Here is a 113,446-nt window from a genome sequence, read left to right as displayed (position 1 = left end):
TTTGAAGACAACCCCGAAGTTGCAGCAGGCACGATGTTGGGCACCTACATTGGTGAAGACATTGGTGCTGTCATGGGCGGGCCAATTGGAGCAGCTATTGGTGGAGCTATAGGCGGCATGATCGGTGGTGCTTTGGGCGGCCTCTTCGGCGGCGACGACATCCCCATGCGGCAAGGCTTGGCCCATGCGCAGTGGGATGCACAGGGTCAGACCCAAATCATCACCACCCAAGACGCAGAAGGTGGTGGCTCCACCGCCAATAGCTGGATGAGCAGCTTGGTGGACGGGCTGCAAACACAGCTACAGAGCTACAACAGCCAACACAACGCAAGCGATGGCTTGGGGCTGGCCCTCATCCCCAACCTGCTACCCAGCGTGGGCTTTAAATACGACCCCGATGGCTACAACCTGGCCAACGGGGCCAGAGGCTTCATGTACTTGCAGTGGATCGACGAACAGGGACAAACCCAAACCCGCTTCTACGACGGTGCAGGCAACCGGGGCGACGACAGTGGCGAGACCTTGAGTGGCGACTTCGTGCAACACGCACAAAGCGCCATCGCCCCCGCGTGGCAAGTGCAAACCGTGTTGGCGCATTACCAGCAAGCCTTGCAACAAGAACAAACAGAGGTACCGTTGCACTCAGGGGCAGGTGGGGCCTACGAACAACAAGCCAATGCACAAGCATCGAATGACGATTGCATGAGAGCTACAGCATGAAAGCAGAAAACGTAAAGCTATATAAATCGAACTTAAAACAATTGATTTTTTTGACTTGGACGTGGCTTTTATTGACCGTTTCCACCCTGTCATTTGCCAATGACGACGGTACAGAAATTCCGCACCTTTGCAAGGAAGGTGAAGAAGTGGTGTTTTCCTGCATGACTGGGAAAAAATATATTTCCTTTTGTGCCACACCTCGTTACACCGCAGTTAAGGGGCACATGACTTATCGCATTGGTGTTGCAGGTCAGCCACCCGAGATGGAATATCCAAGTCGTCCTATGCCTGTGGTTAAAGCTTTTCGGGTTTCAGCACTTGATGTGCAGAAACCTCAACAAATGAAAAGCACTACAGGCTCCATGTATTGGCGGCAGCAAGCTGCGATTAAATTTCAAACAAAACACGCGATGACCCTTCCTCAGGGGTCATACACAGAGATTGCTTTTCAAAAAGGGGCATACACATACACTTTTTTTTATCAAATCACAGATTGGATTTATCGTGGTCTTTACGATGGTGCAGGCATGGTGGTCGAACGGGCTGGGCAAGAGCCAGTTGAGCTGCTTTGCAATGAGCGTGAACAAGCTGTGATGCCCAATGGCCTAGATTCCAGATTCTTTCCCAGGCGTGTGGGCTATTTGAATGCGCAAATCCATTCAAAAACGAATTTTAAAAACGAAGCTCAATGGTTTCGTGGTGTATCGCCTTTGAACAAAGATCGCAGCATTGAGCTGAACCCATTGAGGAGTGAATGATGACTGGTAACTTCTCTGATTCACAAAAACAATTGCTGACGCAGCAGTTGCGCTCGGTGTTGATGCAAACGGAGCTTTCTGGTAACACCAATTCTTTGTACAAGTTCAGCCAAGCGGGTGGGCAAAGCACCTATTCATTTGGTTTATTACAGTTTGATTTGGGTAAGAATGCTAAAACACCGACGGAAGCTGAGGTGTTTTTGAAGAATGAATTGGGCTTTACGTCTTCAGAAATTACAGCACTCAAAGGCTCATCCATACCTACGCCTACATTGGCTGAATTCAATCAACGCTTGATGAACAATCAAGACAAGATTGATGCTTTTACGGATAAGGCGTTGTCTAAGGACATTACCAATCTCGATAACTTAATTTCCGAGGTTGCACAAACACGTCCAGATGTGGCGCAGTCGATCTTGGATAACCCACAGTTGCAGCTGCGTTTGCTCGATTATCAAAATCAGTTTGGCCTCAGCGGCATCGACGATAGTCGTGTACAGCCCGATGGATTGATGATGTCGTATCTCAAGGGTAAGAGCGTCAAGATGGTGGGAGATGCCATTCAGTTGTCTGCTGACGGAGGACTCAAAGAAGAGGATTTACAAAATTTCCGAGGGCACACATTACAGGCTGACTTAAATAGGCCTGACGCAGAGCGTCGCGAAGAGTATTTGAAAAAAGCATTCAGAAATATCGGGTTTGATTCGCCTTCAGGCGACTCAATCGACGCCACTCTCCCCGATGGCACTAGCGTAGTCAGCACATCCACCACGGTAAACGGCCAAACCACAGTCACGGCTCAATTGCTCGACAAAGACGGTCATGTGCTGTTGAGCGCAGGTGCAGGTCAAACGATGGAGCGCGACCCAGACACAGGCATCGTGCAAGTGCGTACAGGCACCAGCGATCAAGTCCAGCAATACGACCCAGTCACGGGTGAGGTGAGCAACGCACTGAGAACAGGCAGCGATGCAGCGCAGGTTTACGAAAACCTCCTTGATGTGTTCAGCAACCCACAAGTGCCCACAGACAAAGGCACGCAAATAGCAGACGCCAGCGGCACTCTGCCCGATACATACGCATCCACCAATACCAACAGCTTCACCAACTACCTAAGCAGTCACGGTGACCAACTCACCACAGCGCAACAAGACGCACTCGCGGCGCAGATAAACAAACTAGGCCTAGGCACCGACAAAGCCCTCTCCTTCTACACATTGCCCGGTGGCGGCGCATTGATAGCCACCGCAGACGGAAATATCGTGGGCGAGATTGTTCACTCGTCATCAGGCGACTTGAACCTCAAAGCCAGCGCCATCGACGCAGAGGGCAACACCGTTCAAGTCAGTCAACACATCAACGAACAAGGCAGCGTACAAACCCAAGAGCAATACAGCCAAGCCCAGTTACAAAGCGTGGCGCAAGGTATAGGTTTGTTCAACGGACTCATGAACCTCCAGCAGTGGGATCAATTGAGCGATGTGGGCAAACTCAGCGCACTCACGGGTGCGTACAACGCAGCCCACGCTGTAGGCGCAGAGCTACCCGGCGACTTGGGTGGCTTTGCCAGTGTGCTGGGACTCATGCAAGGCCTCGACAGCGGCAACGGGTGGATGACGCTGCAAAGCGGCTTGCAAGTGGGGCAAATGGGGTTGAACGCGTACAGCAGCTACATGAGCGATGCGGCCATACAGATGATGGACGACATGATGGCGCAAAGCACCGTCGATGCTGCCAGCAGCGCGGCCTTTGACGCGGCGGCAGAGTCGGCTTTAGAGAGTGCGGCAGCCAGCAACGCCATGTCTAATGCCGTGCCCTACGTCAGCATAGCGTTGGCGCTCAACAATTTAGAAGACAACCCAGCGCAGAGCATTGGCACCTTGGTGGGTATGTACTTTGGTGGGCCACTGGGTGGAGCCATTGGCGGGTTTATCGGTGGTGCTTTGGGCGGCCTCTGGGGCGACGACGACCCACCCCCACCCCCAGATGGCGCTGTGCATTTCAGTTGGGATGCCAACGGCAACATCCAACACACCATCGACTACAACCAAAGTGGCGGTGGTGATGTGGCCAACAACTTGGCCACAGGTGTGCAGAGCTTGCTCGAAGCTGTGGTGCAAGCCATCAACGAGAAGAACCCCAGCAGCGCAGACGACGTGGCCATCAACCCGTACTTGATTCCGCGCATCGGCTACAGCAGCCAAACAGGTGGTGCGTGGCTAGAGGTCACCATGACCGATGGCACCACATTCCATGAGCCTATATTTAGCGAGAGCATTGCGCAGAAATTACTGGAAACTTTGAGCAACAACGGCGGCCTCGCTCCTGCATGGCAAGTGCAGACGCTGCAAGAGCGCGTGCAGCACTTGCAAGACACAGGTGCCAATGACGAACAAATTCATCGAGAAGTGCATGCAGGTTTAGGCGGACTGTCCAGTGACAGCAGCCAAGCCTTTGCCCTCCAAGGCAATGCAGCAGAAAGCGCCGACTTCAAGAGCCAAACATTTGGTGCGCTGGTGCTGCACCTGGGTGACATCCCCGGTGTGCAAGCGGCCCAAACCCAACTCACGCAAGTGCTGCGCGATGTCGAGGGCGATGGATATTTTGAGCAAACCCAAGCAGTGGCCGCCACAGACAGCGCAGGCAACTTGCAAGCGGTGCTGACCATTGACTTCAATGGTGATGGCGTCATTCAGACGCGAGACATCTTGAACTTAGGCGGCAACACCAGCGAAGGCAATCCCACTGACGCAGCACGACTGGCCAATGCCAACGCAGACTTGCAACGCAACAATATCGAGTGGTTAGATGCGAACGGGGACGGAACGATTGACAAGAGCGACCCGGCGTTTGCCGCCATCAAACTGTGGGTCGATGTCAACCAAGATGGTGTTCAATCAGGCAACGAAGTCAGCAGTTTGGCTAGCCAGCACATCAGCAGCATCAACTTCAAAACAGGCCAAGTGACTTATGCCGACGGTCACACCGATGCGCTGACAGCACAAACCCTCAAAGCAGACACAGAGGGCATCAAATTCACGCAGATACGAGAAGTCAACCCCGACGGTACGCTGCGCACCCTAGACGCAGGCACGGTCTTGGAACACGAAGGCTACCAAGGCCAAGTGCAGATCACCGATGAAGGTGGCACACGCTGGGTGGACAAGCGCGAACAAACTTATGAGCAGCAAGCCTTGCGCACGGGCGACTGGGAAGGCACCGCAGAGCAAGAAGCACACAGGCAAGGCGGTGGCAATGTGGAGGGTGCACCCACACAGACAACGGCGACAGGCACCACAGATTTCGGCCCTGTCAAAGCAGCAGCAAATCAAACCACACAAAGCACCGTCGCGGCTGGGGATGCGCGGGTGGTCAGTGATGCACCCACCCAAGCCACAGTCAAGCCCAACGCGCAGGTCACCTTTGTGGCGGGCGACAGTCGAATCAAGAGTGATGCAGTTCCAACACCTAGCCCAGCTGCCAATAGCATCCGCGTGCCAGAGACGCGGCTGGCCTTCGTGCCCAGCACCCAGGCGTCGTCGACCAATGAAATTCGCCTTGTCACACAAGACATGATTGAGAGCGCGGGCAGCAGCATGTTTGGGGCGGCGGGTTTGGGGGTTTTAGGCGCGGTCGGTTTAGGGGCCACCGCCAGTGCGGCAGAGGCGGCAGCGGTGCAGGCCAATCTGGTCAGCGCTGGCAGCAACGCCAACCCAAGCAGCAGCAGCAGCGCCAACGCGGTGAGCACCAACAACCAGTTCACCACCACCTTGCCGACTTCAGGCGCAAGCTCAAACACGTCACCTGCACCATCCATGCCCGCAGAAGTGGTCGTCAAACAGGCCGAGGTGTTCTCTGCGCCCGTGTCGCTGATGCAAGGGGTGCAGACGGTGCAAACCGCAGCCACATCTACAACCACATCCAGTAACGCATCGCCTGTTTTTGTTTCGTCAACGCCCGTCAGCCCTGTGACAGAGGCTGCACCTGTGGTGGTGGTCAAGGCGGTGGTGATCAGCAGCGCAACCAGCAGCAAAGCCAGTTCAGACAGTACGCCTGCTGCCAGCAGTGCACCAGCAACATCGACAACATCGACAGACGCAACATCCACCACGTCTAGCGTGAGTGCGAGTGCGAATGCCGCTATTGGTCTGACGCTGGATTACCCCGTCGTCATTGGCGAAACTTTGCCCGGTACAGAGGATGTGGTGCTGCGTTTGAGCCAAGACGTTTTGTTGGCCAACGACAGCACCCCCAACGCCAGCGCAGACCCCAATGCACCCGCACTCACCATCACAGCCGTTGCAGATGCGGTGAACGGGCAAGTCAGCTTGAACGACGGCGTGGTGGTGTTCATGCCCAACACCAACTTCCACGGCGAGGCCAGCTTCACCTACACCGTGACAGACCAATATGGTTTGAGCACCACGGGCAGCACGACGCTGGTGATTGCTGCTGTCAACGATGCGCCTGTAACGCAGGGTGAAACAGGGCAGACACAAGAAGACACAGCCATCTATTTCAACGTGGCAGACTTGCTGAGCAACGACAGCGATGTGGACACGGCCACCGATGGTCAGGTGCTGAACATCACAGGCATTGCCGCCGCACAGAACGGCACGGCAACCTTGTTGGCAGATGGACGCATCCGTTTTGTGCCGGACAGCAATTTCCATGGCATTGCCCAATTCACCTACATCGTCAACGACGGCAACGAGGCAAGCAACAACGGCAGCACCACCGCCACAGTCAATGTAGACGTCAGCGCCGTGAACGACGCTCCCGTTACCCAACAAGACACAGCCAGTGTGGATGAAGACACAGCCATCGTGTTCAGCCAAGCCGAGTTGCTTGCCAACGACAGTGATGTAGACACCGCCACCGACGGCCAAGTGCTAACCATCACCGCCGTATCAGGCGCGACAAATGGTACGGTGAGCATGCTGGCCAACGGCGACATCCGGTTCATCCCCAGCGCCAACTACCACGGCGCAGCCAACTTCACCTACACCGTGAGCGACAGCAACGGCGGCACCACAGACGCGAGCGTTAATTTGACGGTGCTTGCAGTCAACGATAGCCCGAAAGCGTTGGGTGATGTGTTTGTCACCCAAGAAGACAGCGCCATCGTGCTGACCTCAAAACAGCTGTTAGCAAATGACACCGACAACGACATTGCGACCGATGGCGAAGTCCTCACCATCAGTCGGGTGTTTGATGCCTTGCATTGCACTGTCACCCTCAACACGGATGGCACGATCAACCTCGTGCCCGATGCGCAATACCACGGCAATGTTAGGTTCAGTTACGAAATAACCGATACATCCGGTGCCACCAGCACCGCGTTTGTTGTGGCGGGCGTGAGTGCCGTCAACGACGCGCCAGTCAGTCAGAGTGACAGCTTTGATGGCACGGAAGACACACTCATCATTCTTGAACAAGCGGACGTATTGGCCAACGACACCGACAACGATGTGTTGACGGATGGCGACAGCCTGTCGGTGCAAAGTGTGGGCAATGCCAGTCACGGCACAGTGCGCTTGTTGACTTCAGGACAAATTGAGTTTTTGCCGGATGCCAATTACCACGGCTTAGCGACTTTTGACTATGTGGTGACAGATACTTTCGGTGCCACAAGTACCAACACGGTGACTTTAAGCATTGGGGCTGTCAACGACATACCCGTCGTCCAAGGCGAGTCTGAGAATACGAACGAAGACACAACGCTTTCTATTGATGCCGCGACCTTGCTGGCCAACGACAGTGACGTAGACACAGCCACAGATGGCCAAGTGCTGAGCTTGAGTGCTGTTAGCAGCATCAGTGGCAAAACCCACGGCACAGTGAGTTTGGTGACCAACGCAGACGGCACACAAACTGTGCAGTTCTCCCCCGACGCCAACTACCACGGTGTAGCGAGTTTCAACTACACGGTCAGCGACGGCAACGGGGGGTACGCCACCGCCCTTGCCACCATCAACCTTGCAGCTGTTAACGATGCGCCGGTTACAGTGGGCGAGATCGCTAGCACAGACGAAGACACCGCCATCTTCTTTACCCAGGCGCAACTCTTAGATAACGACAGCGACGTAGACACCGCCACCGACGGCCAAGTGCTAACCATCACCGCAGTCTCGGGGGCTACCAACGGCACGGTGAGCATGCTAGCCAACGGTGACATCCGCTTCATCCCCAACGCCAATTACCACGGTGCAGCCAGCTTCACCTATACCGTGAGCGACAGCAACGGAGGCACCACAGACGCCAGCGTGAGCATCACCGTCAATGCGGTCAACGACATACCCGTGGTGCTAGGAGAAAGCACAAGTACCAACGAAGACACCACGCTCTACATAGCAGCCAGCAAACTGCTAGCCAACGACAGTGACGTAGACACCATCACCGATGGCCAAGTCCTGAGCTTGAGTTCGGTGAGCAGCATTAGCGGGCAGACCCACGGCGCTGTGAGTTTGATCAACAACGCAGACGGCACGCAAACCGTGCAGTTCACGCCAGACGCCAACTACCACGGCGTGGCGAGTTTCAACTACACCGTGAGTGATGGCAATGGTGGATATGCCACCGCAGTGGCCACCATCAACCTTGCAGCTGTCAACGACGCGCCTGTCACAGTGGGCGAGATCAGCACCACAGACGAAGACACCGGGTTGACCTTCACACAAAAGCAGTTGCTAGCCAATGACAGCGACGTAGACACGGCCACCGACGGCCAAGTGCTAACCATCACCGCCGTATCAGGCGCGACAAATGGCACGGTGAGCATGCTCGCCAACGGCGACATCCGCTTCATCCCCAACGCCAACTACCACGGCACAGCCAGCTTCACCTACACCGTGAGTGATGGCAACGGCGGCACCACAGACGCCAGCGTGAGCATTACCGTTAACGCCGTCAATGATGTGCCAGTTGTGACGGGCGAAACAGTCAGTACCAACGAAGACACCACGCTTTGGTTTATCCCATCTGATTTGCTAACCAACGACACCGATGTAGACATGGCAACCGATGGTCAGGTGCTGAGCATCACCGCAGTCAGCAACGCCACGCATGGCACGGTGGGGTTCGTTACGCAAGCCGATGGCAGCCGACGCATTGCTTTCACGCCCGATGCAAACTATTTCGGTGTTGCAAGTTTTCAATACACCGTGAGCGATGGTGCGGGCGGAACTTCAACAGGCACCGTGTCGATCAATGTGGCTCAGATCAACGACGTACCTGTTGCATCCGATGACAGTTTGAGCGGTAGCGCGGAAGACAACGCGTTGCACATCAGTTTTGCCAAACTGTTATCCAACGACACCGACGCGGATAGCACCAATGCTTTATTGGGCGGTACGAACGATGTCTTGACCGTATCTGCGGTGGGCAACGCCACGCACGGCTCCGTGGCCTTGGTCAATGGCGAGATTGTTTTTACGCCAGATGCCAACTACCACGGGGTGGCAAGCTTTGTGTACCAGGTCCTCGATCAAAGTGGTGCCTTGTCACAGGCAACGGCAGCATTCACCATCACCGCTGTCAACGATGCGCCTGTCGCAACAGGCGAAACCATCAGCTCATCGGAAGATTCAAATTTGCTGCTCAATCAGAGCGACCTGCTTAAAAACGACAGTGACGTGGATGCGGCAATGGACGGACAAGTGCTCACCATCAAAGCCGTTTCAAATGCACGGCACGGCAGCGTGACCCTCAATGCGGATGGCACCATTTCTTTTGTACCCGACGCCAACTACTACGGCACGGCAAGCTTTGATTACACCGTGGATGACGGCAACGGCGGCACTGCATCTGCTACCGCCACGATCACACTGCTGAGCGTGAACGATGCGCCTGTGGCAACGGGTGAGACGGTTCAGGGTGTGGAGGATCAGCAGCTGACGATATTGAGCAGTGCCTTGTTGCAAAACGACACAGACGTAGACAACACACAAGCTAGCTTGACCATTTCGCGTGTTCTGTCGGGTGCAGGTGGCACGGCCTATTTGAATGCCAGTGGTCATGTGGTGTTCACGCCGAACACCAACTACAACGGCAATGCAACATTCACCTACTGGGTCAAAGACCCCGATGGTTTGGAGTCCAATGCGGTGACCGCAACGGTTGTTGTCAGCGCCGTGAATGATGCACCAACGGCGCAAGGCGAAATCGTGACAGGCGCTAGCGAGGATGCAGTTTTTTATATCAATAAATCGACCCTGTTGGCCAACGACAGCGACATTGATGACGCAAGCAGCGCATTGAGTTTGAGCTGGGTTGGCAATGCTTCGGGAGGCTCGGTCAGTTTGGACGGTAATGGCAATGTGGTGTTCACGCCCAATGCCAACTACAACGGCAACGCATCGTTTCAATACAAAGTGCGCGATTCCGCAGGGGCTGAATCAGCCGTAGTGCAAGCAGTCATTCCTGTCGCCGCAGTGAACGATGCGCCGGTGGCCGCGGATGACCAGTTTGAAACTTATAAAAATACAACCATGACGGTTGCTTTCAGTCAGTTAACCAGCAATGACAGCGATGTGGATGGCGACTCGTTGACCGTCAGTGCCGTCAGAGACCATGCGAATGGCCATGCATCCATTGTCAATGGTGAAGTGCAGTTTCAAGCCACGACGGGATTTACCGGCGCTGCATCGTTTGATTATTTGTCAGATGACGGACACGGCGGGCAGACTTGGGCGACGGCTTATGTAAATGTAGTTACCCCGCCCAATCGTTATCCTGTCATCGACTGGACGGGAAGCGTGATGGAAGAGAGATGGCCTTACACCTTTAATTGGTGTCAATTTTATTTTTCGATAAATGACGATGGTTTGCCAGCAGGTTTATCGATGAATTTAGTGTCGGTTAGCGTCCAAATTGGAGGAGATTGGTACGATGGATCGTCAAATATGTCCCTAAACAGAACAGGGGCTGATGGTTATTTTTTTTATAGAGGATATGGGGAGGGTTTGAAAACTGCATGGCATGTTGTTGACGATACAGGCGTAGAGAATATTTGTTATTTCGGCATAGCAGAGTGGTACAGCCCATGGTTCCAAAATTACTACGCCTATTCTGACCACACAGGCTACTACTCCCCCCCCGTCATCCTAGACCTCAACGGTGACGGCGTTCATTTCACCTCTCTGCAAAGCTCCAACGTCACGATGGATGTTAACTTTGACGGCATTCAAGACAAGATGGCCTGGGCAGGCAACGACGATGGCGTGTTGGTGTGGGACAAAGACCACAACCATCAAATCACAGATGCTTCAGAGTTCGGTTTTCAAACCCTCAAGGCCGATGCCCAAACCGATCTAGAAGGTTTGCAAGCGCTAGACACCAACGGCAATGGTCTACTTGATGCAGGGGATGACAAGTTTGCAGAGTTCGCTGTTTGGCAAGACGCCAACGGCAATGGCAAGACGGATGCGAACGAATTCAAAACACTGAGCGAGCTAAATATTGCCAGCATCAACCTGAAGTCGGATGGCCAAATGCGTGATGCAGGGACGTTGTTGGCCAACAGTGGCAGCGGCGAAAGCGATGCGGTGGTGATGGGCAATGCCGCCTTCACGCGCACAGACGGCAGCACAGGCCTGGTGGCGGATGCGATGTTGGCTTATGAACCAGGACGTGTTGCCGCAGCAGAAGCCGATGCACAAGTGGCAGAAGTTGTCCGCCAAGCTTTGTTGTTTAACCAGATGTGCAACACAGCCCCGGTTTCAGATGCTGCGGCGTTGGCGTTTGTTCCTATTGAGACGGATGTGACGGTGCAAGACTTACTGGCAACCGCCTCTGAAGCTTCGCACCAAACGCTGCAAGCCGCGTGATGTGAACGACCGACTCACCGACCTACATAACTCCCCGACTTCCCCCCATGCTTCTCTAGCAAGCGCACATCGGTGATGGTCATGCCGCGGTCCACGGCTTTGCACATGTCATAAATCGTGAGCAATGCAATTTGCACGGCGGTCAGTGCTTCCATCTCCACGCCGGTTTGCCCCACGGTTTCTACCGTCGCAGTGCACGCAATGCTGTGGTTGTCGGCGTTCATTGCAAACGCCACGGCAACACGTGTGAGCGCCAAGGGGTGGCACAGAGGAATCAAGTCACTGGTCTTTTTGGCGGCTTGAATTCCTGCGATGCGAGCAATGCCCAGCACGTCGCCTTTTTTCGCGGTGCCGCTTTTCACCAGTTCAAGCGTGGCCGGAAGCATGTGAATGCTGCCACTGGCGACGCCAACCCGACGCGTGTGGGCTTTGTCGGCCACATCCACCATATGGGCTTGGCCTTGGGCATCAAAGTGAGTGAGTGTGGACATGGGCAAATTCACAGGGGGTTAACATGACAGGCGCATCATACGGCCCGGCCCTTCTGTCTCTGTCACCATGCTTTCATACGCTTCAGTTTTTGCTTCTTTGCACCGCGCTGGCTGGCAACGTCTGGGCTTGCTGGGGCTGTGCGTGAGCTTAGGGCTGCCGCTTAACACCGTGCACGCCCAGCCTGCCACCACCCGTTTGCCCAACTTGGGCGACGGTGCCGAATTACCCCTGGGTGCAGAGCGTCGCTTGGGCGAGAGCATTGCACGCGAAATCTACCGCGACCCCGACTACATCGACGACCCAGTGCTGGGCGACTACCTGCAATCCATTTGGCAAGTGCTGTTGGACTCAGCCAGACAGCGCGGTGAACTCACCCCGGAGTTGGAGCAACAGTTTGCTTGGCAAGTGGCCTTGATACGCGACCGCAGCATCAACGCCTTTGCGCTGCCTGGCGGGTATTTGGGCGTGCACTTGGGCCTGATCTCTGCCGTGGCCAGCCCCGATGAGTTGGCCTCGGTGCTCGCGCACGAACTCACCCACGTGACCCAGCGCCACATTGCCCGCATGATGGCGCAGCAAGGGCGACAAGGCCCGATGGTGGTGGCGGCCATGATCTTGGGCATGCTGGCGGCCAGCCGAACACCCAGTGCCAGTGGCATGAGTGCTGCCAACGCCGTCATGGTGGGCGGTTCAGCCGCCGCCATGCAAAGCCAGTTGAATTTTTCGCGTGACATGGAGCGCGAGGCCGACCGCATTGGCTATGGCGTGATGACCGGCGCTGGTTTCGAGCCGCAAGGCTTTGTCACCATGTTTGAAAAGCTGCAACAAGCGGCGCGTTTGAACGACAACGGTTCCTTCCCCTATCTGCGCAGCCATCCCATGACCAACGAGCGCATTGCCGACGCCCAAGTGCGTCAGCAGCTGTTGCCTGCGCGGCCTGCGTTGGCCCTGCGTGCGGTACACGCCATGATGGCCGCACGCGCCCAAGTGTTGACGGGCCCTGGCGTGGACGCCTTGCGTGCCATCAGCGCACAAGGCTCGGCCAGCAACTTGGCGTCGGCTCCCGTGGCCAAGCAGGCTGGGGCGTTGTATGGCGCCACCATGGCTGACATGGCGTTGCGCGAATGGGCCTCTGCCCGACAGCACATGGCACGCTTGCAGGCCTTGCCCAATTTAGATGCCCCCGCCGCATACGCCGTGCGCTTGCTCAGCACCGAATTGGCCTTGGCCATGGGCGATGCCACGCAGGCCCTTGGCGTGATTGAGTCCAAAGCTCGCGTGCTGGCCGCAGACGACCGTGCCGGCCATCTGCTGTTGGCGCAAAGTCGTTTGGCTTCCAAGCAAGTGGTGCAAGCCAAACTGGCCAGTCAAGACTTGATGCTGTGGGTGAACCAGCGCCCACGTGATGCCTTGGCCTGGCAACTGCTCGCGTCGGCCTATGAGCTGCAAGGCGATAGCTTGCGCGCCATCCGTGCGCAAGCCGAAGCGCGTGCCATGGAGCTGGATTACCCGGCGGCTGTGGACCGCTTCAAAGCGGCGCAAGAGTTGTCTAGGGGTTTGGCGCGTGAAGGTCGCTTAGACCGCGCCGGGCACATCGAGGCATCCATCATCGATGCCCGCCTGCGCCAGTTAGAGAATTTGCGGCGGGAACAAGCGCTGGAGCGCTGAGTCAATCACCACGCCAAACGCTGAGTAGACCAGCGAGCCCAGCAAGGCCGCGCCAAAGCCTTGCACCTGGAAGCCGTCCAAGATGCCGGCCACCGCCCAAAACATCAGGGCATTGATGACAAACAAAAACAGGCCAAGGGTGAAAAACGTCACCGGCAACGTGAGCACCACCAGCGCAGGGCGCACGATTAAGTTGAACAAGCCAATGACAAAGGCGGCCACCATGGCCGCACCAAAGCCCGTGACTTCAACGCCGCTGTACAGATGTGCCAGGGCCAGCAGGGCCACGGCGTGGAGTAACCAAGACAAAATAAGTTTCATGTCGGGCCAGCATAGCATCCCGGCTATCATCCACACCCCCCAAGGTCCCGGTTTATTAGGTAGCCCCCTCTAGCGCCATGTCAGGCATTCACATCACCGACATCGAAGCCGCCATCAATTTTTGGCGCGACAAAAAGCCCTCTCCCGATGGCGTCACACTCGCGCCTGAAATTCGTGCCTTGGCCGAGGTCTACGCCATGATGGTGTACTACCACGAGGACGAAGCCGCCGAACAAGGTTTTCCAGCCAAGGCCTATGACGCGTGGCTCACTTGGTACCAGAGCACGCCAGACACACCGTGCATTGCCATTTGCTCGACCAGCCAGGGCGACCCCGAATGCAAGGGTTGCGGACGTACCTTTGACGAGGTGCAGTACTGGACCGAAATGTCTCCTGCCGACAAGCGCAGCACCTGGCGGCGCATCAGCATCATTGGCACCTCTTGGCGCTTCAACAAATACGCTGAGCGCGCGTCTGAAAACGTCAGAGACAGCGCAGCCTCTTAGGCCTCATGCGCTGAGACTCACTTCCAGCGCTCGCATTCGATGTCAACCGTGGTCTTGCCGTTGCTCATCATCACCACGCCTTCTTGAACCGTGGCCTGCAACTGCATGCTGCGCTCGGCCAGCTTGGCCAACTCTTGCGAGGCGGCACTGGGAATGCGCCACACCTGCAAGGTGCTGGGCTTGATGAGTTTGTTTTGCATGGTGCGCCACCACACCTCGCCCGAGCTGGAGAACACATACAGCATCACCTGATCGGCTTTGCTACAGGCCTTGAGCAGCGGTTTTTCTTCGGGTTGGCCCACTTCGATCCACAGCCGCGTGCGACCCGTGAAGTCGCGCAGCATCACATCGGGTTCGTTGGGGTCGGACAGGCCTGCGCCAAAGCCCAGCACGCCGTCGCCGTTGCACACGTCTTGCAACTGGTGCGCTTGCAGCGACAGCGCCACCAAGCGAACCATCATGCGTTCGTCAGTTTCGCTCGGGTGGCGCGCCAGGGTGAGCGCGTGGTCGGCGTAGTAGCCGTGGTCAATGTCGGCGATCTGAACGTTCGCCTTGAAGATGGTGGATTTGATAGCCATGGTGTGTGCGTCGCTCAGACGCGGCGGGCCAGCTCAGCTGCCTTGCCCACGTAGCTGCCGGGGGTCAGGGCCAACAGACGGTCAATCTCAGGCTGTGGAATCTCCAGCGAGCGAATCAAGCCATGCAGGGCTTCGGGGGTCACGGTCTTGCCGCGCGTCACCTCTTTGAGCTTTTCATAGGCACCCTGCACGCCGTAGCGGCGCATCACGGTTTGAATCGGCTCGGCCAGCACTTCCCAGGCCGCATCGAGGTCAGCGTCCAGGGCTTCGCGGTTAAGTTCTAACTTGTTCAAACCGACATGCAGCGACTGGTACGCCAATGCGGCATAACCCAGTGCCACGCCCATGTTGCGCAACACCGTCGAGTCGGTCAAATCGCGTTGCCAGCGGCTGATGGGCAGCTTTTCGCTCAGGTGTTTGAGCAAGGCATTGGCCAGGCCCAAATTACCTTCGGCGTTTTCAAAATCGATCGGGTTGACTTTGTGCGGCATGGTCGACGAGCCAATCTCGCCCGCTTTCAAGCGCTGCTTGAAATAGCCCAAGGACACATAGCCCCACACATCGCGTGACCAGTCGATCAAGATGGTGTTGGCACGTGCCACCGCATCGAACAACTCGGCCATGTAGTCGTGCGGCTCGATCTGAATGCTGTAGGGCTGGAATGTCAGTCCCAAGCCCACAGGCTCGGGTGTTTCCACCACACGGCGGCTGAAGGCTTCCCAGTCCGTGTCGGGCCAGGCGCTCAGGTGGGCGTTGTAGTTGCCCACCGCGCCGTTCATCTTGGCCATCATGGGCACGGCGGCAATGCGCGTGCGCACGGTTTGCAAACGCATCACCACGTTGGCCACCTCTTTGCCCACCGTGGTGGGGCTGGCGGTCTGGCCGTGGGTGCGACTGAGCATGGGCACATCGGCGTAGGTGTGCGCCATCTCGCGCAGCTTGGCGATCAAGCCGTCGAGGCCCGGCAGCAGCACCTGGTCGCGACCGGCTTTGAGCTGCAAGGCGTGGCTGGTGTTGTTGATGTCTTCGCTGGTGCAGGCAAAGTGCACAAATTCGGCGGCTGCTTCCAGCTCGGCGTGGCCCTTGAATTGGTTTTTGATCCAGTACTCCACCGCCTTCACGTCGTGGTTGGTGGTCTTCTCAATCTCTTTGATGGCCAAAGCGTCTTCGGTGGAAAACTGGCTCACCAAAGCCAGCAAGTGGCTGCGGGCCGCGGCGCTCAAGGGCTTGAACTCGTCAAAGCCCGCGTCACTCAAGGCGATGAACCAGGCAATTTCGACTTGCACACGGCGGTGCATATAGCCTTGCTCGCTCATCAAAGGACGCAGGGCGGAGAGTTTGGCGGCGTATCGGCCGTCCAGCGGCGACAAGGCCGTGACTTGGGTAATGCTCATCCTCCGATTTTAGGTGGTGCCGCTCGTATCAGGCGGCGCGCGGAGCCCGATAAAATGCAGGTCAATTCAAACCACACACGATTTATGAAACTCATTGGTGCCATCAGCAGTCCCTACGTGCGCAAAGTACGCATCGTCATGGCAGAAAAAAAACTGGACTACCAGTTCTTGCTTGAAGACGTTTGGTCTGCCGACACCCACATCGCCCAATCCAACCCCTTGGGCAAGGTGCCATGTCTGATCATGGAAGGCGGCGAAGCGCTGTTTGATTCGCGCGTCATCGTGGAATACGTCGACACCTTGTCGCCGGTGGGCAAGCTCATCCCACCCGGTGGACGCGACCGCGCCGAAGTCAAAACCTGGGAGGCCTTGGCCGATGGCTTGCTCGATGCGGCCATCTTGGCCCGCCTCGAAGCGCACTGGCCGGGTCGCGCCGATGCCGAACGCAGCCAAGCCTGGATTGAGCGTCAGATGAAAAAAATCGACGACACCTTGGCTGCCATGGACCGCGCCTTGGCCGAACGCAACTACTGCATGGGCATTCACTTGAGCCTGGCCGACATTGCCGTGGGCTGTGCCCTGGGCTATTTGGATTTCCGCTTTGCCTACATCGATTGGCGCAGCGAGCATCCCAGCCTCGGCGCCTTGTACGAGCGCTTGGCGCAACGCCCGAGTTTTCAAGACACACAGCCAGCGTGAACGGCCAAGGCCCGCCGCAGCGGGCCTTTTTCTTTCAGCGGTTGGCGCGGCGCTTGAGCCAGCGCATCAAAGCACCCACCAGCGGTAACTTTTCGTACAGCTCTTCGGCTGCGTCCCAGTAGTCGCGGTGTACGGCCACGCGCCAAACGCCTTGGTCTTGGCGCAGCACCAAGTGGCTGGCACCCCGGATGGTCTGCGTGGTGCCGCGCTTGAAGTTGCGAAATGCAAACAAAAAATCCCAGGTCACACAACACTGTGCGCCTTGTTGCACGCATTGGGTGATGACAAAGCGAGGGGCCTCTAATTCGCGAAACATGTGCTCAAAAATGGCCTGGATGGCGGCTAAGCCTGTCACCTCGTTGAACGGGTCTTTGAACTGTGCATCGTGGCTGTAGATGTCGCCCAGTTGCGCCAAGTCGCTGGGTTGCAGGTGTTCAAAAAAAGCCACCAAACGTGCCAGTGCGGCTTGCGGGGTGTCGTTGCCAAGAGGGGTGTGTTCGCGGGTGTGCATGAGGGCCTCACAGGCCGGTGGCGCGGTGCACGATGGCAAAGTACCACCGATAGGGCAACACGCGCAACAGCTTGAGCCAGCGCGTGAAGCGCTTGGGGAAATGAATTTCAAACAGCCCACGGGCCCAGCCCTGCAACATGGCTTGGGCGGCTTGTGCCGGGCTGATCAAGGCCGGCATCTCAAAGGTGTTCTGTGCAGTCAGAGGCGTGGCCACAAAGCCCGGGTTGACCACGCTCACGCCGATGCCTTGGGATGCGAGGTCCATGTACAAGGCTTCGGCCAAGTGAATCAACGCCGCTTTGGTGGGGCCATAGGCCAGGCTTTGCGGCAAGCCCCTGTAGCCTGCCACGCTGGAGATCAAGCTCAGGTGACCCTGGCCTTGTTGCAGCAGGCTTGGCAACACGGCGTCGAGCATGTGCAAGGCACCGGTGTAGTTCACCGCCTGGTGTTGCAGCATCTCGGGCAGCGAATACGCCGTGGCCCGCACCGACTTGTAATAGCCCGCGCAGTACACCACCACATCCAGCCCTTGCAGTGCTTGCACTTGCTCGGCCACGTGTCGCATGCCTTGGGCGTCGGTCACATCCAGGGTGAACGCATGCGCGCCCGCGTGCGCTTGAACAAACTCCGCCAACAACGCCTCTTGGCGTGCCGACACCACCACGCGTGCGCCAGCGGCATGCAGCGCGTGTGCGGTGGCCAGGCCAATGCCGCTGGACGCCCCAATCAGCCACACACTGCGGCCTGACCATTCGGTGATGGGTGGGTTCATGGGCCGCATGTCAGGCTCGGCGCTGGAACGACAGGGTCACATCGCCCAGGTGGATGCCCCACTTGGTCATGCGTGCTTTGTTGAGCATGACCTGTGGGGTCATCAGGTACATCCAGTCGTCCATCTGCACGTTCCAGACCTGGCCATCGACGGGCAGCGCCAGGGTGTAGCCCCAGCGAAAGCTGTTGCCACGGGTTTGGCCTTGGGCCGTGCCCACCACGTCGCCCGCCGTGCCGCTGTAGGCCCCGTTGCCCAAGTGCTGCAAACGCCAAATGCGTTTGTCGCGGGTGCCGTCGGAATACACAAAGTCTTCGTCCAGCACGCCGCTGTCGCCTTGCCATTGGCAGTTCATCACCACGGTGAAGCGCTTGACCACCTTGCCGTTGCGGTCGGTGAACACGCCCCAGGCATCGATCGTGCCGTTGAAGTACTGGCGCAGGTCCAGCAGCGGGCGCTCGTTGGCATAGTCGTCCACGCTGGGGCTGGCGCAGCCACTCAGGGCTGCGGCGCCCGCCACCGTGCCCACGCTGCCCAGCAACAGTTTTCGTCGGTTCATCATGTCAGTTCTCCTGCAACACATGGCGCAGCGTCCACAAACGCCACGCGGCTAAAAATTTCAGACCGCAAGGCAGCACACCATAGGCCAAGGTCAGCGCCCACAGTCCTGAGGCATTGTGCGCTCCTGGTGTGTAGCCCAGGGCTTGCAAGGCCGGCAGGCTCACGCCCGCAGCCAAGGCCAGGTTGAGCTTGGTCGCCACTTGCCACCACCCCAGGTAGCGGCCCTCATGCGCGCCGTCGTCACCCGCACGTTGAATCACGCCTGTCAGCAAGGCACCAGGCACCACCAGGTCGGCACCCAGCGCCACACCCGACAAGGCGCAGATCACGCCAAAGCCGATCAAGTCGCCGGCAGCCAAGCTGACCGTCCACATGAACACGCCCATGGCCAGCACCATCCCCAGGCCCCAGGCCTGCAACAGTCCCACGCGGCGCACCACACGCAGCCACAGCGGCAGCGACGCCGCGGCGGCCAGAAAGTAGAGGCCCAGGTAGCGCGCCTCAAACCCGCTGGGCGCTTGCAGTTGGTCTTGGATGAAAAACATCACCAAGGTGGCTGGCACGGCGCTGGCAATGCCATTGAGCACAAACACTTGCAGCAGGGCGCGAAACGCTGGGCGTTGCAGCGGCGATGCATCGCTGACCGGGACACTGTGGGTGTCGTGTCTTGGCTGCGACGGAAACGGCGCGCTGCGCCACAGCCACCAGCACAGGCCCAGTGCCAACGCAAATCCACTCACCAGCAGGTGGGCATGCAGCAAGGTGGGCAAGACCGAGGCCAGCACCACCCCCACCAGCCCTAAGCCTTCGCGCCACGCCACGATACGGCTTTGCTGTGTGGCCTGGCCACCCAAGCGGGTGCCCCAAGACTGCAAGCTCAGGTTCAAGCAGGTGGCCCCCACATAGGCCAGCACCAAGCACACGGCGGCGAAGGGCAGAACGTTGTCGGGCGTGACCTGCACACCCAGCAGGCGCAACCACACATCGGGCAACCACAAACCGGCAAAGCCCAAGGCCAACAGAACGCTCAACACACCGGTGCGCTGGCGCACGCGTGTCATGCCCTGGGCAAACCAGCCGTCACAGCGCGCTCCCAGCCAGGGGTCAAGCAAGGCATCCAGGGCCCGCACGGCCAACAGCAAAGCCCCCAGGCTGGCCAGTGGCACGCCCCACTCGGTGGCGTAGCGGTGTGGCAGCAGCACATACAAAGGCAAGCTCACAAAGGCCAGCGGCAAAGCCATTCCACTCAAGCGCAGCCACTGCGTGATGGGCCACGGTGCGTGGTGGGTGTTCGTCACGGCGAAGCGCCTGCCAGCAACTGTTGGCGCAACAGCGGTTGCGAGGTTTGCGGCGAGAGCCAAATGCCAAAGAAGCGGCGTGCAAACTCCAGCTCGCGTATCTCGCCCACGGCTTTGCCTTGGTGCAAAAACTGCGCGCCCGACTCGGGCAAGTACACCCCGGTGATCACCTCGCCGCTGCGCACATTGGGCAGCAGAGATTGCAAGCTTTGCAGCCAAGTGGCGGACTGTTCGGCACTCAGGGCGCGCTGGCCTTGCATCTCGGCGATGGAGCGCTGCGCAATGTCGCGGCCCTGAAAGTCGCGCAAATAGCGCAGCTCCAACACCAAGCGCTGCGAGGCCCACTCGTTGGGGGCAAACGCGGCGTTGCTGGCCCACAGGCTGGCGTGGTACACGTCAAAGCCCCAGTAGGTGAAGCGGTGCTCACCCACCAGCCGTGGGTTGCCCAGCAGGGGGCGCAGGCGTTGAAAGGCTTGTGCGGTCAGTTCTTTGCTGGCGGTGTTGTCTTGCGCCAGCGCAGGCCAGGTGCACACCAAGGGCACCGCGCCGATGAGCCAAGACCTGCGCTGCATCACACCTTCTCCAGCGTGTACTGCACCACGTCGATGTTGGCTTGTTCAAACGCCGCTTCGCAATAGGCCAGGTAGAAATCCCAAATGCGTACAAAGCGCTCGTCAAAACCCAAGGCCAGCACGCGCGGCTTGTCGGCCAAAAAGTCGTGACGCCAGCGACGCAGGGTCTCGGCGTAATCCAGGCCAAAGGCCATCTCGTCCACGATGCGCAAGCCCGCTGCGGCCGCCTGGGCGCGGAACTCGCGCGGACACGGCAAGCAGCCGCCCGGAAAGATGTATTGCTGAATGAAGTCGGTGCTTTTGACATAGCGCTCAAACAGCGCGTCATCGATCACGATGGTTTGAATGCAGGCCTTGCCACCGGGTTTGAGCAAGCGCTGCACCGTCTCAAAGTAGGTCGGCCAATATTCCTGGCCCACGGCTTCGAGCATTTCGATCGAGCAAATCGCGTCGTAGGGCCCGTCGTTGATGTCGCGGTAGTCTTGCAAGCGCAAGTCGCTGCTGGCTGCCAACCCCACGCGCTGCATGCGCTCTTGGGCGTAGGCCAATTGCTCATGGCTCAGGGTCACGCCGTGCATGCGGGCACCAAACTCCAAGCCACCCATCTCGGCCAGTGCGCCCCAGCCGCAACCAATCTCCATCACCCGGTCGCCAGGCTTGACACCCGCCATGCACAAGGCGCGGTGCACTTTGGCGTTTTGCGCGAGTGACAAGTCTTGGCTGCGGTCATCGCCAAACCAAGCCGACGAGTAGTTCATGGTGGGGTCTAGCCACAGCTGGTAGAACGCGTTGCCCAAGTCGTAATGGGCGTGGATGTTTTTGGCGCTGTTGCGCCGTGTGTTGCGGTGGAGCAAATGCCGCACGCGGTACACCAAGCGGCCCAGCCAGTGGCCGTAGATCAGGTCTTCCATCTCGCGACGGTTGGCCACCAGCAGTTGCAACAACTCTGGCAAGTGGGGCGTGCTCCAGTCGCCCGCGATGTAGCCCTCGGCAAAGCCGATGTCGCCAGACTTGATGGCCTCACTCAGAGGCTTCCAGTTGTGCAAATGCAAGTGCGCATGCAGGGCGGGATGCGCGCTGTCGTGTTGACCAAACTGTGTGGTGCTGCCGTTGGGCCACATCACACTCAAGCTGCCGTGACGCAACTTGTGCAACAAGGCCACCACACGGCGTGCGCTGGCGGGCATATCGCTCGACAGGGGCAAGACGGAGGCAGATGTGGAGGTGGAGGTGGTGTTCATGGCGCTTGGGGGCATCGGTCAACGGGTCACAAAATCTTGAGGGGGTATGGGTTTGGTGAAAAAACGCACACGCTTGCGCCACAGTTGCAGCGCTTGCCAGTGGATGCGTGCCATCACCATCAAAGTCATCAAGGGAAAGCGCCATAAAGCACGCTGTTGCGCTGTGCGCGTGGCGGGCATGAGTGTGCCGCTGACGCTGGTTTGAATCAACGGGCCCAGCGCGTCGTCGTGGTCGACACGTGCCACGGTGCGGTCAGTGGTGCGCATGAAGCGAAAACGGTAAATGCCTTCGATGGCGCAAAACGGCGACACATGAAACACCTTGCTGGCCACCAGTTCTTGGCCCCAGCGTGGTTGATCCAGAAGGTAGCAATGCCGCTCGCCAAAGGTGTTGTTCACCTCCGCCACGGTGGCCCGTAAGCCACCATCTGCGGCGTGGCAGTACCAAAAACTCACGGGTTTGAAGGTATAGCCCAGCACCCGTGGGTAGCAATGCAGCCACACCTCACCTGTGGCGTCGGTGATGCCCTCTTGCAGCAGCAGCTCATCCAGCCATGCCAGTGCACCGCCTTGTGCGGCGCTGCGTCCGTCGCCGTGGTCCACGTCGTGAAAACTCATCAGCCCGGCCCGGTTGATGGCCAGTTCAGTGGGCGCACCTGCTGCCAGGCTGCGCATGGGCAGCAGCAAAAAATACGTGGCGTAGTCAAACGCATGGTGGCTGGGGCGCAAGCGCGTGTGGCGTACGCGTCCCAAGCCCAACAAGGGCCCGGCGGTGTGCGCGCGTGCGGGAGTGTTCATTGGGCCAGCACACCCAACGCGGCATCGCGTCCGGCCTTGAAGCCGTCTTCGTGAAACCCATAGCCCATCCAAGCACCGGCGTACCAGGTGTGTTGTTGGCCTTGCAGTGCGCTCACTTGGGCTTGTGCCCGGATGGCGGCCAAGTCAAACACAGGGTGGGCGTACTCGAAGCGGCCCATCACTTGGGTGGGGTCAATTTCTTCGATCGGATTGAGTGACACAAACACGTTGTGTGTGAATGGCAAGGGCTGCAACTGGTTGAGCCAGTAGTGCAGACAGACTTGGGCGCGTTCCGTGTTGGCTTGCGCCGCGCGTTGGTAGTTCCACGCCGCCCAGGCCAGTTTCTTTTTCGGCATCACCGAGGCGTCGGTGTGCAACACCGCCAAGTTGGGGTGGTAGCGCACGGCACCCAAAATGCGTTCCTCATCCACACTGGGCGCGGCCAGCATGGCCAGCGATTGGTCGGCGTGCGTGGCCAGCACCACGGCGTCAAAGCGTTCACTGCCTGATGCGGTGTGGACGCTGACACCCTGTGCCTCGCGTTCAATCCGTCGTACCGGGGTGTTGAGGCGTTTGTCCTGAATGCGCGCGATGATTTTTTCGACGTAGTGGCGCGCCCCTCCACGCACGGTGTGCCATTGCGGGCGGTTGTTGACCTGCACCAGCCCATGGTTGTGGCAAAACCGCACCATGGTGGCCACAGGAAACATCAGCATTTGATCGGTGGGGCAACTCCAGATGCAGCCCAACATGGGCAGCAAATAGTCATCGCAAAACGCCTCCCCAAAACGGTTGGCCAGCAAAAATTCACACAACGGTTGTGCCAACTCTTCGTCGTGGTTGCGCTCGGCCAATTCGGTGACCAGCGTGTTGAAACGCAGCACCTCGCGCAGCATGCCAATGAAGCGCGGGTTGAATACATTGCGCCGTTGCGCAAACACGGTGTTCAGCGAGGCGCCGTTCCACTCGAGTGGTCGTTGGCCGGGGGCCTGCGGTGCTTGCACCGAGAACGACATGTCGGACTTCGCCGTCTCGACTTGTAGTTCGTCGAACAACGCAATCAAGCCTGGGTAGGTGCGTTCGTTGAACACCAAAAACCCGGTGTCCACGCCATGCGTTTGCACACCTTGGGGTGTGGGCAAGGTCACGTCCACGGTGTGGGTGTGACCGCCAAAATAATCGGCTGCTTCAAACAGCGTGATGTCTGCACGACCCGACAGGTGGTGCGCGGCAGACAGGCCCGAAATGCCCGAGCCGATGATGGCGACGCGCTGGCTCATGACCCGTTGGCTTTCGCGGCCAATTGCTTTTCTACTTCGGCCACAAAGCTTTTGTCCTGTGGTCCGGTCATGGCGTTGAAGCTCTTGATGTGTTGACCGTCGCGGCTGATGATGTATTTGTAAAAATTCCAGCGTGGTGCTGTGCCTGTTTGTTCAGCCAGTTGTTTGAACAAGGGCAGGGCCTCAGGCCCACGCACCGACGACTTGGCAAACATCGGGAATTTCACGCCGTAGGTGTTCTCGCAGAAGTCGGCAATCTTGGCGTTGCTGTCTGGCTCTTGGGAAAAGTCGTTGGAGGGAAAACCCAACAACACCAAGCCACGGTCTTTGTACTTGGCATACAGCGCCTCCAGGCCTTTGTATTGCGAGGTGAACCCGCAGTAGCTGGCGGTGTTGACCACCACCACCACTTGCCCCGCGTATTGGCACAAGGCTTGGGGCTTTTCGTCTTGCAAGCGCAGCACGGTGTGTTGAAGCACGCGTGGGCAGGCGGTGCCCGAAGCGCTGGGTGTGTTCTCAGCCGCGTGGGCCGTGATGGGCGACAGTGACACCCACCCAACCCAGAGCGCAAGGCCTAAACAACGAATGAAACCTGAGAAAAATGACATGAGATCCGCTTGATTTGTGATGGCTATTGAATGATGATGGCGTAAATAGGTGGTTTTGTCCATGACAAAGCCAGAGCCCTCACCTTCCCCTCGGCAATTTTTACGCGACCCCCTCATGAACTTTCGTGCTGACTCTGCGCCCGTGCTGCTGTCGATCGCTGCGGTCGAGCGTGACACGGGCCTAGGCAAAGACACCTTGCGTGTCTGGGAGCGTCGCTATGGCTTCCCGACCCCCGGTCGCGATGCCTATGGCGAACGCACTTACCCGCTGGAGCAGGTCGAAAGGCTGCGCCTCATCAAGCGCTTGATGGACCAAGGTCAGCGTCCAGGCCGCATTGTGCCCTTGCCCACCGAAGACTTGCAGCGTTTGAGTCAGAGCCTTTATGCCGCGCCGCAGTCATGGGTCGTCACACCGGTCGACAGCCACACCGATGTGTCGCATTACATGCAGTTGATTCGCAGCCACCACACCGAGGGCTTGCGTACCCAACTCAAACAAGCCATGACGCACCTGGGACTCAAGCAATTTGTCATCGATGTGGTGGCCCCCGTCACCACCGCTGTGGGCGACGCGTGGATGCGCGGCGAGATCGAGGTGTTTGAAGAACATGTCTACACCGAGTGCGTGTCGGCCTTGCTGCGTCAGGCCATGGACACCTTGGTGGACAGCAAATCCGAGGCCACCCCACGTGTCTTGTTGACCACTTTTCCGCAAGAGCCACATGGCTTGGGGTTGTTGATGGCGCAGAGCATGCTGGCTTTGCAAGGGGCGAGCTGCATCTCGCTGGGCACGCAAACGCCGCTGCACGACATTGCCAAAGCGGCACAAGCCCACGCGGTGCATGTGGTGGCCTTGAGCTTTAGCAGCAGCATGAACCCCAAGCATGTGGTGGACGGATTGAAAGAACTCAGCCAGCTGTTGCCCTCCAACACTGAAGTCTGGGCGGGCGGACAAAACCCGGTGTTGCAGCGGCGTCAACATGCCGGTGTGGTGTGCCTGCAAGGCTTGACCCACATCGCCGCTGAGGTGCAGCGTTGGCGTGCCGAGCACGCCACCTAAAATTGCGGCCATGACCGCCACCCCTCTTCCCGCCCCCGCCTTTTTGTCCAAACTCACGTCCCGTGCCGAGGCCGTACAGCGGGTGGCCGCTTTGAAAGCCTTGGGCCCGGTGGTTTTCACCAATGGGGTGTTTGACGTGCTGCACCGCGGGCATGCCACCTACTTGGCGCAAGCCCGCTCTTTGGGCACGAGCTTGGTGGTGGCGCTCAACAGCGATGCGTCTGCACGACGCTTGGGCAAAGGCCCGGATCGGCCGCTCAATGCCGAGGCCGATCGTGCGGTGTTGATGGCGGCGCTCGAATCGGTGAGTCTGGTGACGTGGTTTGACGAAGACACGCCGTTGCAACTCATCACCGAGTTGCGCCCCGACATCTTGGTCAAAGGTGGCGACTACGACATGGCCAAGCTGGCCGAGACCCGCGTGGTGCAAGCCTATGGCGGGCGTGCACTGGCGATTCCTTTTGTCGATGGCTACTCCACCACGGCGTTGGTCAACAAAATACGTGCGCAGTGACCCCCGAGGCTGCTCCCACCATGCCCACCTCCCGCACCCCATCGTTGCTTGTTGCTGTGGCAGTGTTGTCTTGCGGCCTGCTCTGGTCAGGCGTCAACGCGTATGACGTGCCCACATGGTGGCTGGAAGTGTTGCCGGTTTTCATGGCGCTGCCATTGCTGTGCGCCACCTACAAAAATCTTCCTCTCACCACGCTGGTGTACGTCGGCATCTTTGTGCACGCCTGGGTGTTGATGGTGGGTGGCATGTACACCTATGCCCGCGTGCCATTGGGTTTTGAGATGGCCGAATGGCTGGGCTTGCACCGCAACCCCTACGACAAGGTGGGCCACTTTTTCCAGGGGTGTGTGCCCGCGCTGGTGGCTCGCGAAATCTTGCAGCGTGGCGCCTACGTGCAGGGGCGCAAGATGCTGGCTTTCTTGGTGGTCTGCGTGGTGTTGGCGGTCAGTGCCAGTTATGAGCTACTGGAGTGGGCCGCCGCCATAGCACTGGGGCAAGGCGCGGATGAATTCTTGGCCACCCAAGGCGACCCGTGGGACACACAGTCCGACATGCTGTTTGCCCTGATCGGGGCCAGTACGTCACTGCTGGTGTTCTCGGGGCTGCACGACCGACAAATGGCCCGTTTGTCTAAGTGCCAAACACCGTTGCCCACAAGCGAACAATAGCCGAGCGTTCGTTTTCTAGGGTGTGCGCGTCCACTTGTGTGGGTTGCTCATCCAGCCGTGCGGTGTGCTGCACTTTGCGCAACTCACGGTAGGCATCGGCGGCTGCCACACCCACACCGGGCGGCAGCAAACCGGCTGCTTCGGCGTTGTGCAGCAGCGCAATATTGCCCAGGTTGGCGCTCAAGCTGGGATGGGTATGGGAATAAGCCAGCACCAGGTACTGCACCGCAAACTCCACATCGACCATGCCCCCGGTGCTGTGCTTGACATCAAACAACCCTGCCTTGACAGGCCGCGCCGCACGCAGCTTGTCGCGCATGGCTTGAATCTCTTGTGCCAGCGCCGCGTGATCGCGCGGCGCATGGATGACGCTACAGCGCACGGCTTCAAAGCGCGTGCGCAACTCAGGCGACCCCAAGCAGCAGCGTGCCCGTGTCATGGCCTGGTGTTCCCAGGTCCAGGCCGTGTTGCTGCCACGCTGAGCTTGGTAGCTGGCATAGGCCTCAAAGGTGGTGACCAGCAAACCGGAATTGCCGTTGGGACGCAAGGCGGTGTCAATCTCGTACAAGTCGCCTTCGCCTGTTTTCACCGTCAACCAGTTGATCAGTTTGCGCACAAAGGCGGCATAAATTTCGCCCGCTTGTTCGTGCGGGTCTTCGTAGACAAACACGATGTCAAGGTCGCTGCCATAGCCCAGTTCTTTGCCGCCCAATTTGCCGTACCCGACGATGGCAAACAAGGGTTCGTCGCGGTGGCGCTGCTTCAAGCGTTGCCAAACCCAGCGGCTGGTGACTTTGAGCATGGTGTCGGCCAACGCGCTCAGGTCATCGGCCACTTGCTCGACCGTCAGGCTGCCTTCCACGTCACGTGCCAAGGTGCGAAAAATCTCGCCATGGTGTGCGCGACGAAGCAGGTTCAACAACGATTCGTCGTCGTCTTGCTCCACGTTGTGCAAGGCGGCGCGGCGTTGTTCGAGCTCGTCTTCAAAGCCCACGGGGTCAAAGCGCTCGTGCAACAAAGCCTCGCTGGCCAGCTCATCGATCACACCGGGGTGTTGCAGCAAATAGCGCGCAGGCCACCGTGCGGCGCCCAACAAGCGCAGCAATTGTTCGTGCACACGTGGCCGCTCCATCAGCAAGGCCAGGTAACTTTCGCGGCGCAGCAACGGCTCCATCCAGTCGCACCAGCGCACGGCGGCATCTTCGCTGGCGTGTCCTTCCAGCACCCATTTCTGGGTGCGTTGCAGCAACTTGAGCAAGCGCTGGCGACCGTCTTCGCGCAAAGCGCGTATGCGTGGGTGGTCGGGCCAGTCAGCCACGCGTGCGCGCAAACGTTCGCTGAGGTGCGGCAGCAGACTCTCCAGGTCAGGGCAGTCGAGCCCGTTGCTCTGGTTGCATCCTTTGCAGTCTTTGCCGTGCTTGTTTTTCGGGGCGCTGTCTTGACCCAGCAAACGGTCAAACTCTTGCGCCACCAATTCCCGGTGGCCGTCGAGTTGGATCAAAAAGTCACACACATCGCCAAAGCCCAAGGTCAGCGAAATCCAGTTCAGGTCGGCATCTTGGGTCGGCAGCAGGTGGGTTTGTTGGTCGTCTAAGTACTGAATGCGGTGCTCGACTTGGCGTAAAAACACATAAGCCTTGGCCAGTGCTTCGGCGGTCTGGGTCGGCATGAGCTTGGCTTGTACCAAGCGTTGCAAGGCTTGCAGGGTGGGGCGTGTGCGCAATTCGGGGAATTGGCCACCACGCACCACTTGCAGCAGTTGCACGGTGAATTCAATTTCGCGAATGCCACCACGCGACAGTTTGACGTCGTTGGCGCGCTCGGGACGTCCTGCGCTGCGTTTGGCGGAGTGGTTGCGAATTTGTTGGTGCAGCCCGCGCAAGGCTTCGAACACGCTGTAGTCGAGGTAACGCCGAAAAACAAAGGGCAACACGGTGTCGCGCAAATCTTGTGCCGAAGCTTGTGCATTGGCCGGTGCCACCACGCGACTTTTGAGCCAGGCAAAGCGTTCCCACTCGCGGCCCTGCACCAAAAAATATTCCTCCAACGCACTGCGTGAGACCACACTCGGGCCCGAATTGCCGTTGGGGCGCAAGGCCAAATCCATCCGGAACACAAAGCCATGCTCGGTGGTGTCGCCAATCAGGCTGTAAATCACCTTCACCGCTTTGGCAAAGTAGTCGTGGTTGCTGATGCGCCCGCGTCCGTCGGGCAAGCCGGTGGTGTCGCCGTCCTCGTCGTACACATAAATCAAGTCAATGTCGCTGGACACATTGAGCTCGCGCGCCCCCAGCTTGCCCATGCCGATCACCCACAGCACGGCACGTTGGCTGTTGGGTGTCATGGGGGCGCCGTATTGCGCATCCAGTTGCGCGCAGGCTTCTTGGTAGGCCACGTCCAGGGCCAGCTCGGCCAGCTCGGTCATGGCGCGCGTGACCACCGACAACTCGGCATGTTGGGCGCAGTCAAGCACCACCAGCCGCTCCATCACCAGTTGACGCAAGATGCGTAGCGCCTCACCGCAACCGTGCTGTTGGCGCAAGGCAGCCAGGCACGTTTGCATGCCGGCCATCACCGGCTCACCTGGGGGCAACCATCCCATGTCGGCCTGGTAGCGGCGGCGAATACGTTGAACAAAGCGGGAGTAAGCGCTCAGGTCGTTCATCGAGGGGGGGATAATTCCGGTCACGTCGCTTTCACCATGAAACAGTTGTCCAATTTGCCAGAGCCCACACCCCACATTGGCACTCCGCTGTCCAAGTGGGCGCGTCTGCTCACGGTTGCCGCATGGTGTGTCGGCGTGGTGTGTGTCACCGTCGTGGTTGCCTGGGCTGCTCTACACGCTTTGATTGTGCCGCGAATCAACGATTACCGTGAGTTTCTGCAGCAACAGGCCACGCGTGCCATCGGCACGCGCGTCGAGATTGGCCACATCCGTGCGCAGGGTGGTTGGCTGGTGCCCAGTTTTGAAGTGAGCGAAATCTTGCTGTTTGACGCCCAAGGCCAAGAGGCCTTGCGCTTGCCGCGTGTGTTGGCGGCCTTGTCATTGCGTTCGGTGTTGCAAGGCGGGTTTGAGCAGTTGGCGATTGACCAGCCCGAACTTGACATTCGCCGCGATGTCAACGGACAGCTCTGGATCGCCGGTTTGAGCACACAAGCGTCCGGGGATGGCAGTGGTGCCGATTGGTTTTTTTCGCAGCATGAATTCGTGGTCACGCAGGGCCTGGTGCGTTGGCGCGATCAAAGCCGCCAGGGAGAAGACGCGCCGGTGTTGACCCTGCGCCAGGTTGATGTGGTGGTGAAAAACCAATGGAACGGCCACGACTTGCGCATCGATGCCACACCGCCAGAGGCGCTGGGTCAGCGTGTCTCGGTGCGCGGTAAGTTTCATCAGGCCCCTTGGGGGCGTCCTGGCGATGTGGCGTCATGGACGGGCGAGGTGTTTGCTGACTTGCCTTTTGTCGATGTCTCCACCTTGCGCCGTTGGGTGCCTATGGACCAGGGCGTGTCGCTGCAAGAAGGCCGTGGCGCGGTGCGTGTGTGGGTCGATGTGACCCATGGCCAGCCGGTCGGTGTGGCTGCCGATGTGGCGCTGGAAGCGGTGGATGTGCATCTGGGGGCTGAACTCAAAGCGTTGCGTCTGCGCCATGTGCAGGGTCGACTGGGGGCCAAGTGGCAAAACACAGGTCCGAACCAGGAGGTGGAAGTCAACAGCCAGGACCTGGTGTTTGACACCGAAGAGGGCGAACGCTGGCCCGGTGGCGTGGTGCGCGTCAGCTGGCAAGGCGACGACTTGCATGCGGGGGCCTTGAGCGCCGATCAACTGGACCTGGAGGCGCTGGCCCAAATCGGCCAACGTTTGCCCCTGCCCGAGACCTGGCGCGCTGTGTTGGCGCGCGTTCAGCCCAAAGGCCACGTCGACAAATTACAAGCCAGTTGGAACACCCGTGGCAGCGCCACGACCCCCCCAGCGCTGACCTACACGCTGCGCGCTGGCGTGCGCGACTTGCATCTGTTGCGTGACACCATGGCGGGCAGCCCGCTGGCGGACATGCCCGGCATGCATGGCGCGCAGGTAGACATTGACCTGAACCAGCAAGGCGGCAAAGCGCAGCTCAAAATTCAGCAAGGCAGCGTCACCCTGCCACTTGGTTTGGACGATCCCCACTTGGTGTTCGATGACGCCTCGGCACAGTTTGCTTGGCAGCAGCGCGGGGAGCAGCTCTCGGTGCAAGTCACCCAGGCCCAATTGGCCAATGCCGATGTGGCAGGTGACTTCAGTGGCAGTTGGAAAACAGGTGAAGGCAGTCAGCGCTTGCCGGGTGTGTTGGATCTGACGGCCAACATCAGCCGTGCCCAGGCGGCCCAAGTGCACCGCTACTTGCCCAACAGCTTGCCCTTGGAGGTGCGCAGCTACGTGCGCGACGCGGTGCAACAAGGGGTGGCCAGCAAAACTAAGTTGCGCATCCGTGGTGACTTGAAAGACTTGCCCTTTGACAACCCCAAGCTGGGCGAGTTGCGCATCTCCACCCAAATTGACCAGGGTCGTTATGCCTACGTGCCCGTGCCCAAAGGCACCCGCGCACCCGCCGCCAGCAACTGGCCTGCACTCACGGAGCTCAGTGGCGAGTTGGTGTTTGACCGCAGCGCCTTGCACTTCAAAGGCAGCAGCCAGTTGGAAGGCGCTGACAAAGTGCCATGGCAAAAGGTGGAGGCTCACATTGCCAACTTGGCCCGACCCGAGCTCAACGTCACAGGCGAGGCGCGTGGGCCGTTGAGCGATGTGTTGGGGCTGATCTCTCGCACCGCACTCAACGATTTGACGGGCGAGGTGCTGACGGGCAGTCAAGGGTCTGGTCTTGCCAGCTACAAGCTCAGTTTGAAGTTGCCACTGGATGCGCTGCGTAAATCCAAGGTGCAGGGCAGCGTGACGTTCGAGGGCAACGAGCTGCAAGTCATGGCGGGCACGCCCGTGTTGAGCGCTGTCAAGGGCGCCTTGCAGTTCAGCGAGCAAGGCTTCAAGCTCAAAGACCTCAAGGCACGGGCCCTGGGGGGCGATGCACAAATCGAGGGGGGGTTGGCAGTGGGCACACCCTCGGGCGACTCGCCCTTGCAGCTCAAGATCAAAGGCCGTGTCAGCGCCGAAGGCTTGCGTCAAGCCCGCGAGCTGGGCTGGGTCACACGCATGGCGCAACACACCAGCGGCAGTGCGGCCTATGACCTCACCTTGGGCCTGCGTCGCGGCCAGCCTGAGTTGTTGATCAACAGCGATTTGCGTGGCCTGGCCTTGGCGCTGCCCGCACCGTTGAACAAGGCAGCAGCCACGGCTTTGCCGTTGCGTGTGTCCATGCAGCTCACCCGCGAGTCCTTGCTGCCCAAGGCCAAATTGCTGCAAGATCAAATCAATGTCAGCTTAGGCCGCGTGGTGGCTTTGAGCTATGTGCGTGACCTCAGTGGCGACCAGCCCCAGGTCTTGCGAGGCGGCATTGCCGTGGGCCAAGCGGTGAGCGACAACGTGCCCTTGCGCGACAAAGGCGTGAGCCTGAACCTGCAGTTGCCAGCCTTCGATGTGGACGCCTGGAGTGAGGCCGTGGGGCAACTCACCGGCGTGCCTGCGCGCGATGCCTTGCGCACCTCTTCGAGCGTCAAGCCGGTGGGCAGCACCGCCGAGGCAGGCAATGCCCAAGACTATGTGCCCACCTTCTTGGCTTTACGCGCAGATTTGCTGACGGTGAGCGAGCGCGTGCTGCACAACGTGTTGGTGGGGGGCACCCGCCAAGGCGAGGTGTGGCGCTTGAACATGCATGCCGATGAGCTCAATGGTTCGGCCGAAGTGCGTTTGGCCAGTGGCAACACCCCGGCCCAATTGTTGGCACGTTTGAGTTACCTCAACATCCCGCCCAGCCTGGTGCCTGACGTGGAGCGCATGCTCAGCGAACAACCCAGCAGCATTCCGGCCTTGGACATCGTGGTCGACGACCTGACCGTGCGCAATAAAAAGCTGGGTCGCTTGGAGATTCAAGCGGTCAACCGCACCGCCAGCAACGCATCGCGTGAATGGCGCTTGAACAAATTCAACCTCAACATGCCCGAGGCCAGCTTCACCGCCAGTGGCAACTGGGCCGCAGACGGCCCCAGCGTGCGGCGCACCCAGCTGAGTTTTGTGATGGATGTGCACGACAGTGGTCAGTTGCTGACGCGCTTGGGAACGCCCGACGCGATTCGGGGTGGCAAGGGCCGCCTGGAGGGGCAGGTGTCATGGCGTGGCTCCCCCATCACGCTGGACTACGCCAGCATGTCGGGCAAGCTCAACATGGCGATTGAAAAAGGGCAGTTCCTCAAAACCGAACCCGGTGCCGCCCGGCTGCTGGGCGTGTTGAACTTGCAGGCCTTGCCACGTCGTTTGACCCTGGACTTCAGCGACATCTTCAGCGACGGTTTTGCGTTTGACTTTGTGCGCGGTGATGTGCGCATCGACCAAGGTGTGGCCTTCACCAACAACTTGCAAATGAAGGGTGTGGTGGCAGGCGCTTTGATTGAAGGACGGGCTGACTTGGCGCGCGAGACCCAAGACCTCAAGGTGGTGGTGGTGCCCGAGATCAATGCAGGCACCTACTCGCTCTACATGGCCACCATCAATCCCTTGGTGGGCCTGACCTCGTACCTGGCCCAATTGATTTTGGCCAAACCGCTGGTGCGCGCCAACACGCGTGAGTTCCACATTGATGGCACCTGGGTCAACCCCCGTGTGACACAGGTCGAGTGATGCCGTTTCCTGCGGGTACGTTGTTGCGTCGTTGGGCCCTGTGGCTGCTGCTGGTGTTGCTGGTGCTGTCCATGCTCAGCACCCTGGTGTGGCTGGCCGGGCGCTACGAGGTGAGCCAGGTGCAAAGTCGCATCGAGCGTGATGCGTCAGACGCAGTGAGCGACATTCGCGCCGCTTTGACGCGCAATGTGCAGACCTTGCAGACTTTGCAATTTGTCGACCACACGCAGCGGCCTTGGCCACAAGAAGCGGCGAACTTGTTGCGTGAACACCGCGAGTGGCTGCGGCTGGAGTGGCGTGACCCAGATTTGCGCGTGATCGCAGCAGCAGACACCCCTTTTCGGGCCCCAGTGTTTGCCAAGTTTGGTCGCTCCTCGCGTCAACCCGAGGTGGTGCAGGCCTGCGCTGTGGCGCGCCGTCAAAGTGGACCCGGCTATGGCGTGAGCAACTATGTGCCACAAAACGATGGCTTGGGGCTGGAGATCATGGACCTGTGTCTGCCCGTGCTCTCCGACGGCCAACTCACTGGCTACACCGTGGCCAGTTATGCCCTGAACGAAATACTCGCTGGCATGGTCGGGCCACAACTCACCCGCAGCCAAGAGGTGTCGTTCACCGAGTCCGATGGCACGCGACTGGCCAAGTTTGGCACGCCACGGCGCGGCAGCCGCGTCTTCACTGCGCAGCAACTGCTCGACTTGCCGGGACACGCCATGGTGTTGCGTTTGGACAGCTGGCGTGCGGCACCCGATTTGTTTCCCAACGTGCTCACCGCCTTGGTGACGGCGATGGCCATTGCCTTGGTCACGGTGCTGATCATGCTGGCGCGCGACATGCGGCGGCGCCAGCGCGTGGAGTCTGACCTCGCCGACGCCCTGGCCTTTCGCAAAGCCATGGAAGACTCGTTGGTCACGGGCTTGCGCGCGCGTGACAACCAGGGCCGCATCACCTATGTGAACCCGGCGTTTTGCGAGATGGTGGGCTTCAGCGCCAAAGAGCTGTTGGGTCATGGCATACCGGCCCCGTACTGGCCGCCCGAGATGATTGATGAGTACGGCCAGCGCCAAGCCTTGCGCTTGGCGGGCAATGCGCCGCCGCGAGAAGGCGTGGAGTCGGTCTTCATGCACAAAAACGGTCAACGCATTGCGGTGTTGATTTTTGAGGCCCCGTTGATCAACGCCCAAGGCCAGCAAACAGGCTGGATGAGTGCCGTGCTCGACATCAGCGAACAGCGCCGTGTGGAAGAGCTCTCGCGTGCCAGCCAAGAGCGCTTGCAAGCCACCGCCCGATTGGCCACGGTGGGTGAGATGGCGTCGTTGTTGAGCCACGAACTCAATCAACCGCTGGCGGCTATTTCCAGCTATGCCACGGGCAGCATGAACTTGCTGCAAGACGTGGCGCTGCAAGACCCTACATTGGCCGACATGCTGGGCAGCGCGATTCAGCGCATTGGCCAGCAGGCCGAACGTGCGGGCCGGGTCATCAAGAGCGTGCACGACTTCGTGCGCCGCCGTGACCAAGCCCGTGAAGCGGTGTTGCCGCTCACCTTGCTCGACAACGTGATGCCCTTGATCATTTTGCAAGCGCGCAAGTTGGGGGTCCGTGTGGTGGTGCGTTGCCCGCAGACCCTGCCTGCCGTGCTGTGCGACCGCACCATGGTCGAGCAGGTGCTGCTGAATTTGGCGCGTAATGCCATGCAAGCCATGGCCGAAGACACCTCAGACAAAGTGCTCACCCTGACTGTGCGCCCTGCCGCATCCAACGCAGTGAGCCGTTGGATGGAGTTCTTGGTCACCGATGTGGGGCCCGGCATCGCGCCTGCGGTGGCTGAAAAACTCTTCACCCCATTCTTCACCACCAAAGCGGAGGGCATGGGCTTGGGCCTGAGCCTGTGCCGCACCGTGGTGGAACAACACGGTGGTTTGCTCAGCCACTGCGACCACACGCCCCGTGGCACGGTGTTCAGCTTCACCTTGCCTCAAGCCTGATTTCCAAGGACCTCACCATGCAACCTTCCGAAGACGCTCTGGTATTCATCGTGGATGACGATGCCGGTGTGCGTGAAGCTTTGGCTTGGCTACTGCGTTCGCGACGTTTACCCAGCGAGTCGTTTGACAGCGCCGATGCCTTTTTTGAGTTCCTCAACACCCCGCCCTACACGGCGTGGTTGCCCAGTCAGCCAGGTTGTTTGCTGCTGGATGTGCGCATGCCTGGCATGAGTGGGCTGGCCTTGTTCGAGCACTTGATCGAGCGCAAATTGCTGGATGTGTTGCCGGTGATTTTTTTGACCGGTCACGCCGATGTGCCGACCGCCGTGGATGCGGTCAAGCGCGGCGCGTTTGATTTTTGTGAAAAACCGTTTTCAGACAACGCCCTGGTCGACCGCATCGAGCAAGCCTTGCAACGCTCGGCCAGCACCTTGCAAACCCAGCGCGCCAAACAGACCTTGCAACAGAGCTTGGCTGATTTGACGGATCGTGAACGTGATGTGATGCGTTTGGTGGTCGAGGGCTTGCCCAACAAACTGATTGCCGATCAGCTCGACATCAGTGTGCGCACGGTCGAAGTTCACCGCGCACGCGTGTTTGACAAGATGGCCGTCAAGTCAGCGGTGGAGCTGGCCAATTTGTTGCGTGGCGAGTGAGGGGCTCAACGCGTGTGGGTGTCGTCTGGGGGCGTGAGATGCGGGGCTTGCTCGCTGGCTTCTTCGTGCGCGGCTTCGCTGCGCCCTGAAAACATGGTCCACCACACGATCAACACCAAAATGCAACCCGCGCCCAGGGCTTCGAGCAAAATCAACAGCATGAAACAACTCCTGTGGCGTGTGGCATCGGCGCTGATTGTAGGAAGCCTGGTGGCCTGTGGTTCTGCGCCGCGGCAGCAGGCGGTGGTGGACGACTATGCGCGCCCAACGCCCAGTGCGCCAGCCATTGCCACCCCGCGCGCAGACACGCCTCGCGCCAGCGGCGCGCTGGCGGGCTTGCCCGGCACACCCAGCCCGCAACAGGCCTACCGCAGCCGCTGGGTCTTGGCCTCGTGGAACGATTTGCCCGGTTGGCCCGACGACCCGCTGCACGAAGCCTGGAATGCGTGGCTGCAAAACTGCGAACGTCCCGGTCCCTTGTTTGGCCCGTTATGCCCTGACGTGCGGCAATTGCTGCTGGCCAGTGACGACGACCGTCGCTTGTGGATGATGGCGCACTTGCAGCCCTACCGCGTCGAGTCGCTGGATGGGGCGCCAGACGGCTTGCTCACCAGTTACTACGAACCCTTGTTGGAGGCCTCGGCGCAGCGCCGCCCAGGCTTTGAGGTGCCGCTGTATGCGCCACCGGAGGGCTTGGCCGAGTTGCGTCGTGCCGGGCGCATGTGGTTCACGCGCCAAGAGATTGACACCCTGCCCCAAGCCCAAGAAGCTTTGCGGGGACGCGAAGTCGCTTGGTTGGCCGACCCGATAGATGCCTTGGTGTTGCACATTCAGGGCTCGGGCCGCGTGCGCATCACCGACGCCAACGGACAGGTGCGCGTGCTGCGCTTGGCGTTTGCGGGCTCGAACGAACAACCCTACCAAAGCGTGGGCCGCTGGTTGCTGGACCGGGGCTTGATTCGTGATGCCTCTTGGCCGGGGATCAAAGCCTGGATCAGCAGCACCCAAAGTAGCAACCCGCGCTTGGTGCAGGAGATGTTGTGGAGCAATCCGCGCTATGTGTTTTTCCAGCCAGAGCAGCGCAGCGCGGCCGATGCCGACCTGGGGCCACGTGGGGCACAGGGTGTGCCCTTGACGCCGGGCCGCTCCATCGCGGTGGACAAAGACTCGGTGCCCTACGCCACACCGCTGTGGCTGAGCTCTCGTGGTCCCAGCGCCAATTTGCAACGCATGGTGTTTGCGCAAGACACGGGCAGCGCCATCGTGGGTGCTGTGCGCGCTGACTACTTTGCGGGCACGGGTGCTGAAGCCGGTGAGCTGGCCGGTCGTGTGAAACAAAATTTGCGCCTGTGGGTGCTGTGGCCGAGGTAGACATGGGCATCAAGCAATTCAATGGCGAGTGGGTGTCACAGGAAGACCGGGTGCTGTTTCGCTTCAACACCCACGAGAACGAAGAGTTCTGCGTGTGGCTCACGCGTCGCATGGTGCAAGGTGTGTTGCAGGGCGCGCAGCAGTTGACGCTCAAGAGTTTGGAAAAAACCCACAGCCCAGAAGTGGCCCAGGTGGTGCAAGCGTTTCAGCAACAGTCGGTGGCCCAGCAGGTGAAGTTCAGTCAAAGTTACGAGCCAGCGACGCAAAAACCACTGGGGGAGCAGCCGCTGCTGGTCAAGGGCTTGGTGATGAACCTGGGGGAAGACCAAACCCAAATCGAGTTTCAGTTGGTCAACGGCCAAAGCGTGAATCTGTCTTTGGTACCCCATGTGTTGCAAGTGATGGTGACCTTGCTCAACAAGCTGCAACAGACCGCAGGCTGGGGCGTTGGTTTGGACGCCTTAGAGCCAAGTGCAGAGCCCGTGGCGACGCCACCTTCGCACCAAGTTCACTGACACATGACACGCCAAGCGGTCGACCTCTGGTGCGCCACATAGGCGGCTCCAACGCAGGTGCGCGTGCAGGCCTACACTTTGCGCACATGACCAGAACTTCAGGAGCATTGCGATGAACGCACCTCTGCCCGAGCACATTCGCCGCGCACTCGACAGCGTCACCTTAGACGACAAGTACAGCCTCGACGTAGGCCGTGCGTTCATGAGTGGCGTGCAAGCCCTGGTCAAGTTGCCCATGCTGCAACGCCAGCGCGATGCCCTGCAAGGCAAAAACACCGCCGGTTTCATCAGTGGTTACCGTGGTTCTCCGTTGGGTGGCTATGACCAGGCCTTGTGGAAGGCCAAGTCGTATTTGCAGGCGCAGCACATCGTGTTTCAGCCGGGTGTGAACGAAGAGTTGGCCGCCACGGCTTTGTGGGGCACCCAACAGTTGGGCTTTGCCCCACCAGGCAGCAACAAGTTCGACGGTGTGTTTGGCATTTGGTATGGCAAAGGCCCCGGTGTGGACCGTTGCGCCGATGTGTTCAAGCACGCCAACATGGCGGGCACCACGGCCTGGGGCGGCGTGCTGGCCGTGGCGGGCGACGACCATGTGGCCAAAAGCTCCACGGCGGCGCACCAGAGCGACCATATTTTCAAAGCCTGTGGCACCCCGGTGTTCTTTCCCTCCAGCGTGCAAGACATTTTGGATTTGGGCTTGCATGCCATTGCCATGAGCCGCTTCTCGGGTCTGTGGTCGGGCATGAAGACGATTCAAGAAATTGTGGAGTCCAGTGCCACCGCCGTGATCGACCCCGCGCGCGTGAACATCGTGCTGCCCGAGTTCGAGATGCCGCCCGGCGGCCTGCACATCCGCTGGCCCGACGACGCGCTGAGCCAAGAGGCGCGTCTGTTTGACTACAAGTGGTATGCCGCGCTGGCCTATGTGCGTGCCAACCGCTTGAACTACAACGTGATCGAAGGCCCGAACGACCGCTTCGGCTTGATCGCCAGCGGCAAGGCCTACAACGACACCCGTCAGGCCTTGCTCGATTTGGGGCTGGACGACGCCACCTGCCAACGCGTGGGCATTCGCTTGCACAAGGTCAGCGTGGTGTGGCCGCTGGACGCACAGCTCACGCGCGAGTTCGCCACTGGCTTGCAAGAAATATTGGTGGTGGAAGAAAAACGCCAGGTCATCGAATACCAGCTCAAAGAAGAGCTCTACAACTGGCGTGCCGATGTGCGCCCCCATGTGCTGGGCAAGTTCAACGAGGTGGAAGGGGACTTCTCGGGCGGCGAATGGTCGCAACCCAACCCCAGCGCCAACACTTTGCTGAGAGCCAACGCCGACTTGAATCCGGCGTTGATTGCCAAGGCCATTGCCCAGCGCTTGAAAAAACTCGGGCTCGATGCCGACACCCAAGCCCGGGTGGATGCGCAACTGGCCATCCTCAGCGCCAAAGAGCGCGCCATGCAGGTGGTCGAGGTCAAGGCCGACCGACAACCTTGGTTTTGCTCGGGCTGCCCGCACAACACCTCCACGCGTGTGCCCGAAGGCTCGCGCGCCATGGCGGGTATTGGTTGCCACTTCATGGTGTTGTGGATGGACCGCAGCACCAGCGGCTTCACCCAAATGGGCGGCGAAGGCACGCCCTGGGTGGGCCAACAGCCGTTTGTGAACGACACCCACATGTTTGCCAACATGGGGGACGGCACCTACTTTCACAGCGGCCTCTTGGCGATTCGCCAAAGCATTGCGGCGGGTGTGAACATCACCTACAAAATTTTGTACAACGATGCCGTGGCCATGACCGGCGGCCAGCCGGTGGGTGAACGCCCCGAGGGCCACAGCGTGCTGCAAATTGCGCACAGCATGAAGGCCGAAGGCGCGCAGCGCATCGTGGTGGTAACGGATGAACCCGATAAATACGATGGCGCGGATTTGGGTGCTGGTGTGGCGGTGTTTCACCGCGATGAGCTGGACCGTATCCAGCGTGAGATGCGCGAGATCAAAGGTTGCACCATCATCATCTACGACCAAACCTGCGCCACCGAAAAACGCCGCCGTCGCAAACGCGGCACGATGGTGGACCCCGCGGTGCGCGTGGTGATCAACGACTTGGTGTGTGAAGGCTGCGGCGACTGCGGCGTGCAAAGCAACTGCCTGAGCGTGGAGCCGCTCGAGACCGAGTGGGGCCGCAAACGCACCATCAACCAAAGCACCTGCAACAAAGACACCAGTTGCTTGAAAGGCTTTTGCCCCAGCTTTGTCACGGTGGAAGGCGGCCAGTTGAAAAAGAAGGCCAAAGGCGTGACGGCCTTGGCCTACCCCAACCCCGAATTACCAGAGCCCAACCTGCCGCCACTCGACCATGCCTGGGGCATGGTGGTGGCAGGTGTGGGCGGCACCGGCGTGATCACCATTGGTCAGTTGCTGGGCATGGCGGCGCACATCGAGGGCAAAGGCATCGTCACCCAAGATGCGGCAGGCTTGGCGCAAAAAGGCGGCGCCACCTGGAGCCATGTGCTGATTGCCAACGACCAAGACGCGATCCGCACCACCCGTGTGAGCTTGGCGTCTGCCGACTTGATCATGGGTTGTGACCCCATCGTCACAGCGGGCAAAGAAACCTTGCAACGCATGCGCGCAGGCCGCACCCATGTGGCTCTGAATGCCTACAGCACGCCCACGGCGGCGTTCGTCAAAAACACCGACTGGCAAAACCCTGCCGAGCAATGCGTGGCTGAGATTGCACACACCGTGGGCGCAGAGGGCTTGAGCGTGTTCGACGCCAACCGCGTGGCCCTACAGACCTTGGGCGACAGCATCTTTGTCAACCCCATGATCTTGGGCTACGCGTGGCAAAAGGGCTGGGTGCCTCTGGGGCATGAGGCTTTGATGCGTGCCATGGAACTCAACGATGTGGCGGTGGCTCAGAACCAAACGGCGTTTGAGTGGGGCCGTCAATGTGCACACGACTGGGCGGCGGTGCAAACCGCGTTGGCACCTTCTCAAACCGTGCAATTTCACAAGCCCGCGGGTGTGGATGACGTGATTGCGAGGCGTGTGGCATTTTTGACCGACTACCAAAATGCCGCTTATGCCGCGAGCTACCTCGGCGCGGTAGAGCGTGTGCGTGCGGCCGAGGCCGCGTTGCACAAAACCTCGCTCACCGAGGCGGTGGCACGCAACCTGTTCAAGCTGATGGCCTACAAGGACGAGTACGAGGTGGCGCGCTTGCACACCGATGCGGCGTTCTTACAAAAAATCAAGGGCATGTTTGAAGGCGACTACACCCTCAACTACCACTTGGCCCCGCCCTTGATCGCCAAGACCAATGCCAAAGGCGAGTTGCAAAAGCAAAAGTTTGGCCCGGCCATATTGACGGGTTTCAAGCTGCTCCAGCACTTCAAGGTCTTGCGCGGTACGCCCTTGGATATCTTTGGTTACAGCGAGGAGCGCCGCACCGAACGTGTCTTGATCGACGAGTACCGCGCCACGCTGGACACGGTGCTGGCCAAGCTCACGCCAGACAACCACGCACTGGCGCTTGAGCTGGCGCGGGTGCCCGAGCAGATCAAGGGCTTTGGCCATGTGAAAGCCCGCAACCTGGCTGCGGCGCGCAGCAAGTGGGACGGGTTGCTGACGCAGTGGCACAGCAGCAAGTCGTGAGGCTTTTTCTTGAGGCGCTTTAGCCCGCGATAGCCTTCGCTTCTTGCAGTGCCGCGTGTTCAAACGCAGGTTGGAAGCGTGAGAGTTCAGCTGCCGTCATGCCTATATTCGGGGTCTGAGCCACCTCGCGCCACTGCGAGACCGCGACAACCAGTTGGGCCACGATGGCTTGCGCTTCTTGCGCGGTCAGTTCAAAGCGGGGCGCTTGTTGCAAGAGCTGACGCACCGAGGTGATGGGGCCCGTGTCTTCGCTCAGCCATGTTTTGGACTCGTGTGTTTTGTCAGGGAAGGGGTTGAGGTCAAACGCGGGGGCGAGTTGCCACTGCTGGCGTCCCACGTACAGAAAACCGATGTTTTGCAAGTGGTCGTCCACGTTGGTGATGAGGTGGTTGAACACCAAGCGACGCCACAGCTGTCGCGCATCTTGCGCAAAGTGTTGGCAGTGGCTGCGCATGGCGTCGAGCAACTCGGTGTAGGCGTGTTCGTCGTCGCGTCGGGCTTGCAGCAGTGTGGCTCCCGAAATGTAGGGAATGCGTGCTTGTGCTGGCGTGCGGTCAAAGCGCCGAATGACGGCTACCGCTTGATCCTGCACATGCACGATGCGGGCCTGTGCGCTGTCGATGCCTGCACCGTGGGCCAGTTGCAGCGCCAGCACCTCGCCTTGGGTCACGCTGCGCTCGTCGCTCACGCTGGGGAACTTGCCCAGCGCCAGCGCATTGTCGACATCCAGCACCGTGCATTTGGGGCGCATGCCGCCTAAGGATGTGCCCTTGCCTTGCAGGTAGGCCAGGTCTTGGGCGGTCTCGGTGCTCAGCTCCACCGCGCGTGAAGCGCTGAGAATTTTTTCCAGTTCTATCAAAGCAGGTGTGCTGCGCTCTCCTTGCGCCACGCTGCGCAGGTAGTGGCCTTGCGCGTCACGCAGGCGCAGGGCGCCCATGCGGCTGAAGTCGTCCACGGCGGCGAGGTAGTCCAGTTCGGTCAAGGGGCTGAGGCTGGCGTCGTGGGCGCGTGCTTTGGCGTGGGCGCGGGCAATCACGCGGCGGCCCCAAGCGTCGGGCTCGGTGTCGGCGAGCGCAAGAAAAAAACAGCTGTCGTTTCGGGTGGGGGGCTTGCGCAATTGGTAGCCTGTTTGGCGCGGCAGATCAGGCGAGAGGTCAAAGTACAGCGGGTTGGTCAGCCAGGCCTCGTTGTAGACAAATTGCGAGAACTCTCTGGGGCCGTCTTTGACATACACCACGCGTCCCACGGGTTGTTCGGTTTGACCAAGGCAAACGTCCAAGGTGGTTCGATGTGGGGTAGCCATCAAAACCCCCCGCTTTCGGGCGTGGTTTTGCTTTTGCGCACGCGCTGCGGTAGCCGTTCGTTCATCAGCGTCAGACCAATGCTGTCTTGGGCGGTGTCGAGCAGTTGGTCAAACTGCGCTAATTCGCCAAACACCTGTAACGCCCGTACCACCGGCAGCAGCGCCATGCCCTCATGCCCGGCTTCCATGCGCCGCACGGTAGACACGGAGGCACCAATGCGCTCGGCCAAATCTTGCTGTGACCAGTGCCGCCGCCGCCGCGCCTGCGACAAGGCCTGCCCCAGGCGATGCAGGCTGCGGATAACAGGGAGAGGGGGGGTGGCGAGATTCATAATTAGAAATTCTAATATGAATAACAAATTAATTTATGAGTTCATATTAGAGTTCTTATGATAATTTCTATGACGTCACATCAACCTGAGCCAAAACGAATGCAAGCCTGTCATCGAACATGATGGATGGACAAACAATCCACATTGAACGACTTCCAAATTCATATTGGACGAAAGCAACATGCCCATTCGATGCAGCGCTCCCACTTTCGCGACAAAGCCTAGGTCTAGGTGGACTTTCTGCTTGGATCGCCGCTGCGCCAGCTCATAGGCACCGAAGTCAAAGCCTCGGCCACGGTGAGCGCCAGCGACTTCAAAGGCCTGAAAAACGCCAGTCTCTCGCAGGCGATGCGTTCCTCACCGGTCTGGTGTTGTACGACGGTCATCAAGCCCTGTCGTTTGGCGATGGCCTCTGGGCTGAGCCGCTGGAGGCGTTAAACGCAGAGGGGCGAGCATTTAAACTGCACATCATGACCGCTCCTATCTTTTCAGCCCCTACCCCAGACAGTGCCAAGTTAGAAGTCTTGCGCCAACACTTCCCCCAGGCTGTCGAGGTCGATGCCCAAGGGCGCATCCGCATCAATGCCACGCAACTGCAAATGGCGGTAGACCCTAGCAACGTGCAAGTAGAAGAAGACGGTTTTGAGATGCGCTGGGTCGGCAAGCGCGAGGCCTATCACAGCGCGTTTGTGAAGCCCAACAAAATCTTACAGCCCCAACCTGCACAGAGCAAAAACTGGGACAGCACCAGCAACTTACTTATCAAAGGCGACAACCTAGATGCTCTGCGCTTACTGCGCCAGAGTTACTTTGGAAAAGTCAAACTTATCTACATCGACCCTCCTTACAACACCCAAAGCGACAGTTTCATCTATCGCGACGATTTTTCAGCCAGCCAGGCCCAAGTGTTAGAGCAACTGGGCTATGACCGCGACAACATCGACTACATCAAAAACATCTACGGTGCGCGCACCCACAGCGGCTGGCTGAGCTTCATGTTTCCGCGCCTCTTACTAGCCAGAGACCTGCTGCGCGACGACGGCGTGATCTTCATTTCTATTGACGATAACGAACAAGCGCAACTCAAGCTGTTGTGTGATGAGGTGTTTGGGCAGGAGAGTTTTGTAGCGTCAATTGCGTGGAAAAAAAGATCGTCACCTGATGCCAGAGATACGTTGGGCTCAGTTCATGATTGGCTACTTTGCTACGTTAAAGATCCAGCTGTCGTTAAAACTGCTATTGGAAAAATACCTTTAAGTACCGAGCGAGTGGATTCTTTTAGTAATCCAGATGACGACCCTCGGGGCCCATGGGCATCTGTTGACATGACTGGTATGACTGGGCGAGCAACCAAAGATCAATTTTTTACGGTTACCTTACCTAGTGGTAAAGAGATCAAACCGCCTGCTGGTCGTAGCTGGGGCTTGGTTGAAAAAACTTTTTTGCAGATGAAAGCGGATAACCGAATTTGGTTCGGACAATCAGGAAGCAATGTTCCTCGTATAAAGCGCTTTCTAAGTGAGGTCACAGGCCAAGTGGTACCAACGTTCTGGGATATGAATGAATGCGGTAGTAATGATGAGGCTAAAAAGGAGGTCAATAGCTTAATGTAGCAAGCAGACATTTTTGACACCCCCAAGCCGCAGCGTTTAATAGATCGGTTGCTGACTATTGCAACCAAGATCGATGATGAATCCATCATTCTTGATTTTTTTGCGGGCTCGGGAACTACTGGACACGCAGTGCTTGCGAAAAACGCCGAAGACGGCGGCAATCGTCAATTCATCTTGGTGCAAATCCCCCAGCCCATCGACGCGAGGAAACAAAAAGAAGCCCACAAATTTGTCACCGATACCTTGGGCAAGCCAGAAGCAACAATTTTCGAAATTACCGCCGAGCGTATTCGCCGTGCTGGGGCCAAGATCACTGCCGACGCGCCTGATCTAGATGTCGGCTTTCGCGTTTTCGAGCTGTTAGACGACCCGCATGCACTGATCTTGCAAAAGCCGCTGCATGAGGCTACGCAAGCCGACGTGTTGGCTCTGCAACGCACCATTGGTACGACGCAGCCTGAGCAAATAGTGCAGGTGCTCTACAACTTACTGTTGGCCGAAGGCTTACCGTTGTCAACGTTTATTACGACGGTGATTGAGCACCACATCTATCGCGCAGCCAATGTCGTACTAGTCCTTCAAGCTGTGGCACTTGACACACTGCTGGACACCTTGCAAGAGATGAAGGCCAGCGGTACACCTGCCACGTATCTGACGGTGTACGCCCCATGGATTACTGATGACAACTTTATGCAAGGCATCAAGACCTTGGCTGAGAGTTTGGGCTATTCCGATGAGAAGCTGAAGCTGCGGGGGTGATGATGGCCGCACCCCAATTTCAATACACCCGCCTCGCGCACCAAGCACAAGCGGTACAGAGCATTGCCGATGTGTTTGCCGATGTGGGCTTCACGCCCGCGCAGGGCAGTGAGGCAAATCCTGTGTTTGTACCCGCTGCTGCGGCTGAGGTACTCAAGGCCAATATCGCTCAGGTACGCACTGCCAATCACATCACACAAGGAGAGGTGCAGGTGACTACCACGGCAACGCCCGCGTTGACGCTGGATGTGCTGATGGAGACGGGCACGGGCAAGACATTTACCTTCATTGAGACGATGCATAAGCTGCATCAGCAGTACAAGCTCTCAAAGTTCATTGTGTTGGTGCCAAGCAATGCGATTCGCCAAGGCACGCTCAAGAGTTTACAAACTACTGCGGCGTTTTTTGAGAAGGAATACGACAACCAAAAGATCAGCGTATTCAATTACTCCAGCAAAACGGTGCGCGGGTTTGTGCATAGCGCCAATGCGGGTATTTCGGTGATGGTGGCAACGTATCAGTCGTTCAATAAAGATAAAAATACCATCAACCAGCGAGGAGTGGAGGCCAATCTGTTTGGCCGCGCCAAGAGTTATATGGAAGCGTTGGGCGCGATTCGTCCAGTAGTCATCATTGATGAGCCCCACCGCTTTGAGGGCGCGAGAACACAGGAGTATTTGGCCAAGTTCAACCCTCTGTTCACGCTACGTTTCGGTGCCACCTTCAAAGGCGAATACAGCAATTTTATCTATACCTTGGATAGCTTGGATGCGTTTCGGCAGCGTTTGGTGAAAGGCATCACAGTAGACACAGTGGGCGTGGGTAGTGCCGACACATGCGCTTTATGTTTGTCTCATGTCAGTGGCAGTGCAGGCGCGCGTGTGGCGCAGGTGATTTATCAGACGCTAACGGGTAGCACCGCACAGGTAGATTTGCGCGTCAAAGACAATTTGGGTGAGAAGGCGGATATCGCTTACTTGGGCGCTTACGTGGTGGAGTCGATCACGACCAAAGAGGTGTTGTTCACCAATGGCTTTGCTTTGCCTTTGGGCGAGCCCACGTCGTATGGCATGTTGGCTGAGCAGATTCAGCAGGCCATTGTGGAGCGCAGTATTGCTAACCATTTTGAACGTGAAGAGATGTTGTTCAAGCGCGGCATCAAAGCGCTAAGCCTGTTCTTCATAGATGCGGTTGCCAAGTATTTGCCCGAGGGCAACAAGCCAGCGGTGCTACGCGATTTGTTTGAGCGTGCGTACACAGCGCAGTTGCGGACGGTGTTGGCTAATACCAATTTGGATACCGACTATCGCGCCTATTTAGAGCGCTCGGCAATGGATGTGACGAAGGTTCACAAAGGTTATTTTGCCCGCTCACACAGCGAAAAGGGTGAGGAAGAGGCCATCAAGCTTATTTTGGAAGAGAAGGAAAAGTTGCTTTCTTTCGACACCGATTTACGTTTTATTTTTTCGATGTGGGCGCTGCAAGAAGGTTGGGACAACCCCAACATCTTCACACTGTGCAAGCTCGCGCCGAGCAATTCCAAGATCACCAAGTTACAGCAAATTGGGCGCGGCTTGCGCTTGGCAGTAAATCAAGATTTAGAGCGTATTCAATCTGACGACGTGGCATTTGACGAGGTCAACGAGTTGGTGGTGGTGGTACCTGCTACCGAGGGCGACTTTGTCGAGTCGATTCAAAACGAAATCTCGGCGCATAGTGTGCGGCACGTAGCCAAGACGTTTGATGATGGGGTTTTGGCTGAGTTTGGCGTGGCACCGAGTACCCGAGTGGCGAATCGGGTGTTGGATGCTCTCCAAGCGCTGCAAGTGATTGATCTAGACGATGTGACGGGACAAGCGACGTTATTGTTAGACCGCCCAACATACCTAGCACGACGTGATGAAATTTTGGAACGTTTGAAAACGATTGTAGGTATCGACGATAGCAACGCCATCAACATGCAGCGCTACTTGGATACGTATTACGACAGCTATGGCAAGGTCAAACATAAAACAGACAAACCCAAGGCCATGTTGCGCATCAATCCAACGCAGTACCAAAAATTCAAGTTGCTGTGGGAAGGACTCAATCGACACGCCGTGGTGCGTTACGAGCTAAACGACGGAGCCTTGGTGACCAAAATTTTGGAAAGTATCAAGACTTCTTTTGACGTTCGTCCATTGGCGTTGAGCGTATTACGTACCAAGGACGTTGAGACCCTGCACGAAGCGAAGAGCACGCAGGGCAGCTATGTGCTGCCCTCGCACTCGATTTACACCTTGGCTGAGTTTGTGCGCGAGTTGGCTAACAGCACGAAGCTGAGTTATCAAACAGTGAGTACTGTGCTCTCACGTATGCCGCCCGAAAAATTCTCTTTGATTCGCGGCAATGAAAACCGAGCTTTGACGGTATTGAAAGATGTCTTCATTTGGTGCGTGTACGCCCTCATCATCAACAAGGTGTCCTACTCCTTACGAGAGGTGCGTGTGAAAACGGCGTTGACAGACACCACAGGAGCCTTGCTAGAGACGTTGCCCGTGGCTTCGTGTGGCAAAGAGCCTTATCCAATAGCTAATACTGTTGTGCGTACCAAGTCTTTGTATGCCGAGGACTTTATGCCTGTGGATAGCGATATTGAGCGCCATACGGTTGATGAATCGCAAATGGACGGCATCACCGTATTTGCCAAGTTGCCCAAAATTGATATTCCCACGCCCGTGGGTAAGTACAACCCTGACTTCGGTTATGCCTTGATGCGTGAGGGCAGTGCGCAAGCTTTGTATTTGGTGGTCGAAACCAAGGGCTATGACAGCGCCAGTGATGTGGGCAAACGCGAGAGCTACAAGATGCAAAGTGCTGAACGTTTCTTTGAAGCCTTACGCAATGAAGGCTTGAATGTGAGTTATCAGAAAAAAATCAATGGCGAGAGTTTGATGCAGGTGATCGCGCCCTTGATTGTCAAGAGTTGAGCACCATGTTGGAGTGGCCGCATACAATGCGCCGCTGACTTACTGGTGCGTTTTGCACCTTGACAGTAGTCCTTTATTTTGGAGTTCCACCGTGTTCATTTCTTCTGCTTTTGCCCAAACCGCACCTGCTGCCTCTGCTGGTGGCGACATCATGTCTTCGCTCACCGGCATGTTGCCTTTGGTGTTGATGTTCGTAGTCTTGTACTTCGTGATGATTCGTCCCCAAATGAAGCGTCAAAAAGAACACAAGTCCATGATCGACGCGCTCGCCAAAGGCGACGAAGTGGCGACCGCTGGCGGTCTGTTGGGCAAAGTCACCAAGCTGGGTGACACCACCTTGAGCGTGGAGATTGCCACCGGCGTCGAAGTGCAGCTGCAGCGCAGCGCTGTGGTGCAAGTGTTGCCCAAAGGTACGGTCAAGTAACTTCACTTCAAAGCGATCATGAACCGTTACCCGTTCTGGAAATACGCGATCATTTGCATCGCTTTGTTGGTGGGCTGTGTCTACACACTGCCCAACTTTTTTGGTGAAGCGCCTGCGGTGCAAGTCTCGTCGGGCAAGGCCAGTGTCAAGGTCGATCAGGCGGTGCAAGAGCGCGTGCAAGAAGCGCTCAAGGCCGCAGGCATCACCCCCGATGTGTTGACGCTGGAGAACGGTTCGCTCAAAGTGCGCTTTGACAACACCGACACCCAACTCAAAGCCAAGGACGCCATTCAGCATGCGTTGGTGCCCGACGCCAATGCCCCGGCCTATGTGGTGGCGCTCAACCTGTTGTCGCGTTCACCGGCCTGGTTGTCGTCGTTGAACGCTGCGCCCATGTACCTGGGCCTGGATTTGCGCGGTGGCGTGCACTTCATGCTGCAAGTCGACATGCCCGCCGCGTTGACCAAGAAAACCGAATCGCTGGCGGGCGACATCCGCACCACCTTGCGTGAAAAGAATGTGCGCCACAGCGGCATCAGCCGCAACGGTCAGACCATTGAGGTGCGCTTTCGTGAGATGGCGACCTTGGAGTCCGCCCAGCGCGTGATCCAAGACCAGTTTGCCGACTTGCAAACCACCAGTGCCCCAGACGGCGCCGACTTCAAACTCAGCGCCACCATCAACCCGGTGGCAGCACGTCGTGTGCAAGAGCAGGCGATCAAACAAAACATCACCACGTTGCACAACCGCATCAACGAACTCGGTGTGGCCGAGCCGGTGATTCAGCAGCAAGGCACAGACCGCATCGTGGTGCAACTGCCAGGCGTGCAAGACACAGCCAAGGCCAAAGACATTTTGGGCCGTACCGCCACGCTGGAAATCCGCATGGTCGACGAAAGCGCCGAAGCCCGTGCCGCCGAGCTAAGCAACGCCCCTGTGCCCTTTGGCACCGAGCGTTTCTTGGAGCGCAACGGCCAAGCGGTGATCGTGAAGAAGCAAGTTATCTTGACCGGCGAGAACTTGACCGACGCCCAGCCCGGCTTTGACAGCCAGAGCCAAGAAGCGGCGGTGCACCTGACGCTCGACGCCAAGGGCGCGCGCATTTTCAAAGACGTGACCCGCGAGAGCGTGGGCAAGCGCATGGCTATCTTGCTGTTTGAAAAAGGCAAGGGCGAGGTGGTGACAGCCCCAGTCATTCGCAGCGAAATTGGCGGCGGTCGGGTGCAGATTTCAGGCCGCATGAGCACGGTCGAAGCCAACGACACCGCCCTGCTGTTGCGCGCGGGCTCGTTGGCTGCACCGATGGAGATCATCGAAGAACGCACCATTGGCCCAAGCCTAGGTGCTGAAAACATTGCCAAAGGTTTCGATTCGGTCACTTGGGGCTTTGTGGCTGTTACGGCCTTCATGTGCGTGTACTACATGCTGTTTGGCGTGTTCTCCAGCGTGGCCTTGGCGGTGAACCTGCTGCTGTTGGTGGCGGTGCTGTCCATGCTGCAAGCCACCCTGACCCTGCCGGGCATGGCCGCCATGGCCTTGGTGCTGGGCATGGCGATTGACGCCAACGTGCTGATCAACGAACGCGTGCGTGAAGAGCTACGCAACGGCGCATCCCCGCAGTCGGCCATTCACGCCGGGTACGACCGCGCCTGGGCGACCATTTTGGACTCCAACGTCACCACCTTGATCGCTGGTTTGGCGCTGCTGGCGTTTGGTTCTGGCCCCGTGCGTGGGTTTGCGGTGGTGCATTGCTTGGGCATTTTGACCAGCATGTTCTCGGCCGTGTTCTTCTCGCGTGGCTTGGTCAACGTTTGGTATGGCCGCCAAAAGAAATTGCAAACCGTGTCCATTGGCACGGTGTGGCGCGCTTAAAAAAGGAACTCACGTGGAATTTTTTAAGATTCGCAAAGACATCCCGTTCATGAAGAACGCGATTGCGTTCAACGCGATCTCGTTCATCACCTTCCTCGCGGCGGTGTTCTTTTTGTTCAGCCGTGGCTTGCACCTGTCGGTCGAGTTCACGGGCGGCACGCTGATGGAAGTCAGCTATAGCCAAGCAGCAGACCTGAATGTGGTGCGCGACCAAATTGCCAAGCTCGGCTTGAACGATGTGCAAGTGCAAAACTTTGGCACCGCACGCGATGTGATGATTCGCATGCCCGCGGTGAAAGGCCAAAGCTCAGCCCAACAAAGCGAGCAGGTGTTGACGGCTTTGAAAGCCACCGACACCAACATTCAGCTGCGTCGCACCGAGTTTGTCGGCCCCCAAGTGGGCGACGAGTTGGCCATCGATGGCTTGAAGGCCTTGGCCTTTGTGGTGGTGGGCATCATGATTTATTTGGCCATGCGCTTTGAGTGGAAGTTTGCGGTGGCGGCCATCATTGCCAACTTGCACGACGTGGTCATCATCCTGGGCTTCTTCGCGTTCTTCCAGTGGGAGTTTTCGCTACCCGTGCTGGCGGCGGTGTTGGCGGTGCTGGGGTACTCGGTCAACGAGTCGGTGGTGATTTTTGACCGGATTCGCGAGAACTTCCGCCGCTACCGCAAGATGAACACGGTCGAGATCATCGACAACGCCATCACCTCCACCATCAGCCGCACCATCATCACCCACGGCTGTACCCAGCTGATGGTGCTGTCGATGTTGCTGTTTGGCGGCGCCACACTGCATTACTTTGCGCTGGCGCTCACGATTGGCATTTTGTTTGGCATTTACTCGTCGGTGTTTGTGGCCGCTGCCATTGCCATGTGGCTGGGCATTCGTCGCGAAGACTTGATCAAGCACACCGGGCCCAAAACACCGGGTGACCCGGACGACGAAAACGCAGGGGCGGTGGTTTAACGGCAGCCCTCAGTGCGCCACGCGGTGGTGGTCGTCGCACAGCTCATCGAGCACCAAGGCATCGGGCTCTAGCCCGACGCTCCAATACACCATCAGCACGATGATCTTGAGGTCATCCAAAGACACGGGTTGTCCGGGCACCGCCATGGCGCGGTCAATCACGATCTCACGCATGTGGGCCGAGAGCACGCCAGCAGATTCTAAAAAATTGACGAACCCTAACGACTCGGCGCCCAAGTGGTCTTGCTCGGCCACAGAATAAATGCGCAGGCTGTGTGCAGATTCAGGGTGTGTTTCGGGTGCGCTTTGGCTGATGTCGATCAGCTCGGTGTTGTGCGATGCGAGGTTCAACCCGGCCAGCCAATGCAGGGCTTGTTGGATGTCGTCTGACTCAAACCCAACGGCGCTCAGTTTGCGGCCCAGTTGTTGCAACTCAGGACACGCATCGCCTCGCCAGTAGTTTTCATAGACGAATACGAGCACTTCAAACATGGCTTCAATATACCTGCTTTTATGGCGTGACTTGCGCAAATATGTGCGTGTTGTTGCATGTGTTCACGCGCCGCCCAGGCGCTGAAACAAACCACCGGGCAAGCGCGCCACCAGGCCCTCTAGTTCGAGGCCGAGCAGCTGTGCTTGCAGACTGGCGGTATCCAAGCCACAACGCGCTTGCAGGGCATCTAGGCTCACAGGGGCATAACCCAGCGCGTGCAGCAGTGCGGTGGCGTCGTCGTGTGTGGCTGGGCTGTGGGTGTCATGGGCTGTGTTGACGCCTGGTGGTTCCCGCAGGGCTTGTGCGGGTTGCCATTGCAGCTCTTCCAGCACGTCTTGCGCTGTCTCAACCAGCTTGGCACCTTGGCGAATCAACGCATGGCAGCCGTGTGATTGAGGGGAGTGGATGGAGCCCGGAATGGCCAGCACCTCACGTCCCACATCGAGCGCCAAACGTGCGGTGATGAGCGAGCCCGATTGCAGCGCCGCCTCCACCACCAAAGTGCCCAAGCCGAGGGCTGCAATGAGGCGGTTGCGTTTTGGAAAGTTGGCGGCCAAGGGCGGAGTGCCCAGCGGGTACTCGCTGATCAAGACGCCGTGTTGGGCAATGTCTGCGGCTAAGGCGTGGTGCTGGCGCGGGTACACGCGGTCCAGGCCCGTACCCACGACTGCCACGGTGCGCCAAGGCGCTGCCTTGGGGCTGTGGGGCGGCTTGTGGTGCGCCTCATGCAAGGCCCCTCGGTGCGCTGCGCCATCCACGCCTAGCGCCAAGCCCGAGACCACCGTGAGACCTGCCGCACACAAGGCCTGGCCAAATTGTTCGGCGGTCTGTGCACCTTGTGGGGTAGGGTTGCGACTGCCCACCACGGCGATGGCGCTGCTCAGGGTGCCTTCGATTTGGCCTTGCGCATACAGCATCAGGGGTGGGTCAGCCAGGTCAAGCAAGGCTGGTGGGTAATGCGCGTCGCCCAAGGTCCACAGGGCATGCCCTGTGTGTGGCGTGGCGTGGGCGAGCCACTGCTGTGTGCGCACGCATTGAAGCGCCACTTCATGAGGCTCTTGCAACAAGGCCTGTGTTTGTTTGGCGCTGGCCACTTGGCGCAACGCAGTCTCGGTTTGGGTGAAGATGGCTTGTGGACTGCCAAAGCAGGCCAGCAAGCGCCGCGCCGCGTCGTTGCCGACGCCATCGGTCAAGCTCAAGCGCAGCCAAGCGCGCAGTTCGTCGTGGTTCATGTGACACTCTCCTGTGTTGCTGAAAAGCATTCTGAGAAGGCCTGATGTGCGGGTGCATGCGTGCGGGTAAAAAATTTCAAAACCGGGGACAATAACGACATGGCAAAACTCGACATTCTTCGATTCCCCGACCCCAAACTCCACACCGTGGCCAAGCCGGTGCAGGCTGTGGATGCACGCATCCGCACACTGATTGCCGACATGTTGGAAACCATGTACGACGCCAATGGCATTGGCTTGGCCGCCACCCAAGTGAACGTGCATGAGCGCTTGGTGGTGATGGATGTGTCTGAAGACCGCAACCAGCCCATGGTGCTGATCAACCCACGCATCACCTGGGCCAGCGACGAACGCGTCAAAGGTGAAGAGGGCTGCTTGTCGGTGCCTGGTATTTACGACGGCGTGGAGCGCGCCACCGCGGTGAAGGTGGTGGCCCAAGACGGTGAAGGCCAAGAGCGTGAGATTGCCGCTGAAGGCTTGTTGGCAGTGTGCATTCAGCACGAGATGGACCACCTGATGGGCAAGGTGTTTGTCGAATACCTCTCGCCTTTGAAGCGCAACCGCATCAAAACCAAGTTGCTCAAAGCCCTGCGTGACGGCGAATAAAGGGCTGTCGATGCGCGTTATTTTTGCGGGCACGCCCGAATTTGCGGCAGTGGCTTTGGCCCGTATCCACGCGGCTGGCCACACCGTGCCCTTGGTGCTGACCCAACCCGATCGCCCAGCGGGACGGGGCATGAAGTTGCAAGCCTCGGCGGTCAAGCAACTGGCGCTGCAACATGGCATGCCTGTGGCGCAGCCGCGCAGTTTGCGTTTGGATGGCAAATACCCTGACGATGCGTTGGCAGCCCAACAGGCGATTTACAACGCCCAGGCCGATGTGATGGTGGTCGCTGCGTATGGCTTGATCTTGCCGCAATGGGTGTTGGATGCGCCACGCCTGGGCTGCCTCAACATCCATGCCTCATTGCTGCCGCGTTGGCGGGGCGCAGCGCCCATTCACCGCGCCATCGAAGCGGGTGACGCGCAGACCGGCGTGACCATCATGCAAATGGACGCGGGTTTGGACACGGGCGCGATGTTGCTGACGCATACCCTGCCGATAGCACCGGACGACACCACCGCCAGCTTGCACGACCGTTTGGCCGAGTTGGGGGGCGATTTGATTGTGCAGGCCTTGGCGCAAGCCCAAGCTGGGCAACTCCAGCCTGTAGCGCAACCCGAGGTCGGCGTGACCTACGCACACAAGATCGACAAGGCCGAAGCTGCGGTGGATTGGACGAAGGCCGCCGAGGTGCTGGCGCGGCGCGTGCGTGCCTTCAACCCTTTTCCGGGGGCCACCGGCCATGTGGCGGGTGAAGCCATCAAGCTGTGGCAAGCCCATGTGCACACGCGTGTACACGACGTCAAACCCGGCACCGTGCTGAGCGCCGATGACCAAGGGGTGTGCGTGGCCTGTGGCCAAGATGTGTTGTGCGTCACCCAGTTGCAACGCGCGGGTGCCAAGCGCTTGAACGCCGGTGATTTTTTGCGTGGCTTTGCTCTGACGCCTGGTCAGTGCTTTGACGTAGGAGTGGGCTGATGTTTTGGCAAAGTCGTGTACGCAGGCACCTCGAGTTCAACGTGGGCATGCGTGACTTCGGGCCACAGGCTTTGGGTATCGTGGCCTGGGGCTTGATGATTGGCGTGGCCATGGTCAACTCGGGCATGGGCACCTTGGCTGCCGTGGCGATGGCCTTGTTGGTGTTTGCGGGCAGTTCGCAATTGGCGGCCATCCCGCTCATCGTGGCAGGCGCGCCGGCTTGGGTGATTTTGGCTACCGCGTTTTGCGTCAACCTGCGCTTTGTGGTGTTCAGTTTGCACATGCGCCCTTTTCTGATTCATCTGCCACGTTGGACGCGTCTGGCCGCGGGTTACTTCATCACCGACAACGGTTATGTGCTGTTCACCAAGCGTTTCCATGTGCCTGGACGCACTGAGGACGAGCGCTTGGCGCAAGTGGCCTACTTGGCGGGTGCCAATTCCTTGAACTGGGCCAGTTGGATGCTGGCGAGTTTGGTGGGCATTGCTTTGGCGCACAGCATTCCTCCTGCCTGGGGGCTTGGGTTCGCGGGCATCTTGTGCTTGCTAGGCATGCAATGTTCGCTGGCCAGTTCACGCCTGCGCATCGTGGCCTCGCTGGTGGCTGGGGTCACGGCGGTGTTGGTCTATCACCTGCCCTTGCGTTTGAACATCGTGACGGCCATTGCCGTGGCCGTGTTGGTGTGCATGACGGCCGAACGCTTCAAACCAATGCCAACGCCTGGAGGCCACGCATGAGCGCCACAGAGATTTGGACTTTGGCCGTGATTGCGGGCTTGGCCGTGGTCACCGTGGTGGCGCGCAGTTTCTTCTTTATTTCCGACAAAGCCTGGCACTTGCCCCACTGGGCGCAGCGCGGGTTGCAATACGCACCGATTGCGGCGTTGTCTGCCGTGGTCGTGCCGGAGGTGGTGATGAGCCAAGGTGCGCTGATTGCCACTTGGCAAGACGCCCGCTTGTTTGCCGCAGCGGCGGGCGTGGCGGTGTACTTTGCCAAGCGCGATGTGTTGCTGACCATCGTGTTGGGCATGGCGGTCTACCTGCCCTTGCATTTGGGCTTGGGCTGGTAAGACCTCCAAGACGCACCGCGCGGTGTGGCGCGCTGCCGCGCTGGCTCAGCGGGCTGTCAAACCTTTGAGCGCCTCTGCGGCGTTGGGACCGGCTTGTGCATCGGCAATGTATTGCCGAATGATGTCTTCAAAGTTTTTCTCGGCCACCAGCCCCAGTGCGTTGGCGCGTTTGGCTGTGGTGGCCTTGGCCCAGCGCGAGACGATGCCAATGACCGCCTCGTCGGGCTGAAAGCGCACCCGTGCGCGCACCTCGGGCCCGGCCACGGCTTCGAGGGCGTCGAGCATTTGTTGCACGCTCACATTCAACCCCGGCAGGTTCATGGCCGTGCGACCGCCATAGGCCTCACGGCTGCATTCAAACACGGCAATCAAACCTTCGACAGTGGCGCGGGGTGACGACACCGAATGCGTCAACGTGGGGGGCACCGGGCAAATCGCCTCCATGCCTGCCAGCGGTTCGCGGATGATGCCGCTGAAAAACGACGACGCCGCGCCGTTGGGTTTGCCCGGGCGTGTGGTGACGGTCATCAAGCGTGCGCTGCGGCCATCGATGAAGCCTTTGCGGGTGTAGTCGGCCACCAAGTGTTCGCAGATGTGTTTGTGGATGCCGTACGAGGTTTGTGGCGTGCACAAGGTGTCGTCGTGCACCACATCGGGCAAGGGCACGGCGTCGTCCGGACCAAACACCGCGATGGAGCTGGAGAACACCAGCCGCGTGGGCGCTGCCCCGGCTTGTTGCACACGCGCGCGCAACGCGTCGAGCAAGGCGCGCGTGCTGTCGAGGTTGGAGCGCAGGCCCAGGTCAAAGTCAGTTTCGCATTCGCCCGACACCGCGGAGGCGAGATGAAACACCCCGTCCATGGCTTCGTGTTGCAAGGCTTGGCAGTGGTCCAACAAGGGGCCAGTTTTGACGTGTACGCGAGGGTCGGCCACCAAGTCGGCCGGGGGTGCGACTTGGTCGGCCAACACCAGTTCAGTGATGGGCTGATTGGCCAGTTGACCGCGAGCCAGTAACGTACGGGCGAGTCGGGCGCCCAAGAAGCCGGCACCGCCGGTGATGAGTAAACGCATGGGGTATCTCCTGCAAATGTGAGGGACGATGATCAGCCGCGTACAAACAGCGTGACCAGTTCATCGGGTCCTACCTGGCGGCTCCAGTGGCCGTGGACGGTGGGGTCAAAGGTGGCGCCTGCAGGCAGCACATCGGCCGAATAAAAGTGCTGGCCCGGGCCAAAAATGCGCGAGCTGCCGTCTTGCAAGCCGATCTCCATTTGGCCTTCCAGCACAAACAGCCACTGCGGGTTTTCGGTGCAGTGGAATTCGCTACGAAAGCCCACCGGGCTGCGACGCAGCTGAAAGCCGCCGCTGGCCATGAGAGGCGACAAACGGGCTTGCGGCTTGCCTTCGCTCAGGCTCAAGGTGTCGGTGCGAAAGCGGGCGCGGCCATCGCTCTCGGTGAAAAGAATGGTTTTTTCAAAAGTGCTCATGACGCCACTTTAGCGTGAGTGACAGCTGGGCCTGTGCGCTCGCGAGACAATGGCGTTTTTCACACAAGGAAGAACACACCATGCGCAAAGTTGCCGTTGTCACAGGAGCGAGTTCAGGCATTGGAAAGGCATGTGCCTTGGCCCTGCTGAGCGAAGGATGGGACGTGGTGCTGGTGGGTCGACGTATTGACGCGCTGCAAGCCACTGTTCAAGAAGCGGGTGCCAACGCCGTGCGCGCGCACGCCGTGCCTGCCGATGTGGGCCAAGAAGATTCGGTGGCTGCGTTGTTTGACAACGTGCGCCAACGTTTTGGCCGCATCGATTTGCTGTTCAACAATGCCGGTGTCTTTTTGCCCAGCGCGTTGCCGGGGGACATTTCGGCGGCGGATTGGCGCCGTGCGGTGGACATCAACTTCAACGGCGCGTTCTTTTGTTTGTCGCATGCTTTCAAGCTCATGCAAACCCAAACCCCTCAAGGCGGGCGCATCATCAACAACGGCTCGATTTCATCGCACGCCCCGCGTCCGGGCTCGATCCCCTACACCGCCACCAAGCACGCCATCACCGGCTTGACCAAAGCAGCTGCACTGGATGGCCGTGCCTTTGACATTGCCGTGGGCCAAATTGACATTGGCAACGTGGCCACCGACATGACCGAGCGCATGGCCAGTGGCGTGTTGCAGGCGGATGGCAGTGTGCGTCCCGAAGCGCGCATGGACATCTCCGCCGTGGTCGACACCTTCATGGCCATGGCGCGTTTGCCGCTCACGGCCAATGTGTTGTTCATGACAGTGATGGCCACCAAGATGCCGTTTGTGGGCCGCGGTTGAAACCTGGCTGCAAGCCTGCACTTTTAAAATTCGTCTTTATTTCCAATCTTTTGCATCTTCATGAACGTCCTTCGCTTCTCTGATTTGTGCGCCAGCGGCAAAGCCCGTGGCCAACGTGTCTTCATCCGCGCCGACCTGAACGTGCCGCAAGACGACCACGGTGCCATCACCGAAGACACCCGCATCCGCGCGTCGGTGCCCTGCATTCAGATGGCCTTGGACGCTGGCGCTGCCGTGATGGTGACCAGCCATTTGGGCCGCCCCACCGAGGGCGAGTTCAAACCTGCTGACTCATTGGCCCCCGTGGCCAAGCGTTTGGGCGAGTTGTTGGGGCGCGAAGTGCCTTTGGTTTCCAACTGGGTCGATGGCGTCCAAGTGGCCCCGGGTCAATTGGTGATGCTGGAGAACTGCCGCGTCAACAAAGGCGAGAAAAAGAACGCGCCTGAGCTGGCCCACAAACTCGCCGCCCTGTGCGACATCTTTGTGCACGACGCGTTTGGCACGGCCCACCGCGCCGAAGGCACCACCTATGGCATTGCCCAGTTCGCCCCCATCGCGTGTGCGGGCCCCTTGTTGGCGGCAGAGATTGACGCCATCAGCAAAGCCTTGGCCAACCCCAAGCGTCCTTTGGCGGCCATCGTGGCGGGCAGCAAGGTCTCCACCAAGCTCACCATCTTGAAGAGCTTGGCCAGCAACGTGGACCAGCTCATCGTGGGCGGCGGCATCGCCAACACCTTCATGTTGGCAGCGGGTTTGAAGATCGGCAAAAGCTTGGCCGAGCCCGATTTGTTGGCCGAGGCCAAAGCCGTGATCGAGATCATGAAAGCCCGTGGTGCCGAAGTGCCGATCCCCACCGATGTGGTGTGCGCCAAAACCTTCGCTGCCGATGCGGTGGCCACGGTGAAGAAAGCCACCGAGGTGGCCGATGACGATTTGATTTTGGACATTGGCCCCGAGACCGCTGCCAAGTTGGCCGCGCAACTCAAAGCTGCTGGCACCATCGTGTGGAACGGCCCGGTGGGCGTGTTTGAGTTTGCTGCGTTTGAGAACGGCACCAAGGTGATTGCCCACGCCATTGCCGAGTCCAGCGCCTTCAGCATTGCCGGCGGTGGCGACACCCTGGCGGCCATTGCCAAATACGGCATTGAAAAACAAGTGGGCTACATCTCCACCGGGGGCGGCGCGTTCTTGGAAGTGCTCGAAGGCAAGACCTTGCCTGCGTTTGAAATTTTGACCCGGCGCGCAGCGGGGTAATGGCGGTGTCATGGCAGGCCCATTGATACCTTGAGTGGGTCTTCACCGAGCGCCAAACAAGACAGATATATTTGCCTGTGTCTTCATTTGGGTTTTTGACGATGCGCCATTCATTCAAATTCGTTTGCACCATCGCAGCTTGTTGGCCACTGTCTGGATGGCCACAAGCATTTCAATCGTTCCCACTGCACACCATCGCGTGTGACAAGTTGCCTGAACATGCCGCTGTGCAGGAGTGCTTGAAGCGAGACAAAGCAGAATATGAGGAATGGGTCAAGCAGATGAAGAGTCGTTACCCCGCTGCTGTTTTTCAGCCTCATGACGCTGAAAGAAAACCGCCCAGCAATTGCTTCAAACGCGAGGCAACTGGCGAGCAGATTTGTGCCAATTGAGCTTCGTTGCTGAGGTCTGTCACTGAGATAAGCCTCTCAGTCGCTCTTTGCTCAAGTCGTTGAGCCTGTTAGAACGCAACAGCCTTGACGCTGATCTTTGAGCGATAAATCACCAAGCGCAAGCAAATCCAAACAACTGCCGACTCATCTTGTCTTGGCTGACCGGCATCCAGCCAGCGGCCGTGGGCAGTGACTTGATGGCCGGGCCATTGCCCATTTTGTTGGGATGGCTGGTGGCGCTGAGGGTTTTGTATTTGGCTTCGGCGCAGTCGTAGTCGATGTACGACTTGACCGATTGCTGCCCAGTCGTGTCTGGGCTTTTCAAGTCGTAGACCACCCAGACGCGGCGGTTTTGGTTGATGCGGGCGATGGACGAGGAGTCCACATACACCGTGGCCACTTCGTTGTGCGTGACGGTGACCCACATGGCCTGGGCGGTGTGCATGAACAGACTTAACAGCATGAACAACCAAGTTTTCATGGTGGAGCTTCCAAGAAAAAGCCCCGACCAGCGGGGCTTTGAACAGGTGGCGGTTTAGGCCGCAACTGGCGTGGATTTCACGCTGGTGGGTCGACCTTCATAGTCGGTCCAGCTGTCGATCTTGAAGTCATACAGCTTGCAGTCGCGGGCGGTTTGGAAGTACCAGCCCCACGAGAACGGCTGAATCACAATGCGCTCTGGCAGCAGTTCTTCGAGCTTGCTCTGCGCCTGCTTGAGCTTGTAGAGCGGGATGCTCATATCCAGGTGGTGAGCGGTGTGCTCCATGATGTGGTGCATCAAAGCGCCAATTTGCAACGGGAAGGTCAGGTGCACGGTAGTTGACACAAAGGGCTGTGCTTTGGACCAGGCGCCACGTTCATCGTGCCAAGACACTTTGACGTGGGTGTGGTGCACGTACACCACAAAGCCAATCATCGACACCCAGAAGAAGAACGGCACCACCACGCCCATCAGCAGCATCAAGGCGACCGATTGCTCGGTGGCGATGGCCGCCCAGGTCATCGCTGCCACCCATGCCACACCAAAGCCGGTGATCAGCAGGCAGTCTTTGATGAAGATGGGGCGACGTGTGGGCATGTTCTTTTCGTTGGGGAACACCATCTTGTTCCACCAAATCTCGATCATGTAATACAGGCCAGGCGCCCAGCCGCTGCGGTAGACGCGGTCACGCAGCTTTTCAAAGGGGCTGAGTGCGGCAAATTCTTCGGGTGTGTAGGGCGCCCACACAAAGTCAAAACCTTTGAGGTTGGTGTAGCCATGGTGCACCACGTTGTGCCCGATGTCCCACAAGCTGTAAGCAGTCAGAGACGGCAAAAAGGCAATGCGACCCAACCATTTGTTGAGGTTGCGGTGTGGGGTCAGGCTTTGGTGACAAGCATCGTGGCCCAAAATGAACAAACGGCCAATCACAAAGCCAGCCGCCAAACCGCACAACAGCTTGGCCCACCAAGCTTCAAACATCACAGTGCCTGTGAGCAAAGCGGCCCATAGCACGTAGTCAACAAACAGCAGCACAAAGGCCAGCACCGTGGTGCGTTCGGCCAGCGGCACCAGCCACTCGCGCATGACTTTGCGGTGCGGCATCGGCTCGTGAGGAAGAATCGGTTTTTGAGTCAGGTTCATAGTCAACAGTCAAATGGGTCAGCCCACAGTGGGTGGCCCATGCGAGATCTTAGGGCGGCAGTGCTAACGCGCACTGATTTGTATCAAACGGTTGCCAATTATCTCTGTTTACGACGCCTGCCGGGCTTTTCCCCGATAACCCTTAGTAGGCAGGGGGGTCAAAAAGCCCACACTGGGCCCTGGTTTGAATACTTTCGCGGACTTTGAACCGTCGCCATAGGCCCACATGCCACAAAGTGAGCGCATTCAAACATGTGAGAATGAACAAAACAATTCCAGAGGAGTCTTTGTATGCTGCGTCGCGCCACCAAAATTGTTGCCACCTTAGGTCCCGCTTCCAGCGATCCAGCTTTGTTGGAGCAAATGATTCGCGCTGGCGTGAACGTCGTGCGCCTGAACTTCAGCCATGGCAAAGCCCAAGACCACATTGACCGTGCGCGCTTGGTCCGTGAAGCTGCGGTGCGTGCTGGCCGTGAAGTCGCCATCATGGCGGACTTGCAGGGCCCCAAAATCCGGGTGGGCAAATTTGCCGAAGGCAAAGTCATGCTGGAAAACGGTGCCAAGTTTGTGCTCGACGCCTCGCGCACCGAACCCGGTGATCTGCAAGGCGTGGGCTTGGACTACAAAGAATTGCCGCGCGATGTCAAAGCCGGCGATCTGTTGTTACTCAATGACGGTTTGATCGTGCTGACTGTTGATGCCGTCAAGGGCGAGCAAGTACTCACAACCGTCAAGTTGGGCGGTGAGTTGTCCAACAACAAAGGCATCAACAAACAAGGCGGTGGCTTGACTGCGCCTGCTTTGACCGCCAAGGACATGGACGACATCAAGACCGCCATGAGCTTTCAGGCCGACTACATCGCGGTGAGTTTCCCCAAAAATGCCACCGACATGGAAATGGCACGCCAATTGGCCAATGTGGCGGGCGCTGAATACAAACACAAGCCTGGCTTGATTGCGAAGATCGAGCGTGCCGAAGCCATTCCGCATTTGGAAGAAATTTTGCGTGCCAGCGACGGCATCATGGTGGCGCGTGGCGACTTGGCGGTGGAGGTGGGCAACGCCATCGTCCCCGCTCTGCAAAAACGCATGATCAAGCTGGCGCGCCAGCATGACAAAGTCGTGATCACCGCCACCCAGATGATGGAGAGCATGATTACCAACCCCGTGCCCACGCGCGCCGAGGTGAGCGATGTGGCCAATGCCGTGCTCGATGGCACCGATGCCGTGATGCTCAGCGCCGAGACCGCTGCTGGCAAGTTCCCGCTCGAAACCGTGCAAGAAATGGCCAAAATTTGCAGCGCCGCCGAAGGTGCTGAGCAGGTGGAGTTAGATGCAGACTTCACCGACCAAACCTTCAGCCGCATTGACTACAGCATTGCTATGGGTGCCTTGTTCACCGCCCATCACCTGGGCGCCAAGGCCATCGTGGCCTTGACCGAGTCGGGGTCGACCGCGCTGTGGATGAGCCGTCACCGCATCCACATCCCTATCTACGCCCTCACCACCAAGGTGGCAGCGCAGCGCAAGATGGCGCTGTTTCGCAATGTGCGCGCACTCTTGCTCGACACCAGCGCCGACCGTGACACCGCTTTGTTGCAAGCCGAGGCCCACCTCAAATCGCGTGGCGATGTGGCCACTGGGGATGTGTACGCCATCACCTGTGGCGAACCCATGGGCACACCCGGCGGCACCAACATGCTCAAAATTTGTAAAGTCAGCTGAACCCGCTGTCAGGCACGCACCCAGTTGCGGCCATTAAAATTGAGCGAACTGATACAGATTTAACTTTAAGGACTTTCCCACATGGCACTCGTTTCGATGCGCGAACTTTTGGACCACGCTGCTGAGCAGGGTTACGGCATTCCAGCTTTCAACGTCAACAACTTGGAACAAGTCCAAGCTGTGATGGAAGCCGCTCACGAAACAGGCTCGCCAGTGATTTTGCAAGCCAGCGCTGGCGCACGCAAATACGCGGGTGAGTCGTTCATCAAGCATTTGATCCAAGCTGCCACCGAAGCCTACCCCCACATTCCCTTGGTCATGCACCAAGACCACGGCACCTCGCCCAAGATTTGCCAAGGCGCGCTGGATCTTGGCTTTGGCTCGGTCATGATGGACGGCTCTTTGCGGGAAGATGGCAAAACCCCGGCTGACTTTGATTACAACGTCTCGGTCACCCAGCAAGTGGTGGCCATGGCCCACAAAATTGGCGCCACTGTGGAAGGCGAACTCGGCTGCTTGGGCTCGCTCGAAACCGGCGAAGCCGGTGAAGAAGACGGCGTGGGCGCGGTGGGCAAACTCGACCACAGCCAAATGCTGACCGACCCTGAAGAGGCGGCGCAATTCGTCCAAGCCACGCAGCTCGACGCCTTGGCCATTGCCATTGGCACCAGCCACGGCGCTTACAAATTCAGCCGCCCGCCCACGGGTGATGTGTTGGCCATCAGCCGCGTCAAAGCCATTCACGCGCGCATTCCCAACACCCACCTGGTGATGCATGGCTCGTCCAGCGTGCCACAAGACCTGCTGGCGTTGATCAACCAGTACGGCGGCAAGATGAAAGAAACCTATGGCGTGCCCGTGGCAGAAATTGAAGAAGCCATCAAGCACGGCGTGCGCAAAATCAACATCGACACCGACATCCGTTTGGCCATGACTGGCGCGGTGCGCAAATTCCAAGCCGAAAACCCCGACAAGTTCGACATGCGCGAATGGATGAAGCCCGCCCGCGAAGCTGCCAAAGCCATTTGCAAGCAGCGCTACATCGAGTTCGGTTGCGAAGGTCAGGGCAGCAAAATCAAAGGTGCCACGCTGGCCATCATGGCGGCCAAGTACGCCAAAGGCGAGCTGGCGCAATTGGTCAAATGAGTATCGCGCTCCACACTTCAGCCTTGACTTCACTGCCCTTGCTGGCGCGCGGCAAGGTACGCGACAACTACGCGGTGGGCGACGACCGCATCTTGATGGTGGCGTCAGATCGCATCAGCGCGTTTGACGTGATCATGGGCGAGGCCATTCCCGGCAAGGGCGAGTTGCTCACCAAGATGGCGTTGTTCTGGTTTAGCAAGCTCGGTCACATTTGTCCCAACCACTTGACGGGCGAAGCCCCTGAAAGCGTCGTCAGTCCTGACGAGGTGGCACAGGTGCAAGGCCGCTCCATGTTGGTCAAGCGTTTGAAGCCTATTCCCGTGGAAGCCGTGGTGCGGGGCTACTTGGCAGGCAGTGGCTGGCAAGAGTACCAACAGAGCCAGTCCGTGTGCGGCGTGCCCTTGCCCAAGGGCTTGAAGAACGCCAGCAAGCTGCCCGAGCCCATCTTCACCCCTGCTGCCAAAGCGGCGGTGGGCGATCATGACGAAAACATCACGTATGAACAAGTGGTCGAGATCATTGGCAGCACCTTGGCCGAAAAAATTCGCACCATCAGCATTGCCTTGTACGAGACCGCGCGTGATGTGGCTGCCGCCAAAGGCATCATCATTGCCGACACCAAGTTTGAATTTGGCTTGGACCCCAATGGCAACCTGGTGTTGATGGACGAGGTGCTCACGCCCGACTCGTCACGTTACTGGCCTGCGGACAGCTACCAAGAGGGCGTCAACCCGCCCAGCTACGACAAGCAGTTCTTGCGCGACTGGCTGGAGACCGCCCAAGTCCAGGGCAAGCCCTGGAGCAAGTCACCCCCGGCACCGCACTTGCCGCAAGAGGTGATTGCCCAAACCGCAGCCAAATACCAAGAGGCTTGGGCGCGGTTGAAGGATTGAGGTTTTTGGCTTTGCCTTGTTTAAATCAGGCCTCTACAAGCTGTGACTTCAATTTCGATTTTCATCCGTGGATCCAGCAAGCCCGCAGTGATCATCATGGCTGCAGGTTTGGCTTTCCCTAAATAGCGACGAAGCACGGGCCAACAAGCTTCAAAGTCATTGCCATTGGGTAGCACGTAGTTGACCCGCACCACATCGTCTAATGTGCAATCTACTTGGGCCAAAGCAGTTGCAATGTTTTTCAAGCATTGCTCGGCTTGCGCCACGACATCGTCGGAAATGGTCATGTCGGCATAGTCAAAACCCGTGGTGCCAGACACGAGCACCCAATCGCCCACCACCACGGCGCGTGAGTATCCAATGTCCTCTTCGTAGCGCGAACCCGAACTGATCCTCTGACGTTGCATACAAAGTTACCTTTTGATAAGTTGTATCGGTATTTCAGGCGAGCGCCACCAGCGCACGAGAGTAAGGGCAGAGGTTTTGCCTTACTCAGTTCAACGCCATGCTGAGCTTGCGGCGGTAGCGCGACACCAGCTCGGCCTGGGGATCTTCTTGCACCGCGCCTTTGCCTGTGAGTTCAATGCCGCCTGCGGTTTTGCCAAAAGACGCATCGTCTGTTTTGGGTTTGGGCGGCGTCATCAGCTCCAAGATGGCCACATAGGTTTTGCGCGCCACATCCTCGTTCCAGGTTTTGTCGCGCATGATGATGTCGAGCAACTCTTCCATCGCCGCTTCCATCTGACCCGCAGCCACCAGCACGCGGGCTTTGGCCAAACGGGTGTCGAAGTCGCGTTTGTTGAGCGCAATCTGGGCATCGAACTGTTCCAAGGTCCAGCCACCACGCGCATCGGTGCTGACAAACTGCAAAGCTTTCAACCAGTAGTTCAAGGCGTCAAAGCGCAGTTGCAGCGGGATCTGCACCAGCATGGGTGCCAGCGCAGCTTGCGCCTCTTCCAGGTCGCCTACGGCGATCAGCAGCTTGACAAAGTTGTAGCGCGCTTCGTCGTCGGCGGGGTTGAGCGTCAAGGCTTCTTGCAGTTTGGCCAACGCGGCGTCGGGGTCACCAGCCTGCATCAGTTCTTCGGCGGCTTGTGTGTCGGCTTCTGCCGCCAATTCACCCTCCGAGGGCAGGTGCTTGTCCAAAAACTCGCGCACTTTGCCTTCGGGCAACGCGCCCATGAAGCCGTCCACAGGGCGGCCTCCCATCAACAAAATACAGGTTGGCAAACTCTTCACGCCAAACGCGCCGGCCAGTTGCTGCTCGTTGTCGGCATTGATCTTCACCAGCTTGAAACGCCCGGCATAAGCGGTTTCCAGCTTTTCCAGCACCGGGCCGAGGGACTTGCAGGGGCCGCACCAGTCGGCCCAAAAATCCACCAGCACAGGGGTGGTTTGCGAAGCTGCAATGACTTCGGCTTCGAAATTCTCAATCGTCACATCGATCATGGGGGTCCCGTCTTAAAATTCGACTTTCGCTCACACCAAGCCACATCATGACCCAGTGCCAAGTTGGCGTCGTCATGGGATCCAATTCCGATTGGGACACCATGCAACACGCAGCCCAGATTCTCCAAGAATTTGGTATCTCCTTTGAAACCCGCGTGGTTTCTGCGCATCGCATGCCAGACGACATGTTTGCGTATGCTGAAAGTGCCCAAGGTCGAGGCCTGCGCGCCATCATCGCGGGTGCGGGCGGTGCCGCTCATTTGCCCGGCATGTTGGCGGCCAAAACCATCGTGCCTGTGCTGGGTGTGCCGGTGGCGAGCAAGCATTTGCAAGGCGTCGATTCGTTGCACAGCATCGTGCAAATGCCCAAGGGCATTCCGGTGGCCACCTTTGCTATTGGCAACGCAGGGGCTGCCAACGCGGCCTTGTTTGCCGTGGCCTTGCTGGCGTCAGGCGATGCGGCATTGACAGCCAAGTTGCAGGCGTTTCGTGTCGCGCAAACCGAAGTCGCCCGCCACATGACCTTGCCCTCGCACGTATGAGCGTGCCTCTCAAGCCTTTGTTGCCCGGTGCCACGCTGGGGGTGCTGGGGGGCGGTCAGCTCGGGCGCATGTGGGCCCATGTGGCGCAGCGCATGGGCTACAACACCGCCGTGCTCGACCCCGATGCCCAAAGCCCAGCGGGTTTGGTGAGCCACCACCACATCCGTGCCGATTACCTCGACCCCCAAGGTATGGCGCAACTGGCGAGCCTGTGTCAGGCCGTCACCACAGAATTTGAAAACGTTCCTGCCGATACCTTGGCGCAATTGGCCCAAACGCTGCCTGTGTCGCCTGCCGCATCTGCTGTGGCCATTGCGCAAGACCGTGCGCGTGAGAAAGCCCACTTTGTGCAATGCGGCGTGCCGGTGGCCCCGCATGCTGTGATCGACACGCCCGAACAACTGGCGGCGGTGCCAGACAGTTTGTTGCCCGGCATTTTGAAAACCTCTCGCATGGGCTACGACGGCAAAGGCCAACTGCGCGTGCGCACACGTGACGAGTTGAATGCCGGCTGGGCCACCTTAGGGGCCGTGCCCTGCGTACTGGAAAAAATGTTGCCGCTTGCTGCCGAATGTTCAGTCATCGTGGCGCGGGGCCGTGACGGCACGTGCGTGCACTTGCCCGTGCAGCGCAACCTGCACCGCGAGGGCATTTTGGCCGTCACCGAGGTGTGGGCCGGTAACGTCTCTGCCGAGGTGGCGCAACAAGCGGTGGCGGCTGCCCAGGCCGTGGCTCAGGGCTTGAGCTATGTGGGCGTGTTGTGCGTCGAGTTCTTTGTGCTCGCCGATGGCGCGTTGGTGGTCAACGAAATCGCGCCGCGCCCCCACAACAGCGGGCACTACAGCCAAGACGCGTGCGATGTGTCGCAGTTCGAATTGCAAGTGCGTTGTATGGCCGACTTGCCGCTGACCCAGCCGCGCCAACACAGCCCGGCCATCATGCTCAATTTGTTGGGGGATCTGTGGTTCCCTCAACAATTGGGTTCTGACCCCCATTGTTCTGATCCGACCGAGCCGCCTTGGGCCCAGGTGCTGGCCTTGCCAGGCACGCACTTGCATTTGTATGGCAAGCACGAGGCCCGCGTGGGCCGCAAGATGGGCCACCTCAACATCACGGCTGCCACGCCACAGGCTGCGCGTGCGGTGGCTTTACAAGCGGCTGCTATTGTTGGCATCGCGCCCTTTTGACAGCCATCACCTGGCCTTTCTTTCCATGATTCTTGACGGTCAGTCTCCCCAAGCCATCGTTGCCGCAGCCCAAGCCTTGCAGCGCGGCGATTTGCTGGGCTTGCCGACAGAAACTGTCTACGGCTTGGCCGCCGATGCCGGCAACGATGCGGCGGTGGCCAAAATCTTCGCGGCCAAGGGGCGGCCCAGCGAGCATCCCTTGATCGTGCACGTCGCCAGCGCCGATGGCGTGGCACGTTTTGCCAGCCATGTGCCCAGCTTTGCGACCCGCTTGATCGACGCCTTTTGGCCCGGCCCCTTGACCTTGATCTTGCCGCGCAGACCCGATGTGGCTGCGGTGGCCGCCGGTAGTCAGGACTCGGTGGGCCTGCGCTGCCCCTCGCACTCCGTGGCCCAAGCTGTGCTGCGCCAAGCCGAACGCTTGGGCGTGTACGGCGTCGCGGCACCCAGTGCCAATGTGTTTGGTCGCGTCAGCCCCACCACGGCGGCGCACGTGGCCAGTGAATTCGGTGCTGATTTGTTGGTTCTGGATGGCGGCGCGTGTGAGGTGGGCATTGAGTCCACCATCGTCGACTGCACCCGTGGCGCACCTGTGCTGTTGCGCCCGGGCCTTTTGACGCCCGAGCAACTCAGCTTGGCTTGTGGCGAGACGGTGCATGTGTCTGCGGCGCTGAATGGCCAAGCAGACCCGCAAGCCCCACGCGCTTCGGGCACCTTGGCCTCGCATTACGCACCGCGTGCGCGGGTGCGCCTTGTTGACGCCCACAACGTGTCCGCTGAACTCCTAGCATGGCAACAACACAGCCCCGCCACTGCCACCTTGGCGCTGTGGACGGTCGAGCCTGTCACGTTGAGTGCCGCCTTCGCGTCTCGCGTGCATCGGCAGTCCATGCCGCAAGATGCCGCCACCTGTGCCCATGCCTTGTTTGCGCAACTGCGTGCGTTCGACGATCTGGGCGTGTCAGACATTTGGGTTCAAACCCCGCCTGCCGATCCGCTGTGGGACGGCGTGCTTGACCGCCTGACCCGAGCTGCCACGCCGGTTCGTTAAACTAATCTGCTAATCAACGAGAGCCTTTGATGATTCACTTTTCTGTCCAACGTTTGATCGGCCTGTGCGCCTTGGCGCTAGCCAGCTTGCTGGCGGGCTGTGGTGGCTCCAGCAGCACCGTCAACCCCTTGGTGGCAAAGCGTGTGATTGCGTTCGGTGATGCGTTCAGTGATGTCGGAGATGGCTCCTCTCCGTACACGACCCGCAACGGGCGCTACACCATCAACGGCGCGACGTCAGGGGGCATTGCCACCATCACCACCCCGACGACGGTGGCCGAGACCTTGGCCAACATCTACGGTCTCTGGAGCACGACGCCCGTCGCAAGAAAAATGGTGAGCGGCGCTTATCCTGCGATCACCATGCCAACCACGGGCGTGGTGAGTTACGCGGTGGGCAATTCGATGATCAATCCTGCCACTGCTTACGACGGCTTGGGGGGCTCCGATGCCACCTTGGGCACACAAATCACGCAGTTCTTGGCCGATGGTGGCCCGCAAGAAAACGACCTCATCGTCATCACAGCGGGCACGCGCGATTTGCTGTCTCTGGCGGTGCGTTATTTAGGCCGTACGGGCAATACCACCACCAAGGCAGCAGATGGAAGTGCATGGACGCCTCCCACGGGTCTTGTGACCACCTTGGGTGGGGATTTGGCCAAGACGGATGTTTATTCCCGCTTAGACAGCACCACCTCGCAGCTGGTGACGCAAATTGCCAAACTGATTGATGCCGGTGCCAAGCATGTGGTGGTGTTGGAACCCATGAACTTGTCGCGCACCCCTTGGGGCTTGTCTTTGGATGCGACATCCGTGTCGTTCCTGCGTTCTTTGAGCTACGACACCGACACCAGCTGCACCAGTAGCAGCAACCAAAACTCCTTGCATTGCAAGCTGACCATTGCATTGAGCAGCAAATACCCGCCCACGGTGTATGGCCAGAAATTGCTGGCGGTGGATATCGCGCAATACTTCAACCTGTTGTCTGGCACCACTTCGACGGGCAGTGCCAACACGTACACCTCGTATTTCACCCAGCCTCCTACGAGTCCGGCTTGTGCGGTGAGCGCCATCTCAAGCACAAGCACAAGCACCCAGAGTAGCAGCTACGTTGCGTCCAGCATCGACGCCGCCTGGACCGCCGGGTGTGATGCTGATACGACAGTGTGGACCGCCATTTCCTCTTACCCGTTCACGGGCTTCATGTTTGCCGACAATTTGAACCTCACCCCGCAAGGCAACGCGCTGCTCGCCAACTACATCTACAGCAGCAGCATGTACCGCGCTGCCTGGCGTTAAGCCTTCACGGCTGCTGCGCCGCCCAATCTATCAAGGCATCCAAAGCGGGGCGCGCAGCATTGGCATTGGGGTGGTTGAGGATGGCTACCAGCACCCAGCGTTTGCCGCTGGCGGTGTCCACATAACCTGCCACGCCCGCCACATCACGTAAGCTGCCGGTTTTCAAATGGGCCACCGCCTGTGACTTGCTGCGCTTCAAGGTGCCATCCAAGCCCGTGATGGGCAAGGAGCTCATCAACTCAGACATGCTGGGTGAGTTCCACGCCACTTGCAACAAATGTCCCAAGCTCTGCGCGCTGATGCGCTCGTCTCGGCTCAGGCCCGAGCCGTTGTCGAGCACCGGGGCCTCGCCGCCCACGCGGTCCCGCCACCAGCGCAGCACCACCTCGCGTGACGCCCCCAAGCTGCCCACGCCGCGTTGCTGCTGGCTCAAGGTGAGAAACACCTGCTGAGCCATCACGTTGTTGCTGTACTTGTTGATGTCGCGGATGGTCTCTGACAAGGCCGCCGACTCCGCACTGAACGCGGGCTGCAAGTTGGTGGGCACCGTGCCATCACGCACTTGCCCCACCAGTTGTCCGCCGAGCTGTTGCCACATGCCCAGCACCGCACGTGCGGCAAATTGCGTGGGCGCGCTGTAGGCCACAGGCCACATTTTTTCGCCGCAGCTCGCCGGATAGCTGCCCGCAAACTTGACCCGCGCAGGGTCTGTCCAATCGGCGCGCAAGCCCGTGCGGTAGTCGTTGCAGGCCTCGGTGGACAGTGGCACGCTGGTGGGCATCTGAACCCCCGCCAAGGGCGGCTCCACCTGAACGCGTGCCACGTTGGCGCTGCGGTCGGGCACGAACTGAATCAACAAGGATTTGAAGTTCAGCAACAGCGCATCGGGTGCCGCGTTGTAGGGCCGCAGCGGTTCGCCATCAAAACCACCCGCATCGCGCGGTGCCATGTCAAACGCGCTGTGGTCGAGCACGATGTCGCCCTGAATTTTTTGAATGCCTAAGCCTTGCAGACGACGCAACAGCAGCCACAAGCGCTCTACCACCAAGCGGGGGTCACCGCTGCCGCGCAGGTACACATTGCCTTGCAGCGTGCCGTCGCGCACCACGCCTTCCACATACACCGGTGTGCGCCACACAAAGGCGGGGCCCAACAGGTCCAACGCGGCGGTGGTGGTGACCAACTTCATCAGCGACGCGGGGTTGACCGGCGTTTGCGCCGAGACACTCAAGCGCGCTGTCGCGTTCAGCGCTGTGTCGAGCACCACCACATGCAAGGCCTCCCGTGGCACCTTGGCGCGTTGCAAGGCGGCTTCCACCTCGGGCGGCAGTTGGCCCACGTCACCACTGGCGTTGGCAGTGGGGGATGGCGTGTGACGGGTTTTGTGCGTTTTTTGCGTGGCGTGGGCTTGTGCCCAGGCGGCGCTCCAGACGCTGCTCAGGCAGGCCGTCAACAGCATCACAAACAAGGGGCGAAGTGGGCGGGTCATGGGCAAATTATGTCTGCCAGGATAATCACGCCATGTCCCGTACCCACACCCGCACACACCACTGGCTTGCTTTGGAGACCAGCACCGACACGCTGTCTCTGGCGGTGATGCGTGGCGACCAGGCATGGGTGCACACCAGTGCTGGGGGTGCCCAAGCCTCGGCCCAGACCTTGCCGCAAATTCAAATCCTGATGGCACACGCAGGCTTGCGCTTTGCAGAGCTGGATGCGGTGGTGTTTGGCCGGGGGCCAGGGGCTTTCACCGGGCTGCGCACGGCGTGCTCGGTGGCGCAGGGCTTGGCCTTTGGGGCCGATGTGCCGGTGCTGCCCGTGGACACCTTGTTGGCTGTGGCCGAAGAGGCCCGCCATGCGGCGCTTCATGCGGCACTTGGGCTTCGCGCAGCCGATGCCGTGTCAACCCCCACTCCGACCCGCGTGTTGGCCGTGCTCGATGCGCGCATGGACCAGGTGTATGTGGCGGCTTACGAACACACCCAAGGGGTGTGGCAGTGCGTGCAAGAAGCTGCCGTGCAAAACCCCGAAGCGCTGAGCTGGCCGACTCACTGGCACGCGGGCGAACCCTTCATCGCTGCGGGCAACGCCTGGGGCACTTATGCGGTGCGTTGGCCCGCCGCGTTCACGGCGGCGCAGGTGCAGGCCTTGCCCACAGCGTCTGCCTTGTTGCGCTTGGCCCCCGTTGCCTGGGCGCAAGGCTTGGCCGTGCCTGCTGAACAGGCCTTGCCGCTGTATATCCGAGACAAAGTGGCGCAAACCACCCAAGAGCGTTTGCAGGCCAAGCAGCAGGCGCTGGCCACCGATGTGCCTGGCAGGCCTGTGGCTTGATCGACAATGCATCTCTCACCAAACATTGATTGACCATGAGTGCTGTGCTGCAACCCCAAGCCCGTCTGGAGCCGCTGACCGAAGCGATGCTCGACGCCGTGTTGCGTGTGGAGCAACGTGCGTATAGCCACCCTTGGACCCACGGCAATTTTGTGGACTCGATCCGTGCGGGCTACCAACTGCAAGCCCTCATGGGCGACGACACCTTGCTCGGCTACTTTGTGGCCATGGAAGGCGTGGATGAAGTGCATTTGCTCAACATCACGGTGGCCCCCGAGTTTCAAGGCCAAGGGTGGGCGCGTGTGATGCTCGACGCCCTGTCGTTGTGGTCGCGTGGGCGAGGCGCACATTGGCTGTGGCTCGAAGTGCGTGCCAGCAATGCCCGCGCCATGCACGTGTACGAGGCCTACGGCTACCGCCGTGTGGGTGAGCGCAAAAACTATTACCCCGCTGACCAGGGCCGCCGCGAAGACGCGGTGGTCATGTCGTTGAAGTTGTGAGCCTGGCACGCATGGCCCTGAACCTCGACACCCGTCAACGCGCCATGCTGGCCGAGATGCATGTGCGTGTGTGGTCGCCTTTGACCGCACCCGAGCCAGCAGCGACCTCATCCGCAGTTGAGGTGGCGGATGCGGCCGTGCTGACCCATGACGCACCAGTGGTCAGCTCCCCAGCGCCCGTGTCTGTAGCCGCTGCGCGTGCACCCGTCCCTGCGGCTGTCACGGCCCATGCGGCTGCGTTGGCCGCTGCGCCTGTTTCGACGCCGCGCATGGGTCAACGCCCCGAAGGCCTGGATCACATGGACTGGGCCACCTTGCACAGCACGGTGTCCAGTTGCCAAGCCTGCACCTTGTGCAGCACCCGCCACCACACCGTGTTTGGTGTGGGTGCTCCCGCGCCAGAAGGCCAGGTGCCGCAGGTCGATTGGCTGATCGTGGGCGAAGCCCCGGGTGAAAACGAAGACCTGCAAGGCCAGCCTTTCGTTGGGCAAGCGGGTCAGTTGCTTGACAACATGTTGCGTGCCTGTGGTTTGTCGCGCACGGCGCAGGCTGGCCCTGAGGGCGGCGGCATTTACATCACCAACGTGCTCAAGTGTCGCCCGCCTGGTAACCGCAACCCCAAGCCTGAAGAAGTGGCGCAGTGCGAGCCTTACTTGCAGCGCCAGGTGGCCTTGTTGAAACCCAAAATCATTGTGGCCATGGGCCGCTTTGCGGTGCAGTCGCTGTTGCAGCACAGCGTGCCTGGGGTTGACAACACGCCCTTGGGCAAGTTGCGCGGCCAAGTGCACAGCTACCAAGGCGTGCCGGTGGTGGTGACCTACCACCCCGCGTATTTGTTGCGCAACCTGCCGGAGAAAGCCAAGGTCTGGGCTGATCTGTGCTTGGCCATGGCGCAGCTGCGCGGGCGTTCGCAATGACGCATCGACTGCCGCGCAGTGCACTTGGCAGTCCTCCTAAAATCAGCCCATGAAATTTCTTGACATGCTGAGCGCAGCCGAGCGCCAAAACGCCTCCATGCTGTGTGTGGGCTTGGACCCAGAGCCCACCAAATTCCCCGACAGCATCAAGGGCGACTCCAATAAAATTTACGATTTTTGTGCCGCCATCGTGGACGCTACGGCCGACTTGGCCATCGCCTTCAAACCGCAAATTGCCTACTTCGCGGCGCACCGTGCAGAAGGGCAGTTGGAGCGTTTGATGGAACACATGCGTCGCGTCGCACCTCAAGTGCCCATCATCTTGGACGCCAAGCGCGGTGACATTGGCTCCACCGCCGAGCAATACGCCATTGAAGCCTTTGAGCGCTATGGTGCCGATGCGGTCACCTTGTCGCCCTTCATGGGCTTTGACTCGGTGCAACCGTATTTGAAACACCACGAAAAGGGTGCCTTCTTGCTGTGCCGTACCTCCAACCCAGGTGGCGACGATTTGCAAGGTCAGCGTTTGGCCTCGATCGAAGGCCAACCCCTTTTGTACGAACACGTGGCCCGCTTGGCCCAGGGCCCTTGGAACCTGAACGGTCAACTGGGTCTGGTGGTGGGCGCGACCTACCCGAAAGAAATTGAACGTGTGCGTGCCTTGGCGCCAACCCTGCCCTTGCTCATCCCCGGTGTGGGCGCGCAAGGTGGCGATGCTGAGGCCACGGTGAAGGCGGGCATGTCGAGCGCACAAGGCCATGTGGCAGGTACCACCATCGTCAATTCGTCGCGTGCCATTTTGTATGCCTCGTCGGGGGCTGACTTTGCCCAGGCTGCACGTCGTGTGGCCCTGCAAACGCGCGATGTGCTGCAAGCCGCAGCCCTGAACTGACCCCCTGTTTGGCCGTCTTGGCGGCCATGCCTCCAATCACCTGGGGGACTGAGCCGCTTCTGCACCAAGCCGCTTTTCTTTTAGCATGTGTTGCATTGACCTGATGATTTTTTGAAAAGGGTAGGCATGCTGGAACAGCCAAATGCGCAAGTGATGATTGCGGGAGCGGGCCCTGTGGGTTTGCTGACAGCCTTGGTGCTGGCGCAACGGGGTGTCTCGTGCGTGGTGTTGGAGGCCGAACCCGGCCTGACCAAAGACCTGCGCGCGGGCACCTTCCATCCACCCACGCTGGAGATGCTCCACCAAGCCGGTGTGGCCGACGACATGTTGGCACTGGGCATTCAGGTGCCGCGTTGGCAGTCGTGTGACCTGGCCCATGGCTTAGTGGCCGAGTGGGACTTGGGCCTGCTCAAGAACGACACCCCCTACCCCTTTCGCTTGCACTTAGAGCAGCACCGCTTGACCCCCATCTTGATGGACAAGCTCAAAGCTTTTGCGCATGTGCAGGTGCTGTTCAACCACCGCTTCGAATCCCTCACGCAAAACGCCGATGACGTGACGGTGCGCGTGGCCACCCCCGACGGTGTGGCCACGTGGCGCACCCCATGGTTGGTGGCGGCCGATGGCGGCCGCAGCCAAGTGCGCAAGTCGGCAGAGATTGAGTTTGCTGGCTACACCTGGCCCGAGCGCTACAGCGTGATCAGCACCACCTTTGACTTTGGTACCTTGGGTTACACCGAGAACGCCTACATCAGCGACCCCGAGCAATGGGTGGCCGTGTTCAAGATGCCCGATGTGGGCCCACCCGGTTTGTGGCGCATGACCTTGCCCGTCGCCCAAGACGTGCCCGATGACGTGGCCATGGCTGGCCCCTACGCGCAGCATGCCATCCGTCGGCTCACGGGTACAGGGCCTGAGGTGATGTACCCCTTGGTCCACCAAAGCATCTACAGCGTGCACCAGCGCGTGGCGGTGAGTTTGCGCAAGCACCGTGTGCTGCTGGCGGGCGACGCAGCCCACGTCAACAACCCCTTGGGGGGCTTTGGCTTGAACAGTGGCATCCACGACGCCATGAGCTTGGGGGCCATGTTGGCTCAGGTGGTGCAAGGCGAGGCTGACGACAGTTTGCTCGACCGCTACCACCGTCAACGCCACACCGTGAACATGGAATATGTGCAACAACTGTCGGTGAAAAACAAAAAGAACCTGGAAGAAAAAGACCCCGAGCAACGGGCGCAACGCATCCGCGAGTTGGAGGAGACCTGTGCCGATCCGGTCAAAGCCCGTGCCTTCTTGTTGAACTCTTCCATGGTCAACAGCATCGCCCGCGCCAACGCCATTCTTTAACCTCTGACGCAAGGACGACAGATGCGACGCTTCGAATTCTTCACGACAGTTTTGGCCTTCACGCTGTACGCGATGGGCGCGGGTGTGCAGGCACAACCTGCTTGGCCCCAAAAACCGATCCGCATCGTGGTGCCGTTTGCGCCGGGGGGCAACACCGATTCGATCGCCCGTGTGATGGCCGAGCGCTTCACCCAAAGCCTGGGGCAGCCCGTGGTGGTCGACAACAAGGTGGGTGCCGGTGGTGCCATTGCGGCCGAGTTTGTGGCCAAGGCGCCTGCTGACGGCTACACCTTGATGATGGCCGCCATGCCGGTGATGGCGGTGTTGCCTGTCATCAGCAAAACCAACTTCGACCCCTTGAAAGACTTTGTGCCCATCAGCAACGTGGGCAGCAACCCCTTTGTGATGGGCGTGCACAAATCGGTGCCGGCCAACACCGTGTCTGAGTTTGTCGCCTTCATGCGCAAGAACCCTGGCAAGTACAACTACGCCTCGGGTGGCTCGGGCAGCGTGTCGCATTTGTCGGCGGCCTTGTTTGTCAAGCGCGCCGAGTTGAACATGACCCACATCAGCTACAAAGGTGGCGCACCCGCGGTGACCGACTTGTTGGGTGGCAATGTGCAGATGTACTTTGGCAACTTCTCCGAGCTCTACCCGCACGTGAGTGGCGGCAACATCCGCATCATCGGTGTCTCCAGCGACAAGCGCGCCGCTCAGTTGCCTCAGGTGGCCACCATTGCCGAATCGGGCTTTCCGGGTTTCAAGACCGTTACCTGGAATGGTTTGATGGCCCCAGCGGGCACACCCGCCGCCGTGGTGGCACGCTTGGCCGACGCCGTCAAAGAAGCCCTGGCCTCAGAGGGCACCCACACCAAGTTTCAGCAAATGGGGGTCGATGCCATTGGCAGCACCCCCAAAGAATTCGCCGACACCTTGCGTGCCGACATCGCCATTTGGTCTGAAGCCGCTAAAGCCGCCAATTTGAAAATGGAGTAAGCCCTCATGAGCCAAACCACCAGCCTCGACGCCCTGGCCACCCGCGCCAAGATTGCCGTCATCGTGCCCGCCACCAACACCATCGTGCAACCCGAAATGGAGGCCATGCGTCCGTCTGGCGTGACCAACCACGTCAGCCGCATGTTGCTGCCCGTGCGCCCCTATGACGACATGCAGGCCTACCGCCAAGCGCTTGAGACCGAGAAGGGCAACCTGGAAGAGGCCTTGAGCTTGGTCTTGCCGTGCGAGCCGCATGCCGTGGCCCATGGGCACTCCATCCACTCATTCCGTGGAGACCGCGCGCGCGCACTGGCCGAACAAGACCGTCTCGAAGCGCTGGCAGGTATTCCGTTCATCACGCCCTCGATGGCCGTGTTGGAAGGCCTCAAAGCCATTGGCGACCCGAAACGCATTGCGGTGCTCACGCCCTACTGGCCGCCAGCGGATGCCTTGATTCAAGAGTTTTTTGTGTCGTGCGGTTACGACGTGGTGGCCAACCACGGCCTCAAAGCCAAGGGCCCGATTTCGGTGGCGCAGTTCACGCCTGAGCAAATCATGGAAGGCTTCAAGACCTTGAACGTGCAAGGCGTCGAAGCCTTTGTGCATGTGGGTACCAACCTGCCCGTGAGTGCCCTCACGCCGCAGATCGAAGCCGAGTTTGGCAAGCCCTTGATCGGGGTGAACGTGGCCACGTATTGGTTGGTCTTGCGTCGCCTGGGCATTCAAGACCCGTTGCCAGGCTTTGGCGTGCTGGCCGAAAAACACTGAGGTCTTCGCAACGCTTGCCGTGGTGCGGGCTGTGCGTGTCAGCCCGCCAACAAATCGCGTGGCAAGCTCATGATGAAGTCGTTGAGCGTCTTCGAGTCACGCCCCGGCCGCATGTGGTCAGCCATGTACGCCGACGCCGATTCGGTGTCGCGTTTTTCCAGCGCACTGACAATTTTTTCATGCTGGTCATAAGACGACTTGATGCGTCCCAACGCGCCAAATGCATGGCGACGGTAGACCCCGGTGCGTGAGCGAATGCGCAGCACCTCTTGGCGTAAAAACGTGTTGCGCGCGCCCTCGTAAATCAGCTCATGAAACTTCAGGTTGGCTTCTTGCCAGCCATCCATGTCTTCTTTGTCGGCCAGTTTTTTGCTGCTGCGGTGAACCTTCACCAGGGCTTTGACTTCGTCGTGGCTCATGCGCTCGCAGGCCAAACGCACGGCAATGCCTTCCAACTCTGCCAACAGCTCCCACAACGACAACAGCTGTTGCAAATTCATCTTCGACACGATGGAGCCGCCTCGTGGGGTGCTGCTCAAAATGCCTTGTGCTTGCAGTTGCAACAGGGCTTCGCGCACGGGCGTGCGTGACACCTTGTACTGGGCCGCCAGGGCCACGTCGTCGATGGCGTCACCGGGCAGCAACTCGCCCGATGCAATGGCAGATTCAATGCGCAGTCGGATTTGGTCACTGACTTTCATAGCGTCCCGTAGGTGAAAGCGATATTTTAAATCCTTGCTAAAAATACATAAACTCGGTTATAAATATACACAACGAATCACCACCTCATCCACCCATTGCCCATGCGCGACGCGACTCAGCACCAGCAGGACTTCACCGAATTGGCACAACATGCGTTTGCCGACAACGGGTACGTGCCGTCGACCGCGCTGCTCAAAGCCACCGCCAAAGGCTTGGTGCGTTTGGCCGATCCGTCGCCAGTGGCGGTACGGGTCGATGTTGATGTCAGCTTCGACGACATGCTCAGGAGCTGCGCCGGTGCTTGAACTGCCTGCGCGCTTGACGCAACTCCAAGCGCTCATTCGCTGCGGTCAGCTGACGCCTCAAGACGCCGTGTCTGCGCAAGTGCAGCGCGGACAAGCCTTGAACACACCGTTTCCTTGCGTGGTCGACCAGTTGCCCATCGCAGCCTTGGGTGACGGGCCTTTGGCGGGCATTGCCTTGGCGCACAAAGACATCTTTCAGCTCGATGACCGCCTGCCCGGCTGTGGCGTGGGCCACGGGCATGCGCAAGCCAGCGTGCACGCTGCGGCTGCCATTGCCGCATTGCAACAAGCCGGTGCCAGCCAGTGGGCCACCTTGGTGATGGCGCCCCATGCCTGTGGTGCCACCTCGCAAAACATGCACTTTGCACGCTGCGTCAACCCACTCGATTCGGAGGCTGCGGTGGGTGGCTCATCCAGTGGCTCGGCCGTGGCCGTGGCGGCTGGCATGAGCTATGCCGCTTTGGGCACCGACACCGCAGGTTCGGTGCGCATACCGGCAGCGACCTGTGGCTTGATCGGACTCAAAACCACCCATGGGGCGGTCAGCACCCGAGGCTGTGCGCCACTCGCGCCCTCGCTCGACAGCGTGGGCATCTTGAGCCGCTATGCACAAGATGCGCGTGAAATCTGGGTGGCTTTGTGTCCGCAACTGCCGCGTGTTGCGGCAACGCGCACACCGCGTTGCCACCTGTGGTTGCCCGAAGACGGCGTGGCGCCTGACGTGGCCCATGCCATTCGCACGTGGGTCGCGCAACTCGATGCACAAGTCACGCCGTTGGACATGGCCGACACCTTTGACTCACTCAACCGCCATGCACAGCGTGTGTTGTTGCACGAGACGGCACGCACACACCATGCGAGTTTGTGCGATGGCAGCGCAGAGCCTGGCGTACAAGCCATTGGCTTGATGGGCTTGGGGCTGCCACTGGCGTGGTACCAAGCGTCCATGCAATCGCGCGCGGGCCTGTTGCAAGACTTTGTGACGCGCTATTTCCACGATGCCGAATTTTTAGTCCTGCCTTCTTTGGCAGACCCTGTGCCTGATTGGCAAACGGTCGACGTAGGCCACGTCGCGTTTGACCGCGCGTCACTGTTTGCCATGCACCGCTACATGGGCTTTGTGAATTACCTCGGCTTGCCCGCACTCAACTTGCCCATCGCGCGTGACACGCGTGGTCGTGCGGTGTGTGTGCAAGTCTTGGCCAGACCTTTTGCCGAACACCGCTTGCTCGACTTTGCCGAGCAGGTGCCTCCTATTTTTTGGACCCACTGAACATGCCGAAAATTCAAGCCTCCAGCGCACTGGCCCGTTTCAAAGTGATCGACCTCTCGCGTGTGCGCGCGGGTCCCAACTGCGTGCGCATCCTGACTGACTTTGGTGCCGATGTGATTCGCGTCGAACCCCCGCCGGGTGTCGACCCCAACGAAGCCATGTTCGCGGCCAACCGCAAGGGCGGCGACTTTCAAAACATCAACCGCAACAAGCGCTCGATGACGCTCAACCTCAAAAAGCCAGGAGCCATGGAGGTGCTGATGCGCTTGGTGGCCGAGGCCGATGTGGTGGTGGAGAACTGGCGTCCCGACGTCAAAAACAAACTCGGCCTCGACTACGAATCGCTGGCCAAAGTGAACCCACGCATCATCTTGGCCAGCATCTCTGGCTTTGGGCAAGACGGGCCGTATGCCTGGCGTCCTGGGTTTGACCAAATCATCCAAGGCATGGGTGGCTTGATGAGTGTGACCGGTGAGGCCGAGCATGGGCCTGTTCGCGCGGGTTTGGCGGTGGCCGATTTGAGTGCGGGTCTGTACTGCGCACTGGGCATCTTGGTGGCCTTGCTGGAGCGTGAAGTTTCGGGCAAAGGGCAGTGGGTGCACAGCTCCTTGTTGCATTCGCAAATCGCCATGATGGATTTCCAAATGGCGCGTTACCTCAACGACAACGATGTGCCCGTGCAAGTGGGCAACAACCACCCCACCAGCTCACCCATGGGCTTGTTCGACGCCAACGATGGCTGCTTCAACCTCGGCGCGTCGGGCGAGGGCAATTGGAAGCGCTTTTGCGACGCACTCGACAAACCCGATTGGTATGCCGACCCAGAATTTCAGACCGAGCCCTTGCGTGTGCAACACCGCGAACGTCTGAATGCACAAATTGCGGTCGAGTTCAAAAAGAACACAGTCAAGCACTGGGTCGATTTGCTCAACCAAGTGGGCGTGCCCGCCGGGCCGGTCTACACCGTGCCGCAAGTGTTTGAAGATGAGCAGGTGAAACATTTGAAGGTCACCGAGACCTTGATGACCAACTTTGGCAAAGAAATTGCGTACATCACACAACCGGTGGTTTTAGAGCGCACACCGTCCCAAGTTGTGGCGCCCGCACCTGGATGGGGCGAACATACCGACGAAGTCTTGCGCGAAGCCGGATATTCGGACGAAGAGATTCAACAATTTCACACACAAGAGGTGGTTTAACCATGGGTGCTATTCATGTCACGCACGACCAGCATGTGGCCGTGGTCACGATCGACGATGCCGAGCGCTACAACGCCATGAGCTTGTCGATGTGGATTGCGCTCAAACAAGCGTTTGACGACATCGAACACAACGCCCAGGTGCGTGCCGTGATTTTGCGCGGTGCCGGTGAAAAAGCCTTTGTCTCAGGCGCCAACATCAGCGAGTTTGAAACCCAGCGTAACTCCGAAGCGTCGGTGGCCCACTACAACCAGAGCGTGGCGCAAGCCCAAGACGCCATCACCCGTTGCCGTGTGCCGGTGATTGCTGCCATCAGTGGCATTTGCTATGGCGGTGGTTTGGGTTTGGCTTTGAGTTGCGATTTGCGCTATGCCAGCCCGGCCTCCAAGTTCCGCATGCCCGCCGCGCGTTTGGGCCTGGGTTATGGCTACCGCGGCATGAAAAGCATCGTGCAAAACCTCGGGCCCACAGCGGCTGCAGAAGCCTTCTACACCGCCAAGGTGTATGTGGCCAGCGAGGCGGCACACATTGGCATCGTCAACGCCGTGCACGACGATGTGTTTGCGCATTGCGCTGAGGTGGCTCTGCAAATTTCGCAAAACGCCCCCCTCACGGTGCAAGCCGCCAAGCAAGCCATGCTGTGCATTGCCGATGGCGACACCTCCCAAATTGCGCGCATCGACCAGGCCGTCGATGCGTGTTTCAAGAGCAGCGACTATGCCGAGGGCCGACTGGCCTTTGCACAGAAGAGGCTGCCCCAGTTCACCGGCCATTGAATATCAACCCACCCATGGAGAAGAAGATGAAATCTTTAAGAACCCTGCTCACGATTGCGCTGTCGCTGGCAGCCACCGCGGCCCTGGCTGTGGGGCCCGCCCCAGCGCCGATGAAACAAAAAGAAGTCCTCAGCGTGGGCTTTGTCAAAGTGGGCCACCTCGCACCCATGCTGATGCTGGAAGAAGAGCTCAAGAAGCTCAACATCGAAGTCAAGCGCGCTGAGTTTGTTCGCTACGCCGATGCACGCACCGCGTTGCTGTCGGGTTCGGTCGACGTGTCGGCGGTGGGCCCAGGCGACTTGGCCATCGTGGCCGCGCAAGGCAGCAAGAACTTGATTGGCTTGACTGGCGTGGGCAGCTCGTCCAAATTCTTGGTGGTGCGCAAAGGCGTGAAGATTGACGACTGGGGTGACATCAGCGGCAAGAAGATTGCCATTGCACCGGGTTCTGCCGTGTGGTTCCAGTGGGCCATGACCTTGATTGAAAAGAACATCCCCTACACCTCGTTCTCGCCCGTGAACGTGCAAGGCGGTGGCACGGCGTTTGTGCAAGCCATGAAGCGGGGTGACATCGATGCCATGGTGCTGTGGGAGCCCTTCGAGTCACAAGCCGTGGCCGAAGGCGATGCTTACTTTGCCAACAAACTCGACTACAGCCAGTCCCGTTCGGTCGGCGCAGAGCTGGGCATGTTGGCCGCCTCTGGCGAAGCCATGAGCACCAAGAAAGAACTGGTGCGTCGCTTCTTGTGGGCTTACCTCAAAGTCGAAGAGCAATTGGCCAAAAACAATGACCAGTTTGCCGATGCCTATGCCAAGTACACCGGCTTGCCTTTGAATGTGACCAAAGAGTCCGCCAAGATCATCAAGCTCGGCGGCGTGCTCAACAAAGAACAGGTGGGGCGTTTGGCCGAGGCTGCGTTCAAGCAAGGCATCGTGCAAAAAGACGTGACCAAAGAAGCGGCTGAGCTGTATGACGACAGCATGGCCAAAGAAATCAAGAAGTAAGTGCAAGGACACACCATGAAGACAACGGCACATTTCAAGCAACTGCTGCTCGGACTGGTGGTGCCCACTGCCGTTGTCGTGCTGTGGCAGGTGATGGGCAACTTGCCAGGCATGGCCGGCATCTTGCCAACGCCTTTGAAGGTGGTTGAGGGCTGGCACGGTTGGATCTTCGGCCAAGCCGGCTTGGGGCTCAACCCCTACCTGGGCACTTGGCTGTCCAACGTCGAATATTCCTCGATGCGCGTGGTGCAAGGCTTTGTGCTGGCCGCGCTGATCGGGGTGCCGTTGGGGCTGTTGATTGGCTGGAGCAAGTTCATTTCGCAGATGCTGGACCCGCTGATTCAAAGCCTGCGCCCGATCCCGATCACGGCGTGGTTGCCGTTCTCGATTGCGGTGTTTGGCATCCGCGATGTGGGTTCGATCTTTCTGATTTTTCTGGGTGGCTTTTATGCCATCGTGGTCAACGCCACGCAAGGTGCACGCGATGTGGACCGCAACTTGGTGCGTGCCGCCTTGATGATGGGCGCCAACCGCACCCAGTTGTTGCGCCGCGTGGTGCTGCCAGCTGCGATGCCCTCCATCTTCACGGGATTGCGCATTGGGCTGGGCATTTCTTGGACGGCGGTGATCGTCTCTGAGATGGTGGCCGTCAAGTCAGGCCTGGGCTATGTGCTGTGGGATGCCTACTACGTGGGCCGCATGGACATTGTGTTGGCCGACATGGTGTCGATCGGCGCCATGGGTTACATCAGCGACCGCATCATTGTGTTCATTGAACGCAAGGTTCTGGTTTGGCGTATTTTGCAAAGTCACTGAAATTCTTATGTCCAACATCTCTGTTCAAGATCTTTGCAAAATTTATCCCGGTCAACCACCGGTCAAAGCCCTCGACCACATCGATCTCGATGTGCCCCCGGGTGACTTCGTGGCCTTGCTCGGCCCCTCGGGTTGCGGCAAGTCCACCTTGCTCAACCTGATTGCGGGCTTCGAGTCACCCAGCTCGGGTGTCTTGCAGGTCAACCAACAAGCGGTGCATGCCCCCGGGCCTGACCGTGGCGTGGTGTTTCAAGAGGCGGCGCTGTTTCCGTGGCTGACGGTGTGGGAGAACGTGATCTTTGGCCCGCAAATGCAAGGCCTGCCCAAGGCCGAGTACGAAGAGCGTGCCAACGAGATGCTCAGCATCGTGGGCTTGCATGATTTCAAAAACCATTTGCCGGTGCAACTCTCGGGTGGCATGCGTCAGCGCGTGGGCATTGCCCGCATCTTGACTTTGGGGTCACGCGTGTTGCTGATGGACGAGCCCTTTGGTGCACTTGACGCACAGACCCGACTCACCATGCAAGAGCTGTTGCTGTCGGTGTGGCAAAAGCTCAAACCGACCATCATCTTTGTCACGCACGACATCGACGAAGCCATCTTTTTGGCCAACACCATCTACGTCATGTCGGCCCGACCAGGCCGCATCCAATCCAAAATCAACGTGCCCTTGGCGCGTCCACGCACCGTGGCTGACACAGCGAGCGAGGCCTTCAGCGCCATGAAGCTCGACATCCTCAACCTCATCCGACACACCCATGGCTAATCCCCGCATCCCTTACCGTTTTTCTGACGAAGGTCCGCAGTTGGTGGCGCCCAAAGAAGGCGCCATCTTGGTCCACCTGGTGGTCAATGTGGAGCACTGGCAGTTTGATGCCAGCATGCCACGCACCATCATCACGCCGCCGCATGGCAAAGAAACCGTGCCCGATGTGCCCAACTTCAGCTGGGCCGATTACGGCATGCGTGCCGGTTTGCCGCGCATCATCAATGCCATCCACAGCCGTGGGCTACCCGCGTCCACCAGCTTCAACGCTGGTGTGATTCAGGCCTACCCGCGTGCGGCCGAAGCCATGCACGAAGTGGGTTGGGAGTTCATTGGCCATGGCGTGCATCAAAAAGCGCTCAACCATGCCGAAGGCGAAGAGGCTTTGATTGCCACCAGCCTGGACATGATCGAATCGTTCACCGGCAAGCGCCCCAAGGGCTGGTTGAGCCCGGGCTTGCGCGAGTCGCACGACACGCCCGAGATCTTGAAAAAGCAAGGCATTGAGTACGTGTTTGACTGGGTGGTGGACGATGTGCCGCATTGGATGCGCACCAAGAATGGCCCGCTCATGGCCTTGCCCTACAACCTGGAAGTCAACGACTCCATCATTTACGCGGTGGAAAAACACGCGTCGAATGAAATGTTCCAGCGCCTCTCCAACACCTTGAGTTTGTTCAAACGCGAATGCGCCAAGCAGCCACGTGTTTTGTCGCTGGGTTTGCACCCGCACTTGATTGGCGTGCCGCACCGCTTTGAGAGCTTCGAGAAAATGCTCGACCTGTTGATGGCCACCCCCGAGGTGTGCTTTGTCACGGGCGAAAAAATGGCCCAGTGGTACGCCGCCCAAGTGCCCGCCCCCTCCAACTGATTGCAACTTCACAGAGAGTCTTTATGAACTTAGAACTGACAGGACAGCGTGTCCTCATCACCGGTGGCTCCAAAGGCATTGGCTTGGCCATTGCACAAGCGTTCGCCGCCGAAGGCGCCAAGCCCGTGCTGGTGTCACGTGACCGGGCCAACTTGGCCCATGCGGTGCAAGCCATTGACGCCGCCCACCACATCACCCCCGAAGTCTTTGAGGCCGATTTGGGCCTGCCCGGTTCGGCCGACAAGCTGTGCCAACAGGTGGGCGAGATTGACGTGTTGGTGAACAACGCAGGCGCCATTCCTGGTGGCAGCATCCACGACATCACCGAAGAGCGCTGGCGCCAGGCCTGGGAGCTCAAGCTCTACAGCTACATCAACCTGACCCGCGCGTATTTGCCCAGCATGGAAAAGCGCGGCAAGGGCGTGATTGCCAACATCATCGGCATGGCCGGTGCAGCACCACGCTACGAATACATTTGCGGCTCGGCAGCCAATGCGGCCTTGATGGCGTTCACCCAAGGCCTGGGCGGCGGCACCGTGCGTCAAGGCGTGCGTGTGTTTGGCATCAACCCGTCGCCCACTCGCAGCGACCGCATGCAAGGCATGTTGCAGCAACAAGCCACCACCAAACTGGGGGACGCTTCGCGTTGGCAAGAGCTGACCTTGGGTCTGCCCTTTGGCCGTTTGGCCGAACCCGACGAGATGGCCAAACTCACGGTGTTCTGTGCTTCGCCCTTGTGTGGGTATCTGAGCGGCAGCATCATCAACGTGGACGGTGGCCAGATGTTCACCACACCGAGCAAATAAACCATGAGCCGACAAGATTTTCCTGAACTGCGCGAAGGCGTGCGCCAAGTGGTGTCTGCCTTTGACTCCCGTTATTGGCAAGAGGTGGACGAGGCGCGTGCCTTCCCTGAAAAATTTGTCACCGCCTTGACCGAAGCCGGTTGGTTGTCGGCCTTGATTCCTGAGGAATACGGCGGCTCCAACCTGAGCCTGACCGAAGCCAGTGTGATCATGGAAGAGATCAACCGCGCGGGCGGCAACTCGGGCGCCTGCCACGGTCAGATGTATGTCATGGGCTGCGTGGTGCGCCACGGCACGAAGGAACAGAAAGAAGCCTTGCTGCCCAAGATTGCATCGGGCGAGTTGCGCATGCAGTCGATGGCGGTGACCGAGCCCACCACGGGCTCAGACACCACCCAACTCAAGACCGTGGCCGTGCGCCAAGGTGACCATTACGTGGTGAATGGGCAAAAGGTGTGGACCTCGCGCTTGCAGCACTCCGACTTCATGTTGCTGTTGGCACGCACCACGCCACTGGCCGAGGTGAAAAAGAAGTCCGAAGGCTTGTCGGTGTTTTTGGTGGACTTGCGCGAAGAGGTGGGCAAGACCATCACCGTCAAACCCATTCGCAACATGGTCAACCACGAGACCAATGAAATCTTCATCGACAACCTGCGCATTCCCGTAGAAAACCGCATTGGTGAAGAAGGCAAGGGACTCAAGTACATCATGGACGGCTTGAACGCCGAACGCATTTTGATTGCCGCTGAGTGCATCGGAGACGGCTATTGGTTTGTCGACCGCGCCACCCAGTACGCCAAAGAGCGCGTGGTGTTTGGCCGCGCCATCGCGCACAACCAGGGCATCCAATTCCCCATTGCCAAGGCCCACATCAACGTGGAAGCGGCCAGCTTGATGCGCTACGAAGCGGCGCGTTTGTTTGATGCCGGCCTGCCGTGCGGCGCACAAGCCAATATGTCCAAGTTGCTGGCGGCCGATGCGTCTTGGGAGGCGGCCAATGTGTGCCTGCAAACCCATGGCGGGTTTGGCTTTGCCGCCGAGTACGACATTGAGCGCAAGTTCCGCGAAACACGCTTGTACCAAGTGGCACCGATCTCCACCAACTTGATCTTGTCCTACGTGGGCGAGCATGTGTTGGGCATGCCCAAGTCTTACTGAGTGCGCACATGACCTCTTCTGCTTTGCCCCACTACACCACCCTCGCGTGCACCCGCGTGTCTGACCACGTGCTGCAGGTGTGCTTGAACCGCCCCGAGGTGGGCAATGCCCTCAATACCCAAATGGCGGTGGACTTGCTCGACCTGTGGACGCGCCTGACCGATGTGCCAGGTGAGCTGCGTTGCGTGGTGTTCACCGGTTCGGGCGGCAAGATTTTTTGTGGTGGCGGTGACTTGAAAGAGCGCAACGGCATGACGCCACAGGCGTGGCAACACCAGCACGAAATTTTTGAACGCTTGTACTGGGCGCTGATTGATTTGCCTTTGCCGGTGGTCGGTGCCATCAACGGCCACGCGTATGGCGGTGGCCTAGAGATGGCACTGTGTTGCGACTTTTTGTACGCCAGCCAAGAGGCGCGCTTTGCGCTGCCCGAGGTCACGCTGGGCATCATGCCGGGCATGGGCGGCACGCAAAACTTACCGCGCGCTTTGGGCGAGCGGCGCGCCAAAGAGTTGGCACTCACAGGGCGTCCGTTCAGCGCGGCTCAAGCGCATGAGTGGGGCTTGGTCAACCAAGTGGCTGCGCCGGATCAAGTGCTGGCTTTGGCTTTGGAGACGGCACAGCGCATCGCGGCCAATGCGCCTTTGTCGGTGCGACAAATCAAAAAGTCGATCCGCTACGGCGGCCAGATGGAGTTGCGCACCGCCTACCGTTTTGAGGTGGAGGCCTACAACCGTTTGGTCGACACCGACGACCGGCGCGAAGGCGTGGCTGCTTTCAACGAGAAGCGCCCTGCGGTGTTCAAAGGCCGCTGAGCCGTGCAAAGGTTCGGGTGAGTTCTGCCAACACGCCCTCTTGGACCGAGCAATTGCTGGCCTTGCAAGGCCGCCCCATCACCGACGCTGACCGCCACCGCGCAGCCCTGCACCTGATCGATTGGTTGGGTTGTGTGCTGTTGGGCCACACCTCGCCTGCGGGTGAGGCTTTGAGCCGTTGGGCGGCGCAAGCAGCACCTGGGCCATGTTGGACGGTGGGCGGCTTGTACTTGCGCAGCGAGGATGCCGCCTTGGTCAATGGTGGCTTGGGCAACATCGACGAGCTCGATGACTTACACCGCGAAGCGGTGGTGCACCCCGCAGACACCCTCATGGCCGCTGCGCTGGCGCTGGCGCAGCGCGAGCAGGTCATACCGCACGCACTGCTGGACGCCGTGGTGCGTGGCTACGAGGTGGCCATTCGGGTGGGCTTGCTGGCCGGCACCGCGCATTACCAGCACTGGTACAGCACAGCCACCTGTGGCGTGTTTGGTGCTGCTACCGCGGCTGCGAGCTTGTTGCAACTCGATGCCACGCAGGCCATGCATGCCTTGGCGCAGGCGGGCATGCAAGCCAGTGGCGTGTGGCAATGCCGCGTGGAACCTGGGTTCTCTAAACAGCTGGCCACAGGGCGCAGCGCGCAGTCAGGCGTGTTGGCCGCCGACTTGGCGGCGGCTGGCATGGTGGGGCCGCGCCACATCTTGGAAGGCCAGCATGGGTGCTTGGCTGCCACGGGCAGCTTGCCCGATGCCACGCGCGCCCGGGCAGTGCTGGCGCCTGCACCTGATGCACCTTGGTTGATCCATGCAGTCAGCTTCAAGCCCTGGCCTGCCTGTCGCCATGTGCACCCGGCCATCGCGTGCGCCATGCAACTGCACGCGCGAGTGGCCGATGTGGAAGAGATTGTTCGCATCGAGGTGAGCAGCTACCAAACCGCGCTGGACTTTGCCGATCAAGCGCAACCCCACACCCGCCAGCAAGCGCGCTTTAGCTTGCAGCATGGGGTGGCGGTGGCGCTGTTGCGTGGAGATTTTTGGTTGGGTGACACCCAAGCCGAGTCGTTGACGCATCCGGTGCTGACGCGCTTGCGTGGCTGCACCCAGGTTCGCGCAAACTCACGCTGGAGCCGTGCCTACCCAGCGCATTACGGCGCGCAGGTGCAGGTGTGGCTGCGCGATGGTCGTCGCTTGGAGGCCCAGGTGGTCGACGCCCCGGGTGACCCGGAAAACCCCATGTCACACGCAGCGGTGCTGGCCAAAGCGCAACGCGTGATGCAGGCCGCAGGTCATGCGCAGCAGTCTGTGACGGCACTCATCCAAGCCTGTGTCGACTTGCCGCAAGCCGTGTCGATGGACAGTTTGTGGCGCGCCTTGCGCCAGCTCCGCCCGACCTGAGCGGTTCAGGACGCGGCGTTGGATGCGCGCGTGGGCCACAGCACCGATGCGATGGCGGCCACCACCAGCAGCACCGCCAGCCAGTCTTGCCAGTGCAGGACTTCGCCCAGCCACCATGCGCCGCTGAACACGCCCAACACGGGAATGAACATCACGCTCAAGCTCGATGCCAAAGGCGGCAAACTGCGCGCCAACCCCAGCCAAGCGGCTTGGGCAAACACAAACACCCCGATGGCGTTGTAGACGATGGAGCCCCAGGTGGTCAGCGACGGCATGGCCCAGCGGTCCGCTTCAAACAGCACCGCCACCACGCTCATCACCACGGCGGTCATGCCGGTCATCCAAAACACAATCGTGAGTGTGGGCACGCGCATCTTGGTGTGGCGAATTTGTTGTGTGCCCAAAGCCCAAGAGGCGGCCGCAGCCAAGGCCATCACAACGCCCAAGGGCTTTCCAGACAAATTCACCAACTCGTGCCACAACAACAGCATGGCACCCAAGGCGGCCAAGGCCACGCCCAACCAAGCGCGGGCACGCAGTGGTGATTTGAAAAACAACATGCCAATGACGGCTGAAAAAATCGGCATGGTGTAGCCAAGAATGGCGGCGCGCCCGCTCGACAAATCTTGCACCGCCAAAATGATCAGCACATGCCAGACAAACATATTGCTGCTGGCCAGCACCATGAGTTCTTTCCATTCGCTGCGTGGCACCTTGAACGGCACCTTCATCTTGAGCAACACCAAGCCCAGCAGGGGCCACCCAATCCACATCGAGATGCTGCGAAACGTGATGGCCGGGTAGCCCGTGACGCCGATCTTCAAGATGGGCCAGTTGATGCCCCAGACCAGGGTGAGGATGATGAGGGTGACCCACTGTTTGCGGGTGAGCTGGTGTGCGTGGGACATAAGGCTTTCAAATCGGTGCCGTCCAAGTTTAGCGGCGTGCTGCGCATGTGCGCAGACGAACAGACCACACGCTGCATCGGGCCTAGATTCAACAGCCTCGCCGAAGGGTGCTGTGGGAAGAAGGTCGATATGTTGATGAACGTTTTGTTGGTGATTCTGTTTTTGATGCTGCTGGGTGCCATACCCACTTGGCCGCATAGCAGAACTTGGGGCTATTACCCCAGCAGCGGTCTTGGACTGATCGTGCTGGTGTTGTTGTTTTTGATATTGACGGGTCGCGCTTGAAGCGTCACACACACAAGGAGCACACGATGAAGATCACACGCCACACCGCCCGATACCTCTTGGCTGCTTTGCTGCTGCTGGGCTTGTCGGCTTGCGACAAACCCGGACCCGCGCAAGAGGCCGGACGCAAACTGGATGAAGCCGCAGAGAAAGCCACTGAAGCGGTGAAGAAAAGCGTGGATGACGCAGACGATGCAGCAGAGCGTCAAAAAGAGAAGGCCAGCACGGCCATGGAAGACACAGAAATCACAGCCAAGGTGAAAACCGCGTTGATGCAACGCGAGGGCATGAAGTCGGTCACCATCAGCGTCAAAACACGCCGTGGCTTGGTGACGCTGACCGGTTCCGTTGCCTCACAGGCACAGGCCGATTTGGCAAAGCAACTCGCACAAGCGGTCAAAGGCGTGCACGAGGTGGACAACCTGTTGGTGGTGGTGAGCCCAGCAAATGCTTCAGGTAACGGACGGTAAAACGGGGGGCGGTTGGCAGCCAGCCTTTTGTGTGAGATGTGCGTGCTTGAAAGTTCAGTTGCATCGGCGTCGCAGGTCTGAATGTGAACGCCAAATTTTCCAAAGGTTGATGCTTGTAACTGCCCAACCTTCTCGCTGTGAAGGTCGTTGGCGACCATTTTCGAGCGTGATTTTTTCGTTGGCTTGGTATTTATCTACTAGGTGTTCGAAGTGAGCGAACGAGTCAAAGCCTAGCAGTTATGCAGATACCGTTCGACCCGAATTCATGGTGCAAATCTCTCAAAAAGATGTCACCTAAGCCGCGATGAAAAAGCTGTGTTTGAAATCGACAGAATCGCAAATCGGCTTGCAAATCTCATGCAGATTACGTTCGCTGCAAATAGCCATGAAATTTATCGCCCGCAAATTATTTAATTTAAAGAGTTATTTTTTACTCGTAAAATTTAATTTAGTGAAATCTAAAGGTTAAAAATGTCCAGCTTGATCCCTCTCATTAGAAAATTTATTCAGTCTTCTCCCATCAAAAGAAAGATAGCTTGGTTTTACGAACATCATGGAAACGGTTTTGAGAAATGGTTTCAGTTTGAGTTGATGTACTGGTTGAGTAAAAAAAGCCATAACGTAACGCTTGAGCAGTCAGTCGGGGTGGATGGTCGAAGAACTAATAAGACCAAGAATCAAATCGATATGGTCGTTAGGATGAAATCTCAATCCAAACAAGTTTCACACGCAGTCGAACTCAAAGTCACGATACGTGAGGCAGGGGCAGTACGCAAAGCAATCAACGATCTCATTCGGCTGGATAAATGTTTGGAATCTAAGTGGAATTTTCGCAGCGTTAGTGCTGTTGCAGTATGCGCAAACCAAAGTGGAAACCGATACGAGGAATTTTTAGATGCACTTAAGGAAACAAATAAAACTGCATGGATGTATGAAAGATTTCCGATACCAAGTAGCGATGCAGTCATCTATGTTTTTGGATGGCATGCACCTCCACGCAAAGCAAATAAGTCCGAATATCACAAGTTTATTCAGCACCTTAAACAAACCGCAAAAGAGTTAGGTATCACAGCGTTTCGTAGGTAAAGTGCGACGGCGCGAGAGCAATGCTGTGGATTACGCTGACTGGCTCTGTCGCATCACAGGCACAGGCCGATTTGGCCAAACAACTCGCACAAGCGGTCAAAGGCGTGCACGAGGTGGACAACCTGTTGGTGGTGGTGAGCCGTTAATTTTTAACAATCACACCGCACGACACACGTGGCCCCGAGTTGCCTGTGGGCTGTGTTTTGAAATCGTCTGGATCGCGATGAACAATCAAGCCTCGCCCCACGATGCTGGACGCGCCGTCCTGCATGGAAATTGACGTGCTCTCAAAGCGCAGCTGAACCTTGCCATAGGCATCGGCTTTCAAGCTGGGCAAATCGCCCACATGGTGTTGGGCGTGCTCATGGGCTCCGTGGGGTTTGCCGTCGGGGTTGAAATGACCGCCCGTGCTCATGCCGTCACCACTGGAGCAGTCGCCTTTTTCATGAACGTGAAAACCATGCTCCGAGTTGGGCGCAAAGCCTTGCGCGTCGACCACAACCAACACCTTGTTGTGCTGCTGCGTGAACGTCACCCGACCTGACACGCTGTTGCCCTGGGTGGGTGCGAGCACGGCGGTTGCAGACGTTTGAGCCTCCAACATGGCGCAAGCCGTCAGTGTGAAAGCGGTCGCAAAAACGAAAACTGTTTTCATGGCACATCCCCTTCGTTGGTTAAAAAGTCATGCTAGCAGGTGGGTGCGGGGCGCAGCTTCTTCTTTGAGTGCTGCCATGGCGGCGGTCAGCCCAGCAAACGCTTGAGGTAACGGCCGGTAAAACTGGCCGGGTTGTCGGCCAATTGCTCGGGCGTGCCCACGCCCACCACTTGGCCACCGCCACTGCCGCCTTCAGGCCCCATGTCGATGAGCCAGTCGGCGGTTTTGATGACGTCCAGGTTGTGCTCGATGATGACGATGGTGTTGCCCGCGTCGCGCAGGTGTTGCAGCACTTTCAGCAGCAAATCAATGTCGGCAAAGTGCAGGCCGGTGGTGGGCTCGTCCAAGATGTAGAGCGTGCGCCCGGTGTCGCGTTTGCTCAACTCCAGGGCAAGTTTCACGCGCTGTGCTTCACCACCCGAGAGGGTGGTGGCGGCTTGGCCGAGTTGCAGGTAGGACAGGCCCACATCCATCAGGGTTTGCAGCTTGCGGGCGATGTTGGGCACGGCGTTGAAGAAGCTCAGTGCGGCCTCAACCGTGAGGTCCAAGATTTGCGCAATGTTTTTGCCCTTGTACATGACCTCCAGCGTTTCTCGGTTGTAGCGCAGGCCGTGGCACACGTCACAAGGCACGTATACATCGGGCAAAAAGTGCATCTCCACCTTGACCATGCCGTCGCCCTGGCAGGCTTCGCAGCGCCCGCCGCCTGAGCCAGCGGCCACGTTGAAGCTGAAGCGTCCCGGGCCATAGCCACGCTCGCGTGCCGAAGGTACTTCGGCCATCAGCTCGCGAATGGGGGTGAACAAGCCGGTGTAGGTGGCGGGGTTGCTGCGCGGGGTGCGGCCAATGGGGGATTGGTCGACGTTGATGACTTTGTCGAAGTAGTCGAGCCCGGTGATCTCGTCGTGGGCAGCGGGCTCTTCGTGCGCGCGGTGGATGGTGTGCGCGGCTGCGGTGTACAGCGTGTCGTTGACCAGCGTGGATTTGCCCGAGCCTGACACGCCGGTGACGCAGGTGAGCAAGCCCACGGGCACATCCACGTTGACATGTTTGAGGTTGTTGCCGCGTGCGCCGGTGATGCGAATGACTTGGTCTTTGCAGGCTTGCTTGTCGAGCAGGCGTTGTGCGGCCAGTTGATCAGCGGGCACAGGCAAAAAGGCGTGACGCTGGGTGGGCACCTCGATGCGCAGGGCTTGTGCCAGGTAGCGCCCGGTGAGAGAGGCAGGGTTGGCCTCTATCTCGGCGGGTGTGCCTTGCGCCATCACCGCGCCGCCATGCACGCCAGCGCCGGGGCCCATGTCCACACAGTAGTCGGCGGCACGGATCATGTCTTCGTCGTGCTCCACCACCAACACGCTGTTGCCAATGTCGCGCAGGTGTTTGAGCGTGTCGATCAGGCGGTCGTTGTCGCGCTGGTGCAAGCCAATGCTGGGCTCGTCGAGCACGTACATCACACCCGTCAGGCCCGAGCCAATTTGCGAGGCTAGGCGAATGCGTTGCGCTTCGCCGCCAGACAGCGTGTCGGCGCTGCGGTCGAGGCTCAAGTAGGTCAGGCCCACATCGTTCAAGAACTTCAGGCGTGAGGCGATTTCGCGCACCACCTTGTCGGCAATTTCAGCCTTGGCGCCTTGGAGTTGGAGGGTGTTGAAGTAGCCAAAGCATTCGCCCAAGGTGCTGTGGCTGATGTCGAAGATGCCGCGCATTTGCGCGCCTTCGCCAATGCGCACGTTGCGCGCTTCGCGGCGCAAGCGGGTGCCACCACAACTGGTGCAGGCGCGGCTGCCACGGTAGCGCGCCAGGTCTTCGCGCACCACCACCGAGTCGGTCTCGCGGTAGCGGCGCTCCATGTTGACCAAGATGCCTTCGAACGGGTGTTTCTTGCTGAGCTTTTTGCCGCCAGAGGCGCCGCTGTCCAAGCTGTAGTTGAACTTGATTTCTTCGTCGCCCGAGCCGTACAGCAACACTTGTTGGATGTCGGGGCTGAGGTTTTCAAACGCGGCATCGAGGTCAAACTTGTAGTGCTTGGCCAAGCTCTCCAGCAAGGTGAAGTAGTGCGCGTTGCGGCGGTCCCAGCCTTTGATGGCACCACTGCCCAAGCTCAGCGAGGGGAAGGCCACCACACGGGCGGGGTCGAAAAAGTCTTGGTGACCCAAGCCGTCACATGCCGGGCACGCGCCCACCGGTGAGTTGAACGAGAAGAGGCGCGGCTCCAACTCGCTGATGGAGTAGCTGCACTGCGGGCAAGCGAACTTGGCGTTGAAGCTGTGCTCCACCCCGGTGTCCATCTCCAGCGCAATGGCGCGGCCTTCGGCCAAGCGCAGCGCGGCTTCAAAGCTCTCGGCCAGGCGTTGGCGCAAACCGGGCGGTGGGGCGGTCACCGCCACGGCGCCGATGCTGGGTGCGGTGGCGACTTGCGGCGCTGCCGGGGCTTCGTGGCGCACTTTGATGCGGTCAATCACCACGTCGATGTCGTGCTTCTCGGTTTTCTTGAGCTGCGGCAGGTCGTCGTACTCAAACACTTGGCCACCCACACGAAAGCGCACATAGCCCTGCGCTTGCAGGTTGGCAAACACGTCGGTGTATTCGCCCTTGCGGTCGCGTGCCAGTGGGGCCAGCAGCATGAGCTTGGTGTCTTCGGGCAGGGCCATCACCGCATCCACCATTTGCGACACGCTTTGCGCTTGCAGGGCCAGGTTGTGGTCGGGGCAGTACGGCGTGCCGGCGCGGGCAAACAGCAGGCGCAGGTAGTCGTGAATTTCGGTCACCGTGCCCACGGTGGAACGTGGGTTGTGGCTGGTGGCTTTTTGCTCAATGCTGATGGCGGGTGACAGGCCTTCGATCAGGTCGACATCGGGCTTGTCCAAACGGCCCAAGAACTGACGCGCGTAGGCCGAGAGGCTTTCCACGTAGCGGCGCTGGCCCTCGGCGTACAAGGTGTCAAACGCCAAACTCGATTTGCCCGAACCCGACAAACCGGTGATCACCACCAGTTGGTTGCGCGGAATGTCGAGGTCGATGTTTTTGAGGTTGTGCGTGCGCGCGCCGCGAATGCTGATGTTTCGCATGGCGGAGGGGCTGTTCATGGCCTGGCCCAAGTAGGTGCCGTCGGTGGGTGCGTTCACAGGTGAGTCAATCAAAGGGCAACCCGCCATGATAGTGGGTGGCGGGTGTTTGGGCTTGGCTGGCTATGGATGGGCGGCTTGATGCGAGACTTTTTGTATGGATTGAAGGGCGTGGATCATTTGGCCTGGATTTCCCACGGTGCAGTAGACAGCTCGGACCTATGAGCTTCGCCATTTATGCAAAGAGCCGTGTTGGCTCTTTTCGATTCAGAGGACGGTCCAGTCCCTATACAAGAGCTGCAAGATGCCAAGCCTATTGCGCCAAGAAGGGTGGCGTCAGCGTCTACAAAGCAAAAAAGACTTAAACCGTAGTAAAGATAAAAAACGTCAAGTACGTCACCACCTGCATAGGGCATATGCCCTATGCAGGTGGTGACCCCACACTCGTTCAGAGTGTGAAAAATGCGGGGAAAGCAGGTTTTTCAGCCGCTTGTTTCTTTTGCTTGTGTTGTATATACAGACGGTGTACAATCACATCATTTATTAAATATATTATTACTTATGGAAAATTTAAAAGTTAGTCCCGATGTGCTTTTGAAGCTCACCAGCAAACACTCTGTTACCTGCGAAGAGGTAGAACAATGCTTCTCAAATAAAGCTGGCAACCTTCTGACCGATAAACGTGAGAAGCACAAAACATACCCACCCACGTTGTGGTTTTTGGCCTCTACAAATAAGGGCCGCTTACTAAAAATCGTGTATATACAAATTGAAAAAACAATTCATTTGAAATCAGCCTTTAGCCCGAATCAAACAGAGATCGACATCTACAGTCGGCACGGCTAACTGGCAAAACAACAATCTAGGAAGAACATCGTGAACACATCGAAGATCGAAAGCACAGCCGAGGCTTGGGAAAGCCGCGCACTGGGGGCAAGCGCCGAACATGTTGCGGTGGCTGACATTGCACATGACATGGCCTTGGATGAGGCATTGGGTTTGCAATCCATCTCTATCCGTTTGCCCAAGCAATTGATCGACCAATACAAGCTAATAGCCCATTTTCATGGCGTTGGTTATCAACCACTCATGCGCGATATCTTGGGCCGTTTCGTGCCAGGCGCATTGCATGAAATCATGCAAACGCAAATGAAACAAGTCCAAGAGACGGCAGCCGTCTCTCGCGTTATCTCAACCGTTAAACGGGCTGTTGCCAAACCAGCCTCAGCTAAACCAGCGGCCCGCAAGATGAGTCGTAAAACTGCTTAAACAACAGCGCTTACAACAAGACCTACAGGCTCACTTCGATGGGCCTTTTTTTAATCTGGCACCACATCCACCTTGGTTTCAAACTCAAGCTGCGTGGTGTAGCCACCATCCCCAAGGCTGTGCACCGCCTTGGTCAGCGTCCAATCAACCGCATCGATTTGCGTTTCGAAGCCCGCCACCTTGATGGGCATTTCGGGAATAAGCTCGTGCCGCCCGCATGGCGTTGTCTTTAGTGGCGTAGCTGTGGCGCAAGGTCAGCACGTTGCACGCATCGTTGAAGGTGGGGTCGTTGGCTTTGTCGGTGGTGGCGGGCAAGGCATCGGAGCCGCCGCTGGTGTTGGCTAGCTTGGTGGTTGTCAAGTCTTTGGTGCCCTTGGCCGTCACCAGCACGTCACCGCTGAGGCTTTTTTTCACATCTTTGAAGTGAGCTTTGACTTGGCTGTAAGTGCCCTTGGCCACAATCAATTTGGCCCCAGTCTCGGCCTTGGTTCTGCTTGCATACGTGTGCGTGATGGTGAACACGGGCTCGGCGCTGTTCACCAGCTCGTTGGCTGCTTTTTGCTTGGCTGCCAGTTGTTCGCGCAACAGCTTGGCGGTTTTTTCGTTCACCATCACCACGCCGCGCTTGCCCTGCTTCACATCAAAGTAGTTGGCGCGCACGGCTGTGTAGGCCTCGCGGTCGCTCACGGCAAAACGGTGGCGGTCGCCATCGGTGCGCTGGATGGTGGATGAAAACTTCAACAAAGGCCCGGCCACTTTTTTCAACAAAGTCCCTGCGTTGATTCGTCCGTTCGTTCGTGCAGCCATGCGAAACAAGTCGCGCAAAATGCTGCACGCCCAAGGGCTTGGGCGACACACCGAGGCAGAAATTACGCAACTGGCTTGCCGCGATATTGATGCGCTGGCGCAGGTGTTGGGTGACGCCGAATGGTTTGGCGGTGCCTCGCCTTGCGGGGCAGACGCAAGTGCGGGCGCGTTTGTGCTGGCATGTCTGTGCGAGCACTTTGATACACCGCTGTTGGCAAGGGCCAAGTCGCACACAAATTTGGTGGCTTATGCACAGCGGGTGCAGCACGGTTTCTTTGCAGACACCGAAAGGCTTTGAGTTAACAGTTATCTTTTGAAAACTGTGATTTCCAACCGCAAGGCGACTGCCTCTATTTGGCGCAAGTAGTAAAAGATGCCAATGATTGACAAAAGACCTGAGGGACATTCAAGTGAAAACCCCGAAGGGGAATTCGTCATGCCCTTGAGGAATAAAAAACCTTTAAAAGCTGTCGCCCTTCAAGCCTATGAAGCAAGACGTGACCTCGCGAGCGAGTTGTTGAAATCGGTCAAAGAAATGAAGGCGGGCCAGGTACATGCGATTGATCTGGCTATCGCGAGAACCAAAACGCAGCGCGTTTTATCAAGGTGGCTGATATGAAACCTGAATACAACCTCGCCAAACTCAAAGCACGCAAAAATCCTTATGCATCCAAGCTGAAGAAGCCCGTCACCGCAAGCTACCAATCAATTGGCCGCAAGCGGTCTGATCAAGAAAAACCAAGCGCTTGTCTTGCCCCTGACGACATTTAGGAATGCAGGACAATTCCTGCTGTGACAACCGACATAACCCCCGCTTCCCTTCCCGACCTCAGCCCCTCCATGACGCCCACCGAGCGCCGCGCCAGCGGCACTTTGGCGTCGATTTTTGCCTTGCGCATGCTGGGCTTGTTTTTGGTGTTGCCGGTGTTTGCCCTGGAAGCGCGCAAATACCCCGGGGGTGATGACCCGGCGCTGATTGGTTTGGCCATGGGCATGTATGGCCTGACGCAAGGGCTGCTGCAAATTCCGTTTGGCGTGGCCTCAGACCGCTTTGGGCGCAAGCGTGTGATCGTGCTGGGTTTGTTGGTGTTCGCTTTGGGCAGCCTGTGGGCGGCTTCGGCAGACACGCTGTATGGCTTGCTGGCGGGGCGTGCGCTGCAAGGTGCAGGCGCGGTATCGGCAGCGGTGACGGCCTTGCTGGCTGACTTGACGCGTGACAACGTGCGCACCAAGGCCATGGCCTTGGTGGGGGCCAGCATTGGGTTGATGTTTGCTTTGTCGCTGGTGCTGTCGCCGCTGCTGGCGGGGTGGATCGGTTTGTCCGGCTTGTTTGCTTTGACGGCGCTGTTGGCGGTGCTGGGTGCTGCGGTGGTGATTTGGTCGGTGCCGCCTGAACCTGTGTTGCACAAAGACGCCGCACGTGGCGGCTTGCGCCAAGTGCTGGCCATGCCTGCGCTGCTGCGCTTGAATGTGGGGGTGTTTGTGCTGCACGCGGTACAACTGGCCATGTGGGTGGCGGTGCCCGCCTTGTTGGTGCAAGCCGGCTTGGACAAAGACCACCACTGGCAGGTGTATTTGCCGGCTGTGCTGGCCTCGTTTGTGGTGATGGGCGGCGTGTTTGCAGCCGAGCGTCGTGGCTACTTGCGGGCTGCGTTTTTGACGGCGATTGGTGTGATTGCGGTGGTTCAGGTCGTGTTTTTGTGGGTCGCATCGGGCGCGCCCACGCTCGCCGTGCTGGCGTGGTTGTTGTTTGCTTTCTTTTGTGGCTTCAATGTGTTGGAGGCCACACAGCCGAGTTTTGTCTCGCGTCTGGCGCCTGCACCTTCGCGTGGTGCGGCCATGGGGGTGTACAACACCTTGCAATCGTTGGGCTTTTTCGCGGGCGGTTGGATGGGGGGGCAGTTGGTCAAAAGCCATGGCACACAAGGTTTGTTTTTGACTTGCGCTGCGTTGATGCTGTTGTGGTTGGCCGTAGCGTGGTCGATGGTGGCCCCTGGTCGTCAAGCGGGTTGAGCCAGGCCCCATAATCTGTCTATCTCTGGAGGAATTTACCCATGGCATCCGTCAACAAAGTCATTCTCGTCGGCAACTGCGGCCGCGACCCCGAAGTGCGTTATTTGCCCAGCGGCCAAGCCGTGGCCAATGTGAGCGTCGCCACATCCAGCCGTCGCAAAGACAAAAACTCGGGCGAGATGATCGAAGACACCCAGTGGCACCGTGTCACGTTTTACGACCGCTTGGCTGAAATCGCTGGCGAGTACGTGAAAAAAGGCCGCCCCATTTACGTGGAAGGTCGCCTGAAGTACGGTGTGTACACCGACAAGACCACCGGCGTGGAGAAGAACACCGTGGACATCATTGCCACCGAGCTGCAACTCTTGGGTGGCCGTGAAGGCATGGGCAACCCCGGTGGTGGTGGTGGCGAAGACGGTGGCTACAGCCGCCCCGCAGCCGCACCCCGTCAGGCGGCACCCGCTGCTGCGCCACAGCGCCAAGCGGCACCTGCTAAGGGTGGCTTTGACGACATGGACGACGACATTCCGTTTTGAAGCTGCAACGAAAGAAGCCCCAATGAAAAATCCACGCCCGCAGGCGTGGATTTGGAGGTCCAAGCCCAGCGTCACGCTGGGCTTTTTTTTGGGCGCTGGAGGTTTAGGCCGCCATGTCGTCCACGATGCCGTTGCGCAAGATGCCCAAGGCGTCGACTTCGATTTCCACCACGTCACCGGGCTTCATGAAGACCTGGGGTGAACGCTTGTTGCCCACGCCGCCTGGCGTGCCGGTGACGATCACGTCGCCTGCCTCAAGCGGGATGAAAGTGGAGATGTAGGCGATTTGACGTGGGATGCTGTGGATCATCATGTCGGTGGTGGCGCGTTGCAGCTCTTGGCCGTTCAAGCGCGTGATGAGGGTCATCTTTTGGTCAGGCTTGATTTCGTCAGCCGTGACCATCCAGGGACCAAAGCCACCGGTGCGCCAGAAGTTTTTGCCGGCGGTCCACTGGGTGGTGCTGACTTGCCAGTCGCGGATGGAGCCATCGTTGTAGCAAGAGTAGCCGGCGATGTGGCTCCAAGAGTCGGCTTCGCTGATGCGGCGACCGCCTTTGCCAATCACCACAGCAATTTCACCTTCGTAGTCGAGGCGGTGCGACTCAGGGGGACGCACGATGTTTTGGCCGTGGCCCACTTGTGACTCGCTCACGCGCAAGAACAGCGCAGGGCTTTCGGTCAGTTCGCGTCCGGTTTCTCGCACGTGGTCGGCGTAGTTCAGGCCGACGCACACAATTTTGTTGGGGTTGGTGATGACAGGCAGCAGGTGCAGGTCAGCAAATTTCAAGTCAGGCTTGTGGCTGGCCAGGGCCTTGGCGGCTTGGTCCAACATGTTGTTGGCGATCAGGCTTTTCAGGTCAGGGGCTTGTGCGCCCAAGATGGGCGTGAGGTTGAGCACGTCGTCGCCTTGGACGATGCCGTAACTCGGGGTGTTGTGGAGCAAAAAGCTGATCAATTTCACAGGAAGGTTCCTTTCGGGTCAAAAAATTTTGGGGCTAGGGTACACGGATTGCGATGTCGCCTGCGCAACGCATGACCAGTGCCGCCAGCTTGGGCGCATCGATCACCGCCATGCGTTGCACGGTGGTGACCAGCGAGATGGCACCCAGCACGGTGCCGTCGGCTTTTTGCAAAGGGGCTGCGAGTGCGGCCAGGTTGGGCTCGAGCTCGCCCAGCGACAGGTAATGGCCGGTCTTGCGGATGTTGCTGTAGTACTTGCGAAAGGCGGGCCACTCGGTGGGCAAGCCAGCTTGGGCAATTTCATCGCGCCGCTGGTCAAACACTTTGTGCAAGGCGGTGGGTGTGAAACACGACAAGATGACCTTGGGCGCGCCGCCTAAAAACAACGGGCGCGGACGACCCCGTCCGTAGCCTAAGTCGGCTGGTGTTTTGCCGTATTCGCGATGGGTGTCGAGCACTTGTTGGCCGTACAGACCGGAGAGGACGCAATCAAAGCCGGTGGTCTCGACCAACTCTTGCATGAAAGGGATGGCGTGTTGCAGCACCGGGTCCCCGGCGCGGATGAAGTGGTCGAGCACGATGATGCGCGGCCCCAGGCTGTACTGCGATTCGGCCGAGCGTTGCAGCAAGCCGGACGCCACCAAGAGCTTGACGTAGCGGTAGGCCGTGGGGATGGACACTTCCAATGCTTCGGCCACAGCCTCTGCTGACCACACGGGGTGTTTTTCGGTGAACAAGTCGAGCACGCCCAGCATGCGCGCCAGGCTAGAGAAGGCTTTGTCGGTCACGTGGCGCTTTCTGCCACGGCCTGTGTGGGCAGCCAGTCGCGTGTCAGGGCGTCTAGCGCGGCGCTGGTGTGGGCCAGGCCCAACACATAGCGGTCTGGACGCAGCACCACGGCTGCGGCCTGGTGGGCGTTGAGCCAGACGGCCAGTGTGGGGTCGCTGGCGTCCAGCACGCTGGCTTGCCAAGTGCTCCAGGCTTGGCGGGTGGCCTCGGAGACCTCGGCCAGCACCTCGGCATGTGCGATGACGGCGAAGTGGTTGCCCACAAGCTCGTCGAGCCAGTAGCCATTGGCCAGTTGCGGTTGCGGGAAGGGTTGACCGACTGGGGCCGAGCCATTGCTCAAGATGCCGGCACCCAAACGTGGGGCCGGAAACTGGAATATTTCTGGCTCACCTCCGTTGCGGAATTTGGCATCACGCAGGCGCGCTTGTTCGGGGTCGGTGGTTTGGATGATGTCGCCCAAGCGCACCGCCAGTTCGATGAACTCGGCCACATGGGGCGCGCGCTCAGACTCGTAGCTGTCGAGCAAGGTATCGCTGGCGGTGCCGTGCACCACAGCTTGGAGTTTCCAGGCCAGGTTGGACACATCACGGATGGCCGCGCACATGCCTTGGCCCAAGAAGGGGGGCGTTTGGTGTGCGGCGTCGCCCGCGATCATGAGGCGACCTTGGCGCCACCCTTCGGCAATGATGGAGTGGAAGGTGTAGATCACCGCACGCTCGATGTCGGCGTGTTCCGGTTGAATCCAACGGCTCACCAAGGGCCAGAGATTTTCTGGTTTGACCAGCTCGGCGGTGTCGTCTCCGGGCATGAGCATGATCTCCCAGCGTCTGCGGTTGCCTGTGACGTTGCAGTAGGTCATGGGGCGTTGCGGGTCGCACAGTTGCACGGTGTGGTCGGGCAACTCGGGGGCGCCAGGTTTGAGAAGCACGTCGAACACCAGCCAAGGTTGGTGCAGTCCTAAATCGCGGGTGGTGCAGTTGAGCAGTTTGCGTGCGAGTGAGCGGGCGCCGTCGCAACCCACCACGTAGCGGGCTTGCACGATGTGCGGCTGTTGGTTGCGCAGGTCGGTGACGTGCAGGTCGATGTGGTCGGCCTGCTCGTGCAGCTCGGTGACGAGGTGTTGCAAACGCACCGACACAGATGCAAAGCGTGTCACGCCATCGCGCAGCACATGCTCCAACTCGGGTTGGTGAAAGTAGTGGTTGTTGGCACAGCCATGCGGCCCCAGTGCCGCTGTGCCGCCACGGATGAGCAAGGTGTCGTTGGCGGCGTTGACAAAGTGCATGCCCTTCATGCCGGGGCGCGAGATGGCTTCCATCTCGGCACGCAAACCGATGGCTTGAAACACGCGCATGACTTCACCGTCGAAGTGAATGGCACGCGGCAAGGGGTAAATCTCGGCGTCTTTTTCAAACACCACCACTGACAGGCCTGCCTGACCCAGCAAGTTGGCCAGGGTTGCGCCTGCTGGGCCATAGCCCATGATTGCGACGTCAAACACCATGGCTCAATCCTTCACATAGCCCATGCGGCGGGCCATCTCGGCTTGCCATGTGGCACGGCTTTGAAACTTGGGACGGCTTTTGGCAATGGCTTCGGCACGCGCCATGATGGCTTCATCGGGTTGGTCCAAATCAATGACTTCGCGCATCGGCTGTTCGCAGTACCAGGGGGTGTCTAAGAACACCTCGATGCGGTTGCCTTCTGGGTCGCGGAAATAAATGGAGACGGCATTGCCGTGGGTTGCGCATTGCATGTCGTGCACGCCTTCTGTTTGCAGCGCGTGGTCACGCACGGAGCGCAGGGTGGCGACGTCACGGACCCGAAAGGACAGTTGGTTGATGAGGTTGAAGTTGAGGTTGTCGGGCCGTCCTGTGGCCAGCACGACTTGGTGGTGTTCGGTCGGGTCGCGGCTCAGGAATACCAATTGCACGGGGCCTAAGTCGCCGTGGTCGGTTTGGGTGAACCCCATGACCTGTGTGTAGAACTGGGTCATGCGCGCGAGGTCTTTGACATAAAAGCCCATGTGGCTGAAGACCAAAGCGCCTTGATCTTGGAGAAGCGGGTTGTGGGTCATGGAATCCTCGGGTAAACACCTAAAAAACATATCAAATTATCATAATCTGACAAAGTGAATGCATTTTATGATGTGTTTTGTAAAAATCAAGCCTTTCAACGCGAATATTGGAGAAATTACACATGACATTCATCAGCCGTCATACCCGCCTTGTTGCTGTCTGCTGTGCCCTGTTAGGGGTGACGGCTGTGCAGGCGCAGGACTACCCCAGCAAGCCGATACGCATCATTGCGCCCGTGCCCATCGGCACAGGCCCGGACGCCAACACGCGCGAGATCGCGTTGGAGTTGAGCAAGGTCTTGGGCCAGGCCGTGGTGGTGGAAAACCGCCCGGGTGCTTCCAGCATGATTGGCATGGAAGCGGCGGCCAAAGCAGCTCCCGATGGCTACACCTTGGTGATGGGTTTGACCTCGTCGATGTCGGTGGTGCCGCACCTCTACAGCAAGGTGCCCTACAACGCAGAGCGTGACTTTGTGCCCATCAGTCTGGCGGGTTTACTCAATACAGCCTTGATCGCCAACCCCAGCGTGACACAAAACTCGGCGCGCGAATTGATGGCTCAGTTGAAAGCTCAGCCTGAGAGCATGACGGCGGCCACCTCTGGCATTGGCAGTTATTCGCACTTGGCGGGTGAGTGGTTTGGTGCTGGCTCGAATACCAAGATCAAGTTCGTGCCTTACAACACCAGCAGTCCTTACACCGATTTGGTGGGCGGACAGGTGCAACTGATGTTTGATGCCTTGCCGGTGGCCTTGGGCAATGTGCGTGCAGGCAAGCTCAAGGTGTTGGCGTTGACTGGTAAAACACGCCACCCCAATTTCCCAGATGTGCCTACCTTTGCAGAAGCCGGTTTGCCCGACTACACCCCGACAGCTTGGATTGGTTTGTTTGCACCGGCAGGCACACCCGCAGCAATCGTGGACAAGCTGTCAGCAGCGATGCAAAAGGCGACGACGCAAAACCAAGTGCTGGCAGACAAGTGGCGTTCGTATGGTGGTGAGCTCAAGTCGATGACGCCTGTTGAGTTCAGTGCGTTTTTGAAGTCGGACTCTGCCAAGTGGGGGCAAGCGATTCGGCATGCCAACATCAAGCTGGATTGAGGCTGACGCAACGCGATGTGTTGCAAAGCGTTGACGTAAATAATTAAATATTTGCGTCAACAGGCGTCACTTTCTTTTCGTTGTAGTTGCACTCCAGATCACTGGAGATGTTCAACAACCGGAAGGAAACTTTATGAACAAGCTGATTGCCTCTTTGATCGTGGGTGCTTTCTCTGCCGCTGCTTTTGCGGCCACGCCAACACCTGCGATGCCTGCAACACCGGCTACTCCAACGGTGATGCCCGCGACACCCGCCACCCCTGCTTCTGCAGCCAAAGCCGAACACAAAGGCAAGTCTGAAGCCAAGCAGGTAGAGGCGAAAGAAAAGAAAGCCGCTAAAAAGGCTGAAGCTGCCAAGTAAGTAGCAGTCAGCCGCGGTATTTCAGGTGTGGGCGTTGTCCAGTGCTGCAGCGCTGGCGATGACCCCGCCGCCCAAACACACATCGCCGTCATACAACACTGCGGATTGACCGGGTGTGACGGCCCACTGAGGTTCATCAAAGGCGAGCGCAAGCTCGCCTTTGTCGTTGTAGCTCAAGCTGCATGGCGCGTCGCTTTGGCGGTAGCGTGTTTTGGCCGCGTAGCGTCCTGGGGCTGGCGCTGCGGGTGCGCACCAGCTCAAGTCATCGGCAGTGAGCTGTCCTGACAACAACCACGGATGGTCGTGGCCTTGCACCACGTACAAGGTGTTGTGGGCCAGGTCTTTGCGTGCCACAAACCACGGTGCATGTTCACCGCTGCCGCGTTGAGCACCTTTGTCTTTGATACCGCCAATGCCCAAGCCCTGGCGTTGACCCAAGGTGTAAAAGCTCAAGCCCACGTGGGTGCCGAGCTTGCGACCTCGTTCGTCTTTGATGGGCCCGGGTGCGTTGGCAATGTAGCGGTTGAGGAACTCTCTGAAGGGACGCTCGCCAATGAAGCAAATGCCCGTGGAATCTTTTTTCTTGGCGTTGGGCAAACCAATCTCGCTGGCGATACGGCGTACTTCGGTTTTGTGGAGTTCACCCACGGGAAACCAGGTTTTGGAGAGCTGCGCCTGGTTGAGACGGTGCAAAAAGTAGCTTTGGTCTTTGCTGGCGTCGAGCCCCTTGAGCAATTGAAATTCGCTGCCTGTGGGAAGGCTGAGTTCACGTACGCGAGCATAGTGGCCGGTGGCAATTTTGTCGGCGCCTACCGAAAACGCATGATCCAAAAAGGCTTTGAATTTGATCTCGGCATTGCACAAGATGTCGGGGTTGGGCGTGCGCCCGCCCTGGTACTCACGCAAGAATTCGGCGAAGACGCGGTCTTTGTATTCAGCTGCGAAGTTGACGTGCTCGATCTCAATGCCCAACACATCGGCCACGGCGGCGGCGTCCACGAAGTCGACGTTGGATGAGCAGTACTCGCTGTCATCGTCGTCTTCCCAGTTCTTCATGAAGATGCCGACCACTTCGTGGCCTTGTTGCTTGAGCAGGTAGGCGCTGACCGCAGAGTCCACGCCGCCACTCAAACCCACTACCACGCGCTGTTTTTTCATCATGCCGCTCATGCTTTCGCGCGGGTGCCCACGCTGGGGTCGGTGTAGACCGTGGCCAGTGGAAAGCGCTGTCCTTGCGCGTGGTCTTCGATGCAGCGCAGCACCAGCGGGCTGCGCAGGCGGTGTGTGTTGGCGCGAATTTCTTCGGGGGTCATCCACAGGGTGCGCTCGATGCCTGTGTCGAGCTGTGCGCCGGGCACCACCTCGCCCAACAGACCGCAGTAGGCAAAGCGCAGGTAGGTGATGTCTTCGGCGGCATGTTCTTGGCGTGCAGGGCGTTGGAAGCGTGACATGTAGATGCCCACCAATTCGGTGGGGGTGAACCGATGCGTGGTTTCTTCAAACGCTTCGCGTGCGCAGCCCGCTTCGGGCGCTTCACCGGGGTCGAGGTGGCCGGCGGGGTTGTTCAAACGCAGGCCTTCGGGCGTGTGTTCTTCGATCAATAGGTAGCGTCCATCGCGTTCGATGATGGCGGCCACGGTGACACTGGGTTTCCAACGGATAGTCATGCTCACATTATCTTTCGGGTAAGCCCACGTCGGCGGGGCCGTGTTTCTGGTGTAACCTTTCGAGAGTCTGACAACAACACAACGCGCTTTAGGAGTTCCTCATGCTGATAGGCGTGCCCGTCGAAACGACGGCCGGTGAAACCCGTGTGGCGATTACGCCCGAGACGGCTAAAAAACTCATGGCGCAGGGGCATACGGTGCGCATTCAATCGGGCGCCGGCGTAGCGGCCAGCGTGACCGATGTGGCCTATGCGGCCGTGGGGGCCGAGCTGGTCGATGCCTCGACAGCGTGGGGCTGCGACTTGGTGCTCAAAGTGCGAGGGCCGTCAGAGGCGGAAACCTCGCTCATTAAGGCTGGCAGCACCGTGGTGGGCATGTTGGAGCCCTTCAATGCCCAAGGCTTGCAACGCTTGGCTTTTGCGGGTGCCACAGGCTTTGCCCTGGAAGCGGCGCCCCGCACCACCCGCGCACAGAGCATGGATGTGTTGTCCTCTCAGGCCAACATTGCCGGTTACAAGGCCGTGATGCTGGCCGCCGACAAGTACCAACGTTTTTTCCCCATGCTGATGACCGCCGCAGGCACGGTGAAGGCGGCACGTGTGGTCATCTTGGGCGTGGGTGTGGCGGGCTTGCAGGCCATTGCCACGGCCAAACGTTTGGGCGCGGTGATTGAAGCCACCGATGTGCGTCCCAGTGTGAAAGAGCAGGTGGAGTCGCTCGGCGCCAAGTTCATCGACGTGCCGTTTGAAACTCAGGAAGAAAAAGATGCCGCAGAAGGTGTGGGCGGCTATGCCCGCCCCATGCCTGCCAGCTGGCTGGAACGCCAAAAAGTGGAAGTGGCCAAACGCGTGGCGCAAGCCGATGTGGTGATCACCACCGCGTTGATCCCAGGTCGCGCCGCGCCCGTGTTGGTGACTGAAGACATGGTGAAAGCCATGAAGCCAGGCTCGGTGATCATCGACATTGCAGCGGGCAAAGGTGCCCAAGGCACCGATGGCAATTGCCCGTTGACCGAGGCCGGCAAGACCGTGATCAAGCACGGCGTGACTTTGGTGGGTGAAACGAATTTGCCCGCTCTGGTGGCGGCAGATTCAAGCGCGCTGTACGCCCGCAATGTGCTGGACTTTTTAAAGCTGATCATCAACAAAGAAGGTGTGCTGCACATCGATTTGGAAGATGACATCGTGGCCGCTTGTTTGATGACCCGCGATGGCGCGGTGGTGAAGAAATGAATTTGAGGAAATAAAAAATGGACGCAGTCTCCCCCACCCTCATCAACCTCATCATCTTTGTGTTGGCCATCTATGTGGGCTACCACGTGGTGTGGACGGTCACCCCAGCGCTGCACACGCCGCTGATGGCGGTGACCAATGCCATCTCGGCCATCGTCATCGTGGGCGCCATGTTGGCCGCCGCCATGACCCAAACCACGCTGGGCAAAACCATGGGCGTGCTGGCGGTGGCGCTGGCGGCTGTCAACGTGTTTGGTGGCTTCATGGTGACGCGACGCATGTTGGAAATGTTCAAGAAAAAAGACAAAAAGGCGCCTGCCGCTGAAGGAGCCGCCAAATGAACGAGGGTCTTTTGAACATGGGTTTTGTCAGCATGAATTTGGTCACCCTGATGTATCTGGTGGCCAGTGTGTGTTTCATCCAAGCACTCAAAGGTCTGAGCCATCCCACCACCTCGATCCGTGGCAACGTGTTTGGCATGACCGGCATGACGATTGCCGTGCTGACCACCGCCGCGCTGATCATCAAGCTGTCGGGCTCAGGTTTGGGTATGGCGTGGGTGTTGTTGGGCTTGGTGATGGGTGGTGGTGCTGGCACGCTGATGGCACAACGCGTCGAGATGACCAAGATGCCTGAGCTGGTGGCCTTCATGCACAGCATGATCGGTCTGGCGGCGGTGTTCATTGGCGTGGCTGCTGTGGCCGAGCCTTGGGCATTTGGCATCACGCCACCGCCGCAAGAGCTGGTCACGGGTGCGCAAACGTCGGCTGGTTTGGTGATCACAGAGATGGTGCAACGCTTTCCTATTCCAGCGGGTAACCGCTTGGAGCTGTTCTTGGGGGCGGCCATTGGTGCCATCACCTTCAGTGGATCGGTGATCGCGTTTGGCAAGTTGTCGGGCAAGTACAAGTTCCGGCTCTTCCAGGGCGCACCTGTGAGCTTTTCAGGGCAACATTTGCTGAACTTGGTGTTGGGCTTGACCACCGTGGGTTTGGGACTGTTGTTCGTGGCCACCGAGAGCTGGCCAGCTTTTTTTGCCATGCTGGCGCTGTCGTTTGTGATGGGCGTGCTCATCATCATCCCCATTGGTGGTGCGGACATGCCGGTGGTGGTGTCCATGCTCAACAGCTATTCGGGCTGGGCTGCGGCGGGGATTGGTTTTTCGCTCAACAACAGCATGTTGATCATTGCGGGTTCTTTGGTGGGCTCTTCAGGGGCCATCTTGAGCTACATCATGTGCAAGGCCATGAACCGCTCGTTCTTCAGCGTGATCTTGGGCGGTTTCGGTGCTGAGGCCTCGACCGCTGTGGCGGGTGCGCAAGAGCAGCGCCCTGTCAAGAGCGGCAGCGCTGATGACGCGGCCTACATCTTGGCCAATGCCGAGACGGTGGTGATCGTGCCGGGCTATGGCTTGGCTGTGGCACGTGCCCAGCATGCCGTGAATGAGTTGGCCGAGAAGCTGATGCACAAAGGCATCAGCGTGAAGTACGCGATCCACCCGGTGGCTGGTCGCATGCCCGGTCACATGAACGTGCTGTTGGCCGAGGCCGAGGTGCCTTACGACCAAGTGTTTGAAATGGAAGACATCAACGGTGAGTTCGGCCAAGTGGATGTGGCCATCGTGTTGGGTGCCAACGACGTGGTCAACCCTGCTGCGCTGCAAAAGGGCAGCCCCATTTATGGCATGCCAATTTTGGAAGCGTTCAAAGCCAAAACGGTGATCGTGAACAAGCGTTCGATGGCATCGGGTTACGCAGGTTTGGACAACGAGTTGTTCTACATGGACAAGACCATGATGGTGTTTGGAGATGCCAAAAAGGTCGTCGAAGACATGGTCAAGGCGGTCGAGTGAGCATGCGTTCAAGGCCATGGTTGCACGCCTACCCAGAAGGTGTGCCCGCAGATGTTGACACCAGCGCCTACGGCACGCTGGTGGAGTTGATGCAAGACAGTTTTGCGCGTTTTGGTGGCCGCACTGCGTTTAGCTTCATGGGCCGTGATTTGACATACGCCGAGTTGGATCGACTCAGCCAAGTGTTTGCGGCCTATCTGCAAAGCTTGGGTTTGCAGACGGGCGATCGTGTGGCCATCATGTTGCCCAATGTGTTGCAGTACCCCTTGGCGGTGGCGGCTGTGTTGCGTGCGGGTTATGTGGTGGTCAACATCAACCCCCTGTACACGCCGCGTGAACTAGAAGCGCAGCTCAAAGATGCGGATGCCAAAGTCATTGTGATTTTGGAAAACTTTGCAGCCACACTGGAGCGCGCGTTGGCCAAAACGCCGGTCCAGCATGTGGTGCTGTGTGCCATGGGCGACCGCCTGGGTTGGTTCAAAGGTTTTGTGGTCAACCATGTGGTGCGTCGCGTCAAGAAAATGGTGCCTGCTTTCAACTTGCCGCATGCGGTGCGTTTCAATGACGCCTTGCGCAAGGGCGAGACGTGCACCCTGACTTTGCCGTCGGTCGACAGCGAAGATTTGGCAGTTTTGCAGTACACCGGTGGTACCACCGGTGTGTCTAAAGGGGCGGAGCTGTTGCATCGCAACTTGGTTGCCAACGTGTTGCAGTCAGAGGCCTGGAACTCCCCCGCTTTGAAGCGAATTCCTGCTCACGAACAAACCACGTTTGTGTGTGCTTTACCGCTGTATCACATCTTTGCGTTCACCCTCAACATGATGCTCACCATGCGCATAGGTGGGCGGTCCATCTTGATTCCCAACCCGCGCGATTTGCCGGCGGTGCTCAAAGAGTTGGCCAAAGAGCGCTTTCACATTTTTCCGGCCGTCAACACCTTGTTCAATGCCCTGGCCCATCATGCCGATTTCGGCAAGGTGGATTGGTCGCACTTGGTGGTGTCGCTGGGCGGTGGCACGGCCGTGCAAGCTGCGGTGGCCAAGCTGTGGCTTGAAAAAACGGGATGTCCGATTTGCGAAGGCTATGGCTTGTCTGAGACCAGCCCATCGGCCAGTTGCAACCCTGTGACCAGCCAGGCCTACACCGGCTCTATTGGGGTGCCCATTCCCAATACGGAGATGAAGATCATCGATGACGATGGGCACGAGGTGCCCTTGGGCCAGCCGGGTGAAATTGCCATTCGTGGGCCACAGGTGATGGCCGGTTACTGGCAGCGTCCGGATGAGACTGCACGGGTCATGACCCCTGATGGTTTTTTCAAATCAGGCGATATCGGCGTGATGGACGAGCAAGGATTTTTCCGCATCGTTGATCGCAAGAAGGACATGATT

106 protein-coding genes (2 of these 106 only partly in view) are annotated in these 113,446 nt (G+C 58.9%); 68 read left to right on the top strand and 38 right to left on the bottom strand.

Features of this window, described 5'->3' with window-relative positions; genetic code table 11:
• The 3 genes in view from B9Z39_RS08300 to B9Z39_RS08290 are tightly spaced (each overlapping or abutting the next) and all read left to right on the top strand, a layout consistent with a single transcriptional unit that may run on beyond the window.
• Positions 1–720: the 3' end of a DUF2974 domain-containing protein gene (locus tag B9Z39_RS08300; protein ID WP_108301354.1), read on the top strand. It extends 1,956 nt beyond the left edge of the window; 720 of the gene's 2,676 nt are visible here — the last part of the coding sequence; its start codon lies beyond the left edge, outside the window; the stop codon is at positions 718–720.
• On the top strand, positions 717–1,478 hold the full coding sequence (locus B9Z39_RS08295) for a hypothetical protein (RefSeq protein WP_108301353.1): 762 nt from the start codon (positions 717–719) through the stop codon (positions 1,476–1,478). Before B9Z39_RS08300 ends, B9Z39_RS08295 begins: the two co-directional genes overlap by 4 nt.
• The gene (locus B9Z39_RS08290; RefSeq protein WP_158269474.1) at positions 1,478–11,305 is read left to right on the top strand and encodes a cadherin-like domain-containing protein; all 9,828 of its coding nucleotides are present in this window, start codon (positions 1,478–1,480) and stop codon (positions 11,303–11,305) included. Before B9Z39_RS08295 ends, B9Z39_RS08290 begins: the two co-directional genes overlap by 1 nt.
• A 14-nt stretch (positions 11,306–11,319) precedes the next feature.
• Here the strand turns inward: B9Z39_RS08290 and moaC are convergent, their stop codons facing one another.
• Positions 11,320–11,796: a cyclic pyranopterin monophosphate synthase MoaC gene (gene moaC / locus B9Z39_RS08285; protein ID WP_108301351.1), complete on the bottom strand. Its 477-nt coding sequence runs from the start codon at positions 11,794–11,796 to the stop codon at positions 11,320–11,322.
• 67 nt (positions 11,797–11,863) lie between these two features.
• On the opposite strand from moaC, the gene B9Z39_RS08280 reads away from it, so the two are divergent.
• On the top strand, positions 11,864–13,465 hold the full coding sequence (locus B9Z39_RS08280; protein ID WP_108301350.1) for a M48 family metalloprotease: 1,602 nt from the start codon (positions 11,864–11,866) through the stop codon (positions 13,463–13,465).
• Here the strand turns inward: B9Z39_RS08280 and B9Z39_RS08275 are convergent.
• Entirely contained in the window at positions 13,427–13,786 is a 360-nt protein-coding gene (locus tag B9Z39_RS08275) for a phage holin family protein (RefSeq protein WP_108301497.1), read from the bottom strand. The two genes, B9Z39_RS08280 and B9Z39_RS08275, sit on opposite strands and share 39 nt — an antisense overlap.
• A gap of 77 nt (positions 13,787–13,863) precedes the next feature.
• Here B9Z39_RS08275 and B9Z39_RS08270 point away from each other — a divergent pair, with 77 nt between their 5' ends.
• Entirely contained in the window at positions 13,864–14,292 is a 429-nt protein-coding gene (locus B9Z39_RS08270; protein ID WP_108301349.1) for a DUF3717 domain-containing protein, read from the top strand.
• Positions 14,293–14,309: 17 nt separating this feature from the next.
• On the opposite strand, the gene B9Z39_RS08265 is transcribed toward B9Z39_RS08270, so the two are convergent.
• Both B9Z39_RS08265 and purB read right to left on the bottom strand, forming a co-directional pair.
• The gene (locus B9Z39_RS08265) at positions 14,310–14,870 is read right to left on the bottom strand and encodes a YaeQ family protein (RefSeq protein WP_100147267.1); all 561 of its coding nucleotides are present in this window, start codon (positions 14,868–14,870) and stop codon (positions 14,310–14,312) included.
• Positions 14,871–14,884: 14 nt separating this feature from the next.
• Positions 14,885–16,264 (bottom strand): adenylosuccinate lyase, encoded by a 1,380-nt coding sequence (purB, locus tag B9Z39_RS08260; protein ID WP_108301348.1) that lies wholly within the window; start codon positions 16,262–16,264, stop codon positions 14,885–14,887.
• Between the two features lie 84 nt (positions 16,265–16,348).
• Here purB and B9Z39_RS08255 point away from each other — a divergent pair, with 84 nt between their 5' ends.
• Positions 16,349–16,963 (top strand): glutathione S-transferase C-terminal domain-containing protein, encoded by a 615-nt coding sequence (locus B9Z39_RS08255; RefSeq protein WP_108301347.1) that lies wholly within the window; start codon positions 16,349–16,351, stop codon positions 16,961–16,963.
• A gap of 34 nt (positions 16,964–16,997) precedes the next feature.
• On the opposite strand, the gene B9Z39_RS08250 is transcribed toward B9Z39_RS08255, so the two are convergent.
• From B9Z39_RS08250 to B9Z39_RS08210, 9 genes are read right to left on the bottom strand one after another with little or no spacing between them, the layout of a single operon-like run.
• Positions 16,998–17,474: a nuclear transport factor 2 family protein gene (locus tag B9Z39_RS08250; RefSeq protein ID WP_108301346.1), complete on the bottom strand. Its 477-nt coding sequence runs from the start codon at positions 17,472–17,474 to the stop codon at positions 16,998–17,000.
• 7 nt (positions 17,475–17,481) lie between these two features.
• The gene (locus tag B9Z39_RS08245) at positions 17,482–18,255 is read right to left on the bottom strand and encodes an SDR family NAD(P)-dependent oxidoreductase (protein ID WP_108301345.1); all 774 of its coding nucleotides are present in this window, start codon (positions 18,253–18,255) and stop codon (positions 17,482–17,484) included.
• Between the two features lies 1 nt (position 18,256).
• Complete coding sequence (locus tag B9Z39_RS08240) at positions 18,257–18,805, bottom strand: DUF3833 domain-containing protein (RefSeq protein WP_233248955.1); 549 nt, start codon at positions 18,803–18,805, stop codon at positions 18,257–18,259.
• Between the two features lies 1 nt (position 18,806).
• Positions 18,807–20,102 (bottom strand): MFS transporter, encoded by a 1,296-nt coding sequence (locus B9Z39_RS08235; RefSeq protein WP_233248954.1) that lies wholly within the window; start codon positions 20,100–20,102, stop codon positions 18,807–18,809.
• Positions 20,099–20,674 carry a chalcone isomerase family protein gene (locus B9Z39_RS08230; protein WP_108301344.1) on the bottom strand — a complete coding sequence of 192 codons (576 nt, stop codon included), beginning with the start codon at positions 20,672–20,674 and terminating at the stop codon, positions 20,099–20,101. The genes B9Z39_RS08235 and B9Z39_RS08230 overlap by 4 nt, the downstream gene beginning before the upstream one ends.
• Positions 20,674–21,915, bottom strand: coding sequence for a cyclopropane-fatty-acyl-phospholipid synthase family protein (locus B9Z39_RS08225; RefSeq protein WP_108301343.1), 1,242 nt, complete (start codon positions 21,913–21,915; stop codon positions 20,674–20,676). Before B9Z39_RS08225 ends, B9Z39_RS08230 begins: the two co-directional genes overlap by 1 nt.
• Before the next feature lie 18 nt (positions 21,916–21,933).
• Positions 21,934–22,713, bottom strand: coding sequence for a DUF1365 domain-containing protein (locus B9Z39_RS08220; protein ID WP_108301342.1), 780 nt, complete (start codon positions 22,711–22,713; stop codon positions 21,934–21,936).
• The gene (locus B9Z39_RS08215; RefSeq protein WP_108301341.1) at positions 22,710–23,993 is read right to left on the bottom strand and encodes an NAD(P)/FAD-dependent oxidoreductase; all 1,284 of its coding nucleotides are present in this window, start codon (positions 23,991–23,993) and stop codon (positions 22,710–22,712) included. Before B9Z39_RS08215 ends, B9Z39_RS08220 begins: the two co-directional genes overlap by 4 nt.
• On the bottom strand, positions 23,990–24,601 hold the full coding sequence (locus tag B9Z39_RS08210; RefSeq protein WP_100147387.1) for a glutathione peroxidase: 612 nt from the start codon (positions 24,599–24,601) through the stop codon (positions 23,990–23,992). Before B9Z39_RS08210 ends, B9Z39_RS08215 begins: the two co-directional genes overlap by 4 nt.
• A 115-nt stretch (positions 24,602–24,716) precedes the next feature.
• Here B9Z39_RS08210 and B9Z39_RS08205 point away from each other — a divergent pair, with 115 nt between their 5' ends.
• The 3 genes from B9Z39_RS08205 to B9Z39_RS08195 are packed head-to-tail and all read left to right on the top strand — an operon-like array spanning position 24,717 to position 26,843.
• Positions 24,717–25,661: a MerR family transcriptional regulator gene (locus B9Z39_RS08205; RefSeq protein ID WP_108301340.1), complete on the top strand. Its 945-nt coding sequence runs from the start codon at positions 24,717–24,719 to the stop codon at positions 25,659–25,661.
• A 10-nt stretch (positions 25,662–25,671) separates the two neighbouring features.
• Positions 25,672–26,175 carry a D-glycero-beta-D-manno-heptose 1-phosphate adenylyltransferase gene (gene rfaE2 / locus B9Z39_RS08200; protein ID WP_108301339.1) on the top strand — a complete coding sequence of 168 codons (504 nt, stop codon included), beginning with the start codon at positions 25,672–25,674 and terminating at the stop codon, positions 26,173–26,175.
• A gap of 20 nt (positions 26,176–26,195) precedes the next feature.
• Positions 26,196–26,843, top strand: coding sequence for a DUF2238 domain-containing protein (locus B9Z39_RS08195; RefSeq protein ID WP_108301494.1), 648 nt, complete (start codon positions 26,196–26,198; stop codon positions 26,841–26,843).
• Here the strand turns inward: B9Z39_RS08195 and glnE are convergent.
• On the bottom strand, positions 26,806–29,508 hold the full coding sequence (gene glnE / locus B9Z39_RS08190; protein WP_108301338.1) for a bifunctional [glutamate--ammonia ligase]-adenylyl-L-tyrosine phosphorylase/[glutamate--ammonia-ligase] adenylyltransferase: 2,703 nt from the start codon (positions 29,506–29,508) through the stop codon (positions 26,806–26,808). The genes B9Z39_RS08195 and glnE overlap by 38 nt on opposite strands.
• 36 nt (positions 29,509–29,544) lie before the next feature.
• On the opposite strand from glnE, the gene B9Z39_RS08185 reads away from it, so the two are divergent.
• The 3 genes from B9Z39_RS08185 to B9Z39_RS08175 are packed head-to-tail and all read left to right on the top strand — an operon-like array spanning position 29,545 to position 36,253.
• Complete coding sequence (locus B9Z39_RS08185) at positions 29,545–33,609, top strand: YhdP family protein (protein ID WP_108301337.1); 4,065 nt, start codon at positions 29,545–29,547, stop codon at positions 33,607–33,609.
• Positions 33,609–35,597 (top strand): nitrogen regulation protein NR(II), encoded by a 1,989-nt coding sequence (locus tag B9Z39_RS08180; RefSeq protein WP_100147279.1) that lies wholly within the window; start codon positions 33,609–33,611, stop codon positions 35,595–35,597. The genes B9Z39_RS08185 and B9Z39_RS08180 overlap by 1 nt, the downstream gene beginning before the upstream one ends.
• 17 nt (positions 35,598–35,614) lie before the next feature.
• Positions 35,615–36,253, top strand: coding sequence for a response regulator transcription factor (locus B9Z39_RS08175; protein WP_108301336.1), 639 nt, complete (start codon positions 35,615–35,617; stop codon positions 36,251–36,253).
• Between the two features lie 5 nt (positions 36,254–36,258).
• On the opposite strand, the gene B9Z39_RS17070 is transcribed toward B9Z39_RS08175, so the two are convergent.
• Positions 36,259–36,414 (bottom strand): hypothetical protein, encoded by a 156-nt coding sequence (locus B9Z39_RS17070; protein ID WP_199221187.1) that lies wholly within the window; start codon positions 36,412–36,414, stop codon positions 36,259–36,261.
• On the opposite strand from B9Z39_RS17070, the gene B9Z39_RS08170 reads away from it, so the two are divergent.
• From B9Z39_RS08170 to B9Z39_RS08160, 3 genes are all read left to right on the top strand, one after another.
• Positions 36,347–37,624, top strand: a complete 1,278-nt coding sequence (locus tag B9Z39_RS08170; RefSeq protein WP_108301335.1) for a murein transglycosylase A — start codon at positions 36,347–36,349, stop codon at positions 37,622–37,624. The two genes, B9Z39_RS17070 and B9Z39_RS08170, sit on opposite strands and share 68 nt — an antisense overlap.
• Positions 37,603–38,139 (top strand): hypothetical protein, encoded by a 537-nt coding sequence (locus tag B9Z39_RS08165; RefSeq protein WP_108301334.1) that lies wholly within the window; start codon positions 37,603–37,605, stop codon positions 38,137–38,139. Before B9Z39_RS08170 ends, B9Z39_RS08165 begins: the two co-directional genes overlap by 22 nt.
• 112 nt (positions 38,140–38,251) lie before the next feature.
• Complete coding sequence (locus B9Z39_RS08160) at positions 38,252–41,794, top strand: indolepyruvate ferredoxin oxidoreductase family protein (RefSeq protein WP_108301333.1); 3,543 nt, start codon at positions 38,252–38,254, stop codon at positions 41,792–41,794.
• A gap of 19 nt (positions 41,795–41,813) precedes the next feature.
• Here the strand turns inward: B9Z39_RS08160 and B9Z39_RS08155 are convergent, their stop codons facing one another.
• The 3 genes from B9Z39_RS08155 to B9Z39_RS16975 all read right to left on the bottom strand — a co-directional run bounded on the left by B9Z39_RS08155 (position 41,814) and on the right by B9Z39_RS16975 (position 43,815).
• The gene (locus tag B9Z39_RS08155) at positions 41,814–43,097 is read right to left on the bottom strand and encodes a type II toxin-antitoxin system HipA family toxin (protein WP_108301332.1); all 1,284 of its coding nucleotides are present in this window, start codon (positions 43,095–43,097) and stop codon (positions 41,814–41,816) included.
• Entirely contained in the window at positions 43,097–43,429 is a 333-nt protein-coding gene (locus tag B9Z39_RS08150) for a helix-turn-helix domain-containing protein (protein ID WP_108301331.1), read from the bottom strand. The genes B9Z39_RS08155 and B9Z39_RS08150 overlap by 1 nt, the downstream gene beginning before the upstream one ends.
• A gap of 227 nt (positions 43,430–43,656) precedes the next feature.
• Positions 43,657–43,815 (bottom strand): hypothetical protein, encoded by a 159-nt coding sequence (locus B9Z39_RS16975; RefSeq protein WP_158269473.1) that lies wholly within the window; start codon positions 43,813–43,815, stop codon positions 43,657–43,659.
• Between the two features lie 84 nt (positions 43,816–43,899).
• Between B9Z39_RS16975 and B9Z39_RS08145 the strand changes: the two genes are divergently transcribed.
• The 6 genes from B9Z39_RS08145 to secF all read left to right on the top strand — a co-directional run bounded on the left by B9Z39_RS08145 (position 43,900) and on the right by secF (position 52,036).
• A complete protein-coding gene (locus B9Z39_RS08145; RefSeq protein ID WP_158269472.1) occupies positions 43,900–45,042 on the top strand; it encodes a site-specific DNA-methyltransferase in 1,143 nt (380 codons plus the stop codon).
• Between the two features lie 9 nt (positions 45,043–45,051).
• Complete coding sequence (locus B9Z39_RS08140) at positions 45,052–45,801, top strand: DNA methyltransferase (protein WP_108301329.1); 750 nt, start codon at positions 45,052–45,054, stop codon at positions 45,799–45,801.
• On the top strand, positions 45,801–48,770 hold the full coding sequence (locus tag B9Z39_RS08135; protein WP_108301328.1) for a DEAD/DEAH box helicase family protein: 2,970 nt from the start codon (positions 45,801–45,803) through the stop codon (positions 48,768–48,770). The genes B9Z39_RS08140 and B9Z39_RS08135 overlap by 1 nt, the downstream gene beginning before the upstream one ends.
• 91 nt (positions 48,771–48,861) lie before the next feature.
• Positions 48,862–49,194, top strand: coding sequence for a preprotein translocase subunit YajC (gene yajC, locus B9Z39_RS08130; protein ID WP_100147283.1), 333 nt, complete (start codon positions 48,862–48,864; stop codon positions 49,192–49,194).
• Positions 49,195–49,212: 18 nt separating this feature from the next.
• Positions 49,213–51,066, top strand: a complete 1,854-nt coding sequence (gene secD / locus B9Z39_RS08125; protein WP_108301327.1) for a protein translocase subunit SecD — start codon at positions 49,213–49,215, stop codon at positions 51,064–51,066.
• A 13-nt stretch (positions 51,067–51,079) separates the two neighbouring features.
• Positions 51,080–52,036, top strand: coding sequence for a protein translocase subunit SecF (secF, locus tag B9Z39_RS08120; RefSeq protein ID WP_100147285.1), 957 nt, complete (start codon positions 51,080–51,082; stop codon positions 52,034–52,036).
• A gap of 9 nt (positions 52,037–52,045) precedes the next feature.
• On the opposite strand, the gene B9Z39_RS08115 is transcribed toward secF, so the two are convergent.
• Positions 52,046–52,528, bottom strand: a complete 483-nt coding sequence (locus tag B9Z39_RS08115) for a DUF494 family protein (protein WP_100147286.1) — start codon at positions 52,526–52,528, stop codon at positions 52,046–52,048.
• Between the two features lie 63 nt (positions 52,529–52,591).
• The gene (gene dprA / locus B9Z39_RS08110; RefSeq protein WP_108301326.1) at positions 52,592–53,761 is read right to left on the bottom strand and encodes a DNA-processing protein DprA; all 1,170 of its coding nucleotides are present in this window, start codon (positions 53,759–53,761) and stop codon (positions 52,592–52,594) included.
• A gap of 99 nt (positions 53,762–53,860) precedes the next feature.
• Between dprA and def the strand changes: the two genes are divergently transcribed.
• From def to B9Z39_RS08090, 4 genes are read left to right on the top strand one after another with little or no spacing between them, the layout of a single operon-like run.
• Complete coding sequence (def, locus tag B9Z39_RS08105) at positions 53,861–54,367, top strand: peptide deformylase (RefSeq protein WP_108301325.1); 507 nt, start codon at positions 53,861–53,863, stop codon at positions 54,365–54,367.
• Between the two features lie 10 nt (positions 54,368–54,377).
• On the top strand, positions 54,378–55,343 hold the full coding sequence (gene fmt, locus B9Z39_RS08100; RefSeq protein WP_108301324.1) for a methionyl-tRNA formyltransferase: 966 nt from the start codon (positions 54,378–54,380) through the stop codon (positions 55,341–55,343).
• Positions 55,343–56,080 (top strand): AzlC family ABC transporter permease, encoded by a 738-nt coding sequence (locus tag B9Z39_RS08095; protein WP_108301323.1) that lies wholly within the window; start codon positions 55,343–55,345, stop codon positions 56,078–56,080. The genes fmt and B9Z39_RS08095 overlap by 1 nt, the downstream gene beginning before the upstream one ends.
• Positions 56,077–56,412, top strand: a complete 336-nt coding sequence (locus B9Z39_RS08090; RefSeq protein ID WP_100147291.1) for an AzlD domain-containing protein — start codon at positions 56,077–56,079, stop codon at positions 56,410–56,412. The genes B9Z39_RS08095 and B9Z39_RS08090 overlap by 4 nt, the downstream gene beginning before the upstream one ends.
• A 45-nt stretch (positions 56,413–56,457) precedes the next feature.
• Here B9Z39_RS08090 and denD read toward each other — a convergent pair whose 3' ends face one another.
• Positions 56,458–57,483 carry a D-erythronate dehydrogenase gene (gene denD, locus B9Z39_RS08085; RefSeq protein ID WP_108301322.1) on the bottom strand — a complete coding sequence of 342 codons (1,026 nt, stop codon included), beginning with the start codon at positions 57,481–57,483 and terminating at the stop codon, positions 56,458–56,460.
• Positions 57,484–57,515: 32 nt separating this feature from the next.
• Positions 57,516–57,899 (bottom strand): hypothetical protein, encoded by a 384-nt coding sequence (locus B9Z39_RS08080; protein WP_108301321.1) that lies wholly within the window; start codon positions 57,897–57,899, stop codon positions 57,516–57,518.
• An 80-nt stretch (positions 57,900–57,979) separates the two neighbouring features.
• Between B9Z39_RS08080 and B9Z39_RS08075 the strand changes: the two genes are divergently transcribed.
• Positions 57,980–58,729 (top strand): SDR family oxidoreductase, encoded by a 750-nt coding sequence (locus B9Z39_RS08075; protein ID WP_108301320.1) that lies wholly within the window; start codon positions 57,980–57,982, stop codon positions 58,727–58,729.
• A 60-nt stretch (positions 58,730–58,789) separates the two neighbouring features.
• Positions 58,790–59,983 carry a phosphoglycerate kinase gene (locus tag B9Z39_RS08070; protein WP_108301319.1) on the top strand — a complete coding sequence of 398 codons (1,194 nt, stop codon included), beginning with the start codon at positions 58,790–58,792 and terminating at the stop codon, positions 59,981–59,983.
• 501 nt (positions 59,984–60,484) lie between these two features.
• Here the strand turns inward: B9Z39_RS08070 and B9Z39_RS08060 are convergent.
• Both B9Z39_RS08060 and B9Z39_RS08055 read right to left on the bottom strand, forming a co-directional pair.
• Complete coding sequence (locus tag B9Z39_RS08060) at positions 60,485–60,856, bottom strand: surface-adhesin E family protein (protein WP_108301317.1); 372 nt, start codon at positions 60,854–60,856, stop codon at positions 60,485–60,487.
• A gap of 54 nt (positions 60,857–60,910) precedes the next feature.
• Positions 60,911–61,999, bottom strand: coding sequence for a fatty acid desaturase (locus B9Z39_RS08055; protein WP_233248952.1), 1,089 nt, complete (start codon positions 61,997–61,999; stop codon positions 60,911–60,913).
• Positions 62,000–62,290: 291 nt separating this feature from the next.
• Between B9Z39_RS08055 and pyk the strand changes: the two genes are divergently transcribed.
• The 3 genes from pyk to B9Z39_RS08040 all read left to right on the top strand — a co-directional run bounded on the left by pyk (position 62,291) and on the right by B9Z39_RS08040 (position 65,763).
• Positions 62,291–63,724 (top strand): pyruvate kinase, encoded by a 1,434-nt coding sequence (gene pyk / locus B9Z39_RS08050; protein ID WP_108301315.1) that lies wholly within the window; start codon positions 62,291–62,293, stop codon positions 63,722–63,724.
• Positions 63,725–63,805: 81 nt separating this feature from the next.
• A complete protein-coding gene (gene fba, locus B9Z39_RS08045) occupies positions 63,806–64,870 on the top strand; it encodes a class II fructose-bisphosphate aldolase (protein ID WP_108301314.1) in 1,065 nt (354 codons plus the stop codon).
• Entirely contained in the window at positions 64,867–65,763 is an 897-nt protein-coding gene (locus tag B9Z39_RS08040; RefSeq protein WP_108301313.1) for a phosphoribosylaminoimidazolesuccinocarboxamide synthase, read from the top strand. Before fba ends, B9Z39_RS08040 begins: the two co-directional genes overlap by 4 nt.
• A 20-nt stretch (positions 65,764–65,783) precedes the next feature.
• On the opposite strand, the gene B9Z39_RS08035 is transcribed toward B9Z39_RS08040, so the two are convergent.
• A complete protein-coding gene (locus tag B9Z39_RS08035; protein ID WP_108301312.1) occupies positions 65,784–66,170 on the bottom strand; it encodes a RidA family protein in 387 nt (128 codons plus the stop codon).
• 85 nt (positions 66,171–66,255) lie between these two features.
• A complete protein-coding gene (gene trxA, locus B9Z39_RS08030; RefSeq protein WP_100147301.1) occupies positions 66,256–67,212 on the bottom strand; it encodes a thioredoxin in 957 nt (318 codons plus the stop codon).
• A 47-nt stretch (positions 67,213–67,259) separates the two neighbouring features.
• On the opposite strand from trxA, the gene purE reads away from it, so the two are divergent.
• From purE to B9Z39_RS08010, 4 genes are read left to right on the top strand one after another with little or no spacing between them, the layout of a single operon-like run.
• On the top strand, positions 67,260–67,754 hold the full coding sequence (gene purE, locus B9Z39_RS08025; protein WP_100147302.1) for a 5-(carboxyamino)imidazole ribonucleotide mutase: 495 nt from the start codon (positions 67,260–67,262) through the stop codon (positions 67,752–67,754).
• Positions 67,751–68,941 (top strand): 5-(carboxyamino)imidazole ribonucleotide synthase, encoded by a 1,191-nt coding sequence (locus B9Z39_RS08020; RefSeq protein ID WP_108301311.1) that lies wholly within the window; start codon positions 67,751–67,753, stop codon positions 68,939–68,941. Before purE ends, B9Z39_RS08020 begins: the two co-directional genes overlap by 4 nt.
• A gap of 25 nt (positions 68,942–68,966) precedes the next feature.
• Complete coding sequence (locus B9Z39_RS08015; RefSeq protein ID WP_108301310.1) at positions 68,967–69,992, top strand: L-threonylcarbamoyladenylate synthase; 1,026 nt, start codon at positions 68,967–68,969, stop codon at positions 69,990–69,992.
• 29 nt (positions 69,993–70,021) lie between these two features.
• Positions 70,022–71,290 (top strand): hypothetical protein, encoded by a 1,269-nt coding sequence (locus B9Z39_RS08010; RefSeq protein WP_108301309.1) that lies wholly within the window; start codon positions 70,022–70,024, stop codon positions 71,288–71,290.
• A gap of 4 nt (positions 71,291–71,294) precedes the next feature.
• Here B9Z39_RS08010 and dacB read toward each other — a convergent pair whose 3' ends face one another.
• On the bottom strand, positions 71,295–72,779 hold the full coding sequence (dacB, locus tag B9Z39_RS08005; protein ID WP_233248951.1) for a D-alanyl-D-alanine carboxypeptidase/D-alanyl-D-alanine-endopeptidase: 1,485 nt from the start codon (positions 72,777–72,779) through the stop codon (positions 71,295–71,297).
• Between the two features lie 32 nt (positions 72,780–72,811).
• Here dacB and tsaB point away from each other — a divergent pair, with 32 nt between their 5' ends.
• The 7 genes from tsaB to B9Z39_RS07970 all read left to right on the top strand — a co-directional run bounded on the left by tsaB (position 72,812) and on the right by B9Z39_RS07970 (position 79,041).
• Complete coding sequence (gene tsaB / locus B9Z39_RS08000; protein ID WP_108301308.1) at positions 72,812–73,621, top strand: tRNA (adenosine(37)-N6)-threonylcarbamoyltransferase complex dimerization subunit type 1 TsaB; 810 nt, start codon at positions 72,812–72,814, stop codon at positions 73,619–73,621.
• A 35-nt stretch (positions 73,622–73,656) separates the two neighbouring features.
• Entirely contained in the window at positions 73,657–74,121 is a 465-nt protein-coding gene (gene rimI / locus B9Z39_RS07995; RefSeq protein ID WP_100147306.1) for a ribosomal protein S18-alanine N-acetyltransferase, read from the top strand.
• A gap of 11 nt (positions 74,122–74,132) precedes the next feature.
• Entirely contained in the window at positions 74,133–75,038 is a 906-nt protein-coding gene (locus B9Z39_RS07990) for a uracil-DNA glycosylase family protein (protein ID WP_100147393.1), read from the top strand.
• Between the two features lie 49 nt (positions 75,039–75,087).
• Entirely contained in the window at positions 75,088–75,930 is an 843-nt protein-coding gene (pyrF, locus tag B9Z39_RS07985; RefSeq protein ID WP_199221186.1) for an orotidine-5'-phosphate decarboxylase, read from the top strand.
• Between the two features lie 126 nt (positions 75,931–76,056).
• Positions 76,057–77,277, top strand: coding sequence for an NAD(P)/FAD-dependent oxidoreductase (locus tag B9Z39_RS07980; protein WP_108301307.1), 1,221 nt, complete (start codon positions 76,057–76,059; stop codon positions 77,275–77,277).
• A gap of 21 nt (positions 77,278–77,298) precedes the next feature.
• Positions 77,299–78,273: a tripartite tricarboxylate transporter substrate binding protein gene (locus B9Z39_RS07975; RefSeq protein ID WP_108301306.1), complete on the top strand. Its 975-nt coding sequence runs from the start codon at positions 77,299–77,301 to the stop codon at positions 78,271–78,273.
• Positions 78,274–78,279: 6 nt separating this feature from the next.
• Positions 78,280–79,041, top strand: coding sequence for a hypothetical protein (locus B9Z39_RS07970; protein WP_108301305.1), 762 nt, complete (start codon positions 78,280–78,282; stop codon positions 79,039–79,041).
• A gap of 38 nt (positions 79,042–79,079) precedes the next feature.
• On the opposite strand, the gene B9Z39_RS07965 is transcribed toward B9Z39_RS07970, so the two are convergent.
• A complete protein-coding gene (locus tag B9Z39_RS07965; protein WP_100147311.1) occupies positions 79,080–79,742 on the bottom strand; it encodes a GntR family transcriptional regulator in 663 nt (220 codons plus the stop codon).
• Positions 79,743–79,844: 102 nt separating this feature from the next.
• On the opposite strand from B9Z39_RS07965, the gene B9Z39_RS16970 reads away from it, so the two are divergent.
• The 12 genes from B9Z39_RS16970 to B9Z39_RS07910 are packed head-to-tail and all read left to right on the top strand — an operon-like array spanning position 79,845 to position 90,926.
• Positions 79,845–80,048: a hypothetical protein gene (locus tag B9Z39_RS16970; protein ID WP_158236172.1), complete on the top strand. Its 204-nt coding sequence runs from the start codon at positions 79,845–79,847 to the stop codon at positions 80,046–80,048.
• The gene (locus B9Z39_RS07960) at positions 80,041–81,321 is read left to right on the top strand and encodes an amidase (protein WP_158269470.1); all 1,281 of its coding nucleotides are present in this window, start codon (positions 80,041–80,043) and stop codon (positions 81,319–81,321) included. Before B9Z39_RS16970 ends, B9Z39_RS07960 begins: the two co-directional genes overlap by 8 nt.
• Positions 81,322–81,323: 2 nt before the next feature.
• Entirely contained in the window at positions 81,324–82,520 is a 1,197-nt protein-coding gene (locus B9Z39_RS07955) for a CaiB/BaiF CoA-transferase family protein (RefSeq protein ID WP_100147313.1), read from the top strand.
• A gap of 2 nt (positions 82,521–82,522) precedes the next feature.
• Positions 82,523–83,296 carry an enoyl-CoA hydratase gene (locus tag B9Z39_RS07950; RefSeq protein WP_108301303.1) on the top strand — a complete coding sequence of 258 codons (774 nt, stop codon included), beginning with the start codon at positions 82,523–82,525 and terminating at the stop codon, positions 83,294–83,296.
• A 26-nt stretch (positions 83,297–83,322) separates the two neighbouring features.
• Complete coding sequence (locus B9Z39_RS07945) at positions 83,323–84,300, top strand: ABC transporter substrate-binding protein (protein WP_100147394.1); 978 nt, start codon at positions 83,323–83,325, stop codon at positions 84,298–84,300.
• Between the two features lie 15 nt (positions 84,301–84,315).
• Positions 84,316–85,116 (top strand): ABC transporter permease, encoded by an 801-nt coding sequence (locus tag B9Z39_RS07940; RefSeq protein ID WP_100147395.1) that lies wholly within the window; start codon positions 84,316–84,318, stop codon positions 85,114–85,116.
• A 7-nt stretch (positions 85,117–85,123) separates the two neighbouring features.
• Positions 85,124–85,882 carry an ABC transporter ATP-binding protein gene (locus B9Z39_RS07935; RefSeq protein WP_100147315.1) on the top strand — a complete coding sequence of 253 codons (759 nt, stop codon included), beginning with the start codon at positions 85,124–85,126 and terminating at the stop codon, positions 85,880–85,882.
• On the top strand, positions 85,875–86,753 hold the full coding sequence (locus B9Z39_RS07930) for a polysaccharide deacetylase family protein (protein ID WP_100147316.1): 879 nt from the start codon (positions 85,875–85,877) through the stop codon (positions 86,751–86,753). Before B9Z39_RS07935 ends, B9Z39_RS07930 begins: the two co-directional genes overlap by 8 nt.
• Positions 86,754–86,776: 23 nt before the next feature.
• On the top strand, positions 86,777–87,559 hold the full coding sequence (locus B9Z39_RS07925) for an SDR family oxidoreductase (protein ID WP_108301302.1): 783 nt from the start codon (positions 86,777–86,779) through the stop codon (positions 87,557–87,559).
• A gap of 3 nt (positions 87,560–87,562) precedes the next feature.
• Positions 87,563–88,717, top strand: coding sequence for an acyl-CoA dehydrogenase family protein (locus B9Z39_RS07920; protein ID WP_100147318.1), 1,155 nt, complete (start codon positions 87,563–87,565; stop codon positions 88,715–88,717).
• Between the two features lie 8 nt (positions 88,718–88,725).
• Positions 88,726–89,532 carry an enoyl-CoA hydratase/isomerase family protein gene (locus B9Z39_RS07915; protein ID WP_108301301.1) on the top strand — a complete coding sequence of 269 codons (807 nt, stop codon included), beginning with the start codon at positions 88,726–88,728 and terminating at the stop codon, positions 89,530–89,532.
• A gap of 17 nt (positions 89,533–89,549) precedes the next feature.
• Positions 89,550–90,926, top strand: coding sequence for an MmgE/PrpD family protein (locus B9Z39_RS07910; RefSeq protein WP_158269469.1), 1,377 nt, complete (start codon positions 89,550–89,552; stop codon positions 90,924–90,926).
• 5 nt (positions 90,927–90,931) lie between these two features.
• On the opposite strand, the gene B9Z39_RS07905 is transcribed toward B9Z39_RS07910, so the two are convergent.
• The gene (locus tag B9Z39_RS07905) at positions 90,932–91,834 is read right to left on the bottom strand and encodes a DMT family transporter (protein WP_108301299.1); all 903 of its coding nucleotides are present in this window, start codon (positions 91,832–91,834) and stop codon (positions 90,932–90,934) included.
• A 129-nt stretch (positions 91,835–91,963) separates the two neighbouring features.
• On the opposite strand from B9Z39_RS07905, the gene B9Z39_RS07900 reads away from it, so the two are divergent.
• The 4 genes from B9Z39_RS07900 (at position 91,964) to B9Z39_RS07885 (ending at position 93,821) form a co-directional block, all read left to right on the top strand.
• Positions 91,964–92,119: a DUF3309 family protein gene (locus tag B9Z39_RS07900; protein WP_100147322.1), complete on the top strand. Its 156-nt coding sequence runs from the start codon at positions 91,964–91,966 to the stop codon at positions 92,117–92,119.
• Positions 92,120–92,145: 26 nt separating this feature from the next.
• Positions 92,146–92,589, top strand: a complete 444-nt coding sequence (locus B9Z39_RS07895; protein WP_146183298.1) for a BON domain-containing protein — start codon at positions 92,146–92,148, stop codon at positions 92,587–92,589.
• A gap of 471 nt (positions 92,590–93,060) precedes the next feature.
• Entirely contained in the window at positions 93,061–93,675 is a 615-nt protein-coding gene (locus tag B9Z39_RS07890) for a hypothetical protein (RefSeq protein WP_108301297.1), read from the top strand.
• 20 nt (positions 93,676–93,695) lie between these two features.
• Positions 93,696–93,821 (top strand): BON domain-containing protein, encoded by a 126-nt coding sequence (locus B9Z39_RS07885; RefSeq protein ID WP_108301296.1) that lies wholly within the window; start codon positions 93,696–93,698, stop codon positions 93,819–93,821.
• On the opposite strand, the gene B9Z39_RS07880 is transcribed toward B9Z39_RS07885, so the two are convergent.
• Both B9Z39_RS07880 and uvrA read right to left on the bottom strand, forming a co-directional pair.
• On the bottom strand, positions 93,818–94,330 hold the full coding sequence (locus B9Z39_RS07880; RefSeq protein ID WP_108301295.1) for a superoxide dismutase family protein: 513 nt from the start codon (positions 94,328–94,330) through the stop codon (positions 93,818–93,820). The genes B9Z39_RS07885 and B9Z39_RS07880 overlap by 4 nt on opposite strands.
• Before the next feature lie 86 nt (positions 94,331–94,416).
• The gene (gene uvrA, locus B9Z39_RS07875; protein ID WP_304481858.1) at positions 94,417–97,395 is read right to left on the bottom strand and encodes an excinuclease ABC subunit UvrA; all 2,979 of its coding nucleotides are present in this window, start codon (positions 97,393–97,395) and stop codon (positions 94,417–94,419) included.
• A gap of 873 nt (positions 97,396–98,268) precedes the next feature.
• Between uvrA and B9Z39_RS07865 the strand changes: the two genes are divergently transcribed.
• Entirely contained in the window at positions 98,269–98,661 is a 393-nt protein-coding gene (locus B9Z39_RS07865) for a hypothetical protein (protein WP_108301292.1), read from the top strand.
• A 144-nt stretch (positions 98,662–98,805) separates the two neighbouring features.
• Here the strand turns inward: B9Z39_RS07865 and B9Z39_RS07860 are convergent, their stop codons facing one another.
• Positions 98,806–99,468 carry a hypothetical protein gene (locus tag B9Z39_RS07860; protein ID WP_158269468.1) on the bottom strand — a complete coding sequence of 221 codons (663 nt, stop codon included), beginning with the start codon at positions 99,466–99,468 and terminating at the stop codon, positions 98,806–98,808.
• Between B9Z39_RS07860 and B9Z39_RS07855 the strand changes: the two genes are divergently transcribed.
• The 4 genes from B9Z39_RS07855 to ssb all read left to right on the top strand — a co-directional run bounded on the left by B9Z39_RS07855 (position 99,467) and on the right by ssb (position 102,017).
• Complete coding sequence (locus tag B9Z39_RS07855) at positions 99,467–99,766, top strand: glutathione S-transferase C-terminal domain-containing protein (RefSeq protein ID WP_158269467.1); 300 nt, start codon at positions 99,467–99,469, stop codon at positions 99,764–99,766. The genes B9Z39_RS07860 and B9Z39_RS07855 overlap by 2 nt on opposite strands.
• 75 nt (positions 99,767–99,841) lie before the next feature.
• Positions 99,842–100,087, top strand: a complete 246-nt coding sequence (locus B9Z39_RS07850; RefSeq protein ID WP_146183296.1) for a hypothetical protein — start codon at positions 99,842–99,844, stop codon at positions 100,085–100,087.
• A 221-nt stretch (positions 100,088–100,308) separates the two neighbouring features.
• Positions 100,309–101,481 (top strand): MFS transporter, encoded by a 1,173-nt coding sequence (locus B9Z39_RS07840; RefSeq protein ID WP_108301288.1) that lies wholly within the window; start codon positions 100,309–100,311, stop codon positions 101,479–101,481.
• Between the two features lie 41 nt (positions 101,482–101,522).
• Positions 101,523–102,017, top strand: coding sequence for a single-stranded DNA-binding protein (gene ssb / locus B9Z39_RS07835; protein ID WP_100147329.1), 495 nt, complete (start codon positions 101,523–101,525; stop codon positions 102,015–102,017).
• A gap of 103 nt (positions 102,018–102,120) precedes the next feature.
• On the opposite strand, the gene B9Z39_RS07830 is transcribed toward ssb, so the two are convergent.
• From B9Z39_RS07830 to B9Z39_RS07815, 4 genes are read right to left on the bottom strand one after another with little or no spacing between them, the layout of a single operon-like run.
• Positions 102,121–102,978: a fumarylacetoacetate hydrolase family protein gene (locus B9Z39_RS07830; protein WP_108301287.1), complete on the bottom strand. Its 858-nt coding sequence runs from the start codon at positions 102,976–102,978 to the stop codon at positions 102,121–102,123.
• A 34-nt stretch (positions 102,979–103,012) separates the two neighbouring features.
• Entirely contained in the window at positions 103,013–103,765 is a 753-nt protein-coding gene (locus tag B9Z39_RS07825) for an IclR family transcriptional regulator (RefSeq protein WP_100147331.1), read from the bottom strand.
• Complete coding sequence (locus B9Z39_RS07820; protein WP_108301286.1) at positions 103,762–105,270, bottom strand: bifunctional 3-(3-hydroxy-phenyl)propionate/3-hydroxycinnamic acid hydroxylase; 1,509 nt, start codon at positions 105,268–105,270, stop codon at positions 103,762–103,764. The genes B9Z39_RS07825 and B9Z39_RS07820 overlap by 4 nt, the downstream gene beginning before the upstream one ends.
• 3 nt (positions 105,271–105,273) lie before the next feature.
• Entirely contained in the window at positions 105,274–105,843 is a 570-nt protein-coding gene (locus B9Z39_RS07815) for a VOC family protein (RefSeq protein WP_108301285.1), read from the bottom strand.
• Between the two features lie 122 nt (positions 105,844–105,965).
• Here B9Z39_RS07815 and B9Z39_RS07810 point away from each other — a divergent pair, with 122 nt between their 5' ends.
• A complete protein-coding gene (locus B9Z39_RS07810; protein ID WP_108301284.1) occupies positions 105,966–106,943 on the top strand; it encodes a tripartite tricarboxylate transporter substrate binding protein in 978 nt (325 codons plus the stop codon).
• 133 nt (positions 106,944–107,076) lie between these two features.
• Entirely contained in the window at positions 107,077–107,304 is a 228-nt protein-coding gene (locus B9Z39_RS07805) for a hypothetical protein (RefSeq protein WP_108301283.1), read from the top strand.
• A gap of 21 nt (positions 107,305–107,325) precedes the next feature.
• On the opposite strand, the gene mnmA is transcribed toward B9Z39_RS07805, so the two are convergent.
• Together mnmA and B9Z39_RS07795 are read right to left on the bottom strand one after the other, a co-directional pair.
• On the bottom strand, positions 107,326–108,462 hold the full coding sequence (gene mnmA / locus B9Z39_RS07800; RefSeq protein ID WP_108301491.1) for a tRNA 2-thiouridine(34) synthase MnmA: 1,137 nt from the start codon (positions 108,460–108,462) through the stop codon (positions 107,326–107,328).
• Between the two features lie 8 nt (positions 108,463–108,470).
• On the bottom strand, positions 108,471–108,971 hold the full coding sequence (locus B9Z39_RS07795) for an NUDIX hydrolase (protein ID WP_100147336.1): 501 nt from the start codon (positions 108,969–108,971) through the stop codon (positions 108,471–108,473).
• A gap of 101 nt (positions 108,972–109,072) precedes the next feature.
• Between B9Z39_RS07795 and B9Z39_RS07790 the strand changes: the two genes are divergently transcribed.
• The 4 genes in view from B9Z39_RS07790 to B9Z39_RS07775 are tightly spaced (at most 17 nt apart) and all read left to right on the top strand, a layout consistent with a single transcriptional unit that may run on beyond the window.
• A complete protein-coding gene (locus tag B9Z39_RS07790; RefSeq protein ID WP_108301282.1) occupies positions 109,073–110,203 on the top strand; it encodes a Re/Si-specific NAD(P)(+) transhydrogenase subunit alpha in 1,131 nt (376 codons plus the stop codon).
• Between the two features lie 17 nt (positions 110,204–110,220).
• On the top strand, positions 110,221–110,544 hold the full coding sequence (locus B9Z39_RS07785; protein WP_100147338.1) for an NAD(P) transhydrogenase subunit alpha: 324 nt from the start codon (positions 110,221–110,223) through the stop codon (positions 110,542–110,544).
• Entirely contained in the window at positions 110,541–112,055 is a 1,515-nt protein-coding gene (locus B9Z39_RS07780) for an NAD(P)(+) transhydrogenase (Re/Si-specific) subunit beta (RefSeq protein ID WP_233248950.1), read from the top strand. Before B9Z39_RS07785 ends, B9Z39_RS07780 begins: the two co-directional genes overlap by 4 nt.
• A 2-nt stretch (positions 112,056–112,057) precedes the next feature.
• A protein-coding gene (locus tag B9Z39_RS07775) for a long-chain-fatty-acid--CoA ligase (protein ID WP_108301280.1) crosses the window boundary here: on the top strand, positions 112,058–113,446 show its 5' portion. The gene runs 288 nt beyond the window's last position; the window shows 1,389 of its 1,677 coding nt (coding positions 1–1,389); its start codon is at positions 112,058–112,060; its stop codon lies off the right edge, out of view.

Origin of the sequence: Limnohabitans sp. JirII-29 (assembly GCF_003063395.1) — a bacterium.
Classification (GTDB): Bacteria; Pseudomonadota; Gammaproteobacteria; order Burkholderiales; family Burkholderiaceae_C; genus Limnohabitans.
This window is presented reverse-complemented; position numbering and strand designations above follow the sequence as displayed.

Excerpts from the sequence above, each read along its gene's own strand:
- B9Z39_RS07950 (WP_108301303.1), top strand. The coding sequence starts at position 82,523 with ATGGGTGCTATTCATGTCACGCACGACCAGCATGTGGCCGTGGTCACG.
- B9Z39_RS08020 (WP_108301311.1), top strand. The coding sequence starts at position 67,751 with ATGAGCGTGCCTCTCAAGCCTTTGTTGCCCGGTGCCACGCTGGGGGTG.
- B9Z39_RS07890 (WP_108301297.1), top strand. The coding sequence starts at position 93,061 with ATGTCCAGCTTGATCCCTCTCATTAGAAAATTTATTCAGTCTTCTCCC.
- B9Z39_RS08155 (WP_108301332.1), bottom strand. The coding sequence starts at position 43,097 with ATGGCTACCCCACATCGAACCACCTTGGACGTTTGCCTTGGTCAAACC.
- B9Z39_RS07895 (WP_146183298.1), top strand. The coding sequence starts at position 92,146 with ATGAAGATCACACGCCACACCGCCCGATACCTCTTGGCTGCTTTGCTG.
- B9Z39_RS08205 (WP_108301340.1), top strand. The coding sequence starts at position 24,717 with ATGAACTTTCGTGCTGACTCTGCGCCCGTGCTGCTGTCGATCGCTGCG.
- B9Z39_RS08265 (WP_100147267.1), bottom strand. The coding sequence starts at position 14,870 with ATGGCTATCAAATCCACCATCTTCAAGGCGAACGTTCAGATCGCCGAC.
- B9Z39_RS08255 (WP_108301347.1), top strand. The coding sequence starts at position 16,349 with ATGAAACTCATTGGTGCCATCAGCAGTCCCTACGTGCGCAAAGTACGC.
- B9Z39_RS07915 (WP_108301301.1), top strand. The coding sequence starts at position 88,726 with ATGACCTCTTCTGCTTTGCCCCACTACACCACCCTCGCGTGCACCCGC.
- B9Z39_RS08290 (WP_158269474.1), top strand. The coding sequence starts at position 1,478 with ATGACTGGTAACTTCTCTGATTCACAAAAACAATTGCTGACGCAGCAG.
- B9Z39_RS07945 (WP_100147394.1), top strand. The coding sequence starts at position 83,323 with ATGAAATCTTTAAGAACCCTGCTCACGATTGCGCTGTCGCTGGCAGCC.
- B9Z39_RS08075 (WP_108301320.1), top strand. The coding sequence starts at position 57,980 with ATGCGCAAAGTTGCCGTTGTCACAGGAGCGAGTTCAGGCATTGGAAAG.
- B9Z39_RS07815 (WP_108301285.1), bottom strand. The coding sequence starts at position 105,843 with ATGACCCACAACCCGCTTCTCCAAGATCAAGGCGCTTTGGTCTTCAGC.
- ssb (WP_100147329.1), top strand. The coding sequence starts at position 101,523 with ATGGCATCCGTCAACAAAGTCATTCTCGTCGGCAACTGCGGCCGCGAC.
- B9Z39_RS08250 (WP_108301346.1), bottom strand. The coding sequence starts at position 17,474 with ATGCACACCCGCGAACACACCCCTCTTGGCAACGACACCCCGCAAGCC.
- B9Z39_RS07975 (WP_108301306.1), top strand. The coding sequence starts at position 77,299 with ATGCGACGCTTCGAATTCTTCACGACAGTTTTGGCCTTCACGCTGTAC.
- B9Z39_RS07880 (WP_108301295.1), bottom strand. The coding sequence starts at position 94,330 with ATGAAAACAGTTTTCGTTTTTGCGACCGCTTTCACACTGACGGCTTGC.
- B9Z39_RS08095 (WP_108301323.1), top strand. The coding sequence starts at position 55,343 with ATGTTTTGGCAAAGTCGTGTACGCAGGCACCTCGAGTTCAACGTGGGC.
- B9Z39_RS08240 (WP_233248955.1), bottom strand. The coding sequence starts at position 18,805 with ATGATGAACCGACGAAAACTGTTGCTGGGCAGCGTGGGCACGGTGGCG.
- B9Z39_RS07820 (WP_108301286.1), bottom strand. The coding sequence starts at position 105,270 with ATGGTGTTTGACGTCGCAATCATGGGCTATGGCCCAGCAGGCGCAACC.
- B9Z39_RS07970 (WP_108301305.1), top strand. The coding sequence starts at position 78,280 with ATGAGCCAAACCACCAGCCTCGACGCCCTGGCCACCCGCGCCAAGATT.
- uvrA (WP_304481858.1), bottom strand. The coding sequence starts at position 97,395 with ATGCGAAACATCAGCATTCGCGGCGCGCGCACGCACAACCTCAAAAAC.
- rfaE2 (WP_108301339.1), top strand. The coding sequence starts at position 25,672 with ATGACCGCCACCCCTCTTCCCGCCCCCGCCTTTTTGTCCAAACTCACG.
- B9Z39_RS07805 (WP_108301283.1), top strand. The coding sequence starts at position 107,077 with ATGAACAAGCTGATTGCCTCTTTGATCGTGGGTGCTTTCTCTGCCGCT.
- B9Z39_RS08180 (WP_100147279.1), top strand. The coding sequence starts at position 33,609 with ATGCCGTTTCCTGCGGGTACGTTGTTGCGTCGTTGGGCCCTGTGGCTG.
- B9Z39_RS07955 (WP_100147313.1), top strand. The coding sequence starts at position 81,324 with ATGCCGAAAATTCAAGCCTCCAGCGCACTGGCCCGTTTCAAAGTGATC.
- B9Z39_RS08150 (WP_108301331.1), bottom strand. The coding sequence starts at position 43,429 with ATGAATCTCGCCACCCCCCCTCTCCCTGTTATCCGCAGCCTGCATCGC.
- B9Z39_RS07795 (WP_100147336.1), bottom strand. The coding sequence starts at position 108,971 with ATGACTATCCGTTGGAAACCCAGTGTCACCGTGGCCGCCATCATCGAA.
- B9Z39_RS08060 (WP_108301317.1), bottom strand. The coding sequence starts at position 60,856 with ATGAAAACTTGGTTGTTCATGCTGTTAAGTCTGTTCATGCACACCGCC.
- dacB (WP_233248951.1), bottom strand. The coding sequence starts at position 72,779 with ATGACCCGCCCACTTCGCCCCTTGTTTGTGATGCTGTTGACGGCCTGC.
- B9Z39_RS08115 (WP_100147286.1), bottom strand. The coding sequence starts at position 52,528 with ATGTTTGAAGTGCTCGTATTCGTCTATGAAAACTACTGGCGAGGCGAT.
- B9Z39_RS07785 (WP_100147338.1), top strand. The coding sequence starts at position 110,221 with ATGGACGCAGTCTCCCCCACCCTCATCAACCTCATCATCTTTGTGTTG.
- B9Z39_RS08170 (WP_108301335.1), top strand. The coding sequence starts at position 36,347 with ATGGTCCACCACACGATCAACACCAAAATGCAACCCGCGCCCAGGGCT.
- B9Z39_RS08275 (WP_108301497.1), bottom strand. The coding sequence starts at position 13,786 with ATGAAACTTATTTTGTCTTGGTTACTCCACGCCGTGGCCCTGCTGGCC.
- pyrF (WP_199221186.1), top strand. The coding sequence starts at position 75,088 with ATGAAATTTCTTGACATGCTGAGCGCAGCCGAGCGCCAAAACGCCTCC.
- B9Z39_RS08055 (WP_233248952.1), bottom strand. The coding sequence starts at position 61,999 with ATGAACCTGACTCAAAAACCGATTCTTCCTCACGAGCCGATGCCGCAC.
- purB (WP_108301348.1), bottom strand. The coding sequence starts at position 16,264 with ATGAGCATTACCCAAGTCACGGCCTTGTCGCCGCTGGACGGCCGATAC.
- B9Z39_RS08295 (WP_108301353.1), top strand. The coding sequence starts at position 717 with ATGAAAGCAGAAAACGTAAAGCTATATAAATCGAACTTAAAACAATTG.
- B9Z39_RS07840 (WP_108301288.1), top strand. The coding sequence starts at position 100,309 with ATGACGCCCACCGAGCGCCGCGCCAGCGGCACTTTGGCGTCGATTTTT.
- B9Z39_RS07935 (WP_100147315.1), top strand. The coding sequence starts at position 85,124 with ATGTCCAACATCTCTGTTCAAGATCTTTGCAAAATTTATCCCGGTCAA.
- B9Z39_RS08010 (WP_108301309.1), top strand. The coding sequence starts at position 70,022 with ATGATTCACTTTTCTGTCCAACGTTTGATCGGCCTGTGCGCCTTGGCG.
- B9Z39_RS08210 (WP_100147387.1), bottom strand. The coding sequence starts at position 24,601 with ATGTCATTTTTCTCAGGTTTCATTCGTTGTTTAGGCCTTGCGCTCTGG.
- denD (WP_108301322.1), bottom strand. The coding sequence starts at position 57,483 with ATGCGTTTACTCATCACCGGCGGTGCCGGCTTCTTGGGCGCCCGACTC.
- B9Z39_RS08230 (WP_108301344.1), bottom strand. The coding sequence starts at position 20,674 with ATGCAGCGCAGGTCTTGGCTCATCGGCGCGGTGCCCTTGGTGTGCACC.
- B9Z39_RS08015 (WP_108301310.1), top strand. The coding sequence starts at position 68,967 with ATGATTCTTGACGGTCAGTCTCCCCAAGCCATCGTTGCCGCAGCCCAA.
- B9Z39_RS07905 (WP_108301299.1), bottom strand. The coding sequence starts at position 91,834 with ATGTCCCACGCACACCAGCTCACCCGCAAACAGTGGGTCACCCTCATC.
- secD (WP_108301327.1), top strand. The coding sequence starts at position 49,213 with ATGAACCGTTACCCGTTCTGGAAATACGCGATCATTTGCATCGCTTTG.
- B9Z39_RS08080 (WP_108301321.1), bottom strand. The coding sequence starts at position 57,899 with ATGAGCACTTTTGAAAAAACCATTCTTTTCACCGAGAGCGATGGCCGC.
- dprA (WP_108301326.1), bottom strand. The coding sequence starts at position 53,761 with ATGAACCACGACGAACTGCGCGCTTGGCTGCGCTTGAGCTTGACCGAT.
- B9Z39_RS08145 (WP_158269472.1), top strand. The coding sequence starts at position 43,900 with ATGACCGCTCCTATCTTTTCAGCCCCTACCCCAGACAGTGCCAAGTTA.
- B9Z39_RS07860 (WP_158269468.1), bottom strand. The coding sequence starts at position 99,468 with ATGGCTGCACGAACGAACGGACGAATCAACGCAGGGACTTTGTTGAAA.
- B9Z39_RS08270 (WP_108301349.1), top strand. The coding sequence starts at position 13,864 with ATGTCAGGCATTCACATCACCGACATCGAAGCCGCCATCAATTTTTGG.
- B9Z39_RS07940 (WP_100147395.1), top strand. The coding sequence starts at position 84,316 with ATGAAGACAACGGCACATTTCAAGCAACTGCTGCTCGGACTGGTGGTG.
- B9Z39_RS07780 (WP_233248950.1), top strand. The coding sequence starts at position 110,541 with ATGAACGAGGGTCTTTTGAACATGGGTTTTGTCAGCATGAATTTGGTC.
- B9Z39_RS08280 (WP_108301350.1), top strand. The coding sequence starts at position 11,864 with ATGCTTTCATACGCTTCAGTTTTTGCTTCTTTGCACCGCGCTGGCTGG.
- def (WP_108301325.1), top strand. The coding sequence starts at position 53,861 with ATGGCAAAACTCGACATTCTTCGATTCCCCGACCCCAAACTCCACACC.
- B9Z39_RS08070 (WP_108301319.1), top strand. The coding sequence starts at position 58,790 with ATGAACGTCCTTCGCTTCTCTGATTTGTGCGCCAGCGGCAAAGCCCGT.
- B9Z39_RS16975 (WP_158269473.1), bottom strand. The coding sequence starts at position 43,815 with ATGACCGTCGTACAACACCAGACCGGTGAGGAACGCATCGCCTGCGAG.
- fmt (WP_108301324.1), top strand. The coding sequence starts at position 54,378 with ATGCGCGTTATTTTTGCGGGCACGCCCGAATTTGCGGCAGTGGCTTTG.
- B9Z39_RS07850 (WP_146183296.1), top strand. The coding sequence starts at position 99,842 with ATGCCAATGATTGACAAAAGACCTGAGGGACATTCAAGTGAAAACCCC.
- B9Z39_RS08040 (WP_108301313.1), top strand. The coding sequence starts at position 64,867 with ATGAGTATCGCGCTCCACACTTCAGCCTTGACTTCACTGCCCTTGCTG.
- B9Z39_RS08135 (WP_108301328.1), top strand. The coding sequence starts at position 45,801 with ATGATGGCCGCACCCCAATTTCAATACACCCGCCTCGCGCACCAAGCA.
- B9Z39_RS07965 (WP_100147311.1), bottom strand. The coding sequence starts at position 79,742 with ATGAAAGTCAGTGACCAAATCCGACTGCGCATTGAATCTGCCATTGCA.
- B9Z39_RS07855 (WP_158269467.1), top strand. The coding sequence starts at position 99,467 with ATGCGAAACAAGTCGCGCAAAATGCTGCACGCCCAAGGGCTTGGGCGA.
- B9Z39_RS07980 (WP_108301307.1), top strand. The coding sequence starts at position 76,057 with ATGCTGGAACAGCCAAATGCGCAAGTGATGATTGCGGGAGCGGGCCCT.
- B9Z39_RS08175 (WP_108301336.1), top strand. The coding sequence starts at position 35,615 with ATGCAACCTTCCGAAGACGCTCTGGTATTCATCGTGGATGACGATGCC.
- B9Z39_RS08195 (WP_108301494.1), top strand. The coding sequence starts at position 26,196 with ATGCCCACCTCCCGCACCCCATCGTTGCTTGTTGCTGTGGCAGTGTTG.
- mnmA (WP_108301491.1), bottom strand. The coding sequence starts at position 108,462 with ATGAAAAAACAGCGCGTGGTAGTGGGTTTGAGTGGCGGCGTGGACTCT.
- B9Z39_RS07925 (WP_108301302.1), top strand. The coding sequence starts at position 86,777 with ATGAACTTAGAACTGACAGGACAGCGTGTCCTCATCACCGGTGGCTCC.
- B9Z39_RS07900 (WP_100147322.1), top strand. The coding sequence starts at position 91,964 with ATGTTGATGAACGTTTTGTTGGTGATTCTGTTTTTGATGCTGCTGGGT.
- B9Z39_RS08160 (WP_108301333.1), top strand. The coding sequence starts at position 38,252 with ATGAACGCACCTCTGCCCGAGCACATTCGCCGCGCACTCGACAGCGTC.
- fba (WP_108301314.1), top strand. The coding sequence starts at position 63,806 with ATGGCACTCGTTTCGATGCGCGAACTTTTGGACCACGCTGCTGAGCAG.
- B9Z39_RS07810 (WP_108301284.1), top strand. The coding sequence starts at position 105,966 with ATGACATTCATCAGCCGTCATACCCGCCTTGTTGCTGTCTGCTGTGCC.
- B9Z39_RS08090 (WP_100147291.1), top strand. The coding sequence starts at position 56,077 with ATGAGCGCCACAGAGATTTGGACTTTGGCCGTGATTGCGGGCTTGGCC.
- B9Z39_RS08245 (WP_108301345.1), bottom strand. The coding sequence starts at position 18,255 with ATGCGGCCCATGAACCCACCCATCACCGAATGGTCAGGCCGCAGTGTG.
- B9Z39_RS08220 (WP_108301342.1), bottom strand. The coding sequence starts at position 22,713 with ATGAACACTCCCGCACGCGCGCACACCGCCGGGCCCTTGTTGGGCTTG.
- B9Z39_RS08185 (WP_108301337.1), top strand. The coding sequence starts at position 29,545 with ATGAAACAGTTGTCCAATTTGCCAGAGCCCACACCCCACATTGGCACT.
- tsaB (WP_108301308.1), top strand. The coding sequence starts at position 72,812 with ATGTCCCGTACCCACACCCGCACACACCACTGGCTTGCTTTGGAGACC.
- B9Z39_RS07790 (WP_108301282.1), top strand. The coding sequence starts at position 109,073 with ATGCTGATAGGCGTGCCCGTCGAAACGACGGCCGGTGAAACCCGTGTG.
- trxA (WP_100147301.1), bottom strand. The coding sequence starts at position 67,212 with ATGATCGATGTGACGATTGAGAATTTCGAAGCCGAAGTCATTGCAGCT.
- B9Z39_RS07885 (WP_108301296.1), top strand. The coding sequence starts at position 93,696 with ATGCTGTGGATTACGCTGACTGGCTCTGTCGCATCACAGGCACAGGCC.
- glnE (WP_108301338.1), bottom strand. The coding sequence starts at position 29,508 with ATGAACGACCTGAGCGCTTACTCCCGCTTTGTTCAACGTATTCGCCGC.
- B9Z39_RS16970 (WP_158236172.1), top strand. The coding sequence starts at position 79,845 with ATGCGCGACGCGACTCAGCACCAGCAGGACTTCACCGAATTGGCACAA.
- B9Z39_RS07920 (WP_100147318.1), top strand. The coding sequence starts at position 87,563 with ATGAGCCGACAAGATTTTCCTGAACTGCGCGAAGGCGTGCGCCAAGTG.
- B9Z39_RS07990 (WP_100147393.1), top strand. The coding sequence starts at position 74,133 with ATGGCCCTGAACCTCGACACCCGTCAACGCGCCATGCTGGCCGAGATG.
- moaC (WP_108301351.1), bottom strand. The coding sequence starts at position 11,796 with ATGTCCACACTCACTCACTTTGATGCCCAAGGCCAAGCCCATATGGTG.
- B9Z39_RS17070 (WP_199221187.1), bottom strand. The coding sequence starts at position 36,414 with ATGCTGTTGATTTTGCTCGAAGCCCTGGGCGCGGGTTGCATTTTGGTG.
- purE (WP_100147302.1), top strand. The coding sequence starts at position 67,260 with ATGACCCAGTGCCAAGTTGGCGTCGTCATGGGATCCAATTCCGATTGG.
- B9Z39_RS08225 (WP_108301343.1), bottom strand. The coding sequence starts at position 21,915 with ATGAACACCACCTCCACCTCCACATCTGCCTCCGTCTTGCCCCTGTCG.
- B9Z39_RS07930 (WP_100147316.1), top strand. The coding sequence starts at position 85,875 with ATGGCTAATCCCCGCATCCCTTACCGTTTTTCTGACGAAGGTCCGCAG.
- B9Z39_RS08215 (WP_108301341.1), bottom strand. The coding sequence starts at position 23,993 with ATGAGCCAGCGCGTCGCCATCATCGGCTCGGGCATTTCGGGCCTGTCT.
- rimI (WP_100147306.1), top strand. The coding sequence starts at position 73,657 with ATGAGTGCTGTGCTGCAACCCCAAGCCCGTCTGGAGCCGCTGACCGAA.
- pyk (WP_108301315.1), top strand. The coding sequence starts at position 62,291 with ATGCTGCGTCGCGCCACCAAAATTGTTGCCACCTTAGGTCCCGCTTCC.
- B9Z39_RS08035 (WP_108301312.1), bottom strand. The coding sequence starts at position 66,170 with ATGCAACGTCAGAGGATCAGTTCGGGTTCGCGCTACGAAGAGGACATT.